The sequence below is a fragment of the Streptomyces sp. NPDC053079 genome (assembly GCF_044546695.1).
Classification (GTDB): Bacteria; Actinomycetota; Actinomycetes; order Streptomycetales; family Streptomycetaceae; genus Streptomyces.
Genome location: NZ_JBITZJ010000004.1, coordinates 341,740 through 454,958, shown reverse-complemented (window position 1 = coordinate 454,958; position 113,219 = coordinate 341,740). Strand labels below are relative to the sequence as shown.

At 73.1% G+C, this 113,219-nt stretch carries 102 protein-coding genes (2 of these 102 only partly in view); 56 read left to right on the top strand and 46 right to left on the bottom strand.

Annotated elements, in window-relative coordinates; genetic code table 11:
• Positions 1 to 1,057, bottom strand: the 5' portion of a protein-coding gene (zapE, locus tag ACIGXW_RS17870) for a cell division protein ZapE (protein WP_399574055.1). It extends 20 nt beyond the left edge of the window; only the first 1,057 of its 1,077 coding nucleotides appear in the window; the start codon lies at positions 1,055 to 1,057; its stop codon lies off the left edge, out of view.
• A 132-nt stretch (positions 1,058 to 1,189) separates the two neighbouring features.
• Here zapE and ACIGXW_RS17865 point away from each other — a divergent pair, with 132 nt between their 5' ends.
• Together ACIGXW_RS17865 and ACIGXW_RS17860 are read left to right on the top strand one after the other, a co-directional pair.
• Positions 1,190 to 1,975, top strand: a complete 786-nt coding sequence (locus ACIGXW_RS17865) for a pyrimidine reductase family protein (RefSeq protein ID WP_399573861.1) — start codon at positions 1,190 to 1,192, stop codon at positions 1,973 to 1,975.
• 160 nt (positions 1,976 to 2,135) lie between these two features.
• Positions 2,136 to 2,621, top strand: a complete 486-nt coding sequence (locus ACIGXW_RS17860) for an indole-3-glycerol phosphate synthase (RefSeq protein WP_071963453.1) — start codon at positions 2,136 to 2,138, stop codon at positions 2,619 to 2,621.
• Here the strand turns inward: ACIGXW_RS17860 and ACIGXW_RS17855 are convergent.
• On the bottom strand, positions 2,582 to 3,349 hold the full coding sequence (locus ACIGXW_RS17855) for an ABC transporter ATP-binding protein (protein WP_399573860.1): 768 nt from the start codon (positions 3,347 to 3,349) through the stop codon (positions 2,582 to 2,584). The genes ACIGXW_RS17860 and ACIGXW_RS17855 overlap by 40 nt on opposite strands.
• A complete protein-coding gene (locus ACIGXW_RS17850) occupies positions 3,346 to 4,407 on the bottom strand; it encodes an ABC transporter permease (RefSeq protein WP_399573859.1) in 1,062 nt (353 codons plus the stop codon). Before ACIGXW_RS17850 ends, ACIGXW_RS17855 begins: the two co-directional genes overlap by 4 nt.
• A 173-nt stretch (positions 4,408 to 4,580) precedes the next feature.
• On the opposite strand from ACIGXW_RS17850, the gene ACIGXW_RS17845 reads away from it, so the two are divergent.
• From ACIGXW_RS17845 to msrB, 4 genes are all read left to right on the top strand, one after another.
• Entirely contained in the window at positions 4,581 to 6,059 is a 1,479-nt protein-coding gene (locus ACIGXW_RS17845) for a sensor histidine kinase (protein ID WP_399573858.1), read from the top strand.
• A complete protein-coding gene (locus ACIGXW_RS17840) occupies positions 6,056 to 6,697 on the top strand; it encodes a response regulator (protein WP_399573857.1) in 642 nt (213 codons plus the stop codon). The genes ACIGXW_RS17845 and ACIGXW_RS17840 overlap by 4 nt, the downstream gene beginning before the upstream one ends.
• A gap of 75 nt (positions 6,698 to 6,772) precedes the next feature.
• Positions 6,773 to 8,170 (top strand): UDP-N-acetylmuramate--L-alanine ligase, encoded by a 1,398-nt coding sequence (murC, locus tag ACIGXW_RS17835; protein WP_399573856.1) that lies wholly within the window; start codon positions 6,773 to 6,775, stop codon positions 8,168 to 8,170.
• A 30-nt stretch (positions 8,171 to 8,200) separates the two neighbouring features.
• Complete coding sequence (gene msrB, locus ACIGXW_RS17830) at positions 8,201 to 8,608, top strand: peptide-methionine (R)-S-oxide reductase MsrB (protein ID WP_399573855.1); 408 nt, start codon at positions 8,201 to 8,203, stop codon at positions 8,606 to 8,608.
• On the opposite strand, the gene treZ is transcribed toward msrB, so the two are convergent.
• The 3 genes from treZ to lpdA all read right to left on the bottom strand — a co-directional run bounded on the left by treZ (position 8,560) and on the right by lpdA (position 12,848).
• Positions 8,560 to 10,380 carry a malto-oligosyltrehalose trehalohydrolase gene (gene treZ, locus ACIGXW_RS17825; protein ID WP_399573854.1) on the bottom strand — a complete coding sequence of 607 codons (1,821 nt, stop codon included), beginning with the start codon at positions 10,378 to 10,380 and terminating at the stop codon, positions 8,560 to 8,562. The genes msrB and treZ overlap by 49 nt on opposite strands.
• Before the next feature lie 45 nt (positions 10,381 to 10,425).
• Positions 10,426 to 11,337 carry a GNAT family N-acetyltransferase gene (locus ACIGXW_RS17820; RefSeq protein ID WP_399573853.1) on the bottom strand — a complete coding sequence of 304 codons (912 nt, stop codon included), beginning with the start codon at positions 11,335 to 11,337 and terminating at the stop codon, positions 10,426 to 10,428.
• Between the two features lie 98 nt (positions 11,338 to 11,435).
• The gene (gene lpdA, locus ACIGXW_RS17815; protein WP_399573852.1) at positions 11,436 to 12,848 is read right to left on the bottom strand and encodes a dihydrolipoyl dehydrogenase; all 1,413 of its coding nucleotides are present in this window, start codon (positions 12,846 to 12,848) and stop codon (positions 11,436 to 11,438) included.
• Positions 12,849 to 12,946: 98 nt separating this feature from the next.
• Here lpdA and ACIGXW_RS17810 point away from each other — a divergent pair, with 98 nt between their 5' ends.
• Positions 12,947 to 13,885, top strand: a complete 939-nt coding sequence (locus ACIGXW_RS17810) for a LysR family transcriptional regulator (protein ID WP_399573851.1) — start codon at positions 12,947 to 12,949, stop codon at positions 13,883 to 13,885.
• Here the strand turns inward: ACIGXW_RS17810 and treY are convergent.
• Positions 13,843 to 16,254, bottom strand: coding sequence for a malto-oligosyltrehalose synthase (treY, locus tag ACIGXW_RS17805; RefSeq protein WP_399573850.1), 2,412 nt, complete (start codon positions 16,252 to 16,254; stop codon positions 13,843 to 13,845). The genes ACIGXW_RS17810 and treY overlap by 43 nt on opposite strands.
• Before the next feature lie 70 nt (positions 16,255 to 16,324).
• Complete coding sequence (glgX, locus tag ACIGXW_RS17800; protein WP_399573849.1) at positions 16,325 to 18,451, bottom strand: glycogen debranching protein GlgX; 2,127 nt, start codon at positions 18,449 to 18,451, stop codon at positions 16,325 to 16,327.
• Positions 18,452 to 18,722: 271 nt separating this feature from the next.
• Between glgX and ACIGXW_RS17795 the strand changes: the two genes are divergently transcribed.
• Entirely contained in the window at positions 18,723 to 19,967 is a 1,245-nt protein-coding gene (locus ACIGXW_RS17795) for an SAV2148 family HEPN domain-containing protein (protein ID WP_071964142.1), read from the top strand.
• A 107-nt stretch (positions 19,968 to 20,074) separates the two neighbouring features.
• On the top strand, positions 20,075 to 20,791 hold the full coding sequence (locus ACIGXW_RS17790; RefSeq protein WP_399573848.1) for a 3'-5' exonuclease: 717 nt from the start codon (positions 20,075 to 20,077) through the stop codon (positions 20,789 to 20,791).
• 30 nt (positions 20,792 to 20,821) lie between these two features.
• On the opposite strand, the gene ACIGXW_RS17785 is transcribed toward ACIGXW_RS17790, so the two are convergent.
• Positions 20,822 to 21,172: a hypothetical protein gene (locus tag ACIGXW_RS17785; protein ID WP_399573847.1), complete on the bottom strand. Its 351-nt coding sequence runs from the start codon at positions 21,170 to 21,172 to the stop codon at positions 20,822 to 20,824.
• A 196-nt stretch (positions 21,173 to 21,368) separates the two neighbouring features.
• On the opposite strand from ACIGXW_RS17785, the gene ACIGXW_RS17780 reads away from it, so the two are divergent.
• A complete protein-coding gene (locus ACIGXW_RS17780) occupies positions 21,369 to 22,310 on the top strand; it encodes a zinc metalloprotease (RefSeq protein ID WP_399573846.1) in 942 nt (313 codons plus the stop codon).
• A gap of 25 nt (positions 22,311 to 22,335) precedes the next feature.
• Here ACIGXW_RS17780 and ACIGXW_RS17775 read toward each other — a convergent pair whose 3' ends face one another.
• Entirely contained in the window at positions 22,336 to 23,211 is an 876-nt protein-coding gene (locus ACIGXW_RS17775; protein ID WP_399573845.1) for a phosphotransferase enzyme family protein, read from the bottom strand.
• 121 nt (positions 23,212 to 23,332) lie between these two features.
• Here ACIGXW_RS17775 and mgt point away from each other — a divergent pair, with 121 nt between their 5' ends.
• The gene (mgt, locus tag ACIGXW_RS17770; RefSeq protein ID WP_399573844.1) at positions 23,333 to 24,598 is read left to right on the top strand and encodes a macrolide-inactivating glycosyltransferase; all 1,266 of its coding nucleotides are present in this window, start codon (positions 23,333 to 23,335) and stop codon (positions 24,596 to 24,598) included.
• On the opposite strand, the gene ACIGXW_RS17765 is transcribed toward mgt, so the two are convergent.
• The 13 genes from ACIGXW_RS17765 to ACIGXW_RS17705 form a co-directional block, all read right to left on the bottom strand.
• Positions 24,567 to 25,373: a sirohydrochlorin chelatase gene (locus ACIGXW_RS17765; RefSeq protein WP_399573842.1), complete on the bottom strand. Its 807-nt coding sequence runs from the start codon at positions 25,371 to 25,373 to the stop codon at positions 24,567 to 24,569. The two genes, mgt and ACIGXW_RS17765, sit on opposite strands and share 32 nt — an antisense overlap.
• Before the next feature lie 9 nt (positions 25,374 to 25,382).
• The gene (locus ACIGXW_RS17760) at positions 25,383 to 26,267 is read right to left on the bottom strand and encodes an ABC transporter permease (RefSeq protein WP_399573841.1); all 885 of its coding nucleotides are present in this window, start codon (positions 26,265 to 26,267) and stop codon (positions 25,383 to 25,385) included.
• A complete protein-coding gene (locus ACIGXW_RS17755) occupies positions 26,254 to 27,054 on the bottom strand; it encodes an ABC transporter ATP-binding protein (protein ID WP_399573840.1) in 801 nt (266 codons plus the stop codon). Before ACIGXW_RS17755 ends, ACIGXW_RS17760 begins: the two co-directional genes overlap by 14 nt.
• A 56-nt stretch (positions 27,055 to 27,110) precedes the next feature.
• Positions 27,111 to 28,223: an aliphatic sulfonate ABC transporter substrate-binding protein gene (locus ACIGXW_RS17750; RefSeq protein WP_399573839.1), complete on the bottom strand. Its 1,113-nt coding sequence runs from the start codon at positions 28,221 to 28,223 to the stop codon at positions 27,111 to 27,113.
• A gap of 211 nt (positions 28,224 to 28,434) precedes the next feature.
• Positions 28,435 to 29,760: a GTP-binding protein gene (locus ACIGXW_RS17745; RefSeq protein ID WP_360907108.1), complete on the bottom strand. Its 1,326-nt coding sequence runs from the start codon at positions 29,758 to 29,760 to the stop codon at positions 28,435 to 28,437.
• Positions 29,761 to 29,762: 2 nt separating this feature from the next.
• Positions 29,763 to 30,671 (bottom strand): sulfate adenylyltransferase subunit CysD, encoded by a 909-nt coding sequence (gene cysD, locus ACIGXW_RS17740; RefSeq protein ID WP_071965700.1) that lies wholly within the window; start codon positions 30,669 to 30,671, stop codon positions 29,763 to 29,765.
• Positions 30,668 to 31,201, bottom strand: coding sequence for an adenylyl-sulfate kinase (gene cysC, locus ACIGXW_RS17735; protein ID WP_399573837.1), 534 nt, complete (start codon positions 31,199 to 31,201; stop codon positions 30,668 to 30,670). The genes cysD and cysC overlap by 4 nt, the downstream gene beginning before the upstream one ends.
• A gap of 20 nt (positions 31,202 to 31,221) precedes the next feature.
• Entirely contained in the window at positions 31,222 to 31,905 is a 684-nt protein-coding gene (locus ACIGXW_RS17730) for a phosphoadenylyl-sulfate reductase (RefSeq protein ID WP_399573836.1), read from the bottom strand.
• Positions 31,892 to 32,068, bottom strand: coding sequence for a hypothetical protein (locus ACIGXW_RS17725; protein ID WP_399573834.1), 177 nt, complete (start codon positions 32,066 to 32,068; stop codon positions 31,892 to 31,894). The genes ACIGXW_RS17730 and ACIGXW_RS17725 overlap by 14 nt, the downstream gene beginning before the upstream one ends.
• The gene (locus ACIGXW_RS17720; RefSeq protein ID WP_399573832.1) at positions 32,065 to 33,762 is read right to left on the bottom strand and encodes a nitrite/sulfite reductase; all 1,698 of its coding nucleotides are present in this window, start codon (positions 33,760 to 33,762) and stop codon (positions 32,065 to 32,067) included. Before ACIGXW_RS17720 ends, ACIGXW_RS17725 begins: the two co-directional genes overlap by 4 nt.
• Positions 33,763 to 33,880: 118 nt before the next feature.
• On the bottom strand, positions 33,881 to 33,964 hold the full coding sequence (locus ACIGXW_RS17715) for a putative leader peptide (protein ID WP_360907560.1): 84 nt from the start codon (positions 33,962 to 33,964) through the stop codon (positions 33,881 to 33,883).
• Between the two features lie 115 nt (positions 33,965 to 34,079).
• Positions 34,080 to 34,658: a GNAT family N-acetyltransferase gene (locus ACIGXW_RS17710; protein ID WP_399573831.1), complete on the bottom strand. Its 579-nt coding sequence runs from the start codon at positions 34,656 to 34,658 to the stop codon at positions 34,080 to 34,082.
• Between the two features lie 27 nt (positions 34,659 to 34,685).
• Positions 34,686 to 35,942: a GAF domain-containing protein gene (locus ACIGXW_RS17705; protein ID WP_399573830.1), complete on the bottom strand. Its 1,257-nt coding sequence runs from the start codon at positions 35,940 to 35,942 to the stop codon at positions 34,686 to 34,688.
• Between the two features lie 233 nt (positions 35,943 to 36,175).
• Here ACIGXW_RS17705 and ACIGXW_RS17700 point away from each other — a divergent pair, with 233 nt between their 5' ends.
• The 4 genes from ACIGXW_RS17700 (at position 36,176) to ACIGXW_RS17685 (ending at position 40,825) form a co-directional block, all read left to right on the top strand.
• On the top strand, positions 36,176 to 37,360 hold the full coding sequence (locus ACIGXW_RS17700) for a YihY/virulence factor BrkB family protein (protein ID WP_360907124.1): 1,185 nt from the start codon (positions 36,176 to 36,178) through the stop codon (positions 37,358 to 37,360).
• 262 nt (positions 37,361 to 37,622) lie between these two features.
• Positions 37,623 to 38,720: a ribosome small subunit-dependent GTPase A gene (gene rsgA / locus ACIGXW_RS17695; protein WP_399573829.1), complete on the top strand. Its 1,098-nt coding sequence runs from the start codon at positions 37,623 to 37,625 to the stop codon at positions 38,718 to 38,720.
• 103 nt (positions 38,721 to 38,823) lie between these two features.
• Positions 38,824 to 40,326 (top strand): AlkA N-terminal domain-containing protein, encoded by a 1,503-nt coding sequence (locus tag ACIGXW_RS17690; protein WP_399573827.1) that lies wholly within the window; start codon positions 38,824 to 38,826, stop codon positions 40,324 to 40,326.
• A gap of 1 nt (position 40,327) precedes the next feature.
• The gene (locus tag ACIGXW_RS17685) at positions 40,328 to 40,825 is read left to right on the top strand and encodes a methylated-DNA--[protein]-cysteine S-methyltransferase (protein ID WP_399573826.1); all 498 of its coding nucleotides are present in this window, start codon (positions 40,328 to 40,330) and stop codon (positions 40,823 to 40,825) included.
• 22 nt (positions 40,826 to 40,847) lie between these two features.
• Here ACIGXW_RS17685 and ACIGXW_RS17680 read toward each other — a convergent pair whose 3' ends face one another.
• Positions 40,848 to 41,330, bottom strand: coding sequence for a DUF456 domain-containing protein (locus tag ACIGXW_RS17680; RefSeq protein ID WP_360907132.1), 483 nt, complete (start codon positions 41,328 to 41,330; stop codon positions 40,848 to 40,850).
• Positions 41,331 to 41,424: 94 nt separating this feature from the next.
• A complete protein-coding gene (locus tag ACIGXW_RS17675; RefSeq protein ID WP_399573825.1) occupies positions 41,425 to 42,138 on the bottom strand; it encodes a winged helix-turn-helix transcriptional regulator in 714 nt (237 codons plus the stop codon).
• Positions 42,139 to 42,250: 112 nt separating this feature from the next.
• On the opposite strand from ACIGXW_RS17675, the gene ACIGXW_RS17670 reads away from it, so the two are divergent.
• Complete coding sequence (locus ACIGXW_RS17670) at positions 42,251 to 44,014, top strand: protein phosphatase 2C domain-containing protein (RefSeq protein WP_399573824.1); 1,764 nt, start codon at positions 42,251 to 42,253, stop codon at positions 44,012 to 44,014.
• A 31-nt stretch (positions 44,015 to 44,045) separates the two neighbouring features.
• Here ACIGXW_RS17670 and ACIGXW_RS17665 read toward each other — a convergent pair whose 3' ends face one another.
• A complete protein-coding gene (locus ACIGXW_RS17665) occupies positions 44,046 to 44,591 on the bottom strand; it encodes a DinB family protein (RefSeq protein WP_071963019.1) in 546 nt (181 codons plus the stop codon).
• Between the two features lie 214 nt (positions 44,592 to 44,805).
• Here ACIGXW_RS17665 and ACIGXW_RS17660 point away from each other — a divergent pair, with 214 nt between their 5' ends.
• On the top strand, positions 44,806 to 45,366 hold the full coding sequence (locus ACIGXW_RS17660; RefSeq protein WP_399573823.1) for an ATP-binding protein: 561 nt from the start codon (positions 44,806 to 44,808) through the stop codon (positions 45,364 to 45,366).
• Positions 45,367 to 45,408: 42 nt separating this feature from the next.
• Here ACIGXW_RS17660 and ACIGXW_RS17655 read toward each other — a convergent pair whose 3' ends face one another.
• Together ACIGXW_RS17655 and ACIGXW_RS17650 are read right to left on the bottom strand one after the other, a co-directional pair.
• The gene (locus ACIGXW_RS17655; RefSeq protein ID WP_071963020.1) at positions 45,409 to 46,467 is read right to left on the bottom strand and encodes a DUF2637 domain-containing protein; all 1,059 of its coding nucleotides are present in this window, start codon (positions 46,465 to 46,467) and stop codon (positions 45,409 to 45,411) included.
• Positions 46,468 to 46,661: 194 nt separating this feature from the next.
• Positions 46,662 to 47,507, bottom strand: a complete 846-nt coding sequence (locus tag ACIGXW_RS17650) for a (2Fe-2S)-binding protein (RefSeq protein WP_071963021.1) — start codon at positions 47,505 to 47,507, stop codon at positions 46,662 to 46,664.
• Positions 47,508 to 47,623: 116 nt separating this feature from the next.
• Between ACIGXW_RS17650 and ACIGXW_RS17645 the strand changes: the two genes are divergently transcribed.
• Positions 47,624 to 48,376: a GntR family transcriptional regulator gene (locus ACIGXW_RS17645; protein WP_399573822.1), complete on the top strand. Its 753-nt coding sequence runs from the start codon at positions 47,624 to 47,626 to the stop codon at positions 48,374 to 48,376.
• 90 nt (positions 48,377 to 48,466) lie between these two features.
• Here ACIGXW_RS17645 and ACIGXW_RS17640 read toward each other — a convergent pair whose 3' ends face one another.
• Positions 48,467 to 49,267: a hypothetical protein gene (locus ACIGXW_RS17640; protein WP_399573821.1), complete on the bottom strand. Its 801-nt coding sequence runs from the start codon at positions 49,265 to 49,267 to the stop codon at positions 48,467 to 48,469.
• A 238-nt stretch (positions 49,268 to 49,505) separates the two neighbouring features.
• Positions 49,506 to 51,185 (bottom strand): PucR family transcriptional regulator, encoded by a 1,680-nt coding sequence (locus tag ACIGXW_RS17635; RefSeq protein ID WP_399573819.1) that lies wholly within the window; start codon positions 51,183 to 51,185, stop codon positions 49,506 to 49,508.
• Positions 51,186 to 51,417: 232 nt separating this feature from the next.
• On the opposite strand from ACIGXW_RS17635, the gene ACIGXW_RS17630 reads away from it, so the two are divergent.
• The 6 genes from ACIGXW_RS17630 to ACIGXW_RS17605 all read left to right on the top strand — a co-directional run bounded on the left by ACIGXW_RS17630 (position 51,418) and on the right by ACIGXW_RS17605 (position 58,684).
• Positions 51,418 to 52,308, top strand: a complete 891-nt coding sequence (locus ACIGXW_RS17630) for an FAD binding domain-containing protein (protein WP_399573818.1) — start codon at positions 51,418 to 51,420, stop codon at positions 52,306 to 52,308.
• A complete protein-coding gene (locus ACIGXW_RS17625) occupies positions 52,299 to 52,793 on the top strand; it encodes a (2Fe-2S)-binding protein (protein WP_399573817.1) in 495 nt (164 codons plus the stop codon). The genes ACIGXW_RS17630 and ACIGXW_RS17625 overlap by 10 nt, the downstream gene beginning before the upstream one ends.
• Positions 52,790 to 55,174, top strand: coding sequence for a xanthine dehydrogenase subunit D (gene pucD / locus ACIGXW_RS17620; protein WP_399573816.1), 2,385 nt, complete (start codon positions 52,790 to 52,792; stop codon positions 55,172 to 55,174). The genes ACIGXW_RS17625 and pucD overlap by 4 nt, the downstream gene beginning before the upstream one ends.
• Before the next feature lie 80 nt (positions 55,175 to 55,254).
• Positions 55,255 to 56,700: an NCS2 family permease gene (locus ACIGXW_RS17615; RefSeq protein WP_071962437.1), complete on the top strand. Its 1,446-nt coding sequence runs from the start codon at positions 55,255 to 55,257 to the stop codon at positions 56,698 to 56,700.
• A 27-nt stretch (positions 56,701 to 56,727) separates the two neighbouring features.
• On the top strand, positions 56,728 to 57,870 hold the full coding sequence (locus ACIGXW_RS17610) for an XdhC family protein (RefSeq protein ID WP_399573815.1): 1,143 nt from the start codon (positions 56,728 to 56,730) through the stop codon (positions 57,868 to 57,870).
• A 46-nt stretch (positions 57,871 to 57,916) separates the two neighbouring features.
• Positions 57,917 to 58,684, top strand: coding sequence for a hypothetical protein (locus ACIGXW_RS17605; RefSeq protein WP_399573814.1), 768 nt, complete (start codon positions 57,917 to 57,919; stop codon positions 58,682 to 58,684).
• Between the two features lie 60 nt (positions 58,685 to 58,744).
• On the opposite strand, the gene ACIGXW_RS17600 is transcribed toward ACIGXW_RS17605, so the two are convergent.
• On the bottom strand, positions 58,745 to 62,671 hold the full coding sequence (locus ACIGXW_RS17600) for a GDSL-type esterase/lipase family protein (protein WP_399573813.1): 3,927 nt from the start codon (positions 62,669 to 62,671) through the stop codon (positions 58,745 to 58,747).
• Between the two features lie 566 nt (positions 62,672 to 63,237).
• Between ACIGXW_RS17600 and ACIGXW_RS17595 the strand changes: the two genes are divergently transcribed.
• On the top strand, positions 63,238 to 64,047 hold the full coding sequence (locus tag ACIGXW_RS17595; RefSeq protein ID WP_399573812.1) for an MgtC/SapB family protein: 810 nt from the start codon (positions 63,238 to 63,240) through the stop codon (positions 64,045 to 64,047).
• 37 nt (positions 64,048 to 64,084) lie between these two features.
• On the opposite strand, the gene ACIGXW_RS17590 is transcribed toward ACIGXW_RS17595, so the two are convergent.
• Positions 64,085 to 64,531, bottom strand: a complete 447-nt coding sequence (locus ACIGXW_RS17590; RefSeq protein WP_399574053.1) for a PPOX class F420-dependent oxidoreductase — start codon at positions 64,529 to 64,531, stop codon at positions 64,085 to 64,087.
• Positions 64,532 to 64,559: 28 nt separating this feature from the next.
• Positions 64,560 to 65,096, bottom strand: a complete 537-nt coding sequence (locus tag ACIGXW_RS17585; RefSeq protein WP_071962442.1) for a PadR family transcriptional regulator — start codon at positions 65,094 to 65,096, stop codon at positions 64,560 to 64,562.
• A 153-nt stretch (positions 65,097 to 65,249) separates the two neighbouring features.
• On the opposite strand from ACIGXW_RS17585, the gene ACIGXW_RS17580 reads away from it, so the two are divergent.
• The 15 genes from ACIGXW_RS17580 (at position 65,250) to ACIGXW_RS17510 (ending at position 83,613) form a co-directional block, all read left to right on the top strand.
• The gene (locus tag ACIGXW_RS17580) at positions 65,250 to 66,488 is read left to right on the top strand and encodes an MFS transporter (protein WP_399573811.1); all 1,239 of its coding nucleotides are present in this window, start codon (positions 65,250 to 65,252) and stop codon (positions 66,486 to 66,488) included.
• Between the two features lie 223 nt (positions 66,489 to 66,711).
• A complete protein-coding gene (locus ACIGXW_RS17575; protein ID WP_071962443.1) occupies positions 66,712 to 67,371 on the top strand; it encodes a ScbR family autoregulator-binding transcription factor in 660 nt (219 codons plus the stop codon).
• 745 nt (positions 67,372 to 68,116) lie between these two features.
• Entirely contained in the window at positions 68,117 to 69,076 is a 960-nt protein-coding gene (locus tag ACIGXW_RS17570) for a ketoacyl-ACP synthase III family protein (RefSeq protein ID WP_399573809.1), read from the top strand.
• 15 nt (positions 69,077 to 69,091) lie between these two features.
• A complete protein-coding gene (locus ACIGXW_RS17565; protein WP_399573808.1) occupies positions 69,092 to 70,075 on the top strand; it encodes a 3-oxoacyl-ACP synthase III family protein in 984 nt (327 codons plus the stop codon).
• Between the two features lie 48 nt (positions 70,076 to 70,123).
• Positions 70,124 to 70,861 carry an SDR family NAD(P)-dependent oxidoreductase gene (locus ACIGXW_RS17560; RefSeq protein WP_399573807.1) on the top strand — a complete coding sequence of 246 codons (738 nt, stop codon included), beginning with the start codon at positions 70,124 to 70,126 and terminating at the stop codon, positions 70,859 to 70,861.
• A 77-nt stretch (positions 70,862 to 70,938) separates the two neighbouring features.
• A complete protein-coding gene (locus ACIGXW_RS17555) occupies positions 70,939 to 71,697 on the top strand; it encodes an enoyl-CoA hydratase-related protein (RefSeq protein ID WP_360907568.1) in 759 nt (252 codons plus the stop codon).
• Between the two features lie 79 nt (positions 71,698 to 71,776).
• Entirely contained in the window at positions 71,777 to 72,829 is a 1,053-nt protein-coding gene (locus tag ACIGXW_RS17550) for an isopenicillin N synthase family dioxygenase (RefSeq protein ID WP_399573806.1), read from the top strand.
• On the top strand, positions 72,826 to 73,827 hold the full coding sequence (locus ACIGXW_RS17545; protein WP_399573805.1) for a DMT family transporter: 1,002 nt from the start codon (positions 72,826 to 72,828) through the stop codon (positions 73,825 to 73,827). Before ACIGXW_RS17550 ends, ACIGXW_RS17545 begins: the two co-directional genes overlap by 4 nt.
• Positions 73,824 to 74,588 (top strand): FAD-dependent thymidylate synthase, encoded by a 765-nt coding sequence (thyX, locus tag ACIGXW_RS17540; protein WP_399573804.1) that lies wholly within the window; start codon positions 73,824 to 73,826, stop codon positions 74,586 to 74,588. Before ACIGXW_RS17545 ends, thyX begins: the two co-directional genes overlap by 4 nt.
• 135 nt (positions 74,589 to 74,723) lie before the next feature.
• Positions 74,724 to 75,323: a TIGR00730 family Rossman fold protein gene (locus ACIGXW_RS17535; protein ID WP_399573803.1), complete on the top strand. Its 600-nt coding sequence runs from the start codon at positions 74,724 to 74,726 to the stop codon at positions 75,321 to 75,323.
• Positions 75,324 to 75,339: 16 nt separating this feature from the next.
• Entirely contained in the window at positions 75,340 to 76,989 is a 1,650-nt protein-coding gene (locus ACIGXW_RS17530) for an AMP-binding protein (RefSeq protein ID WP_399573802.1), read from the top strand.
• 379 nt (positions 76,990 to 77,368) lie between these two features.
• Positions 77,369 to 77,587, top strand: coding sequence for a hypothetical protein (locus tag ACIGXW_RS17525; protein ID WP_071962454.1), 219 nt, complete (start codon positions 77,369 to 77,371; stop codon positions 77,585 to 77,587).
• Positions 77,588 to 77,723: 136 nt separating this feature from the next.
• Positions 77,724 to 78,527: an HlyD family efflux transporter periplasmic adaptor subunit gene (locus tag ACIGXW_RS17520; RefSeq protein WP_399573800.1), complete on the top strand. Its 804-nt coding sequence runs from the start codon at positions 77,724 to 77,726 to the stop codon at positions 78,525 to 78,527.
• Positions 78,524 to 80,749 carry an NHLP family bacteriocin export ABC transporter peptidase/permease/ATPase subunit gene (locus tag ACIGXW_RS17515; RefSeq protein WP_399573799.1) on the top strand — a complete coding sequence of 742 codons (2,226 nt, stop codon included), beginning with the start codon at positions 78,524 to 78,526 and terminating at the stop codon, positions 80,747 to 80,749. The genes ACIGXW_RS17520 and ACIGXW_RS17515 overlap by 4 nt, the downstream gene beginning before the upstream one ends.
• 2 nt (positions 80,750 to 80,751) lie before the next feature.
• The gene (locus tag ACIGXW_RS17510) at positions 80,752 to 83,613 is read left to right on the top strand and encodes an NHLP bacteriocin export ABC transporter permease/ATPase subunit (RefSeq protein WP_399573798.1); all 2,862 of its coding nucleotides are present in this window, start codon (positions 80,752 to 80,754) and stop codon (positions 83,611 to 83,613) included.
• Positions 83,614 to 83,664: 51 nt separating this feature from the next.
• Here the strand turns inward: ACIGXW_RS17510 and ACIGXW_RS17505 are convergent, their stop codons facing one another.
• The 3 genes from ACIGXW_RS17505 to ACIGXW_RS17495 form a co-directional block, all read right to left on the bottom strand.
• Positions 83,665 to 84,528: a hypothetical protein gene (locus tag ACIGXW_RS17505; RefSeq protein WP_399573796.1), complete on the bottom strand. Its 864-nt coding sequence runs from the start codon at positions 84,526 to 84,528 to the stop codon at positions 83,665 to 83,667.
• A 181-nt stretch (positions 84,529 to 84,709) separates the two neighbouring features.
• Entirely contained in the window at positions 84,710 to 84,925 is a 216-nt protein-coding gene (locus ACIGXW_RS17500) for a DUF6243 family protein (RefSeq protein ID WP_071962458.1), read from the bottom strand.
• Positions 84,926 to 85,248: 323 nt separating this feature from the next.
• Positions 85,249 to 86,421 carry a magnesium and cobalt transport protein CorA gene (locus tag ACIGXW_RS17495; RefSeq protein ID WP_399573795.1) on the bottom strand — a complete coding sequence of 391 codons (1,173 nt, stop codon included), beginning with the start codon at positions 86,419 to 86,421 and terminating at the stop codon, positions 85,249 to 85,251.
• A 112-nt stretch (positions 86,422 to 86,533) separates the two neighbouring features.
• On the opposite strand from ACIGXW_RS17495, the gene ACIGXW_RS17490 reads away from it, so the two are divergent.
• Entirely contained in the window at positions 86,534 to 87,652 is a 1,119-nt protein-coding gene (locus ACIGXW_RS17490) for a winged helix DNA-binding domain-containing protein (protein WP_399573794.1), read from the top strand.
• A 24-nt stretch (positions 87,653 to 87,676) separates the two neighbouring features.
• Here ACIGXW_RS17490 and ACIGXW_RS17485 read toward each other — a convergent pair whose 3' ends face one another.
• On the bottom strand, positions 87,677 to 88,303 hold the full coding sequence (locus ACIGXW_RS17485; protein WP_399573793.1) for a TetR/AcrR family transcriptional regulator: 627 nt from the start codon (positions 88,301 to 88,303) through the stop codon (positions 87,677 to 87,679).
• 66 nt (positions 88,304 to 88,369) lie between these two features.
• On the opposite strand from ACIGXW_RS17485, the gene ACIGXW_RS17480 reads away from it, so the two are divergent.
• Positions 88,370 to 88,846 (top strand): DUF1453 domain-containing protein, encoded by a 477-nt coding sequence (locus tag ACIGXW_RS17480; protein WP_399573792.1) that lies wholly within the window; start codon positions 88,370 to 88,372, stop codon positions 88,844 to 88,846.
• A 288-nt stretch (positions 88,847 to 89,134) separates the two neighbouring features.
• Here the strand turns inward: ACIGXW_RS17480 and lysA are convergent, their stop codons facing one another.
• Together lysA and ACIGXW_RS17470 are read right to left on the bottom strand one after the other, a co-directional pair.
• Positions 89,135 to 90,475: a diaminopimelate decarboxylase gene (gene lysA / locus ACIGXW_RS17475; RefSeq protein ID WP_399574051.1), complete on the bottom strand. Its 1,341-nt coding sequence runs from the start codon at positions 90,473 to 90,475 to the stop codon at positions 89,135 to 89,137.
• A gap of 44 nt (positions 90,476 to 90,519) precedes the next feature.
• Entirely contained in the window at positions 90,520 to 90,921 is a 402-nt protein-coding gene (locus ACIGXW_RS17470) for an SAV_915 family protein (RefSeq protein WP_399573791.1), read from the bottom strand.
• 355 nt (positions 90,922 to 91,276) lie between these two features.
• On the opposite strand from ACIGXW_RS17470, the gene ACIGXW_RS17465 reads away from it, so the two are divergent.
• Complete coding sequence (locus ACIGXW_RS17465; RefSeq protein WP_399573790.1) at positions 91,277 to 92,962, top strand: AMP-binding protein; 1,686 nt, start codon at positions 91,277 to 91,279, stop codon at positions 92,960 to 92,962.
• The gene (locus ACIGXW_RS17460) at positions 92,959 to 94,617 is read left to right on the top strand and encodes an AMP-binding protein (protein WP_399573789.1); all 1,659 of its coding nucleotides are present in this window, start codon (positions 92,959 to 92,961) and stop codon (positions 94,615 to 94,617) included. The genes ACIGXW_RS17465 and ACIGXW_RS17460 overlap by 4 nt, the downstream gene beginning before the upstream one ends.
• Positions 94,618 to 94,813: 196 nt before the next feature.
• Here ACIGXW_RS17460 and ACIGXW_RS17455 read toward each other — a convergent pair whose 3' ends face one another.
• The 4 genes from ACIGXW_RS17455 to ACIGXW_RS17440 all read right to left on the bottom strand — a co-directional run bounded on the left by ACIGXW_RS17455 (position 94,814) and on the right by ACIGXW_RS17440 (position 99,214).
• Positions 94,814 to 95,530, bottom strand: coding sequence for a hypothetical protein (locus tag ACIGXW_RS17455; protein ID WP_071962465.1), 717 nt, complete (start codon positions 95,528 to 95,530; stop codon positions 94,814 to 94,816).
• Positions 95,531 to 95,701: 171 nt separating this feature from the next.
• On the bottom strand, positions 95,702 to 97,399 hold the full coding sequence (gene gcl, locus ACIGXW_RS17450) for a glyoxylate carboligase (protein WP_399574050.1): 1,698 nt from the start codon (positions 97,397 to 97,399) through the stop codon (positions 95,702 to 95,704).
• 20 nt (positions 97,400 to 97,419) lie between these two features.
• Positions 97,420 to 98,307 carry a 2-hydroxy-3-oxopropionate reductase gene (locus tag ACIGXW_RS17445; protein ID WP_399573788.1) on the bottom strand — a complete coding sequence of 296 codons (888 nt, stop codon included), beginning with the start codon at positions 98,305 to 98,307 and terminating at the stop codon, positions 97,420 to 97,422.
• Positions 98,308 to 98,398: 91 nt separating this feature from the next.
• Positions 98,399 to 99,214 carry a TIM barrel protein gene (locus ACIGXW_RS17440; protein WP_071962467.1) on the bottom strand — a complete coding sequence of 272 codons (816 nt, stop codon included), beginning with the start codon at positions 99,212 to 99,214 and terminating at the stop codon, positions 98,399 to 98,401.
• Positions 99,215 to 99,354: 140 nt separating this feature from the next.
• On the opposite strand from ACIGXW_RS17440, the gene ACIGXW_RS17435 reads away from it, so the two are divergent.
• The 9 genes from ACIGXW_RS17435 to ACIGXW_RS17395 all read left to right on the top strand — a co-directional run bounded on the left by ACIGXW_RS17435 (position 99,355) and on the right by ACIGXW_RS17395 (position 107,363).
• Entirely contained in the window at positions 99,355 to 99,618 is a 264-nt protein-coding gene (locus ACIGXW_RS17435) for a hypothetical protein (RefSeq protein ID WP_399573787.1), read from the top strand.
• The gene (locus ACIGXW_RS17430) at positions 99,615 to 99,965 is read left to right on the top strand and encodes a helix-turn-helix domain-containing protein (RefSeq protein ID WP_071962469.1); all 351 of its coding nucleotides are present in this window, start codon (positions 99,615 to 99,617) and stop codon (positions 99,963 to 99,965) included. The genes ACIGXW_RS17435 and ACIGXW_RS17430 overlap by 4 nt, the downstream gene beginning before the upstream one ends.
• A 91-nt stretch (positions 99,966 to 100,056) precedes the next feature.
• A complete protein-coding gene (gene uraD, locus ACIGXW_RS17425; RefSeq protein WP_399573786.1) occupies positions 100,057 to 100,593 on the top strand; it encodes a 2-oxo-4-hydroxy-4-carboxy-5-ureidoimidazoline decarboxylase in 537 nt (178 codons plus the stop codon).
• Positions 100,590 to 100,943, top strand: a complete 354-nt coding sequence (gene uraH / locus ACIGXW_RS17420) for a hydroxyisourate hydrolase (RefSeq protein WP_399573785.1) — start codon at positions 100,590 to 100,592, stop codon at positions 100,941 to 100,943. Before uraD ends, uraH begins: the two co-directional genes overlap by 4 nt.
• 4 nt (positions 100,944 to 100,947) lie before the next feature.
• Positions 100,948 to 101,844 (top strand): factor-independent urate hydroxylase, encoded by an 897-nt coding sequence (pucL, locus tag ACIGXW_RS17415; protein WP_399573784.1) that lies wholly within the window; start codon positions 100,948 to 100,950, stop codon positions 101,842 to 101,844.
• A 42-nt stretch (positions 101,845 to 101,886) separates the two neighbouring features.
• Complete coding sequence (locus tag ACIGXW_RS17410) at positions 101,887 to 103,275, top strand: 8-oxoguanine deaminase (RefSeq protein ID WP_399573783.1); 1,389 nt, start codon at positions 101,887 to 101,889, stop codon at positions 103,273 to 103,275.
• A 114-nt stretch (positions 103,276 to 103,389) separates the two neighbouring features.
• Positions 103,390 to 104,778 (top strand): nucleobase:cation symporter-2 family protein, encoded by a 1,389-nt coding sequence (locus ACIGXW_RS17405; protein WP_399573782.1) that lies wholly within the window; start codon positions 103,390 to 103,392, stop codon positions 104,776 to 104,778.
• Between the two features lie 176 nt (positions 104,779 to 104,954).
• A complete protein-coding gene (locus tag ACIGXW_RS17400; RefSeq protein ID WP_399574049.1) occupies positions 104,955 to 106,406 on the top strand; it encodes a YfcC family protein in 1,452 nt (483 codons plus the stop codon).
• A 195-nt stretch (positions 106,407 to 106,601) separates the two neighbouring features.
• Positions 106,602 to 107,363, top strand: coding sequence for a carbonic anhydrase (locus ACIGXW_RS17395; RefSeq protein WP_399573781.1), 762 nt, complete (start codon positions 106,602 to 106,604; stop codon positions 107,361 to 107,363).
• On the opposite strand, the gene aceB is transcribed toward ACIGXW_RS17395, so the two are convergent.
• Positions 107,360 to 108,970, bottom strand: a complete 1,611-nt coding sequence (aceB, locus tag ACIGXW_RS17390) for a malate synthase A (protein ID WP_399573780.1) — start codon at positions 108,968 to 108,970, stop codon at positions 107,360 to 107,362. The two genes, ACIGXW_RS17395 and aceB, sit on opposite strands and share 4 nt — an antisense overlap.
• A gap of 148 nt (positions 108,971 to 109,118) precedes the next feature.
• Positions 109,119 to 109,748 (bottom strand): NTP transferase domain-containing protein, encoded by a 630-nt coding sequence (locus ACIGXW_RS17385; RefSeq protein ID WP_399573779.1) that lies wholly within the window; start codon positions 109,746 to 109,748, stop codon positions 109,119 to 109,121.
• Positions 109,749 to 109,927: 179 nt separating this feature from the next.
• Between ACIGXW_RS17385 and ACIGXW_RS17380 the strand changes: the two genes are divergently transcribed.
• Positions 109,928 to 110,338 (top strand): DUF5955 family protein, encoded by a 411-nt coding sequence (locus ACIGXW_RS17380; RefSeq protein WP_399573778.1) that lies wholly within the window; start codon positions 109,928 to 109,930, stop codon positions 110,336 to 110,338.
• A gap of 36 nt (positions 110,339 to 110,374) precedes the next feature.
• Here the strand turns inward: ACIGXW_RS17380 and ACIGXW_RS17375 are convergent, their stop codons facing one another.
• On the bottom strand, positions 110,375 to 111,160 hold the full coding sequence (locus ACIGXW_RS17375) for an IclR family transcriptional regulator (protein WP_360907289.1): 786 nt from the start codon (positions 111,158 to 111,160) through the stop codon (positions 110,375 to 110,377).
• 219 nt (positions 111,161 to 111,379) lie between these two features.
• Between ACIGXW_RS17375 and allB the strand changes: the two genes are divergently transcribed.
• Positions 111,380 to 112,720, top strand: a complete 1,341-nt coding sequence (allB, locus tag ACIGXW_RS17370) for an allantoinase AllB (RefSeq protein WP_399573777.1) — start codon at positions 111,380 to 111,382, stop codon at positions 112,718 to 112,720.
• Positions 112,717 to 113,219: the 5' portion of an allantoicase gene (gene alc / locus ACIGXW_RS17365; RefSeq protein ID WP_399573776.1), read on the top strand. The gene runs 709 nt beyond the window's last position; the window shows 503 of its 1,212 coding nt (coding positions 1–503); the start codon lies at positions 112,717 to 112,719; its stop codon lies off the right edge, out of view. Before allB ends, alc begins: the two co-directional genes overlap by 4 nt.

Below are 113,219 nucleotides of genomic sequence, written 5' to 3'. Positions count from 1 at the left end.
TCGCGTCGCGCGCCAGCGCGGTCAGGCGCGAGATGGCCCGGAAGTACTTCTTGCGGTAGCCGCCGTTCAGCATCTCCTCGCTGAACAGCTCGTCGAAGGGCCGCCCGGACGCCAGCACCGGCACCTCGCGGTCGTACAGGCGGTCGGCGAGGACCACCAGGCGCAGCGCCGTCGACTGGTCCGGCACCGGTTCGACGCCCCTCAGGCACACGGCCTGGACGCCGTCGCACATGGCGCCGTAGCGGCTCGGGTGGACCTTGGACAGGTGCTCCAGGAGGGCGGGGAAGGCATCGAGCGAGGCGCCGTCGGTGCGGTGCGCCACGCGCTCGACGGTCTCGTCGTCGTACGGGGCCGGGGCCTGCGGCAGGCCGCGGTGGCGGTAGTCCTCGCCGTCGATGCGCAGCGGGCGGAAGTGGGCGGACAGGCCCTGGATCTCCCGCAGGAAGTCGGCGGCGGCGAACCGGCCCTCGCCGAGCTTGCCGGGCAGCGTGTTGGAGGTGGCGGCCAGGGCCACGCCGGCGTCGACGAGCTTGCCCAGCAGGGTGGAGACCAGGACGGTGTCGCCCGGGTCGTCGAGTTCGAATTCGTCGATGCACAGCAGGGCGTGGCCGCTGAGCGTCTGCACGGTCTGCTGGAAGCCCAGCGCGCCGACGAGGTTGGTCAGCTCGACGAACGTGCCGAAGGCCTTCCGCTCGGGCGGGGCCGCGGTGGCGTGCCAGAGGGAGGCCAGCAGGTGGGTCTTGCCGACGCCGTAGCCGCCGTCGAGGTAGACGCCGCGCGGGCCGGCGGGGGTGGCCGGCTTGCTCTCGCGCCGGAACCAGCGCTTGCGGCCGGCGCCGCTCGCGCCGGCGTCGCCGAGGCCGGCGGCGAAGCCGCTCAGGACCTCGACGGCCTGGGCCTGGCTGGGCTGGTTCGGGTCGGGGATGTAGTTGTCGAACCGCACCGAGCCGAACCGCGGCGGGGGCACCATCTCGGCGACCAGGCGGTCGGCCGGTACGTGCGGGGCGCGCGAGGTGAGCGCGAGGGGCTGCTGCACGGCCGTGCCCTGCCCGGCTATGGGACCGGGGGCGGCGGAGCCGGCGGCTGCGGTGGACGGTGATGCGGTGGAGGACGACACAGCGCTCCAGCGTAGTCGCGGAAGCGGGAGGAGGCCGTCCCGCGCGGGGCGAGCCATGTCACACTGCCGCCTATGCGACGCCTGTTCCCCTCTCCGCTGCACCCCTCCGACCTCGAAGACCGCGAATGGGGGCTGGACGAGCTCGCCGACCTCTACGCCTACCCGGACGCGGCCCCGGAGGCCGCGGGCGGCGCGCGGCCGTGGCTGCGGGCCAACATGGTCTCCTCGCTCGACGGCGCGGCCCATCACGAGGGGCGCTCGCAGCCGCTGTCCTCCGCCGCCGACATGCGGATCTTCGGCACGCTGCGGGGGCTCGCCGACGCGGTGGTGGTGGGGGCCGAGACCGTACGGCAGGAGGGCTACCGGCCGGCGAAGGCCCGTGAGGCCTTCGCGGCGCGGCGCGCGGCGCTCGGCCAGGGGCCCGCGCCCGTCATGGCGATGGTGAGCGCGGGGCTCGACCTGGACTTCTCGCTCCCTCTGTTCACCTCGCCGCTCGTGCCGACCCTCGTGCTGACGGGCGCGGACGCGCCGGCGGACCGGGTGGCCGCGGCCCGTGCGGCGGGCGCCGAGGTGGTCGTGGCGGGGGAGGGGCGGGGCGTGGAGGCCGCCCGGGTGCCCGGGGTGCTGGCGGAGCGGGGGCTGACGCGGCTGCTCACGGAGGGCGGGCCGCGGCTGCTGGGGCAGTTCGCCTCGGCGCGGGTGCTGGACGAGATGTGCCTGTCGCTGGCGCCGGTGGTCGCCACCGGCACGGCGCCCCGGATCATGGCGGGGCCGCCGCTGGCGGTGCCGGAACGGTTCGCTCTCGACGGGGTGCTGGAGGACGGCGGGTTTCTCTTCACCCGCTACCGAAGGATCTGACAATCGGCGGAATTTGCCGTTCCGGTTCGCTTCCGGTGGGCAGAATTGAGTCAGACGCTCCCCCGAGGGCACAGGATCAAAACAGGCGGGCTCATGGGGAGCACGCGCAGGATGGTTTCTGTTGGGCCCGGCCGGCCCACGTAGGAGAAGGGCCCTCACCGTGTTCACGAGCGTATTGATGATCGAGCAGCCGCTGTCCGCCGCGGATGTCGACTTCGTCACGACCCTTCACGACGACGACATGTCCTTCGTGGTCCTCATGCGGCCCCGCGGGGACGAGGACCGGCTGCTGCGCGCGATCGACGACGTGGCCCTGGGCGAGCTGGAACAGGCCGTCCACGAGGCCGACGAGCCCGAGGGCGAGGAGGCCCTGCGGCCCGCCGCCCTCGCCCTGGAGCACTCCCTGCAGAGCCTGCGGGCGGCCGGCTGCGAGGCCGTCGGCCAGATCATCGACAACCACCCGCTGGACCTGCTGCGGTCCGTGGTCGAGCAGACCCACGCCGACGAGGTGATCGTGCTGACCGCCCCGCACCTGGTCGAGGAGTTCTTCCACCGCGACTGGGCCTCGCGCGCCCGCCACAAGGTCGGCGTGCCCGTCCTGAAGCTCTACGCCCACAACGACGAGGACGAGGGCGACGAGGAGTGAGGCGGGCCGGCGCCCAGCCGGCCGTCACCCATCACCAGCACCCGGTCCGCCCGGCCGAGCAGGCCCCGGTCGTGCGTCACCAGCACCGTCGCCGTGCCGTGCCGCCGGGTGACCTCGGCCAGCAGCTCCACGACCCGCTCGCCGCGCTCGTGGTCCAGCGCGGACGTCGGCTCGTCCACCAGCAGCACCGACGGACCGCCCCACAGCGCGCGGGCGATGTTCACCCGCTGCCGCTCGCCGCCCGAGAGCCGGTGCGGGTGCCGGCGCCGCTTCGCCCCGTCCAGCCCGACCGACTCCAGCAGCCCCGCCGCGCGCGCCCGCGCGGCGCGCCCCGTCCTGCCGCCCCGCAGGTGCTCCACCGCCAGCAGCTGCTCCTCGGCCGTCAGCGACGGCAGCAGGTTCGGCTGCTGGAAGACGATGCCGATCCGTTCGCGGCGCAGCGCCGCACGGCCGCGGGCGCTCAGCCGCGAGGTGTCCTCGCCCGCCACCACCACGCGCCCCGCGTCCGGGCGCAGCAGCGTCGCCGCCACCGCCAGCAGGCTCGACTTCCCCGACCCGGACGGCCCCACGACCGCCACCAGCTCGCCGGCCGCCACGGACAGCGACACCTCGTCGAGGGCGGTGAGCCTGCGGTCGCCATCCGGATAGGTGAGTTCGACCGCCTCCAGCGACAGAACGGCCGCAGGGGCCGGGGACCGGTCGGTGCCGGGGGTCTTCGAGGCGGTCATCGGGACGCTCCCAGCGCGGTCAGCGGGTCGACGGAGGTGATGCGGCGCACGGCGAGCGCGGAGCCGGCCAGGCCCAGCAGCACCATCGCCGCCACGGGTACGGCCACGGTGGCCGCGCCCAGCTCGAACGGCACGGCGGCGGAGGCCAGCGCCCCGCCCGCCGCGCCGGCGGCCGCGCCGAGGGCGGCGCCGGTGACCAGGACGACGGAGGCCTGCCCGAGGGCGTCGCGGACCAGATAGCCGCCGCTCGCGCCCACCGCCTTCAGCACCGCGACGTCGGGGCGCCGCTGCACCGTCCACACCGTGAAGAAGGCCCCCACCACCAGCGCGCTCACCACGAACAGGAACCCCTGCACGAGCCGGAGCGTGCCGTGCTCGGCGGTGTAGCCGTCGACGCCGTCCAGCGCCTCGCCGAGCCCGACGGCCTTCGTCGAGCGCGCCACGGCTCCCGACGGGCCGCCCCCGCCGGTCACGGCGAGCGCGGTGGGCTGTTGGCGGCTCACCTCCGCCCAGGTGGCGAGCGTCGTCCAGACGGTGGGGGTGTGGGAGTGGCTCCGGTCGGCGGTGATGCCGGAGACGGTCAGCTCGCGCGTGCCGAGCGTGACCCGGTCGCCGACCCGCAGCCGGCTCTCGCGGGCGAGGCGTTCGCCCACCGCCACCTGGCCGTCCTGCGGCGCCCCGCCCTCGCGCGGCGCGGGCCGCAGCCGCGCGGAGCCGCCGAACACGCTCACGGCCGAGGCCGAGCCGCCCGCGGTCAGCCGGGTCATCGCCACCCCCAGCGGCTCCGCGGACCGCACCCCCGGCGCCGTGCGCCAGGCGGCGCCCTGCCGCTCGTCCACGACGCTGTCGGAGAACGACACCCGCGGCTCGCCGCCCTCGGGCGCCCCGAACACGATCCGGTCCACGGGCAGCCCCGCGACGGCCGACGTGGCCTCCCGGGCCAGACCGTCGGTCAGGCCGTAGAGGAAGACCACGAGCATGGTGATGAGCGCGACGACGGTGCCCATGAGGGCGAACCGCCCTCGGGCGAAGCGGATGTCACGCAACGCGACGAACAACGAAGACCTCCCGGACCCGATCAGGACCCCGCCAGCCTTCCGCGCCCGGCCCGCCCTGCCATCGGGGCAAGGACCGGTCCCGCCCCCGTCCGTCCGGTCCACCCGTAAATCAATCGAACGGTTGATGCCCCGCGCGCCCGTCCCCCCGACCGAGGGCCCGTACGCTCGACGAGATGACCCGAACGAGCCCCTCCGCCCCCACTGCCGCGCGTGCGCGCGGCCGTTTCGCACGGCTGCGCCTTGGCCGGCCGGCGGCGGGGGTGGGTTCTGAGCCCGCCGCGGCACTCGTGACGCGCCCGCGTGACGGTGCCCCGCGCAGCGGCGGCGACGCGGTCGCCGGCCCGCGCGCGGGCGAGGACGGCGGCGATCCGCTCGGCTCCGTCGCCGCGGCCGGCCGCCGTGCGGCGGCGGGCGGGCCCGCTGCGGTCGCGCCGCCGTACGCCCCTGCCCCCGCCCCCGGCGGGGCTTCGCTCGCCGATGTAGGGGCCGGATTCGACGTGCCCTCGCTGCGGCTGGTGCGGCTCGCGTTGCACGGGGCGTTCTACGCGCTGCTCCTCGTCGCGCTCGGGCCCACCCTCCTCGGCGGTGGCCCGGTGGCCGTGCTCGTGGTCGCCGCTCTGCTCGGCGTCGTCCATGGGGCCGGCATCGTCCGGCCCGGGCGGTGGGCCGGGGTGCGGCTCGGTGTCGTGACCGCCTTGTGGCTGGTGCTGCTGGCCATGGACCACGGCTTCAGCTACGTCGCCTTCCCGCTCTTCTTCCTCTTCCTGCACGCCATGCCCGTGCGCTGGGCGCACCCCGCCATCGCCGCGGCCACCGCGGCGGTCGTCGCCGCGCAGGCCGGTGCGCCGGGCGGGCTCACCGTCGCCAAGGTGATCGGGCCGGTGGCCGGGGCCGCGGTGGCGATCCTGACCGGGTACGGGTACGCCGCGCTGTCCAAGGAGAGCCGCCGCCGGCAGCGGCTCATCGACGACCTGGTGCGCACCCGCGACGAGCTCGCCGCCGCCCAGCGCGAGGCGGGCCGGCTCGCCGAGCGGCAGCGCCTCGCACGGGAGATCCACGACACCCTCGCCCAGGGCCTGTCCAGCATCGTGCTGCTCGCCCGGGCCGCCGGCACCGCCGACCCCGGGACGGTCCCGGAGCGGGTGCGCGAGATCGGCCGGACCGCGTCGGACAACCTCGCCGAGGCCCGCCGCTTCGTCCAGGCCCTCACCCCGCCCGCCCTGGAGGACGCGCCACTGCCCGAGGCCCTGCGCCGGGTCACCGCCCGCACCGTCCCCGGGGCCGTCTTCCGCCTCGACGGCGAGCCCTGCCCGCTCCCCGTGGAGACCGAGGTCGCCCTGCTGCGCCTGACCCAGGAGGCGCTGGCCAACGTCGCCCGGCACGCGCGGGCGGACCGCGCGGCCGTGACCCTCGTCTACCTCGACGGGCAGGTCACCCTCGACGTCTACGACGACGGCGTCGGCTTCACCCCCGGGGACGGGCCGGCCGACGGGCGCCGCACCTTCGGCCTGCACGGCATGCGCGAGCGCATCGCCGAGCTCGGCGGCACCCTCACCGTCGAATCGGCCCCCGGCGAGGGCACGGCGATCGCCGCCGCGGTCCCCCTGCCCGCCGCCGTACGCACCGGCGAGCCGAAGGCGGCCACGGCATGAGCGACGTCATCACGGTCCTGCTGGTCGACGACCACCCCGTCGTACGGCGCGGGCTGCGCGCCATGGTCGACGAGCTGCCCGACGTGGAGGCGGCCGGCGAGGCCGGCGACGGCGCCGAGGCGCTGCGGCTGCTCGACGCCGGGGTCCGGCCCGACGTCGTCCTCATGGACCTCCAGATGGGCGCCGGCATGCACGGCGTCGAGGCGACCCGGCGCATCACCGCCCTGCCCGACCCCCCTGCCGTGCTCATCCTCACCACCTACAGCACCGACGCCGACATCCTCGCCGCCGTGGAGGCCGGAGCCACCGGCTACCTCCTCAAGGACGCCCCGCCCGAGGAGGTCGCCGCCGCCGTCCACGCCGCCGCCCGCGGCGAGACCGTCCTGGCCCCGCCCGTCGCCGCCCGCCTCCTGGGCCGCGTCCGCTCCGGCGGCCGGCCCGCTCTCTCGCCGCGCGAGACGGAGATCCTGGGGCTGCTGGCCGAGGGGCTGGCCAACCGGCAGATCTCCCGCCGCCTGTTCATCAGCGAGGCCACCGTCAAGACCCACCTCGTACACGTCTACGCCAAGCTCGGCGTCGACAGCCGCACCGCGGCCGTCGCGGCGGGCCTGACGGCGGGGCTGATCCGCCCAACGTGACGGGGCGGTCGGCAGGGGTGTAAGAATCGACGCTCTGCGCAGATTTTCGTTTCGACCCCTCAGGGAGCACCGCATATGGCACCGGCCGTCCCCACGACGATGGACCGACCGCACTTCATCGGCATCGGCGGCGCCGGAATGTCGGGCATCGCGAAGATCCTCGCGCAGCGCGGCGCGGCCGTCGCCGGCAGCGACGCGAAGGAGTCCGCGACCGCCGGCGCCCTGCGCGAGCTCGGCGCCACCGTCCACATCGGGCACGCGGCCGGCCACCTCGCCGAGGACGCCACCTGCGTCGTCGTCTCCAGCGCCATCCGCGCCGACAACCCCGAGCTGGCCGCCGCCGCCGAGCGCGGCATCCCCGTCGTCCACCGCTCGGACGCGCTCGCCCGCCTGATGGACGGCCTGCGCCCGATCGCGGTGGCCGGCACGCACGGCAAGACGACCACGACGTCCATGCTCGCCGTCTCCCTCGACGCCCTCGGCCTCGACCCGTCGTACGCCATCGGCGGCGACCTCGCCGGCCCCGGCTCCAACGCCCACCACGGCGGCGGCGAGATCTTCGTCGCCGAGGCGGACGAGAGCGACCGCAGCTTCCACAAGTACGCGCCCGAGGTCGCGATCATCCTCAACGTGGAGCTGGACCACCACGCGAACTACGCGTCGATGGACGAGATCTACGAGTCCTTCGACACCTTCGTCGGCCGGATCCGCCCCGGCGGCACGCTCGTCGTCTCCGCCGACCAGGCGGGCGCCCGCGAGCTGACCGAGCGCATCTCGGGCCGCTACGACATCGAGGTCGTCACCTACGGCACCGCCGAGGACGCCGACGTCCGCGTCCTCAAGGTCAACCCGCGCGGCCTGACCAGCGAAGTCACCGTCCTGCTCGGCGGCAAGATGCTGACCTTCACCGTCTCCGTGCCCGGCAGCCACTACGCGCACAACGCCGTCGCGGCCCTCGCCGCGGGCGTCGCGCTCGGCATCCCCGTGCACAACCTCGCCTCGGCGCTCGGCAAGTACACCGGCGTCAAGCGCCGCCTCCAGCTCAAGGGCGAGGCGAAGGGCGTGCAGGTCATCGACTCCTACGCCCACCACCCCACCGAGATGACCGCCGACCTGGAGGCCATCCGCGGCGCGGTCGACGCCGGCTCGCGCATCCTCGTCGTCTTCCAGCCGCACCTCTTCAGCCGCACCCAGGAGCTGGGCACCGAGATGGGCCAGGCCCTCACCCTGGCCGACGCCTCCGTGGTCCTGGACATCTACCCGGCCCGCGAGGACCCGATCCCCGGCATCACCAGCGCCCTGATCATCGACGCCGCGCGGACCGCCGGCGCCGAGGTGCGGCCCGAGCACGACATGGCCGCCATCCCGGACGTCGTCGCGGGAATGGCCCGCCCCGGCGATCTCGTTCTGACCATGGGCGCCGGCGATGTGACGGACCTCGGTCCGCGCATCCTGGCCCGCCTGGAGAGCTGACACCGGCAGAAAACGGAAGGAACGCGCGACATGGCGTACGAGGTCGAGAAGACGGACGAGCAGTGGCGCGCGGAGCTGACCCCGGCGGAGTACCAGGTACTGCGCCGGGCCGGCACCGAACCCGCCTTCCGCGGTGAGTACACCGACACCAGGACGGCCGGCGTCTACGCCTGCCGCGGCTGCGGCGCGGAGCTGTTCCGGTCGACCGAGAAGTTCGAGAGCCACTGCGGCTGGCCGAGCTTCTTCGACCCCAAGGACAGCTCCGCCGTCGAGCTGATCGAGGACCGTTCCCACGGCATGGTCCGCACCGAGGTCCGCTGCGCCCGCTGCGGCTCGCACCTGGGCCACGTCTTCGAGGGCGAGGGCTACCCCACCCCCACCGACCAGCGCTACTGCATCAACTCCATCTCGCTGCGCCTGGAGCCGGACGCGGACTGAGCCGCGCGGCGGTCGGCCCAGGGCGCGCCGCACCGCAGCACGGCGGCCGACTCCGCCGGAACCGTCAGTACCCCGTCCGCACCCGGGAGGTCCACCCGCCGCCAGGCGGCCAGGACCTCCTCGCAGGCCGGACCGGAGCCGACCGGGACGGCCGCCGGCTCCGCACCGAGGTTGACGGCGACGAGCAGCGGGCCGCGCCGGAAGGAGACCGTGCCCGCGTCGGTCACCGCCAGCGCCTCGTAGGCCCACCGCGGGTCCGTCAGTGCCGGCTCGGCGTGCCGCAGGGCGATCAGCCGCCGGTGCCAGTCGAGCAGCGCGCGGTGCGGGGCGCGCTCGCGCTCGCTCCAGTCCAGGCAGGAGCGCTCGCGCGTCGCCGGGTCCTGGGGGTCGGGGATCTCGGAGGCCGGCCAGCCGTGCGCCGCGAACTCCCGGCGCCGCCCGGCCCGTACGGCCTCGGCCAGGCCCGGATCGGTGTGGTCGGTGAAGTACTGCCAGGGCGTGCGGGCGCCCCACTCCTCGCCCATGAACAGCATCGGTGTGAAGGGCGCGCACAGCACGAGCGCCGCCGCGCACGCCAGCAGCCCGGGGGACAGGTGCGAGGACAGCCGGTCGCCCAGGGCGCGGTTGCCGACCTGGTCGTGGGTCTGGGCGTAGCCCAGGAGCCGGTACGCGGGCGTGGTGCGGGGATCGAGGGGGTGCCCGTGGCGGCGGCCGCGGAACGAGGAGTGCGTGCCGTCGTGGAAGAAGCCGGACCGTAGCGTCTTGCCCAGGGCGCCCGCCGGGTCGGCGGCGAAGTCGGCGTAGTACCCGGCCGACTCGCCGGTCAGCGCGGTGTGCAGGGCGTGATGGAAGTCGTCGTTCCACTGGGCGTGCAGGCCCAGGCCCCCGGCCTGGCGGGGGGTGGTGGTGGCGGGGTCGTTCAGATCGGACTCGGCGATGAGGAACAGGGGCCGCCCCAGTCGCCCCGCCAGGGCGTCGACCGCGCCCGACAGTTCCGCGAGGAAGTGCTTGGGCCCGGTGTCGGCCAGCGCGTGCACCGCGTCCAGCCGCAGCCCGTCGAGGCGGTAGTCCCGCAGCCAGGCCAGCGCACTGCCCGTCAGATACGCGCGTACCTCGGCCGATCCGGGGGCGTCGAGGTTGACGGCGGCGCCCCAGGGCGTGTGGTGGGTGTCGGTGAAGTACGGCCCGTAGGCGGGCAGGTGGTTGCCCGACGGGCCGAGGTGGTTGTGCACCACGTCGAGCACCACGCCCAGCCCCAGCCCGTGGGCCGCGTCCACGAAGCGCCGCAGCCCGTCCGGGCCGCCGTAGGGCTCGTGCACGGCCCAGGGCGCCACGCCGTCGTATCCCCAGCCGTGCCGGCCCGGGAACGGGCAGACGGGCATCAGCTCCACGTGCGTGACGCCCAGGTCCGCCAGATGACCGAGCCGTTCGGCGGCGGCGTCGAAGGTGCCCTCGCGGGTGTACGTGCCGATGTGCAGCTCGTAGAGGACCGCCCCCCGAAGCCCCCGGCCCGGCCAGTCGTGCCGCCAGGCGAAGCGGGAGAAGTCGACGACGGCGCCCGGTGCTTCGGGGCCGTCCGGCAGGCGGCGCGCACGGGGATCGGGCAGGACGGGCCCGCCGTCCAGCGCGAAGCCGTAGCGGGTGCCGTCGGCCGCCGGCGCCTCGCACCGCCACCATCCGGGGCGGGCGGGGTCGGCCGCCATGTCGTACGTCCTCGCGTCCGCCCACAGCACGGCCCGCCCGGCCTTCGGCGCCCACACCTCGAACAGCACGGTCGGCTCCTCTCGACGAGAGGAGTCTCCCCCGCGGCGCGGCGGTTACGGCACGAGGTCGATGCGTTCCTGGCCGACGGGGTAGCCCGCCCTCGCGAACGTGGCCGCCATCGGGTGGTTGCCCTGGTCGGTCGCGGCCGTGATCCGGGCGGCGCCCTGGGCCACCAGGTCGTGGGTGCACTCCACGAGCAGGTCGTAGGCGTAGCCGTGGCCGCGCTGCCCGGGGAGCACGCCGATGTAGCCGACGCACGGGCCGCTGGGGTTGCGGGCGGGCACCTGGATGCCGACCGGCTCGCCGTCGGGAGTGAAGGCCAGCTTCCACCACTCGCGGGGCGAGGGCAGCCAGCCGAGGAAGTCCATGGCGTCGTCGAGCGCCGCGTCCAGGCCCCTCTCGGCGATGTTCCTGCGGTCGTGCTCGTCCAGCGTGCCGTCCATCGTGCGGCGTACGACGTCCCGTACGACCGCGTCGTCGGGCTCCGGCCGGAACACCAGCCGTCCCGGACGCTCGGGCAGACCGCACTCGGGCGTCCACTCGTAGCGGTACCGCTCGACCAGAGGCTTGAGCCCGCCGGCGGCCGCCGCCGCGAGCCGGGCCTCGCCGGCGGCCCGCACCTCGGGCAGCTCCCGCCACCCGGGCGGCACCAGCAGGCTGAACTCCGCCCGGAACGGCGCCGTCCGCAGCAGGTGGGCGGCGGCCTCCTCCTCGCCCTCGGCGAAGTCGAACCAGTCGAGGGCCTTGGGCGAGGCGTCGTCGGGCGCGCCCCACCAGGCGGCGCGGGCGACGACCCTGCCGTCGCGCAGCGCCACCCAGGTCCAGTCGGGGCGGTACTCGCCGCCCTCGTGAACGGGCGTGTAGGTGTGGCCGAAGGCGGCGCGGCCGACGAGGCCGGGATCGGGCAGGGAAGTGAAGAGTGCGGTGTCGTGCTCGGTCAGTGCGCGGACGACCAACTCGGTCATAGAGCTCCTTGTGATGGATGGCTCCGGAACCGTAGGCCACCGCACTGCCCGCGTCGAACGCTTTTACGGCGCACCGGAGACGGCGGTGCGCCGCCCGTTCACTGCTGGTGCAGGCCGCGCCCGGCCAGCGACAGCATGACCTCGCCGACCGCTTCCGAGAGGGTGGGGTGCGGATGGATGTGCCGCGCCACGTCCGCCGCCTCGGCGTCCCAGCCGACGGTCAGCTGGCTCTCCGCGATCATCTCCGACACGTGCGGGCCCACCAGGTGCACGCCCAGTACCCGGCCGCCTTCTTCGGCGACCACCTTCACCACGCCGCCCTGCCCGTGCACCATGCCCTTGGCGACGGCTGTGAGCGGCATCGAGTTGACCCGGACCGCGTGGCCCCGCTCGCGTGCCTCGGCCTCCGACAGCCCGACGGAGGCGGTCTGCGGGCTGGAGTAGGTGACGCGGGGCACGGCGGCGTAGTCGACGGGCCCGGGCGCGAGCCCCGCCAGGGTCTCGGCGACCAGCAGCCCCTCGGCGAACGAGGCGTGGGCCAGCCCCGGCGAGGGCGGCGGCAGCAGGTCGCCGACCACGTGAACGCCCGGCACGGCCGTCTCCAGCCGTGACCAGTCGGCGGGGACGACGAAGCCGCGCGCGTCCGTCGCGAGCCCCGCCGCCTCCAGCCCCAGACCGTCGGTGACCGGCACCCGGCCCACGGCCACCAGCAGCCGGTCCGCGCGCAGTTCGCGCAGCTCCCCGCGCGCGGTGCGCACGACGGCCCGTACGCCGTCCGCCGCCGTGCGCGCTCCTTCCAGCCGCGCACCGGTCCGGACGTCGATGCCGCGCTTCTTCAGACCCCGCGTCAGATGGCGGCTGACGTCGGCGTCCTCCAGGGGCAGCAGCCGCTCGGCGGCCTCCACCAGGGTCACCTCGGCGCCCATGGAGCGGTGCAGCGACGCGTACTCGACGCCGATCGCCCCGCCGCCCAGCACCAGCACCGCACCCGGCAGGCCGGGCGCGAACAGCGCGTCGTCGCTGGTGACGACCCGGTCGCCGTCCGGTTCCAGGCCCGGCAGCGTGCGCGGCCGCGAGCCGGTGGCCAGGACGATGCCGCGCCGGGCCCGCCACCGCGTGCCCGCCTCGGCGCCGGACTCGACGCGCACGCTCCGGGCGTCCGTCAGCGCGGCGGAACCGCGCACCACCCGCACCCCCGCGTGGGAGAGATGGCCCTCCACCCCGCGGTGGTTGCGGGAGACGATGTCGTCACGGGTCGCGGTCAGGGCGCCCCAGTCGATGGAGTCGAGGGTCGCCTTCACGCCCCACCGCTCGCGGGCCTCCGCGATGCCGTCCACCAGCTCGGCCGCGTGCAGCATGGCCTTGCTCGGTATGCAGCCGCGGTGCAGGCACGTGCCGCCCACCAGATCGCGCTCCGCGAGGACGACCTCCAGGCCGAGGGCGGCGGCGCGCAGCGCGGTGCTGTAACCGCCGGTCCCGCCGCCGATGACGATGACATCTGTCTCATGCATGCCTTCACCCTCCGCCTGCCGGGGATGATGAGTCCAACGCAATGTTTCGATCGAATCGATGAAGGCCCTTCATGGGTTCGGGGCGAGGGGGAGGGGCCGTGAGCCTGCGGCAGATGGAGTACCTGGTCGCGGTCGTCGAGGAGCAGTCCTTCAGCCGGGCGGCCAGGAGCCTGAACGTCACCCAGTCCGCGCTCTCGCACCAGATCAAGGCCCTGGAGCGCGCCGTCGGCGGCACCCTGCTGGAGCGGCTCACCCGCGGCGTCGGGCTCACCCCGATGGGCCGTGCCTTCCTGCCGCACGCCGAACTCGCCGTCCGCAGCGCCGGCCAGGCCCGCCGCGCGGCGCGGGCCGCCGCCGGGGCCGAGGGCGGCGAGCTGCACATCGCGACGCTGCACGCGCTGGCGCTGGGTGCCCTGCCGCCGGTGTTCGCCCGCTGGCAGCGGGAGTTCCCCGGCGTCCGCCTGCACCTGCACGAGTACACCACCAGCGAGGAGCTGCGCGAGCAGATGGAGCGCGGGGTCGCCGACGTCGCCCTCGGGCCCCGGCCGGAGGGCTGGCCCGGGCCGGTGGTCTCCCTCGGCCGGGAGGAGATCGTGCTGGTCACCTCCGCCGACGACCCTCTGGCGTGCCGCACCGAGCCGGTGCGGATGTCGGAGCTCGCCGGCCGGGCCTGGGTGCGGTGCGCGCTCGAGCCCGTCATCGAGGGCCGCCGGTGGCTGGACTGGCTGTGCGAACCCCACGGATTCACGCCGGTGACGGCGGTGGAGACGCGGCACGCGTCGACGGCGGTACGGATGGCGGCCGCCGGCGCGGGGATCGTGGCGGCCCCGGTCCACGTCGCCCGCACGACGACGGGCGCGGTGGAGGTGCCCGTCGATCCACCGTGGCGGCGCGAACAGACGGCGTTCTCCCGCGTGGAACTGACGGGCGCGGCGGCCACGTTCGTGGACCGGTGCGGTGGGATCTTCTGCGGCTCCGCCCCGGACCCCGCTCCTCACACGCCGGACGGGCTGAATTTCAGCCCGTCCGGCGATTGAGGACAAGCACGTACCAGCAGTGCCACCGGACCCGCACCCAGCAGCTCCCGCAGAGGCACCCGCCCCTCCCACGTCCCACCCGAAAGCAACTCCCGCCACTCCCCACCCCCCGGCAGCGCGAGCACCGTCTCCCGCCACCCTCCCGCCGCGCCCAGCCGCCGGGGCAACCGCGTCGCGGCCGCGACGACCTCGCCGGCCCGGGCGAACGCCACACAGTGCTCCGCCGCCGGCCCGAGCGCGGCCAGCGGCTCGTAGGAGCCCGAGGGCGCACGGAACCACTCCGGATGCTCCCGCCGCAGGCGCAGCGCGGCACGCGTGAGCCGCAACTTCTCGCCGGACAGGCCTTCGGCCTCCTGAGGGGGCAACTGCGGCGGACGCCGGTTGTCCGGGTCGACCAGCGCGCGGTACGTACCCTCCGTCCCCATGTACAGATCGGGCACGCCCGGCATCGTCAGGTGCAGCAACGTCGCGCCGAGCACATTGGCCCGTACGGTCGGCGCCGCCTCGTCCGCGAGGGCGGTGAGCTCCTCGTGGGCGGGCCCGCAGGGGCCGGCGGCGACGAAGGCCTCGACCGCCGCCTCGTACGCGGCGTCCGGCTCGGTCCACGTCGTGAGCAGCGCCGCCTCGCGCACGCTCTTGAGGACCGCCGGGGCGAGCCGCCGCGCGTCGGGGGCGCCGAGGCCGAAGGCGCTCTGCCAGGCCGCCCACGCCACGTGCGGGTCGGGCGCGGCGGCCTGCGGCCACAGCCGGTCCATCAGGTCCGCCCACTCCTGCGGGTACTCGCTCAGCGCGGCGACGCGCGCCCGGGCGTCCGCGCTGCGCTTGGTGTCGTGGGTGGAGAGCACGGTGCCGCCGGCGGGCCAGTCGCGCTGCAGGCGGGCGCAGTAGGCGTGGAACTCGGCGGGCGTGAGCGCCGGCCGGTCCGGGGTGCCGCCGACCTCGGTGGCCGAGAGCAGGGGCGCGTAGCGGTAGAAGGCGGTGTCCTCGACGGACTTGGCGCGCAGCGCGGAGGCGGTCTGTGCGAACCGGGCGCAGAAGTCCCGCTGGTCCGGCCCGTCCCCGAGCCGCCCGAGGGCCGCGTCCCGGACGAACTCGACGGCTTGCGCCTCCTGGGGGACGGTGAAGGCGCCGCGGGCCCCCTGAGCGGCCTCGTCCAGCAGCGCGGTGTCCCCCGGCGTGGGGGGACGGCCGGGCACGGCGTACGGGCGGTAGACGGGCAGCCGGACGAGGATCTCGCACAGTGCGGTGCGCAGCGCCCAGGGGGCGTGGTCGCGCAGCCGGTGGGAGGCCTCGCACAGCCGGCCGGCGGTGCGTACGAGCCGGGCGACCTCCGCCGCCAGTTCGTGGGTGACGACCCGGTAGGCGGCGCGGCGCACGGTCGCGGGCCAGTCGCCGCCCCGGTCGGGGGCGGCGCCGGTGAAGGAGCGGTAGGCGGCCGTCAGTTCGGCGGCGCCCTCGGGGTCGGTGAAGAGGCCGTCGAGGTGGCGCAGGGCGTCGTAGCCGGTGGTGCCGGCGACGGGCCAGCCGGCGGGCAGCCGTTCGTCGCCGCTGAGGATCTTCTCCACGACCGTCCAGCGCCCGTCGGCGGCCTCCTCCAGCCGCCGCAGGTAGCCGGCCGGGTCGGCGAGGCCGTCGGGGTGGTCGACGCGCAGCCCGTCGAGGACGCCCTCGCGCAGCAGCTGGAGCACTTTGGCGTGCGTGGCGGCGAAGACCTCGGGGTCCTCCACACGCACCGCGATCAGTTCGGAGACGGTGAAGAAGCGCCGGTAGTTCAGCTCGGTGCGGGCCAGTCGCCACCACGCGGGCCGGTACCACTGGGCGTCCAGCAGCTCGGCCGTCGGCAGCCGCTCGGTGCCGGGCCGCAGCGGGAAGGCGTGGTCGTGGTAGCGCAGGACGCCGTCGGCGACGGTGAAGCGGTGCAGTTCCGCCCCGAGCGGGCCGGCCAGCACCGGCAGCAGGATCCTGCCGCCGTGCTCGGCCCAGTCGATGTCGAACCAGCGCGCGTAGCGGGAGGCCGGGCCGTCCCGCAGGACTTCCCACAGCGGCCCGTTGAGGTGCTCGGGTGCGGGCACGGCCATGTGGTTGGGGACGATGTCGAGGACGAGGCCCAGGCCGTGGTCGTGAGCGGTGCGGGCGAGCGCCCGCAGGCCCTCCTCGCCGCCCAGTTCGGCGCGGACGGCGGTGTGGTCGACGACGTCGTAGCCGTGCGTGGAGCCCGGTACGGCCTCCAGGACGGGGGAGAGGTGCAGGTGGGACACGCCGAGGGAGGCGAGGTGGGGCACGGCCCGCCCGGCCGCGGCGAAGGGGAAGGCGGGCTGGAGCTGGAGCCGGTAGGTGGCGGTCGGCGGGGTGCAGCTGTCGCGCGTCACGGGAACATACGTACCCACAACTCGGCCCGATGCTGCAGCCCCGCTCCGGCTCCCGCTCCGGATCCGGCGGTCAGGCGGGCCGCTGCAGCACCGCGAGGCTGCGGTCGGCGAGCGTGAGCCGGGCGCCGGCCCGCACCTTGGGGCCGTCGTCGGCCGCGCCGTCGGGGCGGGCCGTGTCGACGACGACCTGCCACTGCCTGCCGTGGTTCATGGGCACGACGAAGTCGAGGGGCCGGTCGTGCGCGTTGAACATCAGCAGGAACGAGTCGTCGATGACCGGCTCGCCGCGCGGGCCCGGCTCGGAGATCGCGCCGCCGTTGAGGAAGACCGTCAGCGACCGGGCGTGGGCGGCCTGCCAGTCGCCCTCGCGCATCTCCTCGCCCTCGGGGGTGAACCAGGCGATGTCGGAGAGGTCGTCGTGGGTGCCCTGCACCGGCCGGCCGTGGAAGAAGCGGCGGCGCCGGAAGACGGGGTGGTCGCGGCGGAGCCAGACCAGGGAGCGGGTGAAGTGCAGCATCCGGCGCGCGAGGTCGGCGCGGGCGTCGTCCGGGTGCGGCCAGTGCACCCAGGACAGCTCGCTGTCCTGGCAGTAGGCGTTGTTGTTGCCGTTCTGGGTGCGCGCGAACTCGTCGCCGTGGCTGAGCATGGGCACGCCCTGGGACACCAGCAGGGTGGCGATGAAGTTGCGCATCTGCCGCTCGCGCATCTCGAGCACGGCCGGGTCGTCGCTGCCGCCCTCGGCCCCGCAGTTCCAGGAGCGGTTGTGGCTCTCGCCGTCCTGGTTGTTCTCCCCGTTGGCCTCGTTGTGCTTGTCGTTGTAGGAGACCAGGTCGTGCAGGGTGAAGCCGTCGTGGCAGGTGACGAAGTTGATGGAGGCCAGCGGGCGCCTGCCGTCGCCCTGGTAGAGGTCGGAGGAGCCGGTCAGGCGGGAGGCGAACTCCGCGAGCGTGGCCGGTTCCCCGCGCCACAGGTCCCGGGACGTGTCGCGGAATTTTCCATTCCACTCCGCCCACAGGGGCGGGAAGTTGCCGACCTGATAGCCGCCCTCGCCCACGTCCCACGGCTCGGCGATCAGCTTCACCTGGCTGACCACCGGATCCTGCTGCACCAGGTCGAAGAAGGACGAGAGCCGGTCCACCTCGTGGAACTGCCGGGCCAGCGTCGCCGCCAGATCGAACCGGAACCCGTCCACCCGCATCTCGGTCACCCAGTACCGCAGCGAGTCCATGATGAGCTGCAGCACGTGCGGGCTGCGCATGAGCAGCGAATTGCCCGTACCGGTGGTGTCCATGTAGTAGCGCGGATCGTCCGCCAGCCGGTAGTACGAGGCGTTGTCCAGCCCCCGGAACGAGAGCGTGGGACCCAGGTGATTGCCCTCGGCCGTGTGGTTGTAGACCACATCCAGAATCACCTCGATGCCCGCCGCGTGCAGGGCCCGCACCGCCGACTTGAACTCCAGCACCTGCTGCCCCCGGTCGCCCCACGAGGCGTAGGCGTTGTGCGGGGCGAAGAAGCCGATCGTGTTGTAGCCCCAGTAGTTCGCCAGCCCCGCGTCCACCAGCCGGTGGTCGTGCACGAACTGATGCACCGGCATCAGCTCGATCGCCGTGACCCCCAGCTCCGTCAGGTGCTCGATCACCGCCGGGTGCGCCAGCGCCGCGTACGTGCCGCGCACCTCCTCCGGCAGCGCCGGGTGCAGCATCGTCAGGCCCTTCACATGGGCCTCGTAGATGACCGTACGGTGGTAGTCCGTGCGCGGCGGCCGGTCGTCCCCCCAGTCGAAGTAGGGATTGACCACCACGGAAGTCATCATGTGCGGCGCGGAGTCCATGTCATTGCGCTTCTCCGGCCTGCCGAAGTGATAGCCGTAGACCTCCTCGCCCCAGCCGATCCCACCGCTGACCGCCTTCGCATAGGGGTCCAGCAGCAGCTTGGCGGAGTTGCAGCGCTGCCCCCGCTCCGGCTCGTAGGGCCCGTGCGCCCTGAAGCCGTAGCGCTGGCCCGGCATGATGCCGGGCAGATAGGCATGGCGCACGAACGCGTCGCTCTCGCGCAGCTCCACGGCGGTCTCCGAGCCGTCCTCGTGCAGCAGGCACAACTCGATCCGCTCGGCGGCCTCGGAAAAGACCGCGAAGTTGGTCCCGGCGCCGTCGTACGTGGCGCCGAGTGGGTACGCCTGTCCCGGCCAGACCTGCATGAGCGCAAGTCTTCCACCCCGGGCGCCCCTTTCCGCAGATCTTCCCCAAAACCCCAGCGGGAAGCCGCCACCGGCCCTCCCCGGCTCCGCCAACCGGGTGAGCGCCACCCTTCTGGCTATGAATCAGCTCACTCCCGCCGGAGGGCCCCGGAACAACAGCCACGTCGGACGGCCCAGTTGGCCGGAAGGGGCCGAGCGGGCGCGTGCACCGCCTCCCGCCCGCACAGTAGTCTGCCTTGATCGTTGGACGGGGGCGGAAGGCGGTGCACTGGTGAGCTCGGGCGGGCTGGAGCTGCCCCCTGGGGACGGAGGTCCCGAGGGTGACGGCTCGACCGACACACCACCGGGCGTGGTGTCCCTGACCCGCCCGAGGGAGATCGGGGCGGAACTGGACTGGGACGCCGGCGCCTGGGGCGAGGTGCGCACCCGCGCCCGCCGCGCGGGCCGGGCCTACATCTGGCTGAACCTGGTCGAACAACGGCTGCGGGTCGTCGTCGCCGCCGTGCTGCGCCCGGTCTACGAGCCGGTGCACGGCGAGGAGGAGTGGGTCGTCGCCGCCGCCGGGCCCGCCGGCCAGGAGTGGGTGCAGCGCGCCGTCGCCGTCCGCGAGGTCAGCCGCCGCAAGGGCTACCTCCTGGACCCGGCCGACGACAACGTCCTCAGCTTCCTCACCCTGCCGCAGCTGCGCGAGCTGCTCGTCCAGCACTGGCCCTGCTTCGAGCCGTACCTGGACGACCGGCGCGAACTCGAACTCGCACTGGACGAGCTGGAGGTGGCCCGCAACGTCGTCTCCCGCAACCGCGCGCTCTCCCAGGCCGTCCTCGCCCAGGCCGAACGGGCCTCCGCCCGCCTGCTGGACATCCTCGGCGGCGGCACCGGCACGCCCTCCGCCGACCGGCTGCCCATCGACGCCGTCGAGGACCTCGTCGGCGACCGCTACGCCGACGTCGTCGGCGTCCACCCCGACCGGGTGCGCCTGCAGCGCCAGCTGCCCGTGGAGGACCTCTTCGGCAGCGCCCGCCGCCTCGACGCGGTCGGCATAGGCCTCAACCTGCTCGTGCAGAACTACTCCGGGCGGCGCCTGGTGCGCCTGGCGGAGACCGGCTGCCGCGCCCGCCTGCTCTTCCTCAACCCCGCCAGCAGCGCGGTGCGCCGCCGCGAGCGGGAACTGGGGATCAAGAAGGGCGAGATGAGCCGGTCCGTGGAGATGAACATCATGCACATGCGGCGCGTGCGCGACCGGCTCCGCGACACCGCCGCCTTCGAGATCCGCGTCTTCGACGAGACCCCGCGCTTCACCGCCTACCTCGTCAACGGCGACGGCTCGGACGGGCTCGCCGTGGTGCAGTCCTACCTGCGCAAGGCGCGCGGCATGGAGTCCCCCGTGCTGGTGCTGCGGGGCGGGAACCGGGACGTGCTGCGCCAGGGCCGGCCCGCCGACGACACCGGCGGGCTCTTCGAGACCTACCGCGAGGAGTTCGAAGGCGTGTGGGCCGACTCACGGCCCGTGTCCTGAAGCACTCCTGACGCAGCCTCCGAAGGCGGCGGGCCGCGGCCCGTTGTCAGTGGCGCGTGGCAGGCTGGGGAACCAGACGGGGGAGCACCACCGAAGGGGGAACCGCCATGGCGTGGCACGAGGAGCTGCTGATCGGCTTCGACCTGGAGACGACCGGCACCGATCCCGCACAGGCCCGGATCGTCACGGCCGCGGTCGTGGAGACCAAGGGCGGCGAGCCGGTGCGCAGTCTGCACTGGCTGGCCGACCCGGGCGTCCCCATCCCGGCCGAGGCCGCCGCCATCCACGGCATCACGGGCGAACGGGCCGCAGAGCAGGGCCGGCCCGCCCGCGAGGTGGTGGAGGAGATCGCCGCCGCGCTGGCCGGGCACTGGGCGCTGGGCGTGCCCGTCGTCGCCTACAACGCCTCCTTCGACCTCAGCCTGCTGGAGGCGGAGCTGCGCCGGCACGGGCTGCGCCCGCTGGGGGAGCGGCTGGCCAGGGAGACGGGCGAGCCGGCGACGGTGGGCCCGGTCGTCGATCCGTACACCATGGACCGGGCCGTCGACCGCTACCGCAAGGGCCGGCGGACGCTGGAGGCGGTCTGCCGGGAGTACGGCGTGGTCCTCGGCGAGGCGCACGAGGCCGGCGCGGACGCGCTGGCGGCGGTGCGGGTGGCCCGGGCGATAGCCGCGCGCCACCCCCGCATAGCGGAGGCGGAGCTGTGGGAGCTGCACCGCGACCAGGTGCGCTGGTACGGCGAGTGGGCCGCGGGCTATCAGCAGTGGCTGCGCCGCCAGGGGGATCCGCGGGCCGTGGTCGAGGGGGCCTGGCCGCTGCGCTGACCGCGGGCGCCGGGGCCCCGGCCCCGGTCGTCACTCCCGCAGCCTGAGCACCGTGGGGTCGCAGGCGAGGATCTCCAGCGCACGGCCGGGCCGGCCGATGCCCGGGAAGGAGAGCGCGAGGTGCCGGCCGTCCTCGGTGTGCCAGGATCCGCGCACCGAGTCCGGGGCGTCGCCCCGCCCGATGGGGTGGTCGACGAAGGTGCCGTCCGCGGCGAACTCCATCGCGCGCCGGCCGCGGGCGGGCGGAAAGGCGTAGCCGCCGGGCCGGTAGACCGTCACGCCGTCGCCGTCCTCCTCGCGGGAGTGCACCCAGCGCCGGAAGAGGGCGCCGGGCGGGCGGGCCGGCTCCTGGGGGCCGGTGGGTCCGGCTGCCTCGTTCATGCCTCACGCACCTCCGAAATCACCCGGATTCACCGAGGTTTACCCGGGTTTACCCAAATATGGAATGCCGCTGCGCACTTACTGCCGGTTCTGCGATGTCCCTAGATGTCGGGGCTGTGCGGGTCTACGGTAATCCGTACCGGGCCCGCGTTCCCCACCCTGCCGTGTACGCACGGCGATTCGAGGAGGGCGCAGCATGCCCGAGAACCAGCCCCCCGCATCCCGGCCGCCCGGCCGCAGACTCTGCGCGACCATGGCGGTCCACCGCCGGCTGCTCAGTGAGAACCCCGCCTACGCCGCCGCCCGGGCGGCCGTGGAGAACAGGGCGTTCGCCTACGAACGAGGGATGGAGCGGCCCGCACGCACCGGCATCACCTGCCTTCCCGTCGTCGTGCACGTCGTCTTCCACACCGACGAGCAGAACATCGACGACGCGCAGATCGCCAGTCAGATCAGTGTCCTCAACGCCGACTTCCGCAAACGCAACGCGGACGTCGCCCAGGTGCCGGCGGTATGGCGGCCGCTCGCGGCCGACGCCCGGGTGGAGTTCCGCCTGGCCACGGTGGACCCCGCCGGGCGGCCCACCACGGGCATCACCCGTACGCGGACGGACGTGACGGAGTTCCCCGCCGACGACTCGGTGAAGTCCACCGAGCAGGGCGGCCACGACGCCTGGCCCGCGGACCGCTATCTCAATGTGTGGGTCTGCATGCTGGGCGAGTCACTGCTGGGGTACGCCCAGTTCCCCGGCGGCCCGGCCGCCACCGACGGGGTGGTCATCCTGCACTCGGCGTTCGGCACGTCCGGCACCGCGACGGCGCCGTTCGACCTCGGGCGGACCGCCACCCACGAGGTGGGGCACTGGCTCAATCTGTTCCACATCTGGGGCGACGACGGCACCGGCTGCAGCGGCAGCGACTTCGTCGCCGACACCCCCAACCAGGGCGGCCCCAATTTCGGCAGCCCCGATTTCCCGCACGTCTCCTGCGGCAACGCCCCCAACGGCGACATGTTCATGAATTACATGGACTACGTCGACGACGCGGCCATGTTCATGTTCACGCAAGGTCAGGTGACCCGCGTGGACGCCACCCTCGACGGCCCCCGGAGCAGCTTCCCCGCCGCCGGCCCCTGCTGACGGGGCCCGGCCTCGTCGGAAGACGTCAGAAGGGGTACCACCGCACCGCCGGGTCGCCCTCCCGCAGGGAGGCGACCCGGCGGGCGAACTCCGCGCGCGCCGCCGGGTTGCCCGGCGCGTGCTGGGCCACCCATGCGCAGCTCGCCGTCTCCCGGGCCCCGCGCAGCACGGCGCAGCCGTCCCACTCCCGTACGTCCCAGCCGTAGGTGTGGACGAAGGCGTGGTAGGCCTCCGGGGCCAGCCCGTAGCGGTCCCGGCTGAGGGCCATCACGACCAGGTCGTGCTCGCGCAGATCGGTGGCGAAGGTCTCCAGGTCGACCAGGACCGGCCCGTCCGGTCCGATGTGCACGTTGCGCGGGAGCGCGTCGCCGTGGACCGGGCCCGGCGTCAGACGGGGCGTCAGCGCGGCGGCCGCGGCGGCGAACCCGTCGCGGCGCTCGCGCAGATAGTCCGCGTCGGCCGGGTCGATCGCGTCCCCGGCCAGCCGCAGCCACCGCTCGACGCCGCCGAGCAGCTCCCGGCGGGGCAGTGCGAAGCCGGGCTCGGGCAGCGCGTGGACCTGCCGCAGCAGTGCCGCCAGATCGGCGGGGTCCGCCGGGCGCACGGCCTCCGGGAGCCGGTGCCAGAGCGTCACCGGATGGCCGTCGGCGACCAGCGCCGCCGGCTGCGCCGCCCGTACAGCGGGAATGCCGCTCTCCGCGAGCCAGGCGGCGACGCGCAGCTCACGGTCGGCGCGCTCGCGCAGGGAGGCGTCCCGGCCGACCTTGGCGACGAGGCCGTCGGCGGCGAAGACCGCGTTCTCGCCGAGCGCGAGCAGCCGCGCGTCGGCCGCCGGCAGCGGTGTACCGGCAGCGGCGAGGAGCTCGCGTGCCCGTTGTTCCGTGAATGCCGCGTCCACCACCACGTCGTACCTTCCGTGCCCCGCTGTTCCCGGGGCGTGCGTGCCCGGGCCGGTCATGGCAAGTGTCCCCTCCGGCGGGGAGCGGGGCGGCACCGGGTGGCCGGAAGGCCGCAGGGGAGGGATGGCTCGAAAAAAACCATTGAACGAGACGTATCGTCTCGTTTATGGTGCTCCCATGCCTGCTTCCCCCGCCGTTCGGCCCGCCCATATCGCCATGTTCAGCATCGCGGCCTCCGGCCACGTCAACCCCAGCCTCGAGGTCATCCGCGAACTCGTCGCCCGTGGCCACCGGGTCACCTACGCCATCCCCGAGTCCTTCGCCGAACTCGTGGCCGGTACCGGCGCCGAGCCGAAGATCTACGACTCGACGCTTCCCACCGCTGAGGACCCCGACGCCTGGGGCTCGGAACTCATCGACCACTTCGAGCTGTTCTTCAACGACGCCGTCCATGTCCTGCCGCAGCTGATCAAGGCCTACGAGGGCGACGAGCCGGACCTGGTCCTGTACGACATCACCGCCTACCCCGCCCGCGTCCTCGCCCACCGCTGGGGCGTGCCCATCGTCCAGCTGTCGCCCAACCTGGTCGCCTGGGAGGGCTACACGGAGGAGGTCGGGGCCGCGCTGGTCGAGCCGATCAAGCGCTCCCCGCGCGGCGCCGCCTACTACGCGCGCTTCACCGAGTGGCTGCGGGACAACGGCCTCGCCCTGGACCCCGACTCCTTCAAGGGCCGCCCCGACCGGTGCCTCGCCGTCATCCCGCGCGCCATGCAGCCGCACGCCGACCGGGTCGACGAGACGATCACCACCTTCACCGGGCCCTGCCAGGGCGACCGCGCGGACCAGGGCACCTGGCAGCGCCCGGCTGACGCGGAGAAGGTCCTGCTGATCTCCCTGGGCTCGACGTTCACCAAGCAGCCCGGCTTCTACCGCGAGTGCGTCAAGGCCTTCGGCGACCTGCCGGGTTGGCACGTGGTGCTGCAGATCGGCAAGCACGTCGCCCTTGAAGACCTGGGCGAGGTGCCCGCCAACATCGAGGTGAGCCGCTGGGTGCCCCAGCTCTCCGTCCTCCGTCAGGCCGACGCCTTCGTCACCCACGCCGGCATGGGCGGCTCCCAGGAGGGCCTGGCGTGCGGCGTCCCCATGGTCGCGGTGCCGCAGGCCGTCGACCAGTTCGGCAACGCCGCGATCCTCCAGGAGCTGGGCGTCGCCCGGCACCTGCCGACGGAGGAGGCCACCGCCGAGGCGCTGCGGGAGGCGGTGCTGTCCCTGACCGGCGACCCCGCGGTGGCCGCGCGCTCGGCGGCGCTGAAGGCCGAGCTCGCGGCGGAGGGCGGTACTCCTTACGCGGCCGACCTCATCGAGGCGGAGCTTCGGCCCGCCCGCTGACCCCTGGTACGGTCCCGTGCCAACGGTCGCCGTGCCCAACCCCCACGGGGCGCGGCGGCCGGCGTCCGTCGTCGTACCGCCGCAGCAGCAGCGAGACGACCTCCGGAGCCGTCCCCAGCACCTCCGCCAGCACATCGGCCCCCGCCGCCCGGGCCCCCGCGGCGATGCGGTCCGGCAGCCGCCCGGGAGCCAGCGCGTACGGGGCCACCGCGATCCGGCGGACCCCCTCCGCGCGCAGCGCCCGCACGGCGTCCTCGGTGCGCGGCGGGGAAGCGGAGGCGAACGCGGGCCGCACGGCGCACCAGCCGGTGTGCCGCCACTCCCGCGCGATGTCAGCGATCACCGCGTTCGCCTCCGGGTCGGAGGAGCCCGCCGAGGCCAGGACGACCCCGGTCGAGCCCCGCTGGCCGGGGCGCACCCCGGCCTCGTACAGCCGCCGCTCCAGCGCCGCCGTCAGCAGCGTGGAAGGACCGAGCACCCTCGCCTGACGTACCGTCAAACCGGGCAGTGCGGCCCGCGCCCGGTCCAGGACGGCGGGGACGTCGGACTTGGCGTGGAAGGCACGGGTCAGCAGCAGCGGCACCGCGACCACCTCCCGCTCGCCCTCCGCGGCCAGCCGGGCCAGCGCCTCCCGCACCCCGGGGACGCAGAAGTCCAGGAACCCCGCCTCCACGCGCAGCCCGGGCCGCCGGGCCGCCAGGCGCGAGCACAGCGCGGCGACCGTCGCCGCGTGCCGGGGATCGCGGCTGCCGTGCGCGACGATCAGCAGGGCCACGGCCGGCCCCTACCGCGTCGCCAGCCCGCGCGTGCGCAGCACACGGCGTTCCAGCGGGCTGAAGACGATCAGGTCGATGGCGATGCCGACGAACAGGATGAGCAGGATGCCCAGCAGCACCCCCGGCATGTCGGAGTCGGTGCGGGCGTTCTCCAGGAACTGCCCCAGTCCCAGCCCCAGATCCGGGGAGGAGGCGATGAGCTCCGCCGCCATCAGCGAGCGCCACGAGAACGCCCAGCCCTGCTTGAGCCCGGCGATGTACCCCGGCAGGGCCGCCGGCAGCAGGACGTGCCGCGCCCCGCGCACCCCCGTCGCGCCCATCGTGCGGCCCGCCCGCAGATACAGCGGCGGCACCTGGTCGATGCCGGAGACCAGGCCGTTGGCGATGGACGGCACCGCGCCCAGCAGGATCACCGCGTACATCGCCGAGTCCGTGATGCCCAGCCAGATCACCGCCGCCGGCACCCAGGCCACCGACGGCAGCGACTGCAGCCCCGACAGGATCGGCCCGAGGGCCGCCCGCACCACCGGCACCCGGGCCACCAGCAGCCCGAGCGGGGTACCGAGGGCGAGCGCGGCGAGGAAGCCCAGCAGTCCGCGCGAGACGCTCGTCCAGACGATGGACAACAGCGTGCCGTTCAGCCACAGTTCGCGCAGGCTGCTCCAGACCGCGGACGGGTCGGGCAGCTTGTAGTCGTCGGTGACCTCCGCCAGGACCAGCAGCTTCCACACGGCCAGCACCAGCACCGCGGCCACCAGCGGCGGCAGCACCTTCTGCAGCAGCACCTGCCGCAGCGGGGTGCGCTTGATCTGGACCGCGTCCAGCGCGTCGAGTCCGGCCTCCAGGCCGGCGAGGTCGCCCTCGGCGACCTTGGTGGTATCAGTGCCGGCCATGGCGGCGGATCTCCCCCCGTAGTTCCTCGGTGATCTCCACCGACAGATCGGCCACCGCCGCGTCCTCGATGCGGCGCGGCTGCGGGATGCCGACCTCCCACTCGCGCACCACCCGGCCCGGCCGGGACGACAGCAGCACCACCCGCTGCCCCAGCCGCACCGCCTCGCGGACGTTGTGCGTCACGAACAGCACCGACAGCCGCGTCTCCGACCAGATGCGGGTCAGCTCGTGGTGCAGCACGTCCCGCGTGATGGCGTCCAGCGCCGCGAACGGCTCGTCCATCAGCAGCACTCGGCTGTCCTGCGCCAGCGCCCGGGCCAGGGCGACGCGCTGGCGCATGCCGCCCGACAGCTCGTGCACGCGCTTGCCGTACGAGCCGCCCAGCCGGACGAGGTCCAGCAGCCGCTCGGCCTCCGCCTGCCGGGCGCCCCGGGGCACCCCGCGCAGCCGCAGGGCCAGTTCGATGTTGCGGCCCGCCGTCAGCCACGGGAACAGCGCGTGCTCCTGGAACATCAGCGCGGGGCGGCCGCCGGGCACCGCGATGGTGCCGGCGGACGGCCGGTCCAGCCCGGCGACCAGGTTCAGCAGCGTGGACTTGCCGCAGCCGGACGCGCCCAGGAGGCAGACGAACTCGCCGGGCCGGACGTCGAGCGTGATGTCGTCGAGCACGGGCCGGTCCGCGCCCGGGCGGCCGAAGCTCTTGTGGACGTTCTGGATCCGGACGGCCGCCGGTATGTCGTCATCGATGGCCGTGCCGGAGGTCGCGGTGGTCAACGCCGGGGTCATCCGGTCACCTCCTGGAGTGCGGACGGGCATGCGCGCCCCTACTGCCGTGTACACGGTCACTGCCTGCCGAGCTTCGCGGTGTCGACGGCCGGCTTGCCCTCGGCCTTGAGCACCTTGTTGAGGAGGGTCACGTCGTAGATGCCGGACAGGTCCGGCCGGTCCAGCAGCCCGGCGCCGACGGCGTGGTCGGCCTGGGCCCGCAGCGTCGCCGCCAGCGGGTCGTCGGTCGTGACGATGGACTTCCACGCCGGGTCGAGCACCTGGGCCGGCAGCTCCTTGCCGGAGAGCTTCTTCAGCGCCGCGTTGGCCGAGGCCTTCGCCTTGTCCGGGTTCGCCGCGATCCAGGCGTTCGTACGCACCGATCCGCGCAGCACGGCCTCGACCACGTCCGGGTGCGCGTCGAGGAACTTCTGCGACACGACCACATTGGTGATCACGAACTTTCCGTCCGGCCACAGCGAGCTCTCGTCCAGCAGCACCTTGCCGCCCTGCGAGACCAGCTTGGAGGCCGTCGGCTCCGGCACCCAGGCGCCGTCGACGGAACCGGACGCGAAGGCGTCGGGCGTGACCTTGTTGTCCGTACGGACCACGGAGACGTCGCCCTTGCCGCTGCTCGGGTCGACCTTCCAGCCCTTCTCCGCGATCCAGTGGAGGAAGGCCACGTCCTGGGTGTTGCCCTTCTGCGGCGTGGCGATGCGCTTGCCCTTGACGTCGTCGAGGGAGGAGACGCGGTCCGGGTGCACCACGAGCCTCACCCCGCCGGAGGCGGAGCCGGAGACGATCCGCAGGCTCTTGCCCTTGGACTTCACATAGCCGTTGATCGCCGGCGAGGGGCCGATCCAGCCGATGTCGATGGAGCCCGCGTTGAGCGCCTCGATCTCAGACGGCCCGGCGTTGAAGGTCGTCGACTTGAGCCTGGTGCCGCCCAGTTCCTTCTGCAGGAGCCCCTCCTGCTCACCGACCAGCGGCGTGGCGTGGGTGATGTTGGGGAAGTAGCCGATGCGCACGGTGTCGGCGGAGAGCTTGCGGCCGTCGGCCGTGGCCTTCGCGCCGGCGGTGGAGGAGTCCTTCTGCGATCCGTACCCACAGGCCCCGAGGAGGCCGGTCAGCAGCGGGAGGGCGACCGCGGCCGCCAGGGCTCGGCGGCGGGGAGGTGCGGCGGCAGGCATGAGGGGGGTTCCTCTCTGCGGGCCGGTGCGTACGGCGGGTACGTCCGGCGGGTTCACATGGGGCTGGGGGGACGGGGATGCGGCGGGGGGTACGGACGTCAGCGCGCACATCGCCCGACGCCGCCCTGCCCGCTGCCGAGGACACCGCTGCCGATGCGGCCGCCCTCCTTGTCGAATGCCGAGAAGAAGTCCCGGGTGAGCCCGGTCATGGTCAGAAGTCCCAGCCCTCGTCGTCGGCCGCCGCCCGCGGGGCCGGCGCCGCGAAGGCCGCACCCGCCATGCCCGCCGTCAGCGTCGTCCCGTCGGCCGGGTCGACCAGCAGGAACGAACCGGTGCGCCGGGAGTCGGCGTACGCGTCGAGCGCCAGCGGCTCGGCGGTGCGCAGCACCACGCGGCCGATGTCGTTGGCGGCCAGCTCGCCGGGCGCGCGGTGATGGGACAGGTCGCCCAGCGTCAGCCGCGAGGGGATGTCCTTGACGATCGCCTTGACCGTACGGGTGGTGTGCTTGAGCAGCACCCGGTCCCCGGTGCGCAGCGGCCGGTCGGCCACGTGGCAGACGGTCGCCTCGACGTCCCGGGTGGGGACGGGCGCGCCGGCGGTGGGGGCGATCAGGTCGCCCCGGGAGACGTCGAGGTCGTCGGCCAGGCGCAGGGTCACCGACTGCGGCGCCCACGCCAGGTCCACGCTCGCGCCCAGCGCGTCGATGCCGGCGATCGTGCTGACCCGTCCCGAGGGCAGCACGGTGACGGGCTCGCCGACGCGCAGCACCCCGGAGGCGAGCTGGCCGGCGTAGCCGCGGTAGTCGGGGTGCTCGGGCGTCTGGGGGCGGATGACGTACTGGACGGGAAAGCGGGCCGGGTCGCCGGTGGGGTCGGCGACGACGGGCACGCTCTCCAGGTGCTCGAGGACGGTCGGGCCGCCGTACCAGTCCATGTGCGCCGAGGCGGTCACCACGTTGTCGCCGGCCAGGGCCGAGATCGGGATCGCGGTGACGTCGGGCACGCCCAGCGAGGCGGCGTACGCCGTGAACTCCCCGGCGATGGCGGCGAAGACGGGCTCGGCGTAGTCGACGAGGTCCATCTTGTTGACGGCGAGCACCACGTGCGGGACCCGCAGCAGCGCCGCGACGGCGGCGTGCCGCCGGGTCTGCTCGACGACGCCGTTGCGGGCGTCGACCAGCACCACGGCCAGCTCGGCGGTCGAGGCGCCGGTGACCATGTTGCGGGTGTACTGCACGTGCCCGGGGGTGTCGGCGAGGACGAACCGGCGGCGCGGCGTGGCGAAATAGCGGTACGCGACGTCGATGGTGATGCCCTGCTCGCGCTCCGCGCGCAGCCCGTCGGTCAGCAGCGCCAGGTCCGGCTCCTGCTGTCCGCGGCCCCGCGAGGCCCGCTCGACGGCCTCCAGCTGGTCGGACAGCACCGACTTGGAGTCGTGCAGCAGCCGGCCCACCAGCGTGGACTTGCCGTCGTCCACCGAGCCGGCGGTGGCGAAGCGCAGCAGCGAGGTCGCCGCCGGGTCGATCGATGTGCTCATGGCTAGAAGTACCCCTCGCGCTTGCGGTCCTCCATCGCGGCCTCCGACAGCTTGTCGTCGGCCCTCGTCGCGCCCCGCTCGGTGAGCCGGGACGCGGCGATCTCGGCGATGACCTCCTCGATCGTCACCGCGCCGGAGTCGACGGCCCCGGTGCAGGACATGTCGCCGACCGTGCGGTAGCGCACCAGCCGTCTCTCGGTCCGCTCGCCCTCCCGGGGGCCGCCCCACCCGCCCGCCGCCAGCCACATGCCGTCCCGGGCGAACACCTCGCGCTCGTGGGCGTAGTAGATGGCCGGAAGCTCGATCTTCTCCCGGGCGATGTACTGCCACACGTCCAGCTCGGTCCAGTTCGACAGCGGGAAGACCCGCACGTGCTCACCGGGGGAGTGGCGGCCGTTGTACAGCTGCCACAGCTCCGGGCGCTGTCGGCGCGGATCCCAGCCGCCGAACTCGTCCCGCAGCGAGAAGACCCGCTCCTTCGCGCGCGCCTTCTCCTCGTCCCGGCGGCCGCCGCCGAAGACGGCGTCGAAGCGGTGCGCGGCGATCGCGTCCAGCAGGGGGACGGTCTGCAGGGGGTTGCGGGTGCCGTCGGGGCGCTCGCGCAGCCGGCCGTCGTCGATGAAGTCCTGTACGGACGCCACGTGCAGCCGCAGGCCGTGCTCGGCCACCGTGCGGTCGCGGTAGGCCAGGACCTCGGGGAAGTTGTGGCCGGTGTCCACGTGCAGCAGCGAGAACGGCACCGCCGCCGGCGCGAACGCCTTCAGCGCCAGGTGCAGCATGACGATCGAGTCCTTGCCGCCGGAGAAGAGGATCACCGGCCGCTCGAACTCCCCCGCCACCTCGCGGAAGATGTGCACCGCCTCGGACTCCAGCGAGTCCAGGTGCGTCAGGGCGTAGGGGCTCCCGCTCACAGCAGCCCCCGCCCGGCCAGCAGTTCGTACACGGCCGCCGCCGACTCCTCGACGCTCTGCTCGTGCGCCTCGACGCGCAGGTCCGGATCGAGGGGCGCCTCGTACGGGTCGTCCACCCCCGTCAGACCGGACAGCTCGCCCGCCGCCTGCCGCGCGTACAGGCCCTTCACATCCCGCACGGAGCACACGTCCACCGGCGTCGCCACGTGCACCTCCACATATCCGGTGCCGTGTTCCTGATGGCGCTTGCGGACCGCCTCGCGCGAGTGCGCGTACGGCGCGATGACCGGTACGAGCACGGTCACGCCGTGCGCGGCCAGCAGCCGGGCGACGAAGCCGATCCGCTGCACATTGGTGTCGCGGTCCTCGCGGGAGAAGCCGAGACCGGCCGAGAGGAACTCCCGTATCTCGTCCCCGTCCAGCACCTCCACCCGGTGCCCCTCGTCACTGAGCCGTCCCGCCAGCGCACGGGCGATCGTCGTCTTGCCCGCGCTCGGCAGCCCGGTGAGCCAAACCGTGGCCCCACTCATGTCCCGCTCCCCGTCTCGTGTCATCCGTGCAACCCGCACTCGGTCTTGCCGCGCCCGGCCCACCGGCCGGCCCTCGCGTCCTCGCCGGCCGCGACGGGCAGGGTGCAGGGCGCACATCCGATGGAGGCATACCCCTCCGTCAGCAGAGGATTGGTGAGCACTCCGTGTTCCGCGACATAGGCGTCCACGTCGGCCTGCGTCCAGCGGGCGATCGGCGAGACCTTCACCTTTTGCCGGCGGGCGTCCCAGCCCACGACCGCGGTGCCCGCCCGGGTCGGGGACTCGTCGCGGCGCAGTCCCGTCGCCCAGGCGTCGTAGGAGGCGAGTCCCTCCTCCAACGGCCGCACCTTGCGCAGCGCACAGCACAGGTCGGGGTCCCTCTCGTACAGCCCCGGCCCGTACGCGGCGTCCTGTTCGGCGACGCTCTGGCGTGGGGTGAGGGTGATGACGCGCACGTCCAGCACGGCCGCCACGGCGTCCCTGGTGCCGATGGTCTCCGGGAAGTGGTAGCCGGTGTCCAGAAAGACCACGTCGACGCCGGGCAGGACGCGGGAGGCGAGGTGGGCGACCACCGCGTCCTCCATGGAGGAGGTCACGCAGAAGCGCTCCCCGAAGGTCTCGGCCGCCCAGCGCAGGATCTCCTGCGCCGGCGCGTCCTCCAGCTCGCGGCCCGCCCGCCCGGCCATCTCCTCAAGTCCGCTCATCGACGGCCCCCTTGGCCAGGCCCCGGGCGAGGAGCCCGAGGAACGAGAGCCGGAAGGCCCGGTTGCACCCGCCGCACTCCCAGGCGCCGTGGCCCTGTTCGCCGGGGCGCAGGTCCTCGTCACCGCAGTACGGGCAGTGGAAGGGCGCGGCACGCTCACTCATGAGAGGTCCTTTTCATCGGCCCGCGTCACCCACTGCGCGAAGCGCTCGCCGTCCGCGCGCTGCTCCTGGAAGCGCCGCAGGACGCGTTCGACGTAGTCGGGCAGCTGCGCCGAGGTCACCTTCAGCCCCCGCACCTTGCGGCCGAATCCGGCTTCCAGGCCCAGGGCGCCGCCCAGGTGCACCTGGAACCCCTCGACCTGGTTGCCCTCGTCGTCGACGACCAGCTGGCCCTTGAGGCCGATGTCGGCGACCTGGATGCGTGCGCAGGCGTTCGGGCAGCCGTTGACGTTGATGGTGAGGGGCTCGTCGAAGTCCGGGAGGCGGCGCTCGAGTTCGTCGATGAGCGAGGCGCCGCGCGCCTTGGTCTCCACGATCGCGAGCTTGCAGAACTCGATGCCGGTGCAGGCCATCGTGCCGCGCCGGAAGGGGGAGGGGCCGACCCGCAGGTCCAGCGCCTCCAGGCCCGCCACCAGCGAGGCGACCTGCTCCCCGGGCACGTCGAGGACGATCATCTTCTGCTCGGCGGTGGTGCGCAGCCGGCCCGAGCCGTGCTCCTCGGCGAGGCCCGCGATCTTGGTGAGGGTGGCGCCGTCGACGCGGCCGACGCGCGGGGCGAAGCCGACGTAGAAGCGGCCGTCCTTCTGCCGGTGCACGCCGACGTGGTCGCGCCAGCGCTCCACGGGCTGGGCGGGGGCCGGTCCGTCGGTGAGCGGGCGGCCAAGGTACTCCTCCTCCAGCACCTGCCGGAACCTGCGCGGACCCCAGTCGGCGAGGAGGAACTTCAGCCGGGCGCGGTTGCGCAGCCGCCGGTAGCCGTAGTCGCGGAAGATGCCGATGACGCCGCCGTAGACGTCCGCGACGTCCTCCAGCGGCACCCAGGCGCCCAGCCGGACGCCGATCCTGGGGTTGGTGGACAGGCCGCCGCCCACCCACAGGTCGAAGCCGGGGCCGTGCTCGGGGTGCCGGACGCCGACGAAGGCGACGTCGTTGATCTCGTGCGCCACGTCCAGCAGCGGTGAGCCGGACACCGCCGACTTGAACTTCCGCGGCAGGTTGGAGAAGTCGGGGTTGCCGATGAAGCGGCGGTGGATCTCCTCGATGGCCGGGGTGCCGTCGAGGATCTCGTCCTCGGCGATCCCGGCGACCGGCGAGCCGAGGATGACCCGGGGCGTGTCGCCGCAGGCCTCGGTCGTCGACAGGCCCACGGCCTCCAGCCGCCGCCAGATCTCCGGTACGTCCTCGATGCGGATCCAGTGGTACTGGATGTTCTGCCGGTCGGTGAGGTCGGCGGTGCCGCGCGCGAACTCCTCGGAGACCTCGCCGACGACGCGCAGTTGCGCGGTGGTCAGCCGGCCTCCGTCGATGCGCACCCGCAGCATGAAGAACTCGTCGTCCAGCTCCTCCGGAGCCAGGACGGCCGTCTTGCCGCCGTCGATGCCGGGCTTGCGCTGGGTGTACAGGCCCCACCAGCGCATACGACCACGCAGATCGCTGGGGTCGATGGAGTCGAAGCCGGCCTTGGAGTAGATCGTCTCAATGCGTGTCCGCACATTGAGACCGTCGTCGTCCTTCTTGAACTGCTCGTTGGCGTTCAGGGGCGTGAAGTGGCCGACGGCCCACTGGCCCTCGCCTCGGTGGCGGCCGGTTTTGCGCCGGGGCGGGGCGGCGGGTGAGGCGGAAGGGGAGTCAGCCATGGCGAAATGTCCTTAAAGTCCGCATGCGTGCATAAGAAAGGCATGGGAAAAGGGGTAGGGAGAGACCCCGTCGGCGGCAGTGGCGACGAGAGGTGGAACGGCGGTGGTGCTGTGACTGTCAGCCCGCCGGACAGATGGCGCTGGACATGCGGCAGAGATCGACGTGACGCCGACTCACCAAGGCGATTCCAGCACGGGACATGGGGGAAGCGTGGCACGGCGCTCTTCGGCCAGTCCACTGTTGTCCGTATGATGAGAAAAGCCGTCCCGGATAATGGGACGGCTTTCTGTTCCGGCGGGCCGTGCCCGCCCTGCGGCTAGCGGGCGCCGGGCCAGGGACCGGGCACGGGGACGTCCGGCTCCTCCTCGGTCCTCGTCTCGAACACACGGAAGCCGCGCCGCTCGTAGTTGGCCACCGCGTGCGGCCCGTCCTTGCTGCAGGTGTGCAGCCAGACCCGCTTGGTGGGCTCCCGCTCCGGCCAGCGAACGGCCAGGTCCCAGGCCCGCGCCGTGCCGAACGCCAGCAGGTGCCCGCCGATGCCGCGGCCCTGGAACTGCCCCATCAGACCGAAGTAGATGATCTCGACGGCCCCCTCCGGCTGCGGGTCGAGCTCGATGTACCCGGCCGGCGTCCCGTGCTCGTACGCCACCCACGTCTCGACCCCGGGCCGCTCCAGATGGGCGCGCCACTGCTCGTACGACCACGGCAGCCGGTCCGTCCAGCTCAGGTCCCCGCCCACGGCCGTATAGAGGAAACGACTGAACTCCGGCGAGGGCACCTCCGCCCGTTCGATCCGGATCCCGGACGAGGCGTCCGGAACGCGGGCGGGCCGCAGGTCGGCCGGCGAGGTCTGCTCCATGGACCAGGTGGTCACGGTCGTCGTGCTGTCGCTCATGTACCGAAGCCAACCACGGCCGCCGCCCTAACCCGTTGGCAGCCCCCGCCGCGCCGCCACCACCACCGGCGCCCTGGAGGCGGGCAGCAGGTCCTCGGCCCGGGGCGGTGCCAGCAGCCGCACCTCCAGCCCGTCGGCGAAGCGGTACGGGCGGTGGCCGAGCACCCCCGCCAGCGTGCGCCGTATCCGCGACAGCTCCGCCCGCACCGTCACCGTGCGCGTCGGATCGCCGAACAGGTCCGCCGCCAGCTCCGCGGCCGTCCGCCCGGCCGGATGCCGGGCCAGCACGTACAGCAGCTCCGCGTGGCGCGGGCTGAGCTCGTGCGACCAGTCGCCCGCCGCACCGGAGACGGTGACCGTCCAGTCGCGGGGCCGGCGCAGGTCCAGCACCAGCCGGCCCGGCGGGGCGTCCTCGCCCCGGTCCTCCTCGATCCGCACCAGCCAGCCGTCCGGCAGTGGTTCGAGCAGACACGGCCCCAGCGACGGCAGCCACACCCGTCCCGGCCGCACCGACCGCGGCAGCACCACCCGGCCGACCGGGGCCATGCCCGTCACCGCCGCCGTCCAGCCGTCCCGGTCCACGGCCAGCGCCCGGCCGCGCAGCCGCGCCAGCATCGGCGCGGCGACCGTACGCAGCCGGTCCACGGACTCCCAGTGCCGGGCGCGCAGCTCCGCCTCGCCCACCTTGGCGACGGCGGTCACCAGCGCCAGCGTCGCCGGGTTGAACGCGGGCGCGGGCCCGCTGACGTTCAGCACCCCCAGCAGCCGCCCGTCGCGCGGATCGTGCAACGGGGCCGCCGCGCACGTCCAGGCGTGATGGGAGCGCACGAAGTGCTCGGCGGAGTGCACCTGCACCGGCCGGCGCTCCACCAGCGCCAGCCCGATGCCGTTGGTGCCCACCAGTTCCTCCGTCCAGGATGCCCCCACCTCGAAGCCCAGCCGGTCCGCGGACCTGCGCACCCCCGAGCTGCCCTCCCGCCACAGCACCCGGCCGTCCGTGTCCGTGACGGCGATCAGGTGGTGCACGGCGTCGGCCGCCTCCAGCAGTCCCTCGCGCAACTGCGGCAACAGCTCACCCAGCGGGGAGGTGTGGCGGCGGTGCTCCAGCTCCTCGGCCGAGATCAGCGGGACCGGCCGCCCGTTGTCCGGGTCCACGCCGTGCCGGCGCACCCGGTGCCACGACTCCCCGATCACCGGTCTGGGCCGCGCCGGGGGTCGTGAGCCGGCGAGGGCCGCCTCCCGGATGGCGGGAAGCAGCCCCGCGTCGATTGGTATGCGCTTCACGCTGCAATGGTGCCCGGACGAAGGCGCCCCGCGCCGGGGCATCCGCGATATTGCAACGCCATGCAACCATTGCGGCCGCCCTCGCTGCGGGCGGAAGGTGACGGTGAGCGGCCGGAGGGTGGTGCCGAGTCGGCGCAGCACCACCCTCCGCGGCCTCCCACCAGCGGTGTCCGTGCTTCCGTCCGCCGGGCCGCCGGATGAATCGACCCGCCCGCGGCCGATACGGTTAGGGCGTGCAGGCAGCAAAAGAACATTCGGCCCGGCAGGTCGGCCGGCTCCACAGGGCCAGGGCCCTGTACCGGAATGTCTCCAAACGCAGGATGACGTGGCTGCTCCTGAAGGACACCGTCAACTCCTGCATGGAGTACCGCGTCACCGGCCTCGCCGCGGAGGCCGCCTTCTTCACCCTCCTGTCGCTGCCGCCCCTGCTGCTCGGCCTCCTCGGCCTGCTCCGCTACCTGGACGACTGGACGGGCACCGACACCATCGGCGCCATCCAGCAGAACATCCTCACCGCCTCCGCGGCCGTCCTGTCGGACAAGGGCACCCAGGAGATCGCCCAGCCGCTGGTGCGCGAAGTCATCAGGATCGGCCGCCCGGACGTCATCTCGGTCGGCTTCGCCGTCGCCCTGTGGTCCGGCTCCCGGGCCGTCAACGTCTTCGTCGACACCATCACGATCATGTACGGGCTGGAGGGCAAGCGCGGCATCGTCAAGACCCGGCTGCTGGCCTTCCTCCTCTACGTCGTGGCGCTCGTCGTCGGGGCGGTGGCCCTGCCGCTGATGGTGGCCGGGCCCGAGGCGGTGGTGGACATCGTGCCGTGGAGCGCCGACGTCGTGCGCTTCCTGTACTGGCCCGTCGTCATCATCCTGTCCATCGCCTTCCTCACCACCCTCTACCACGTGTCCGTGCCGGTGCGCTCGCCGTGGGAGGAGGACATCCCCGGAGCGCTCGTCGCCCTCGCGATGTGGGTGCTCGGCAGCTTCCTGCTGCGCCTCTACCTGACGCACACGGTCGAGGGCGTCACCATCTACGCCTCGCTCGCCGCGCCCGTCGCCGTGCTGCTGTGGATCGGCGTCTCGGCCTTCGCGGTGCTCGTCGGCGCCGCGGTCAACGCCGCGCTGGACCGCGTCTGGCCGTCGGTCGCCACCGCCGCCGCCCGCGCCGAGGTCGACCGCCTGCGCGAGGCCGCCGCGGCCCAGGCGGCCGCCGAACGCGCCGCGCTGGCGTTGGTGCACGAGCTCGAGGACGATCCCTTCGAGGAGCCCGAGGACGACGGCGTCATAGGCCAGGACCGCGAACCCCCCTCGGAGTTCCCCGAGCGCTGGGCCCAGTTCCTCCCCCACGAGGACGTCCGCTCCCGCCTCCACAAACCGGAACACCAGCCCAAACACGCGAAGCCGAACCGACGCGACTAGAAATCCAGCCCGTCTGGGGGCACCTCCCAGCGGTAGCTGGGGGAGTTTGAGGACCGGGGTCCGGGGCGGAGCCCCGGTTACGGGAAGGGGCGGGGAGGGGAAAGAAAAACCCGTGGCGACTCGGCACCCGCCCCGCCTACGATCGCCCCGCACGCACAAAGAGTCCCCACAGGAGGTGAGTACGCGATGACTGTCACGGCAACGGGCACCGCCCGCACTCGGAAGCACGCTCATCCCACCTCCCTCCTGAAGGACCACTGTCTTGTCCGAGTTCCCCACCGCACACCCCCTCACCGCCTACGGCTGGGACGCGGGGTTCGCTGACAGCTTCGCCCCGCACGCCGCCGAGGGGCTCGTGCCCGGGCGGATCGTCCGCGTCGACCGCGGCCGCTGCGACCTCGTCGTCCCCGACGGCGACGGCGTCCGCACCGTGATGGCCGACACCGCGCTCGTCACCACCGGCGACCCGCTGAACATCATGTGCACCGGTGACTGGGTCGCCGTCGACCCCGCCGGGCGCTACGTACGGGCGCTGCTGCCGCGCCGCACGGCCTTCGTGCGGTCCACCTCCTCCAAGCGGTCCGAGGGCCAGGTCCTCGCCGCCAACGTCGACCACGCCGTCGTCGCCGTCTCCCTGGCCGTCGAGCTCGACCTCGGCCGGATCGAGCGGTTCCTGACCCTGGCCTGGGAGAGCGGCGCCGTACCGCTCGTCGTGCTCACCAAGGCCGACCTCGTCCCCGGGCCCGACGTCCTGGGCCATCTGATCGCCGACACCGAGGCCGCGTCGCCCGGGGTCCAGGTGCTGGCGGTCAGCGCAGAGACCGGCGACGGCGTCGACGTCCTCGCCGCGGTGCTGGCCGGCGGCACCTCCGTGCTGCTCGGCCAGTCCGGCGCCGGGAAGTCCACCCTCGCCAACGCTCTCGTCGGCGAGGACGTCCAGGCGGTGCAGGCCGCGCGCGACCGGGACGGCAAGGGGCGGCACACCACCACCACGCGCAATCTGCTGCCGTTGCCCGGCGGCGGCGTCCTCATCGACACCCCCGGCCTGCGCGGCGTGGGGCTGTGGGACGCCGAGGGCGGCGTCGCGCAGACCTTCTCCGAGATCGAGGCCCTCGCGGAGGACTGCCGCTTCCACGACTGCGGCCACGACGCCGAGCCGGGCTGCGCGGTCCTCGAAGCGGTCGCAGGCGGCGCACTGCCGCAGCGCCGCCTGGACAGCTATCGCAAGCTGCTCCGCGAGAACGCCCACATCGCGGCCCGTACCGACGCCCGGCTGCGGGCGGAGATGCGCCGCGAGTGGAAGCTGAAGATCACCGCCGGGCGGCACATCGCGGCCCACAAGCGGGGTGACATCCGCTAGCCGCACCCACCGGCCGCTCCACCACGGCATGGCCCTCGCCCCGGCGAGGGCCATGTCCGTTTTCCGCCAGTCCCGGCCCCGTGCGTACCGCAGACTGGAACGCATGACGGACCTCGCGAGACAGCTCGACGACTCCCGCTACCAGGCGGTGAGCAGCCGGGACGCGCGCTTCGACGGAGAGTTCTACTTCGCCGTGGCCACCACCGGCATCTATTGCCGCCCGAGCTGCCCCGCCGTGACCCCCAAGCGCGTCAACGTGCGCTTCTACCCCTCGGCGGCGGCCGCCCAGGGCGCTGGCTTCCGCGCCTGCCGCCGCTGCCGGCCCGACGCGGCCCCCGGCTCGGCCGAGTGGAACGTACGGGCCGACCTGGCCGGCCGCGCGGTGCGGCTGATCGGCGACGGCGTCGTCGACCGCGAAGGCGTCGAGGGCCTCGCCGACCGCCTCGGCTACAGCTCCCGCCACGTGCACCGCAGCCTCACCGAGGAACTGGGCGCGGGCCCCGTCGCCCTCGCCCGCAGCCGGCGCGCCCACACCGCCCGGGTGCTGCTGGAGACCACCGGCCTGCCGGTCACGGAGATCGCCTTCGCGGCGGGCTTCGCCAGCGTCCGGCAGTTCAACGACACGATCCGCGAGATCTACGCCCGCACCCCCAGCGAGCTGCGGGCCCGCCCCGCCCACCGCCGCACCGGCGACGGCGTGCCGGGCGGCATCCCGCTGCGGCTCGCCCACCGCGGCCCCTACGCCGCCCGCCAGGTCTTCGACTTCCTCCAGCGCCGCGCCATCACCGGCATCGAGGAGGTGCTCGGCGAGAGCGGCGCCCGCCGCTACCGCCGCACCCTGCGGCTGCCCTACGGCGCCGGCATCGCCGAGGTCCGCGAACCGCGGCCCGCCGGCTCCCGGAGCGGCGACTGGCTCGAGTGCCGGCTCCACCTCACCGACCCCCGCGACCTGTCGACGGCCGTGCAGCGCGTGCGACGGCTCTTCGACCTCGACGCCGATCCCTACGCCGTCGCCGAGCGGCTCGGCGCCGACCCCCGGCTGCGGCCCCTGGTCGCGGCCCGCCCGGGGCTGCGCTCGCCCGGCGCGGCGGACGCCGAGGAGCTGGCGGTACGGGCCGTGCTGGGCCAGCAGGTCTCGGTGGCCGCGGCCGCGCGGCTCGCCGGCACGCTGGTGGCCGCCTACGGAAAGCCGCTGGCCGCGCCCGACGGCGCCCTCACCCACGTCTTCCCCGAACCCGGCACGCTGGCCGGCGCCGCCCTCGACGAGCTGGGCATGCCGGACGCGCGCAGGCGCGCCCTGCGCACGCTGGCCGCCGCGCTGGCGGACGGCTCGGTCCGGCTCGACGCGGGCGTCGACCGGGACGCCGCCGAGCGCGAGCTGCTCGCCCTGCCGGGCATCGGCCCCTGGACGGCCGGCTACATCCGGATGCGGGCGCTCGGCGACCCGGACGTCTTCCTGCCGGGCGACGCGGGCGTACGCCACGGGCTCGCCGCGCTCGGCGCCACCGCGGGCGACGCCCGGGCCTGGCGGCCCTGGCGCTCGTACGCCCTGCACCACCTGTGGAACGCCCCCGGGCACACCCCGGACACCCCGAAGGACATCTGACATGCTCTACACCGACTTCGACAGCCCCCTCGGCCGGCTGCTCCTCACCGGCCTCCCCTCGGCCACCGCCCCCGGCGGGACGGCCATCGCCTCCCTCTCCGTACCGGGGCAGAAGAACGCCCCGACCGTGGAACCGGACTGGCGGCGCGAGCCGGCCGCGTTCGCGGAGGCACGACGGCAGATCGAGGCCTACTTCGCGGGGGACGCCCAGGACTTCACCCTCGAATACACCGTCCAGGGCACCGAGTTCCGCCGGAAGGTGTGGGACGCGCTGGACGCCGTCCCGTACGGCGCCACCACCAGCTACGGCGCGCTGGCCGCCCGCATCGGCGCACCGCGCGCCGCCGTGCGCGCCGTGGGCGGGGCGATCGGCGCCAACCCCCTGCTCGTGCTGAGGCCCTGCCACCGGGTGATCGGCGCGGACGGCTCCCTCACCGGCTACGCGGGCGGCCTGGAGCGCAAGCGGCTGCTGCTGGCGCTGGAGAACGCCCCGCTGTGAGCCGCCCGCGGCCGCGGGCCGCTCAGCCCGCGACCACCGCGCCGATCCATGCGCCCACCACCAGCAGGCAGGCGAACAGCTCGACGAGCACGCTGGTGCCCAGCGCCCGCATCACCGTCCGCGTGGACGCCCACGCCTCGCCGCGGCCGCCCAGCCGCTGCCGTTCCATGCCGTAGATCCCGGCCAGGAAGCCCGGCACCGCACCGAGCAGCGGAACGACGAAGAAGCCGGCTATCCCGGCCGCGCCCGCCACCAGGAAGGCGCGGCGGGTGATGCCCGCGCCCTTGAGCCGGCGCGGCGGCAGCAGCCGGATCACGGCCTGGTCCAGCAACAGCACACCGGTCGCCCCGGCCAGCACGGCCCAGGCCAGGGCGGTGCCGGCGGCCGTCGACCACCACAGGATCCCGGCCCAGACGATCAGCGGTCCGGGCACGCCCGGAGTCACCACACCGAGCAGTCCGAGCAGCATCACGAGGCCGACGAGGAGCAGCTGCCAGGTCCCCATGGACCCAGGTTGCCGGAACGCGGCCGGTGGCGCCCCCGGGCGATTGCGGCCACGCGGGCCGATACCTTTCCCCTCCCGGCGCCGGCCCGGTACGTCAGGGGCGCGTGGTCCAGCCGTGCTCGGCCGCGTGCCAGCCCAGCTGCAGCCGGGTGGTCACCCCGGCGAGCTCCATCAGCCGCTTGACCCTGCGCTGCACGGTGCGCAGGCCGAGGCCGAGCTGCTTGGCGACGCTGGCGTCGGTCAGGCCGGCCAGCAGCAGCGCCAGCACGTCGAGGTCGGTGGCGTCGGGGCCGGCCGCGGCGCCCCCGCAGCCGGCGCCGGGCACGCCGGGGCGCAGCGGGCGGCCCTCGTGCCAGACGTCCTCGAAGAGGTCGACCAGGAAGTCCAGCAGCCGGCCGTCGTGGACGACGAGGGCGGCGGCCCCGTCGGTGCCGCAGGTCAGGGGCAGCAGGGCGACCCGGCGGTCGGCGATGACCAGTTCGGCGGGTATGCGGTCGACCACCCGCAGGCGCCCGCCGCGCCCGCCGTCCGGCACGAGGGCGACCGGGTGTTCGACGACGGTGCGGTGAGGCACCGCGCCGGCGCCGTCCGGAACGGCGCCGCGGGGTCTCTCCGTCAACGCCCCGGGTCTGCCCGTCAACATGGCGCACACCTCGTCCACCGCGCCGAGCCGTAGTCGCAGCAGTCGCCGGGCGACCGCTTCGACGCCCGTCACCACCTCCACCGGACTTCCGCCGACGGGCCGTTCCACCCGTCTTTCCCCGTGTGCCGCCTGCCGGATGGCGTCCACACCCATGGCACCGAGCATGCGCGACTCCCCTCCCCGTCCCCACAACCGCGTTGCGCCTCGGGACATCATCCCTGGGGTGGTGTTCGCCGTGCACTCTTCCCGTATGCCCCGCAGTGTGGACAATAAGGGCATGAGTCAGCAGGGGGACCATTACGCCGAACAAGAGGACGCCTGGTGGCGCGAGTTGTACGGCAGGAGTGAACCCGACACGGGAGCGGTCGCCGGCGACAGCCTCGACGAGAGATTCTCCTCCGCCTCGGCGGTGGTCGGGCCCGAACCGGCACGGCCGAGGGCCGAGCCCAAGCGGCCGCGCGTCGCCGAGCCGCCGGGCCGGCCCGACCAACGCGTGCTGCCCGGGCCGCCGTCCGCCTCTCCGTCCGGGCTCTCGCCCGCCCTCTCGCGCGGGGTGCCGCGGCAGACCAAGCGCTGGGTCGCGCCCGCCAACGGCTCCCTGCCCGTCCCCGCCGACCCGGCCGGACCGCGGCCCCCGGCCCCGCCCCCCGGCGCCGGCGCCTGCGAACCGCGCCCGCCCGTCGGCCCGGACCTGATCCCCGAGGGCCCGCCGCCCCCCGATCCCCGCACCCGGGTCTGCCCGCCGCCCCCGCCGGCGCCGGGGGCCGTCGACGTGCCGGACGTACCCCGGGCCCCGCAGGATCCCGAGGCGTCCCCGCCCCCGCAGGCGCCGGAGGCCTCCGGGATCGCCCGGGGCGGCGCACGCCAGGCCAGGGCAGCGAGGGAGGCCCGCGAGGCCGCGGAGGCCGGGGAAGCGCTCGAGATCAGGGAGGCCCGGGACGTCACTGGCTTCACCGACGTCACCGGCTTCACGGACCTCACCGACCTCGCCGACTTCTCCGAGGCGGCCGGAGCCCTCGACACCGCCGAGATGTCCGAGGTCCCCCCACCGCGCACCGCACCCGCGCGCAGGAACGGAACACGGCTGCGCGCCGCCGAGTTCGTCGGCCGGCGGCCGCCCACCTACGAGGCCGAGCCGACCGCCTGGCCGCCCGCCGACCCGGGCGCGCTCGAGGACCTCGTGCCCGACACCGTGCTCGACGGCGCACGCTACGGCTCCATGGTCCTGCGGGCCGTCTCGCTGCGCGGCGACTCCGCGCGCTACCGCGGCGAGCCCCGCCGCGACGCCCTGCTCACCGCCCGCTTCGGCACGGGGGAGGACGCACTGCTCCTGGTCGCCCTGGCGAGCGGCGCCCGTGCCGCGGAGGGCGCTCACCGCGCGGCGCGCGAGGTCTGCGAATGGATCGGCGGCGCGGTGGGGCGCAGCCACGCCCGGCTCGCCGAGGACATCCACGCGGGCCGCCGCGACGAGCTGAAGTCCGGACTGCACCGGCTCACCGACCGCACCTACGGGCGGTTGCGCGTCCGCGCGGGCGAACTGGGCCTGCGCCCGGCCGAGTACACCGCGAGCCTGCGCTGTCTGCTGCTGCCCGCCGACGTCCGCTGCCGCACCCGGGTCTTCTTCGGCGTCGGCGTGGGCGGCCTCTTCCGGCTGCGCGACGGATCCTGGCAGGACCTGGACCCGGAGCCGCACGAACCGGAGCCGACGGGCGAGCCCGTCGTCGGCTACGGCGCGGGTGACCGGATCACGGTGGACCTGGGCATCCCCACCCCCGGCATCACCCCCGTGATAGACCCCGCCGACGTGCCCAGCGAACCCTTCCGCTTCCGGGCGTCGGTCGCGCGGCCCGGCGATGCCCTGCTGCTGTGCACCGCGGGGCTCGCCGACCCCCTGCGCGGTGAGCCGGAGCTGGGGGTACGGCTCGCCGAGCGGTGGGCGCGCGAGGAGCCGCCGGGGCTCGCCGAGTACCTCGCCGACGTCCAACTGCGCGTCAAGGGCTACGCCGACGACCGCAGCGCCTGCACCGTCTGGGAGGGATAGAGCCGGGCACCTGTGGGGCGCGGAGCGGCGCTCAGAACCCCGTGGCGCCGTCGATGCGCTCGCGGAGCAGGTCGGCATGGCCGTTGTGGCGGGCGTACTCGGCTATGAGCTTGACCAGGACGACCCGCAGGGAGATCGGCTTCCCGGTCGCGACGACCCGGCCCGTGGCGTCCAGCGACGGCGTGGCGGCGACGATCTCGCGGGCCCGCTCGCACTCCGCCCGCCATACCGCGAGGGCTTCGGCGGGATCGCCGTCCAGCGACGCGAAGTCCTGGTCCGGATCGTCGTCCGAGTAGTACAGAACGGGCACGTCCTCGCCCGCGAACTGCGTGCGGAACCACCAGCGTTCCACCCCGGCCAGGTGCCGGATCAGGCCGTGGAGGCTCAATCCGGAGGGCGGAACGCCCTTGTCGGAGAGGCGCTCCGGGGCGACGCCCGAGCATTTGAGCGCGAAGGTCTCGCGGTGCCAGTCGAGGAACGCGGTCAGGACCTCGCGCTCGTCGCCGGTCGTGGGCAGCTCGGGACGGGATCCGTCGCGCCAGCCCGGGGCGTAGTTCTCTGCTGGAATCTCGGTCATGCGGCGAGTCTCGCAGGGGGCACTGACATTCGGCGCCGCCCGCCGCCCGGCAGGCCCCTGGCAGCTATTCGCGAAGGGCACAAGAGGCGCCCCCATGCCGGTCATATAACCATGTTGATGCGTCAACAGGCGTCGATTCAGCCGGTGCGGGGCATGCATTTGCCGTGAGCCTGTTCGATGCCGGGGCGCCGGGGAGGGGTCGGGGCGGCGAAGGATGAAGCGGCGGACTGCACACTGGGTGGGCGCGGAGCGGCGCGAGGGCAGGGGAGGGTCCGCCGAGGGCATCGCTCAGGAGGCGGCGGGGGAAAGCGATCCGGTGGCCACGGGGCGGTGCTGGGAGAGACGGCTCCGGCGCAAGGAACTGACGGCCGTCGCGGAGGTACGCTCGGGGCTGCGCGAGCTGCTGGCCCGATGGGGCGGCCCCGGGCGGGCGGACACCGCCGAACTGCTGGTGAGCGAGCTGGTGACCAACGCGCTCGTGCACACCGACGGCGGAGCGGTGGTCACGGCCAGGTTCACCGGCGGCCCGGAGGCGCCCGAGAAGGGCCGGTTGCGCGTGGAGGTGCGGGACTTCCTCTCCCGGCACCCGACGCTGCGCCCGCCCCCGGCCGGCTCCGCGCGCGACAACGGCACCGCCGGCCCTCCGGGGCCCGGGGCGACCGCCACCTCCGGGCGCGGGCTGCTGCTGGTGCACGCCCTGGCGGACGGCTGGGGCGTGCGGGCCCACGGGGTGGGCAAGGCCGTGTGGTTCGAGCTGGACGCGCAAGAGCCCTGAGCCGGTCGTGTGCGACGGCTCAGGGCTCCTGGACGGTGGACGTCAGCCGAACTGGCGCTCGATCTGGGCCAGTTTGGCCTCCAGCGAATCGAGTCGCGGGATGGCCTGGGTGTCGTCCTCGGCGGTGAGGTCGATGGGGTCTGGCTTGCCCACCGCCTGCAGTGGGCGGGAGCGTACCGGAAGCTGACCCGGCTCGACTATGGAGGGATCCGACCCCGCTTGCGAGCCGATCTGGGCGGGCTGCGCGGCCGACGGCATGGCGGGCCCGGTGACGTCGACCTGCCGGCCGCCGCGGGCGCGGCCCCATACGCGGTGCTGCCGGTTGTACGCCTTGATGCGGGCCCGTTCCAGCTTGCCCGCCTCCCTCCGGCGCATCCGGTGCTGTGCTTGCTGACGTTTGTCCTCGCGGACCTCCTCCACGGCTTCGTCCAGCGTGCGCACGCCTTCGAGGAGCATCAGCGACCAGGCGCCGAAGGTCTCGCGCGGCGCCCGCAGCCAGCGCACTATGCGGATCTGGGGCAGGGGACGAGGTACGAGCCCCTGTTCGCGCAGCGCTGCCCGGCGGGTCTGCTTGAGCGCCCGGTCGAAGAGCACCGCGGCCGACAGCGACATGCCGGCGAAGAACTGCGGAGCCCCCGCGTGGTCCAGGCCCCTCGGGGCGTGCACCCAGTTGAACCAGGCGGCCGCGCCGGCGAAGGTCCACACCAGCAGCCGGGAGCCGAGCGCGGCATCGCCGTGACTCGCCTCGCGCACCGCCAGCACCGAACAGAACATCGCGGCACCGTCGAGGCCGAAGGGCACCAGGTATTCCCAGCCGTCCGTCAGTCCCAGATTCTGCTGGCCGAATCCGACCAGGCCATGGAAGGACAGGGCCGCGGCGACCGCGGCGCAGCAGAAGAGAAGTACGTACGAGGCGCTGCCGTAAATGGCCTCCTTGCGGCGTCTGCGCTCCTCGTTGCGCTCCCAGGAGTCCGTGCCGGCCGCTGTGTCCTCCGAGCCGGATTGCCGGCCGCGCGCGTACACCGTCACCGCCACCACTGCCCCGATGAGTGCCACGGCACTGGGGAGCACCCAATTCAGCGGTATGTCGGTCACTCTCATCTTGCGTCCCTTGCGTGCAGTACGGTTTCGCGCGCCATCCTGACGGAATCGGGCCGTACGCCAAGGGGTTTCGCAGCAACTCACCGCGAATGGACGGCAAGGATATACGGAGAGCGACGATGAATTTCGAACGCCCCCCAGGTAAAAGGTCATTGAGTTCTAATCAATCCACCCTATCGGGTGGCTTAGGTGATTCACTGCGCTGACAGGCGCTCGATGCGGTCGGCATCGCTGGTGCGCGGGCAGGTGACGCAGGTGTCGTCGGGACGCAGGGTGTAGAAGAAACAGCAGCTCGCGCGGTCGCGGGTGGGCCACGACTCGCCCCGGGGACCGGTCAGTTCACGGAAGGCGGCGCCCCCGACGTACGGTGCCGTGGCCCCCGGCAGCAGCAGCCCCAGTTCGTGCCGTGCGCGCTCCTCCTCGCCGAGCAGCCGGCCCACGTGCCACAGGCCCTCGGCGACCTCGTCCGTCGCCATGCCCCACAGGGCCCGCGCCCCGCGCCGCATGCGCGGCCTGAAACCCTCCAGCACGGGCGCCAGGTGTGCGGCCACCGCCGAGCGCACCTCCGCGCGCAGCGCCTCGGCGTCCGCCACGGGCCGGGCCCCCGGCAGCGCCGCGGCCGGGTCGCCGGGCAGACAGGCGAACTCCCCGGCCTCGGCGGTGATCCGCCCGGTGCTCCGGTGGAACGACACGGCCCCCGCCGGCAGCCGGGGCACGCGCCGGTGCAGGAACCAGGGGAGGGTGATCAGCAGGCACGCGTGCCACGCGTAGCGGTGCAGCCCGAACGAGGCGACGACGTCGGGGCGGGCCCGCTGCCCGTAGTCGCGCAGCACCTGTGCTTCGTCCCACGCGAGGAACGCGTCGAGCTCGGCGCCGCCCGCCGCGATCCCCGCGGCGCTCACCCAGCCCTTGCCGCGCCGTGGGGGACCGGACAGCACGGTCAGCGCCGGCAGGGCCTCCTTCAGCCGGGCGTACGCGGCCGCGAAGGGGGAGGCGGCCCGGGGGCCGTACGAGAGCGGGGCAGCCGAGGCAGCGGACATGCGAGGACCACCGAATCTCGATCGTTAACAGGTAAGGCTTACCTTACCCGTGCTGCCCGGGGTTTGAACTGCAGGAGGGGCCGCCTATCGTTCCGAATGACACCAGGAGGACCCCAATGGAGCAGGGCAGACCCCACGGCACGGGAGTACGGCCGGGCATCGCCGTCCCCGCACAGGCCACGTCGTCCGCGCGGGGGGAGCACACCCACGACGCGAGCGAGTACGACTACGGGCGCGCGGCCCGGCCCGCGCGCCGGGTCCCGCAGCGGTACTCCGTGCGGGGACAGGTCCTCGACGCCCTGCGCAAGGCGCTCGTCAGCGGGGAGCTCGTACCGGGCGAGGTCTACTCGGGCCCCGCGCTCGGCGAGCGGTTCGGGGTGTCGGCCACGCCCGTCCGCGAGGCCATGCAGCAGCTGGCCCTCGAGGGCGCGGTCGAGGTGGTCCCCAACCGCGGCTTCCGCGTCACCAGCCGCACCCCGCGCGACGTGGCCGAGCTCGCCGAGGTCCGCGCGCTCCTCGAGGTCCCCGCCCTGCTGCGGATGGCCCGGACCGTGCCGGCCGGGCGCTGGTGCGAGCTGCGGCCGCTGGCCGAGACCGCGGCCGTGGTGGCGGCGGGCGGCGACCGGGCCGCGTACGCGGAGGCGGACCGGGCCTTTCACCGGGCGCTGTTCGCCCTGGGGGGCAACCAGCAGCTGGTGCTCGTCGCCGACGAGCTGCACCGGCGGGCGCAGTGGGCTGCGCCGCGGGAGCGGGGCGAGGGGCTTGTGGCCGATGCGGCCGAGCATCTGCGGCTGCTCGACGCGCTGGCCGCGCGGGACCTCGCGGCGGTGGAGGCCCTTGCCGCGAGGCACTGCGGAGTCCGCCCCTGACGGACGGGCTGAATTTCAGCCCGTCCGGGGGCAACCTCCCAGCGGTAGCTGGGGGAGTTTGAGGACCAGGGTCCGGGGCGGAGCCCCGGTTCAAGGCAGGCGCTTCGCCAGCCAGGCCGGGACGCCGCCCAGGAGGCGGACCAGGCGGCGGGCCTCCTCGCGCAGGCGGGCCGCCTCCTCGGCGTCCGGCAGCACCGCCGCCAGCGAGGCCAGCGCCGGGGCGATCCCGACCAGATAGCCCAGCTCCTCCCGGATGCGCAGCGATTCGGCGAAGCCGTGCCGTGCCTCGGCGAGCTCGCCGTCGTGCTCGGCCATCGCCGCCACATGCCGCCAGGTGAACGAGAGCAGCAGCTGGTGGCCCTGGGCCGTGGCGCCCGTATGCGCCCGCTGGAAGGCGGCGGTCGCGTCGGAGGGGTTGTCGGAGAGGTGCTGGGCGATCAGGCCCCGCCGGAAGTCCAGCAGCGGCCGCGTCGGTGAGCGCGGTGTGAGCAGGGCCGCCGCGCGGCCCAGGGCGGACCGTGCCTCGTCGGCCCGGTCACGTACGCCCAAAAGAGTGGCCGCGTACGCGAGGTGACCGCGTTCGCAGGCCGCCGCGCCGCGTTCCTCGTCGTCCGTGGCCAGGGCCTCCGCCGACCGGAGCGAATCCTCGGCGGCCGCCCAGCCCTCGGAGGTGAACATGCACCGTTCGACGAGGATCGCCGTGCGGTGCAGCGCCGGGCCGGCCTCGGTCGCCGCGCGCGGGGCGAGCAGCGCGGCCGCGTCGTCCCAGCAGGCCCGCGAACGCAGCCGCCACACGGCGCGGACGAGCGGATCTTCCCCCAGCGGATCCAGTGGTTTCCGTGGTCCCGGTGGCTCCGACAACCCAGAATTCCGCATGGCGGTGTCCGCCACAGTGCCCTCCCCAAGCGCGCCGTCGAGCTGGAAGCCTGCTCCGATCACAGCACGAAGGCACGGGCGCGGCCAAGGGTCAGGTGTGAAGCAATTCACAAACCCGGGGGCCCGTACGCCGGAAGGGTGGCCGCCGAGGCGCCCGCGACTCGTGGTGACGGGCGCAGGCTACCCAAGATCGAACCGTTCCATGAGCGGCGATCCGGGGCCCGTGGTGCGCGCGCGGCGGCCTGATATTCCGTCAGCTCATGCGCAGTGCCAGGAAGAAGTCCAGCTTGTCCTCCAGGCGGGACAGGTCGCGCCCGGTCAGCTGCTCGATGCGGCCCACCCGGTACCGCAGCGTGTTCACGTGCAGATGCAGGCGGGTCGCACAGCGCGTCCAGGAGCCGTCGCAGTCCAGGAACGCCTCCAGCGTCGGGATCAACTCCGCGCGGTGCCGGCGGTCGTAGTCGCGCAGGGGGTCCAGGAGGCGGGCGGTGAAGGCGCGCCGGACGTCGTCGGGGACGAAGGGCAGCAGAAGGACGTGCGAGGCCAGCTCCTGGTGGCCCGCCGCGCAGACCCGGCCCGGCCGGGCGGCGGCCACGCGGCGTGCGTGCCGGGCCTCCTCCAGGGCGCCGCGCAGGCCCTCCGCCGAGTGGACGGCGGCGCTGACGCCGAAGGTCAGGCGCCCGTCGTCGGCGAGGCCCTGGGCCAGCGGGTCACGGACGGCCGCGAGGAGCGTGTCGGCGTGCAGGCTCGGCACGGCCGGCTCCTCGGCCCCGGTGAGCACGGCCGGCAGCGGCACGAGCGCCACGGCCTCGTCGCCCGTATGGGCGACGGCGATGCGGTCGGAGGGCTCGGGACCGGACGCGTCCGGGTCGACCAGCACCTCCTCCAGCAGCGCCTGGGCCACCGGCCCGCCGGGGATGTCGCCGCCCTCCCACTCGACGCGCGCCACGACGACCTGCCAGTGCGGGGCCGTGCCCAGCCCGGGCAGCAGCACGGGCGCGGCCACCCGCAGCCGGGCCGCGATCTCGGCGGGCGCGGCACCCGCCTGGACCAGTTCGAGGACCTCCTGGGCGAGCCGGCGCCGCACCGTACGGGCCGCGTCCCGGCGGTCCCGCTCGACGGCGATCAGCTGGGTGACCCCGTGCAGCAGGTCGAGCCGCTCCTCGGGCCAGTCCCCGGCGTCCGCCTCGACGGCCAGCAGCCAGTCCGACAGCACCGTCTCGCGCACGTCCCGGGCGGACGCGGCGCGGCCGCTGCTGCGAATGGGGAACAGGGAGTACGTGCTGCCGGCCGCCGTCACCCGGTGCGGGCCGCGCCGGCCCGTGCGCGCGGCGGCCAGGTGCTCCCCCGCCAGGGCGGCGCCGACGGCGGCGGGCAGGCCGGGGCCGGAGTCCGCCAGCGAGGAGCCGGCGATCTGCCGGCCGGTGGGGGACAGCACCCAGGCGCGCAGGTCCAGGTCGGAGCCGAGCAGGTCCAGCACGACCTCCGGGCCGCCGCCCGCCGGGCCGCCCGTCATCAGGCGGCGGTGCCGGTCCACGACGGCCGCCAGGTCGCCCGCCCGCTCGCTGGAGACCTGCCGCACGACGTGCTCGGTGATGGAGGCGAAGGAGACCTTCTCGTTCACCGAGAACAGCGGCATCCGGTGCCGGGCACAGGCCTCGATCAGGTCGTCCGGCGTCGAGGCGATCTCCGCCTCGCCCGCGGCGAGCCCGGCCACCCCCGCGGCCGTCAGGATGCGGACGAACCGTTCCGAGTCCTCCGGCTCCCGCCGCCACGCGAGCCCGGTGAGCACCAGCTCGCCGCCGGAGAGGTAGCGGCTGGGGTCGCGCAGGTCGGTGGTCATCACGCCGCGGACGGTGCGGTCCAGCTCATCCTCGCCGCCGAGCAGCCGAAGGCCCAGGGCATCGGTCTCCAGCAGTGCGCGCAGCCGCATCGTCGTCGCCGCCGATCTGTCTTCTTGTAACCAGTGGAATGCAGTGAGGTTTCTGAACCCCGTCTTTCGTTCGAATCTACAAGACAGGGGCCCTGGCCAGCCAACCGCTTCATGTTTTCGGTGACTGCACCGGCGGGTCCGTACGTCGCTCTACTGGGCCCACGCCGCGAGAAACCGTCCCGGAACAGCCAAGAACGACCCCGCCGCAGCCCCCCTCGAGAAGAGACATCTCATGGACTTCCTGCGCCCCGCCAGCTGGGAGGAGGCTCTGGCCGCGAAGGCCGAGCACCCCACAGCCGTGCCCATAGCGGGCGGCACGGACGTGATGGTCGAGATCAACTTCGACCACCGCCGACCGGAGTACCTGCTGGACATCAACCGCATCGGCGAACTCCACACGTGGCAGACCGGCGAGCATCACGTCCGCCTCGGCGCCGCCGTCCCGTACACCCGCATCCTCGAGGACCTGCGCACCGAGCTGCCCGGCCTCGCGCTGGCCGCCCACACCGTCGGCTCCCCGCAGATCCGCAACCGCGGCAGCGTCGGCGGCAACCTCGGCGCCGCCTCCCCGGCCGGGGACAGCCACCCGGCGCTGCTGGCGGCGGGCGCCGAGGTGGAGGCCGCCTCGGTGCGCGGCACCCGCATGATCCCGGTCGAGGAGTTCTACACCGGCGTCAAGCGCAACGCGCTCGCGCCCGACGAGCTGATCAGGGCCGTGCACATCCGCAAGGCCACCGGACCGCAGCAGTTCTCCAAGGTCGGCACCCGCAACGCCATGGTCATCGCCGTGTGCGCCTTCGGCATCGCCCTGCACCCCGGCAGCCGCACCGTGCGCACCGGCATCGGCTCGGCCGCGCCCACGCCCGTACGGGCCCGTGTGGCGGAGGAGTTCCTGGCCGCCGCGCTGGAGGAGGACGGCCTGTGGGACTCCGGCCGGCCCATCGCGCCGGCCACGGCCGGGGAGTTCGGCCGGCTGGCGGCCGGCGCCTGCAGTCCCATCGACGACGTGCGCGGCAGCGCCGCCTACCGCAGGCGCGCCGTCGCCGTCATGGCCCGCCGCACGCTGGGCTGGGTCTGGGACGCCTACCGGGGAAGCGAAGGGAGGGGAGCACTGTGCGCGTGAACTTCACCGTCAACGGCCGGTCCCAGGAGGTCGACGACGTATGGGAGGGCGAGAGCCTGCTGTACGTCCTGCGCGAGCGCGTCGGCCTGCCGGGCTCGAAGAACGCCTGCGAGCAGGGCGAGTGCGGCTCCTGCACCGTCCGCCTCGACGGCGTCCCGGTCTGCGCGTGCCTGGTGGCCGCCGGCCAGGCCGAGGGCCGCGAGGTGGTCACCGTCGAGGGCCTCGCCGCCCGCGCCGGGGCACCCGAGGGGCAACTCGCCCCGGTCCAGCAGGCGTTCGTCGACGCCGGCGCCGTCCAGTGCGGCTTCTGCACCCCCGGCCTCCTGGTCGCCACCGACGAGCTGCTGGAGCGCAACCCCGGCCCCTCCGACGCCGACATCCGCGAGGCCCTCTCGGGCAACCTGTGCCGGTGTACGGGCTACGAGAAGATCCTCGACGCCGTGCGCCTGGCCGCCGCCCGCGCCGCAGAGGCGGCCCGGTCATGAACGAGGTGACGCGCACCCCCACCGCCCTCACCCAGGGCAGCCGCACCCCGGGCGGCATCGGCGAGTCCACCCCGCGCCCGGACGGCACCCTCAAGGTCACCGGCGAGTTCGCCTACGCCTCCGACCTGTGGCACGAGGACATGCTGTGGGGCTTCACCCTCCGCAGCCCCCACGCCCACGCGCGGATCCGCTCCGTCGACGTCTCCGCCGCCCTCGCCACGGCGGGCGTCCATGCCGTCATGACGCACGACGACCTCCCCGCCGCGACCCGCTACGGGCTGGAGATCCAGGACACCCCCGTCCTCGCCGACGGCGTCGTCCGCCACCACGGCGAACCGGTGGCCCTCGTCGCCGCCGACCACCCCGAGACCGCCCGCCGCGCCGCCGCCAAGATCAAGGTCGACTACGAGCAACTGCCCGTCGTCACCGACGAGGAGAGCGCCACCGCCCCCGGCGCCCCGGTCCTCCACCCCGGCCGCACGGACGACCACGCCCCGCACGTCCCGCACCCCAACATCGTCCACCGCCAGCCCGTCGTCCGCGGCGACGTGGCCGCCGCCCGGGCCCGCGCGGACGTCGTCGTCAGCGGCGAGTACACGATGGGCATGCAGGACCAGGCATTCCTCGGCCCCGAGTCGGGCCTGGCCGTCCCCGCCGAGGACGGCGGCGTCGACCTCTACATCGCCACCCAGTGGCTCCACGCCGACCTGCGCCAGATCGCGCCCGTCCTCGGCCTGCCCGAGGACAAGGTCCGCATGACCCTCTCCGGCGTCGGCGGCGCCTTCGGCGGCCGCGAGGACCTCTCCATGCAGGCCCATGCCTGCCTGCTCGCCCTGCGCACCGGCCGGCCCGTGAAGATCGTCTACAACCGCTTCGAGTCCTTCTTCGGGCACGTCCACCGCCACCCCGCCCGCCTGCGCTACGAACACGGCGCCACCCGCGAGGGCAAGCTCACCCACATGACGTGCCGCATCGTGCTGGACGGCGGCGCCTACGCCTCCTCCTCCCCGGCCGTCGTCGGCAACGCCGCCTCGCTCTCCGCCGGCCCCTACGTCATCGACGACGTCGACATCGAGGCGGTCGCCCTCTACACCAACAACCCGCCCTGCGGGGCGATGCGCGGCTTCGGCGCCGTCCAGGCGTGCTTCGCCTACGAGGCGCAGATGGACAAGCTGGCCGCCGCGCTGGGGATGGACCCGGTGGAGTTCCGCCGCCTCAACGCCATGTCGCAGGGCTCGACCATGCCCACCGGTCAGGTCGTCGACTCGCCCGCGCCCGTCGCCGAACTCCTGCGCCGCGTCAAGGCGATGCCGCTGCCGCCGCAGCGGCAGTGGGAGAGCGCCGGCGGCGCCCCCGACATCCGTGCGCTGCCGGGCGGGCTGTCCAACACCACCCACGGCGAGGGCGTGGTCCGGGGCGTCGGCTACGCGGTCGGCATCAAGAACGTCGGCTTCTCCGAGGGCTTCGACGACTACTCCACCGCCCGCGTCCGGCTGGAGGCGGTGGCCGGCGAGCCCGTCGCCACCGTCCACACCGCCATGGCGGAGGTCGGCCAGGGCGGCGTCACCGTGCACGCCCAGATCGCCCGCACCGAACTGGGCGTCGCCCGCGTCACCATCCACCCGGCCGACACCCGTGTCGGCTCCGCCGGCTCCACCTCCGCCTCCCGCCAGACCTACGTCACCGGCGGCGCCGTCAGATGCGCCTGCGAGGCCGTGCGGGAGCGGGTGCTGGAGCTGGGGCGGGCCAAGTTCGGCACGTACCACCCGGCGTGGGCGTCGGCCGAACTCCTGCTGGAGGGCGGCAAGGTCGTCACCGACGGCGGCGAGGTCCTCGCCGAGCTCGCGGACGTCCTCGAGGACGGCTGCGTGGACATCGAGCGGGAGTGGCGGCACCGCCCCACCGAGCCCTTCGACCTGCGCACCGGCCAGGGCTTCGGGCACGTCCAGTACTCCTTCGCCGCCCACCGCGCGGTCGTCGAGGTCGACACCGAGCTGGGCCTGGTCAAGGTCGTCGAGCTGGCCTGCGCCCAGGACGTCGGCAAGGCCCTCAACCCGCTCTCCGTCGTCGGCCAGATCCAGGGCGGCAGCACCCAGGGCCTGGGCCTCGCGGTCATGGAGGAGATCGTGGTCGACCCGGCCACCGCGAAGGTCCGCAACCCCTCCTTCACCGACTACCTGATCCCCACCATCCTCGACACCCCCGCCCTCCCCGTCGACGTGCTCGAACTCGCCGACGACCACGCCCCGTACGGCCTGCGCGGCGTCGGCGAGGCGCCCACGCTCTCCTCGACACCCGCCGTCGTCGCGGCCGTCCGCCAGGCCACGGGCCTGGCCCTGGACCGCGTCCCGGTCCGCCCGGAACACCTCACGGGCACCTGACCCCCGCGGCGCCGTCATCCGTTTCGTCTCGGGCCGTCCCCCGGGTCGTGCAGCCCCCACCGGACCCTGGAGCAGGCACCATGACCCACGCACCCGCCCGGCACCCCACGGCGGCGGGCTCGCGCCCGCCCGCCGGACGGTCCCGGCTCGACCGCTACTTCCACATCACCGAACGGGGGTCGACGCTCGCGCGCGAAGTGCGCGGCGGCATCACCACCTTCATGGCGATGAGCTACATCCTGCTGCTCAACCCGCTGATCCTCTCCGGTCCCGACGCGGCGGGGCACACCCTGGGCCGGGCCGGGCTGATCACGGCCACCGCCTGCGCCGCGGCGGCCTGCACGCTGCTGATGGGGCTGGTCGGCAAGGTGCCGCTGGCGCTGGCGGCCGGGCTGGGTGTCTCGGGGGTGGTCTCGACCCAGGTCGCACCCCATATGACATGGCCCCAGGCGATGGGCATGTGTGTGATCTACGGTGTGGTGATCATGCTGTTGGTGCTCACCGGGCTGCGCGAGCGCGTCATGAACGCCATTCCCCTGGCGCTCAAGCACGCCATCACCATGGGCATCGGCATGTTCATCGCCCTGATCGGCCTGGTGAAGGCCGGCTTCGTGCACGCCTCCAAGGCCGGCGGCCCGGTCACGCTGGGACCGGCCGGCGAGCTGGCCGGCTGGCCCGTGCTGCTCTTCTGTGTGACGCTGCTGCTGATCTTCATGCTGCAGGCACGCGAGGTGCCCGGGGCGATCCTCATCGGCATCGTCGCGGGCACCGTGCTCGCGGTCGTCGTCAACGCCGTCGCCGGCCCGGACCCCCGCACCTGGCAGAACGGCGCACCCGAACTGAAGGGCGGCGTCGTCTCCATGCCCGACTTCTCGCTCTTCGGGAAGGTGGAGTTCGGCGGCTGGGACGCGGTGGGCGGAGTGACCGTCGGCATGATCGTCTTCACGCTGGTGCTGGCCGGCTTCTTCGACGCCATGGCCACCATCATCGGCGTGGGCACCGAGGCCGGCCTCGCCGACGAGCGGGGCCGGATGCCCGGACTGAGCAGGGCGCTGCTCGTCGACGGCGCCGGCGGCGCGATCGGCGGCGCGACGGGGGCCTCGGGGCAGACGGTCTTCATCGAGTCCGCGACGGGGGTGGGCGAGGGCGCCCGCACCGGACTGTCCTCCGTCGTCACCGGGCTGTTCTTCGCCGCGTGCCTGTTCTTCACCCCGCTCACCCGCATCGTCCCCGGCGAGATCGCCGCGGCGGCCCTGGTGGTGATCGGCGCCATGATGATGAGCCACGCCCGGCACATCGACTGGACGGACCGGGCGGTCGCGATCCCGGTCTTCCTCACCGTGGTGTTGATGCCGTTCACTTATTCGATCACCGTGGGAGTCGGCGGCGGCGTCATCGCCTACACGGCCATCAAGGCCGGGCAGGGCAGGTGGCGCGAGCCGGGCGCCTTCATGTGGCTCCTGAGCGTGGTCTTCGCGGGCTACTTCGCCCTGCACCCCATCGAGCACTGGCTCGGCGTGAAGTGACATGAGACCGAGGAGAGTAGGGCCGCTGTGCTGGACATCGCCGGGGAACTGCACCGCTGGTGCGCGGAAGGACATGACTTCGCGGTGGCCACCGTCGTGGCCGTGCGGGGCAGCGCGCCCCGGCAGCCGGGCGCGGCGCTGGCCGTCGACACGGACGGCACGGCGGTCGGCTCGGTCTCCGGAGGGTGTGTGGAGGGCGCGGTGTACGAACTGTGCCGGCAGGCCCTCGCGAGCGGCGAGCCGGCGCTGGAGCGCTTCGGCTACTCCGACGAGGACGCCTTCGCGGCCGGTCTGACGTGCGGCGGCGTCATCGACGTCCTGGTGGTGCCGGTACGGGCCGGGGCGCCCCAACGCCCCGTACTGGCCGCCGCGTCGGCCGCCGCCGCCCGGGGGGAGGCCGCCGCGCTCGCCCGCGTGGTGTCCGGGCCGCCCGGCACCCCGGGCCGCGCCCTGCTCGTACGGGCCGACGGCACCGTCACCGGCGGCCTCGGCGGCGGCGCGGCCCTGGACCGCTCGGCGGCGGCCGAGGCGGCCGCCCTGCTGGACGCGGGCCACACCACCACCGTGGAGATCGGGGCGGACGGCGCGCGGTGCGGAGAGCCGGTGGTGCTGCTGGTCGAGTGCAGCGTGCCGCCGCCCCGCATGATCGTCTTCGGGGCGATCGACTTCGCCGCCGCGCTGGTGCGGGCCGGCTCGTTCCTCGGCTACCACGTCACGGTCTGCGACGCCCGGCCCGTCTTCGCCACCGCCGCCCGCTTCCCCGCGGCCGACGCGGTGGTCGTGGACTGGCCGCACCGCTACCTCGACTCCCAGGTCCTCGACGCCCGCACGGTCCTGTGCGTGCTGACCCACGACGCCAAGTTCGACGTGCCGCTGCTGACCCGGGCCCTGGCCCTGCCGGTGGCGTACGTCGGGGCGATGGGCTCGCGCCGCACGCACGAGGACCGGCTGGCCCGGCTGCGGGAGGAGGGGGTGACCGAGGAGCAACTGGCCCGGCTGCGCTCCCCGATCGGCCTCGACCTCGGGGCCCGGACGCCGGAGGAGACGGCCCTGTCCATCGCCGCCGAGATCGTCGCGGTCCGCCGCGGCGGCTCGGGCCGGCCGCTCGCGGCGGTACGGACGCCGATCCATCACGGGGCGGGGGCGGGGCTGGTGGGGGCCAGGGTGTGACGCGATGGCCGTTGTCCCTGGGACCGGGGCCACTTAGCGTGGCGGCATGTACCGAAGAGACCTCTCCCGACCCGTTCGGGCGGCGCTGACCGCCGCCACGGCCCTTGTGCTCTGCGTGGGCTGCACGAGCGCGTCGGAGACGACGACGAACGCCCGTGAGGAGGCCACGTCGCCGGCGGCGAAGGAGGCCCGGGCCGCGGGCGGGAAGGAGAGCACGGAGACCGCGGGGGCCCTCAAGCGGCAGGCGCCGGGCCTGATCCCCTACCGGGAGGTCGAGCGGGACCTGTGCGAGGCGGGCGAGGACGAATCGTTCAACCACAGCCGTGACACGTACCGCTTCCGGTGCGTCCGTACGCTCCTGCTGTACTTCGGCGCGGACGGCACCGTCGAGGACCGGATCAAGGAGGTCGACGCGGCCGTCAAGGACGTCGTGCGGAAGCGGACCGGCGCCGCGCCGCGCACGGACATGCCGACCGGGACGGCGGAGGCGGCCCTGCGCTTCTACGCGAGCGGCGGGGAGGGCTCGGCGCCGACGATGCTCTACCGCTGGTCGTCGGCCGGGGGCGGCGCGCAGAACACGTTCACGGCACGGGTGGACTGGGAGGAGCCGCTCAGGGACAAGCACGGCTTCACCCTGTCCGACCCGGACAACCAGCTCTGCGACACCAGCGGCGGCGGGTCCCGCGCGCAGCGCACGGCGGTGCAGAAGTGCCGGACCGTGGACCAGAAGGCCGACGTGGCGAAGATCCGTGAGCGGCACCGCGCCGCGTTCAGGGTGACCCTCGAGGACAACTACTACGAACTGGGCTGGTGACAGCACGGTGGGGCAGGCGCGAGTGCGCCTGCCCCACCGTGGGGTTCATGCCTCAGGACGTCAGCGCATTTCCTTCAGCGTGGCCTCGAGGGAGTTGGCGTAGTTCCGCGCGCCCTCGATCTTCGGGTGGAAGGACTGCGCCGAGATGCCGAAGTCCAGCGGACCCCAGCTCGTCATCGGCTTGTCACCGGGGGTCATGTCCGTGACGATGCCATGGACCGTCTCCGGGCTGCCGCAGATGGTCTGGTTCTTGAAGTACTCCTTGGGGTTGGAGAAGGTCACCTTGCCCTTGGAGGCCTTGGCCGCCGCCAGCATGTTGTCCGACAGGTGGTCGGCGATGCCGTTCAGCCACATGGACTCGGACGTGCTGATGCCGACGTTCGGCGACAGGATGCCCAGGTTCAGGCACTTGGCCTGGTTCGACAGCAGGGGCGGATAGCCCATCAGGACGATCTTGGCGTTGGGAGCCAGCTCGTTGATCTTGTCGAGCGTGGCGGTGATCGCCGGGCGCACCTTGTCCGTGATCAGGGCCCGCTCGTCCTTGTCCTGCGTCTCACAGGTCATCGACTTGAAGCACTCCTGGAACACCTTGGTGAACTCGGAGTCGTTGCCGCCGATCGAGATGGTGACGAGCGTGGTGTTCTTGTCCAGGTAGCCCTGCTGGAGCTGCGGGAGCTCCCCGTACTGGCCCTTCTCGGTGATGTTGTACGTCCTCGCTCCGGAGCAGGCGATCATGTGGTAATCCATGTCGCTGTCGCGCAGGTCGGCGTCGTTGCCGATGGAGGCGTTGGCGCCGGGCAGCTTGGCCTGGCGGGACCAGGCGTACTTGGACCGGTGGCAGGCCGCCCGCAGGTTGCCGTTCTTGCCGTTGTTGTCGGTCTCGGGGTAGTAGTCGCCGCCCCCGGACTTGGACGCGCCCTCGCCGGAGGAGTACGAGTCACCCATCGCGACGATGAAGTTCTTCGGCTTGCCGGGCAGCTTCTGGAAGCCGACGGCGTCCCAGGCGATGTCCTCGGTGCTGTCGCCGTCCTGGGTGCCGGTGGAGAGCGAGACCTTCGGGGTGCCGGCCATCTCGAACACGCCGAGGTCGACCCAGCGGTTCTCGCCGGTGCGCTGCTGCGCGACCCGGTAGAAGGTCCCCTTGCCGGTGTCGATCATGTACTTGGCCTGGCGGGTGTGCGCGCCGTGGTCGGGCATGTGCACCATGACCCGGGTCCAGCCGTTGATGGCCTGGTTCGGCTTCCAGGTGCCGGTGATCTTCCACTGGTCACTGCCGGGCACGTCCAGGCGTGTGTGGCTGAAGTAGAAGTGACCGCCGAAGCCCGCCGCCAGCTGATGGGTGTCGATCTTCGAGGGGAAGGTGCCGTCACCGCGGCCGCCGAACTCGAAGGAGAAGGTGCCGTCCGAATACGTGTTGCCGCACCGGGTGCTCGGGGTGCCGTTCGGGACGTTGTCCACGATCAGCGTGTCGTGCATGCTGGGCTGGTTGGCCTGGCAGGACGGCGGGTAGGCGTCCCCGTCCGCCTCCTCCTTGTACGTGTCGTTGAAGCGCAGGATCTCGGTGCCGCACTGCGCCATGCGGCCGCAGTCCTTCCACTGGACCGGCTGGTTCCAGAAGCAGTGGAGGTCCTTGCGGGTGCAGGCGCCCTTGCCCTCGTCGTTGGAGTCGAGGTCGGCGATCTTGCTGGGGTCGCAGCTGTTGGCCGAGGTGCAGAAGAGGCTTTCCTTCGGCTTCACGGTGGTGCGGTCGGCGTTGGTGGTCCATCCGGCCGGCCGGAATCCGCTGACCATCTTGCCGGGGGACTCCAGGCCCTCCAGCGGGTGTCCGGCCCAGCCCAGGACCTTCTCCTGGTACGGCCAGTCCTGGGGGTGCTTGGCGTGGGAGTAGTCGTCCTTGCCGTTGGCGTTCTCCAGGAACGGGGTGCGGTTGGCCTTCCACAGCGGGTTGGCGGGGTTGTTGGTGAAGCCGACGCCCCACACGCCCTTGTTCTTCGCCGCGTCTTCCTTCGGGTAGAAGCCGGCGTTGTACGCCCAGAGCGCGAAGAACCAGTTCTCGATGTACTTCGGGTCACCGCCGTTGACGGTCATGCCCGCCGCACGGGTCTTGTTCCACTTCTCGATCAGGATGTTGACGCCCGCGGCGATGTTGGCCGTGTAGTCGAGGGCGATGGCCTCCTGCTTCAGCGTGGGGAGCGCCTTCTCGCCGTCCTTCTCGTGGCCGGCCATGCGCATGCCGTCGGTGGCCTGGGTGATGCCGTAACCGCAGTCGGCGTGCTCCCAGTCGACCTTCCACGGGTCGGTCTGCTGGCCGTCGGAGGCGTAGCTGACACCGTAGTAGTTGCCGATCAGCGGGTTGGCGGAGACGCCCGGCACGGCCAGGCGGGTGGCCTGCCACATGTTGGACTCCTGCGCCGTGATGCCCAGCATCACCTGCGCGGGCACCCGGCCGCCGCCCTCGAGCGGGGTCAGCGGGAACAGGCTCTGCGGCTTGTAGGCCCCCATGCCGAGGTTCTTCCAGTCCTCGGACCGGGAGATGTGCTTGTTCAGGTTGTTGGTGATGGCCTGGTCCACCGCCCACTCGACCTGACGCGGCTTGGGCTGCATGGCCATCTTGCGCGGGTCGTTGCGCGGGACCGAGCAGTAGCGCTCGGCCTCGACGACCTGGGTGGAGGACCCGCCGGCGGCCGCGACGGAGCGCGCCTTCGCCGCGGGCTTGGTGCCGCCCTTGGCGGTGGCCAGCGCCGGGGACAGCTCGCGGCCCTCGGCGGCGTGGGAGCCGGACGAGGTGGGGGGCACCTCGAACTGGGCGCTCTTGCCGGTGCCCAGGCTCTTCAGCTTGATCTTGGCGGTACGGGCGGTGAGGGCCTCCTCCGGACGGATCCGGGAGTCCTTGCCGTCGGCCCACACCGTCTCGGTGACCATGGCCCGGCCGCGCACGGTCGGGCGGGAGTCCTTGGGCACCTCGGGGCGCTTGACGGTCGACGGCAGCTTGCCCGCCGCCGTGGTCTCGCCGGTGATGAAGACGGTGCCGTCCGGGGTCGAGGACAGGTCCATCGCGGTGAGTTTGCCGGTGGCCAGGGTCGTGGCGCGGTTCTTGGCCGCGTCCGCCTTGGCTATCTCCCCCGCGGAGACCCGGTTGACTGCACCCTGCGGGACCGCGGTGCTCGCGGCGAGGCCCTTGGCGGCCTTCGCGGCGGGACGGTCCATGTAGACCAGACCGCCGTCGGCGTCCGGCTTGAGCAGGAAGGGGATCCCGTTGGTCTTCACCACGGGGGTCCGCTTGCCGCTCTTGTCGTCGATCTTGACGACACGGGCGGAGTCCGCCGCGAGGATCTTCCCGTCGGTCGCCGGAACGGCCGAGGTGATCTGGCCCTCGAGCTCGACGGGTTTGGCGGTGGCGCCGGTCGCCGCGTCCACCTTCACCAGGCGGGTGGCGTTCTTGTCCTCGCCGGCGTACTGCGAGAGCACCGCGCTCTCGCCGATGCCGCAGCCGGGGCTGAAATGGGCGAGGGAGGCCTGCAGGCCCAGCTTGTTGACCGCGCCGGTGCCCAGGTCCACGACCGCCGTGAAGGCGCCGCGGTGCATCAGGTCGGCCTTGTTGGTGAACGTACGGGGCGCGTAGGCGACCACGGCGCGCTTGCCGGAACCGGTCACACAGGCGTTGCCGATCCAGGCGTCCGTGTCGAAGCCCGGCTCGGACAGGGTCGCGGCGGTGCGCCAGGTGAACCCGTCCTTCTCGTCGGCCACCAGCAGGTGGAAGCCGTCGCCGTCACCGGAGGTCGTCCAGGCGTGGTCGGTGGACTTCTTGTAGTCCTTGCCGAGGATGCCGGCGCGCTGCGACGGCTCGACCGCCAGGCCGGCCTTCCCCTTGGTGTCCGCCGCCGGGGCGGGGGTCGGCGAGGGCTTGCCGTCGGCCGCCCAGGCGGCGGCGCTGCCCTGGGTCAGACCGGCGACCATCAGAGCGGCGGCCGCGGCCGCGATGGGCACCCGCGCTCTTCGTCGGAATCTCAACGATTCTCCTTTTTCGCAGGGTCGATCCGCGGTTCGGCGCATGCCGGACGCGGAGAGCGGCCGCCCATGACCGGCCCTGGGCAACTGGGGGTCGCCGGACCGGAGGGCGGCACATCAGGGGTGGTTCCGGACCGGCTCGGGCAGTCGACGCCTGGACGGCGGAGGGCATCCGAGGGGGCCCTGGAACAGTGCTCCTACAGGGAATACGGGGAAGCTAATCGGGTGTCATCGATCGCGAACACAGCCATGAGCGGCACAAACATCCCGGTAGGGCGAGGAGTGGGAAAGTCTCGTACAGGTGTACGGAGAAGTCTCATAAGGGCGGCTTAAAGACACAAGATCTTTCAGCCGACTTGGCCGAAAAGAGCAGGGAGTGGCGCTAAGTAATCTAGGAAGAGGAACTTCCGGATCAGGTCAAAAAACCGGAGCATCCGCGTCCATGGGCTTTACGACCCCCTTGCCCGGTCGAGACACAACGAGACGCAACGAGACGCAACGAGACGCAACGAGACGCAAGGTGCGCGAGAGGAAGGCGGTGCGGCATGGCAGTGGTCAACGAGTGGCACATGGCGGCCAACATCGGGGCGGGCCTCGGCTTCGGCGCGATCATCGGGCTGGAGCGACAGTGGCGGGCCCGGATGGCGGGCCTGCGCACCAACGCGCTCGTGGCCGCCGGCTCCGCCCTCTTCGTCCTGCTGTCGACCTACGGCTTCGCCGACGCCACCAGCTCGGCCGGCTACGACGGCTCGCGCGTCGCCGCTCAGATCGTCTCCGGCATCGGCTTCCTCGGCGCGGGCGTCATCATGCGCGACGGCCTGAGCGTACGGGGCCTGAACACCGCCGCGACCCTGTGGTGTTCGGCCGCCGTCGGCGCCCTCGCCGGAACCGGCCTGTACGCGATCGCCGCGCTCGGCACGGTCGGGGTGGTCGGCGCCAACACCCTGCTGCGCCCGCTGGCCCGGGGCCTGGACCGCGGACCGCACGGTGGGGCGGAGGTCTCCACCGACTACCACTTCGAGGTGGTGTGCACCGAGCCCGAGGAGGCCCACGTCCGCACCCTGGTCGTCCAGGCCGTCACCCGCCCCGGCTTCCGGCTGCGCTCGGTGGACAGCCGCGACGCGGAGACCGCCGGCAAGGTGACGGTGTCGGCCGAGCTCACCACCGAGCGCCGCGACGACAGCCTGCTGGAGGAGGCCGTCAGCAGGCTCTCGCTGGAACCCGCCGTCTCCGCCGTCGGCTGGACCGTGCTGCATGCCCCGGACGACGAAGACAACGGCGAGCCGGACGACGGCTACGACTCGGGCCGCCGCCGGGGCCGGCGACGGGTGCGGAATCTGTTCACGGGGCGGTGAGCCCCGCCGACCCCGTCGCCGTCGCCCGGCGACGGGGTCAGTCGGCGATGCCGCGGAAGGCGATGACCCGGTCCACGGTGGCGCGGACCAGGTACTCGCCGGCCACGGAGTTGCGCTCGCCGTACGCCGAGGCCCGCTCGGCCCCCATGTACCGCCCGCCGATGCGGGTGGCCCAGGCGCGCAGCTCGTCCGGGTCGTCGGTGAAACGGGCCGTGCACTCCAGGGTGACGTAGCTGTAGGGCGGTTCCTGGTCGTCCACGCACAGGGCGAAACGCGGCTCGCGGCGCAGCGCCCGGTACTTGAGCGACTCGTGCCAGGTGGTGAAGACGACCTGAACGGCGCCGCCGGTGTCGGCTTCGGCGTCGGTATCGTCGAGGAGGAACCACACCGGGGTGACGTGCGGACGGCCGTCCTTGCGGGTGGTCGCCAGCTTGCCGGTCCGGGAGCCGGAGAGGACGAACGCGCGCCATTCGCCCTCGGTCATGGATCGCACGGGGGTGTCTCCCTTCCGCCTAGCGGGCGCTCGGGTCCGTCAGGTCCGCGATGGTCTCGTGCAGCCAGGCGAGTTCGGCCTCCGAGGTGGCCCTCGCGATGGTGAGGACGCCGCGCCGGAACGGGTCGTCGACGTCCTTGCTGCTCAGGGGGCGGTCCCCGCTGTAGAAGAAGCTGCTCGGCTCCTGAAGGAAGGTCAGGCGCCGGCGCAGCACGTCCGCCTGCGCCCGGGGGTCCGGGAGGTGGCGCAGGAAGGCGAGGAGGGTGAACCAGCGGTTCTCGTCGGTGATGAACGGGTCGTCGGGCTTGCGGAGCAGTTCCAGCAGGGTCTGCCGGCCCTGGTCGGTCAGGCTCAGCATGTGCCGGGGCGCGGCCGCCGCGCCGGGCTGTGACTCCCGTACGAGCAGGCCGGCCTTCTCCATGCGTTTGATCGCGGGATACAGGGTGCCGTGGCTGATGGCGCGTACGTGGCCGGTCAGCCGGGCGATGCGGGTGCGCAGCTCGTAGCCGTGCAGCGGTTCTTCGTAGAGGAAGCCGAGGGTGGCGAGGTCCAACATGCTTGACATGGTCGGACAGCATAGGGCTAGAGTTGGGCATAGGTCGATACGACTCATGGCGTATACGACATACATAGATGACGATGCCTGGCCTGCTGCGTGTCTTCCATCCGCGGATCCGGGCAAGGAGGTACAGCCTTGTCGGCCTCATCCATGCCACAAACCGCCGAGAGCGCGAGCCGGGAGCAGTTAGCCGCCCCGCCGTCGGCACCCGCGACGTTCCCCGTCGCGGCGCTGGCCGCGCTCTCGCTCTCGGTGTTCGCCCTGTGCTCGGCCGAGTTCGCCCTGATCGGCCTGCTGCTCAACGTCTCGGACGACCTGAACGTCTCGGTGGCCAGTGCGGGCCAGCTGCTGAGCGCCTATGCGATCGCGGTCGCGATCGGCGGTCCGCTCGTGACCGTCGCGACCTCGCGCGTCGCACCCAAACTCCTCGCGCTCGTCCTGCTGTCGGTCTTCGCGGCGGCGAACGTCCTGGGTGCCCTCGCCCCCTCGTTCTCCCTGCTCATGGGCGCCCGCACCCTGGGGGCGCTGACCCACAGCACTTTCGCGGCGGTGTGCATCCTCATCGCCGTGCGCCTCTCGCCCCCGGACCGCCGGGCGTCCGCCATCGCCTGGGTGGCCGGCGGTCTCGGTCTGGCCACCGTGCTGGGCGGCCCGATCGGCACCGCGATCGGTGAACAGTGGGGATGGCGCGCCACGTTCTGGTGCGTCGCCGGCGCCGCGGTGCTGGGATTCGTGGCCCTGTCCTTCCTGGTCCCCGGCCACCTGGACCGCGGCGAGAGCGAGTCCATGCGCAGTGAACTGGGCATCCTGCGCCGCCCGCAGGTGCTGTGGGCCCTGGCGGTCACCGCCGTCTCGCAGGCGGGCTGGTTCCTGCTCTACAGCTACATCTCGCCGCTCCTGCAGAACGTGACCGGCTTCGGCGCGGGCGTCGCCACCATCCTGCTCTTCGTCTTCGGATTCGGCGGGTTCGTGGGCAACGCCCTGGGCGGCAAGCTGGCCGACCGCACCCTGCGCGGCACCCTCGCGAGCATGCTGGTCCTGCTGGCGGCCACCTTGCTGCTGCTCTCCTTCACGGCCGAGTCCAAGGTCGTCGTGCCGGTCGCGGTCTTCCTGATCGGCCTGGCGTCCGGCGCCCTCGTCCCGCCCCTGCAATCCTGGGTGCTGGGCGCGGCGGGCGGTGGCTCCGCGCTGGCCCTGGCGGCCAACACCTCGGCCTTCAACCTCGGCAACGCCGTGGGCTCCTGGTCGGGTTCGCAGTTCCTGGACTCCGGGACGGACGTCACCTCGCTGGCCTGGATCGGGGCCGGGGTGGTGGTCGTCGCCCTCGCCGGCACGCTGGTGGCCCTCGGCCGGCGCCGGCGCCGGAGCCGCGACACCGCGGCCACCTGAGACCGCGGGCCCGCGTGGGGACCCCCGCTCCGCGCAGGCCCGCTTCCCCGGCCGGTCGGCAGACGCCGGCCGGCCGGCTCGTGTTTCCGGCCGGGGCCACGGTCCCCTCACGGTTGACCGATTCGCACGGGTCCGCGGCGCCGGACTCTTCTGAACAGGCCCCCTGCTGATGAAGAATGAGACCGTTCGGTATGAGTTTTGGACCAACCCCCGAGGAGAACCTGTGCCGAAGCCGAAGCAGTTCCGGTCCGAGCAGACGCGCCAGGCGCTGATCCTGGCGGCCGCGGAGCTCTTCGATCGCTACGGCTACGGCGCCACCAGCGTGAGCGACATCCTGGAGCACGCGGCGTCGTCGAAGGGGGCGATGTACTTCCACTTCGCGGGCAAGGAAGAGCTGGCGTACGCGGTGGTGGAGGAGCAGCACCGGCTCTGGACGGCGGAGGCCGAGGTGCTGGCGGGCGCCCAGGGCTCGGGTCTGGAGCTGATGCTGCAGTTGTCGCGGGACCTGGCCGAGCTCCTGCGCGTCAATGTGGTGGTGCGCGCCGGCATCCGGCTCACCTTCGAGAACGCGACGTACCGGGACCCGGTCCCCGGGATCTACGGGGACTGGGTCGGCGTCATCACCGGCCTGCTGGAGCGGGCCCGTGACCAGCGGGAGCTGCGCGCGGACGTTCAGCCGGACTTCCTCGCCAGGGTCTTCGTCAGCTCCTACACCGGGGTACGGGTGCTGTCCCAGGCGCTGGGCACCGAACTGGCCCCGCAGCTGGGCGAGATGTGGGAGGCACTGCTTCCGTGCGCCGTGCACCCGCGCAAGCTCGCCCACTTCCGGGCGTACGCCAGGGCTCTGCACTGCGGGGGTGTCGCCGTCGCGCGACCGGTCTGACCGGCAGGCGCGGGCGGGCGCCGTCGGGCGCTCGAACCAGGGGAGTTGCTGCTTCTGTCACGCCAACTCTGCGTTAAAGATGCGGAGTTGGGTCTGCGGCGGGCGAGAGGACGCGGAATCGCGGTCTCGTCCGCCGATGCGACCCAGGGCGCGCGGGGCGGTAACTCCCCTTCTTTCGCGGCGCCTTCAGTGACTTCCCCCGTTGCCGACATGGCCGTCCCTCCCAGAACTTGTATGTAGCAGCCAGATATTCGTACCACGCGGTCTGGCTTGCCGCCCAGATTCTTTGCTGGGTCTTGGTGATCCCCGAACGCCCCCCTCTCGCGCTGCCCGTATGTCCATATTCAGGCGGATCGCTCCCATGAGTGCTCCGCCTTCGGCTGGATGAAACATGGGCAAACCGGGCCATGCATCGAATCGATCTATGTCTGTTGACAAGGACGATCGGTTTGGTTTTAGTTGAGGTCTGGCGGCGGCCGGATCCACGGAAGCGACACGGAACCGGCACTGAGGACGTGCATCCCCCCGCGATACAGCGGTGATTGAGGAAGCGTCACCGCGACGACTGCCCTACATCCCAGCTCACCCCCCACCCCGGCCATCCGGCGCCCCGGCCCAGGCGCGCCGGACGCCGCTGCGGTGCGGCCGGTCGAAGAGGAGCGACACCGTGAGGTTCGGCAACGACTTACGCATCAGAGCGGTCGGTTCCTGGTTCCCCGATACCAGTGAAACCGCTGCTCAGGCCATGGATGACGGCCGCCTGGACGAGGGCTCCGCGTTACGTGCGGGCATCAGCGCCCTGCCGGTCTCAAACGTCCCGGCACCCGACATGGCCGTGCTGGCCGCACGCACTGCACTTGAACGCTCCGGATGCCAGTCGAACGACATCGACCTGCTGATCCACACCTGGCTCTACTACCAGGGCCACGAACTCTGGTCGCCCCCGCACTACATCGCCCACCGGCTCGGCGCCACCTCGTGCCTGCCCCTGGCCATCCACCAGGGCTGCGACGGCGGGGCGCTCGCCCTCTACGACGCGGCCCTGCGGCTGCGGGCGGACCCCGGCGTCTCCAAGGCCCTGGTCACCTCCTCCGACCGCTTCGTGCGCCCCGGCATCGACCGATGGAACTCCTATCCGTCCATGGGGCTCGGCGACGCCGCCGCCGCGATCCTGCTGCACCGGTCCACCGCGGGGGACGACGCGTTCATCCTGCCGGCGCTGAACACCGTCTCCGCCGTCGAGATGGAAGTCGTCCTGCGCGGCCACGCCCCCCTCGCCGCCGCACCCCTGGAGGCCGGCTCGCCCGTCGACGCCGTGACCGCCGCCCGCCAGGCCACCGCGGACATGGGCAAGGGCGTCTTCGACGCCATCGCCCGCGAACGCATCCGCACCGTCCTGACGAACACCCTGCGCGACGCCCTCGTCGAGCCCGACGACCCGCGCCTGCGCTGCCTCGTCCTGCCCCGCGTCGGCGCGCGCACCCTCGATGCCCAGTACCTGCCCGTCCTCGAGGACGTCCTCAAGTGCGAGCAGCTGCGCTTCGACGACCGCACCGGCCACCTCGGCTGCAGCGACTGGGGAGCCGACCTCGACGAGCTGTACACCCGGCAGATCCTCGCCCCCGGCGAGATGGCCGTCCTCATCGGCGCGGGCGGCGGCTTCACCTGGGTGTGCGCCCTGGTGCAGGCACCCGGCACCGACTAGCGAGAAGGCGAGAGAGTGAACACCGGACTGCTGTCCCTCGGCACGTACCTGCCCGAGACCGTCATCGACAACGACCGCATAGCCCAGTGGACCGGCGCCGACGCCGCCTGGGTGACCGAACGCACCGGCGTCCTGGAACGGCGCTACTGCGCCCCGGGGACCACCACCTCGGAAATCGCCCACCGGGCGGCCGCCCGCGCCCTGGACGGACTGCCCCAGCTCGCACAGCAGTTGCAGCACATCGTCGTGGCCACCTCCACCCCCGACCAGCCGCAGCCTTCCACGGCCGTCGTCCTCCAGGACCGGCTCGGCCTGCCGGGCGTGCCCGCCTTCGACGTCAACGCCGTCTGCTCGGGCTTCCTCTACGGCCTGTCCATCGCCGACTCCCTGCTCACCACCCGGTCACCCGGACGCACCGCGCTGGTCGTGGGCGCCGACATCTACTCCACCATGATGGACCGGACCGACCGGCGGACGGTCAGTCTCTTCGGTGACGGAGCCGGGGCCGTGGTCCTGGGACCCGTACCCGAGGGATACGGCATCCGCCACGTCCACCTGACCGCCGACGGCGCCCACCGCGAGTACGTCGAGGTCGTGGCGGGCGGCACCCGGCAGCCGCTGGACGCCGGGGCCCGCGAGCGGGGCGAACACCTCTTCCGCATGCGGGGCCGCGAGGTGCGCGACTACGCGATGCGCACCTTCCCCAAGGTCATCTCCGAGGCCCTCGCCGGGAGCGGACTGCGGCTCGAGGACATCGGGCGCTTCGTCTTCCACCAGGCCAACACCCGGCTCATCGAAGCCTGCGTCCGCGAGATGGGCATCGACCCCGCCCGGGTCCCCCTCACCGCCCCCTTCCTGGGCAACACCGCGGCCGCCTCCATCCCGCTCACCCTCCACCACGAGCACGGCCGCCGCCCGTTCGAGCGCGGAGAGCACGTGCTGCTCGCCGCCGTGGGCGGCGGCATGACCGCCGGCGCCGCCGTCGTCACCTGGTACTGACCGCGTCCCCGACCCACCGATCCACCGATCCACACGAAGGAGACCAGCGTGCGACTCGCTGGACGAACAGCAGTGATCACCGGAGGCACCCGTGGCCTCGGGCGCGCCATCGCGGAGCGCTACCTGGACGAGGGCGCCAACGTCGTCGCCGCGGCGCGGAGCCCGTACGACTTCAAGGAGGTGCTGGACCGCCACCCGGACCGGGCCCGCCTGGAGATCGTGGACGTCACCCGCGCCGACTCGCTGCGCACCCTGATGACCTCGGCCCACGAGCACTTCGGCGGGGTCGACGTGGTCGTCGCCAACGCCGGGGTCAGCCGCGACGGCCGCATCGAGCGGCTGCCGGAGGAGCAGTGGCAGGAGATGATCGACACCAACCTCACCGGCACCTTCCTCACCACCCAGGCGGCGGTTCCGGTGCTGCGCGAGCGCGGCGGCCGGATCATCAACATCTCCTCCAGCATGGCCACGCGGGTCGCCGTGGGCGCCGCCGGCTACTGCGCGACCAAGGCCGCCATCGAGATGTTCACCAAGGTCTCGGCCATCGAGCTCGCACGCCAGGGCATCCTGGTGAACGCCCTCGCCCCCGGGATCATCGACGCGGGCATGGGCCAGGACCTCAAGAGCAACGACAAGGCCTGGGAGGCCTACCGCACCCGCTTCGCCCTCGGCCGGGCCGGGCGTGCCGAGGAGGTCGCGGACGCCGCGGTCTTCCTGGCCTCCGAGGCGAGCTCCTACGTCAACGGACATGTGCTCGAGGTCAATGGAGGCCTGCTGTGGGCGTGATCGCAGAACAGCACCCGGCCGGCGCCGGGTCCGCGCAGGAGCGGACCGACTCCTCCGCCGCCGAGGTCCGGCTCGAGCTGCTGCCCGGCGCGGTGGCCGTCATCAGGCTCGACCGGCCCCCGCTCAACATTCTCGACCGTGACATGCAGGCACAGCTGCACCGTGCCGCCGACGAGGCCGCGGAGCGCGACGACATCCGGGCGGTCGTCCTTTCCGGCGGTCCGCGGGCGTTCTCCGCCGGCGCCGACATCCGCGAGATGGCCGGCATGTCCCACCTGGCCATGTCGCGCCACGCCCCCCTGCTGCAGGCCGCGTTCAACGCCGTGGCCGCCATCCCCAAACCGGTGATCGCGGCCGTCAACGGCCCGGCCCTGGGCGGCGGATGCGAACTGGCCCTCACCGCGGACCACCGGATCTGCGGCCGGGGTGCCCGGCTGGGGCTGCCGGAGGTGCTGCTGGGCGTCATGCCCGGCGCGGGCGGCACCCAGCGGCTGCCGCGCCTGGTCGGGCCCGCCGTCGCCAAGGACCTGATGATGACCGGCCGGGTCGTCAGCGCGGCCGAGGCCCGGTCCATCGGCCTGGCCGACGAGGTCGTCACGGACGCCCAGGTCCTGGAGACGGCCGTCGCCCGGGCCACGGCCCTGGCCAAGGGCCCCGCCGTCGCCCTCGCGGCCATCAAACAGGCCGTCGACCAGGGCGGCACGAGCGACCTGGGAACGGGACTCGTCCTGGAGACACGTCTGTTCTCCGCGCTGTTCGCCACCGACGACCGGACCGCCGGCATGCGGGGCTTCCTCGAGAACGGGCCCGGCCGCGCCGAGTTCACCGGCCGGTGACCCCGCCCACCACGGCCCGCGAGGCCCCACCCGCCACCGGCGGGAACCCCCAGGACACCAAGGAACAAGGAGCCAAGAGGTGACGACGAGCACCCCGCCGCGGCCCGCGGCGACGGAGACCAGGCCCATCACCCTGGTCGACGGGTACGTCCCCGTCATCGACATCTCCGGAGCCCGCCAGGGCGACCGGGCCGGCCGCCTCCAGGTCGCCCGGACCATCGGAGACGTCTGTGAGAACAGCGGCTTCATGGCCATCACCGGGCACGGGGTGCCCCAGACGGCCATCCGCGACGCCTACGAGGCCACCCGGGCCTTCTTCGCCCTCCCCGACGAGCACAAGCAGCGCCTCCTCGCCGACCGGGACGACCCGCTGATGCGGGGCTTCGGCCGCAAGGGCAACCTGGCCGCGGCCAACGCCGGAGCGGACCCCGAACAGGCCCGCCGGCTCGCCGACCTCTCCGAGACCTACACCTACAACAGGCTCGGCGACCCCGGCGCCACCGGCCTCCCCGCCGACGCGCCCGCCCTGCTGAGCCTGCCCAACAAATGGCCCGACCTGCCGGGCTTCCGGGAGGCCTACACCGCCTACTACGCGGTCATGGAAGAGCTGGCCCAGGAGCTCATGCGCCTCTTCGCGCTGGCCCTGGACCTCCCCGAGACCTGGTTCGACGACAAGATCGACCGGCACATGACCAACCTGACGGCCAACTACTACCCCGGCCAGCAGCACCCGCCGGAGCCCGGCCAGCTGCGCAAGGGGGTCCACAGCGACTGGGGAAGCCTCACCATCCTGTACCAGGACGGCGCCCCCGGCGGCCTCCAGGTCCTCGACAAGGAGGGCCGGTGGGTGGACGTGCCGGCCATCGCCGGAACGTTCGTCATCAACATCGGCGACCTCATGGCCTTCTGGACCAACAACCGCTGGGTGAGCACCGTCCACCGCGTGGTCAACCCGCCGCGCGACGTGGCCCTGCGCGAGCGCTACTCCGTGCCGTTCTTCCTCCAGCCCAACTACGACGCCCCCATCGAATGCATCCCCACCTGCACGGGCCCGGGCAACCCGCCGCGCCACCCGGCCACCACCTCCGGGGCCTATCTCACCGGCAAGCTCAGCGCCGCGTACGGCATATGAGCACCGGCCCGGCCCCGCGGGCCGGGGCACGCGCCCGGCCCAGGGCATGGGCGATCGGCTCCGCCACCGCGGCGGGGGCGGTGCTGGCCCTGCAGGCCTGGATCAACGGCCGGCTGGGCGAGGCGGTCCACGACCCCGTGGCGGCGGCCGCCGTCTCCGACGGCCTCAGCTTCGCGGTGCTGGCGCTCTTCTGCCCCTTCCTGCCGGGATTCCGCCGCGGCGCCGCCCGGCTCACCCACCGCGGCACCCCCGGGCCGGGCCTGCGGCCCTGGCACTTCCTCGGCGGCATCGTCGGGGGAGTGGTGGTGCTGTCCCAGGCGACGAGCACCACCGCGCTGGGCGCGGCCCTCTACACGATCGCCCTGGTGGCGGGCCAGAGCCTGAGCGGGCTGTGGGTCGACCACCGCGGCATCGGCCCCGGCCCGGCCACCAGGGCCGACGCCCGCCGCCTGGCCGGAGCCGCACTGGCCCTGGCCGCCGTGACCGTCCCGCTCCTGGACTCCCTCACCGCCCGCACCCTCTGGCTGGCCCTGCTCCCGTTCGCCGCCGGCATCGGCCTGTCCTGGCAGATGGCCGTCAACGGCAGGCTCAACGCCGTGGCCGGCAGCCCCTATCCGTCTGTGGCGCTGAACTTCCTCCTCGGCGTCCTCGTCGTCGCGGCCGCCCTGGTCGTCGACCTCGCCGTGTCGGGAGCACCGACGCACTGGCCGCACGACGCCCTCCTCTACAGCGGCGGTCTGCTGGGCGTGGTCTTCGTCATGGCCTCGGTGCTCCTGGTGCGCCACACCGGCGTCCTGGTCATGGGCCTGGCCATGACCGGCGGACAGACCCTCGGGTCCCTCGCCCTGGACCTCGCCGCCGACGGCGGCGGGCGGACGGGCACCACCACGCTTCTGTCCTCCGCGGCGATCGTCCTCGCCGCCGTCCTCGCCGCCCGGCCGCCCGCCGTGCGCCAGGACGATCCGCACACCCCTCTTCCCGAAAGGCAGCTGACATGACCCTCCAGATCAGTGAAGAGACCACGGCCGGCACCGCCCTCGCCGGGCGCCCGGACATCGAGCTGCGCAGCGACATCACCGTCGAGCTCGTGGACCACAGCGCCAGCGACCTCAGCGTGGTCCGTGCGGCCCGGGTCTCCACCGCCGGCGAGCGCGCCCAGCGCGAGGACAAGGGCGACGGCTACACCGAGGGCCTGATCAAGTACCTGATGCGCTGCCGCCACGGCAGCCCCTTCGAGCACAACTACATGACGTTCCTCATCAGCGCCCCCATCTTCACGGTCCGGCACATGATGCGGCACCGCACCTGGTCCTTCAACGAGGAGAGCGCCCGCTACCGCGAGCTGGAGCCCGTCTTCTACGTCCCCGACGAGCAGCGCCTGCTGCGCCAGGAGGGCAAGCCCGGCCACTACCAGTACGTGCCCGGCGGCCCGGGCGACCTTCAGGACGTCGTCACCTCGGCGAGCGAGGTCTACCTCTCCGCCTACCGCGAGTACAGCCGGATGCTGGACTCCGGCATCGCCCGTGAGATCGCCCGCATGGTGCTCCCGGTCGCCACGTACTCCTCGGTGTACGCCACCTGCAACGCCCGTGCCCTCATGCACTTCCTCGGCCTGCGCACCAACCGTCCCGACTCCGCCTACCCGTCCTCCCCGCAGCGGGAGATCGAGCTGGTGGCCGAGGGCATGGAGGCCGAGTTCGCCCGCCTGATGCCCCTCACCCACGCGGCGTTCGAGTCGTACGGGCGCGTCAGCCCGTAACACCCGCACGCCCCCCGACGGCCGGCCGGGCCGCGGCTCCCCCTACCGCCGCCCGGCCGGCGCCCCTCCTCCTCTTCTTCTCTCTCTGTCTCTCCCGGCCCTTCCTCTCCCTCACCCAGACAGGTTGGATTCCACGTGCGCGTCACCATTTATGCGGGATCGTCGTCAGGCAACCGACCGGCCTTCGCCCAGGAGGCGGCCGCCTTCGCCCGCAGGCTGGCCCAGGCCGGTGCGGACATCGTCTACGGCGGCGGAAGCGTCGGCCTCATGGGAGTGGTCGCCGACGCGGCCCTTGCGGCCGGCGGCAAGGTCATCGGAGTGATCCCGACGTCCCTGGCCGATGCGGAGGTGGCCCACACCTCGCTGACCGAACTCCACATCGTCGACACGATGCAGGAACGCAAGCACATGATGGAGACCCTGGGCGACTGCTTCGTCGCGATGCCCGGCGGGGTGGGAACGCTGGAGGAGACCTTCGAGGTCTGGGCCGCGCTCGTCCTCGGTCACCACGGCAAGCCCGTCACCCTCCTGAACACCGAGAACTACTGGAGCCGTCTGCTCTCCCTCGCGACGAAGGCCGCCCACTACGGCTTCATGAGCCCGCGGGAGAGCGCCTCGCTGCTGCCGGTGCGGGACGCCGACGAACTGCTCGAGCTGATGGACCGCTGGACCCCGCCGCCGCCGCGCTGGCAGCGGCCCGCCGCCGTCCCCGCCGCCCTGACCGCCGCCGGCTGAGGAAGGAGAGCCCGCCATGGAAGCCGAAGCCCTCATCGAACAGCTCCTCTGCCAGGACTCCGACACCGTCGTGGACATCGCCGGCCTGCTCTGCGACCGCCACCCGCGCGACCGCCGGGCGCTGAGCGTCGTCCGCCCGGACGGGGAGCGACTGCGCGTGGAGAGCGTCACCTACGGCGAACTCGCCGACCGTTCCCGGCACCTGGCCGGCGGCCTCGCCGGCCTGGGCGTCGGCCCGGGGGACCAGGTGGCCACCCTGATGGGCAAGTCCGCCGAACTCGTCGTGGTGCTGCTGGCCCTCTGGCGGCTCGGCGCCGTCCACGTCCCCCTCTTCACCGCCTTCGCGGACCGGGCCATCGCCGCCCGTACCGGCACCGCCAGGGCCCTCGTCGTCGACGCCGGCCTGCTGGCCAAGCTGGACCCGCTGCGCGACGACGCCGGTGCGACGCCCTGGACCGTGGTCGTCAACGGCGACGGGGGCACGGCCGCGGGCACCGCACCGACGCTGCGCGCGCTGGAGGCCGAGGGCGCCGCCGCACCCGCGCCGGCCCGCATCCGGCGGGCGAGCGACGCCGCCTTCATCACCCTCTACACCTCCGGCACCACGGGGGCGCCCAAGGCGGTCCCCATCCCGGCCCGGGCCCTCGCGGCCTTCGTCTCCTACCAGCACTACGCGCTGGACCACCGCGCCGACGACGTGTTCTGGAACATGAGCGACCCCGGCTGGGGGTACGGCCTCTACCAGGCCGTCATCGGACCGCTGGCCCTGGGCCGGCACACACTGCTCCTCGCGTCCGGATTCGACGCCGCCCTGACCCTGCGCGTCCTCGCCGAGCTGAAGGTCACCAACTTCGCGGCCGCGCCCACCGTCTACCGCGCCCTGCGCAATCACGACCGTCCCTGGACGCGCCCGCAGGCCCTGCGCTGCTGTTCGGCCGCCGGCGAACCCCTGAACCCGGACCTGCCCCGCTGGGCGGAGGAGCACCTGGGGGCGACGGTCCACGACCACTACGGCCAGACCGAACTCGGCATGGTCCTCGGCACCGCCTGGCACCCCGGCCATCGTGCGGCCCCCGCCCCCGGCCGCATGGGCCCGGCCCTCCCCGGCTGGACCCTGGCCGTGATCGACGAGAGCACGCACCGGCCGCTGCCCGCCGGCACGGTCGGCTGCCTCGCCGTCGACGTGCCGCACAGCCCCCTGATGTGGTTCACCCACTACCTCGGCGGCCGGCCGCGGACCTCCGGCCGGTTCAGCCCGGACGGCCGGTGGTTCCTCACCGGCGACCTGGCGAGCGCCGACGACCGGGGCCGGTTCGCCTTCGCGGGCCGTGACGACGACGTCATCATCATGGCCGGCTACCGCATCGGCCCGGTGGACGTGGAGAACGCCCTCCTGGAGCACCCGGCCGTCGCCGAGGCCGCCGTCACCGCCGTCGACGACGCCCTGCGCGGGGAGGTGCTGGAGGCGTTCGTCGTCCTCACCCCCGCCGCGGTCCCCGGCGACGACCTGGCCACGGCCCTGCGCCTGCACATCAAGCACCGCCTGGCCGCCCACCTCTACCCCCGCGCCGTGCACTTCCGGCAGGCCCTGCCCCGGACGGAGAGCGGGAAGGTGAAGCGGAAGCAGCTCCGCCATGAGCGCGAGCGGGAGCTGGTCGCCACATAGCGTGGTGGTCCGGCTACCTGACGTCGCTTCAATAAATCTTCACATGTGGGTGTGACCGGCGGTACGAGCCCCCGCCGCTCCTCGGTATGCCGGTTATGCCCAGTGCGCTTGATGAACGTGTGTCCGGCTATGTTCCGCGAGCGCCGCGGACCCCTCGCATCTGTTACTCGATCCTGTGAAGAAGTTGTGATGGTTGGGTATAGGAATCGGATAGTCGCCCCCTCCCGCTCGTCGTCGGGCGTCAACACGGTTGGCCGTGCCACCTGTTCGCGTGCTTATATCTGCGCACCGCAGCGGCCCTGAGAACGGTGGTCGTAAAAGGCCGGGTCGCTGAGGTGCTCATTGAGAAATATTCAGACGAATGAAGGGTGCGCAAAAAATGCGTGACAACCTCGAGACCCGTGAGATCGCCGACGCCGAGCTGGACGCCGTTTCCGGCGGTGTGAGCATTTCCGGTGGCCTCCTCGGCGCCGTGACCGGCGACGTCCACAACGTGCTGGGCACCGTGACCGGCCTGCAGACGGTCCAGGCCGTCCCCGGCGTCGTCGGCCAGGTCGAGGGCATCGTCGGCGTGCAGGCCGGCGTCGCGGGTCTCTGAGCCCGGGCGGGATATCCGTACCCCGTGAACCCCGGAACCCCGGAACTCCCCATCCCGGTTCCGGGGTTCACGGCTGCCCGGAATTCCGCCGCACATTTCAGCACCCGTGTCACGAATGCAGTCGAAGGAATGGTTCGTGCAGTTCCGCCAAAAGGCGCTTTCCAAGCTGCAATCGCCCGAAGAACTCGATTTGCCCGTGCGCTTCGCGCGCCCGCAGGGCCGCCTCGTTCTGGCCGTCACGGTCGTCGTCATGGCCGCCGCGAGCTTCTGGGCATTCACCGGATCCGTCTCCTCGAAGCTGAGCGCACCCGGCATCCTCACCCACGCCGAGGGCAGTTACATGCTGCAGAGCCCGTACGCGGGGCAGATCACGCAAGTCCTCGCGAAGGAGGGCCAACTGCTGCCCCCGGGCGCACCCCTGCTCGAGGTCGGTACGGACCGGGGGGCCCGGACCGTGCGCGTGGTGGCCGGGGGCCGGGTGACGACCCTCGTCGCCAAGATCGGGTCCGTCGTCACGACCGGCGCGGACGTGGCGACCGTGGAACGGGTGACGAGCCCGGACGACCCGATGGTCGCCGTGCTGTACGTACCGGGCGGAAGCGGCGGGACGATCCCCGTGGGCGCCCCGGTCGACCTGAGCGTGCAGTCCGTCCCCCAGCAGAGGTTCGGCGTACTGCGCGGCCGCGTCAAGGCGGTCGGCCGCGCGCCCCAGACACCGGCGCAGATCAGCGGCTTCCTCGGCGACAGCCGGCTCGCCGCGCAGTTCTCCCGGCAGGGGAACCCCGTCGCCGTTCTCGTCCAGCTCGAGCGCTCCGCCACCACCTCCGGCTACCGGTGGTCCTCCGCGGGCGGGCCCCCGTACGCCGTCGACTCCACGACGCCCGTCACCGGCGCCGTCCACCTCTCCGCCCAGCGGCCCGTCGACTGGCTGCTGCCGTGACCGCGCGCCGTCGGCGCCCGGAGCCCAAGGCCGGCACGCGTCGCCGCGCGACGGCCCCGGTGACCGGCAGACACAAGACCGTCCGCACCCCCACCGTGCTGCAGATGGAGGCGGTGGAGTGCGGCGCCGCCGCGCTGGCCATGGTGCTCGGCCACTACGGCCGCTTCGTCCCCCTCGAAGAGCTGCGCATCGCCTGCGGCGTCTCCCGCGACGGGTCCCGCGCCAGCAACCTCCTCAAGGCCGCCCGCGGCTACGGCCTGAAGGCCAAGGGCATGCAGATGGACCTGGCCGCGCTCGCCGGCGTGAGCGCGCCGGCCGTCCTCTTCTGGGAGTTCAACCACTACGTCGTCTACGACGGCATGGGCCGCCGCTTCGGCCGCCGCGGCGTGTACGTCAACGACCCCGCCAAGGGCCGCCGCTTCGTCCCCATGGACGAGTTCGACACCAGCTTCACCGGCGTCGTCCTCACCTTCGAGCCCGACGACGGCTTCCGCCGCACCGGCCGCAGGCCCGGCGTCATGGGCGCCCTGCCGGCCCGCCTGCGCGGCACCTCCGGCACCCTGCTCGCCGCCGTGGTCTCCAGCCTCCTGCTGGTGGCCGTCGGCGCGACGGTACCCGCGCTGAGCCGTACGTACATCGACATGTTCCTGATCGGCGACCAGACGTCCGCGCTGGGCGTGCTGTTCACGTCGATGGCGGCCGCCGTCCTGCTCACCGCCACGCTCACCGCCCTGCAGCAGGCCAATCTGCTGCGCGGGCGCATCATCTCCTCCACCCTGGGCAGCGCCCGCTTCCTGCGCCACCTGCTCAGGCTGCCGGTCACCTTCTTCTCCCAGCGCAACCCGGCCGACCTGGTCCAGCGCCTGCAGTCCAACGACGCCGTCGCCGAGACGCTGGCACGCGACCTCGCCGCCGCCGGCGTCGACGCGGTCGTCGTGGTCCTCTACGCGGTGCTGCTGTGGACGTACGACCCGCAGCTCACCGTCGTCGGCATCGGCATCGCACTGCTCAACGTGGTGGCCATGCGCATCGTGATCCGCCTGCGCGCCACCGGCACCCAGAAGCTGCGTGCCGAGAGCGCCCGGCTCACCAACACCTCCTACAGCGGCCTGCAGCTCATCGAGACCATGAAGGCCACCGGCGGCGAGAACGGCTTCTTCCGCCGCTGGGCCGGCCAGCACGCCGTCACCCTCGACGTACAGCAGCGGCTCGGCGTGCCCAGCGCCTGGCTGGCGGTCGTCGCCCCCACACTGGCCGCCCTCAACAGCGCGCTGATCCTGATGATCGGCGGCCTGCGGGCGGTGGAGGGGCACCTCTCGGTCGGACTGCTCGTCGCCTTCCAGGCCCTGGTCACCAGCTTCACCGCGCCCATCACCCGCCTCAACGGCGTGGCCGGGCGAATCCAGGACTTCGCCGCCGACGTCGCCCGCCTCAAGGACGTCGAGAACTTCCCCGTCGACCCGCTGTACTCACGGCCCGAACCCCCCGGCGGCACCCGCCGCCTCAAGGGCCACGTGGAGCTGGACGCCATCACCTTCGGCTACAGCCCCCTGGACGCGCCGCTGCTGAAGGACTTCTCCCTCTCCGTCGGCCCCGGACAGCAGATCGCGCTCGTCGGCGGCTCCGGCAGCGGCAAGTCCACCGTCTCGCGGCTGATATCCGGCCTCTACGCCCCCTGGGAGGGCACCATCCGCATCGACGGGATGCGGCTGGAGGACATCCCGCGCGGCGCGCTCGCCGCCTCCGTCTCCTTCGTCGACCAGGACGTCTTCCTCTTCGAGGGCACCGTCCGCGACAACGTCGCGCTGTGGGACCCGTCGATCCCGGACGAGGCCGTCGTCGCCGCCCTCGAGGACGCCGCCGTGTACGACGTGGTGGCCCGCCGCCCCGGCGGCATCCACAGCCGCGTCGAACAGGACGGCCGCAACTTCTCCGGCGGCCAGCGCCAGCGCCTGGAGATCGCCCGGGCACTGGTGCGCCGCCCCAGCGTCATGGTGCTCGACGAGGTGACCAGCGCCCTGGACGCGGTGACCGAGCAGGTCGTCATCGACAACCTCCGCCGTCGCGGCTGCGCCTGCGTCGTCATCGCCCACCGGCTGAGCACGGTCCGCGACAGCGACGAGATCGTCGTGCTCGACCGGGGCACGGTCGTCGAACGCGGCCGGCACGAACACCTGATCGCCGCGCGCGGCGCGTACGCCGAACTGGTCAAGGAGCACTGAGAATGACGACTCCTCACTACACCCCGGTCACCGATCCGGTGGTGGCGGCCCTCGGCGGGCTCGGCTCGCCGGTCGACTGCACGGGCCTGCGCAGCCTGTCCCTGGAAGGACCGCTCGTGCTGTGGCTCGTCGAGGAGGGCGAGCTGGACCTGTTCGCCGTCGACGCCGCCCAGGCCGGCCACTGGCACTTCCTGGGCCGGCTGGAGGCGGGCACGCTGCTGCTGGGCCCGGCCGAGGGCCCCGAGCACACGCTCGTCGGCCGCCCCCGCCAGGGCTGCCGGCTGCGCCGCGTCGACCTGCGCGAGCTGTCCCGCCCGGAGTACGGCGGGTACGGCGAGTACGGCGGGTACGGCGGTTACGACGGGTACGGCGGCGAGCATTGGTACGACACCGCCGACGGGACGCTCAGCCCCCTGGAGAACGCCTTCGCGCTCGGCATCGGCCGCGGCCTGCGCGTGCTCTACCAGGCACCGCTGGACGGCCGCGCCACCACGGGCGGGGGCGGCGCCGACGACGACGTCCTGTGGATGCAGATCACCCCGGGCAGCGTGCAGTACGGCGCCGCCTACGAGGGGTACACCGCGGGCACCCTCCTCGTCGACGCGGCCATGTGGCAGGGCATGGTCGACCAGCAGTACCGGCTGCTGTACGCCCTGGACCGCTGGATCGAGCAGCTCGAACGCGCCCACGAGGACCGCACGGCGGCCGGCATCGAGGCCGGCGAGGCCGCCCGCAGCCAGGCGGACCAGGCGCTGCTGGCCTCCATCGACCGCTCCGGCGGACGCCCCGGCCGCGGCGCGAGCGACGACGCGACCTTCGCCGTGTGCCGCCTGGTCGCCGACGAGGCCCGCATCGCCCTGTCCGATCCGGGCGAGGCCGGCGCCGGCCCGGAGCGGACGGACCCCGTCGAACGCATCGCGCTCGCCTCCCGCATCCGCACCCGCGTCGTCAGGCTCGGCGACCGCTGGTGGCGGGAGAACAGCGGACCGCTCGTGGGCCGGCGCGCGCAGGACGAGACCCCGGTCGCACTGCTGTGGCGGCGCGGGGCCTACGAAGCCGTCGACCCCGCCACCGGCGAACGGGAACGCATCGGCAAGACCAACGAGGCCGCCTTCGCACCGCAGGCCGTCATGTTCTACCGCCCGCTGCCCGACGGGCCGACGGGCCTGCTGCGGCTGCTGCGCTTCAGCGTGCGCGGCACCCGCGCGGAGCTGCGCAGCCTGGTCCTGGGCGGGCTGGTCGCGGTCGGCCTGGGCGCGCTCGTCCCCCTCGCCACCGGCAAGGTGCTCGGCGCGTACGTACCCGCCGCCGAGAACGGCCTCATCGTGCAGACCTGCCTCGCGCTCATCGCCACCAGCGTCGTCTCGGCCGCCTTCATGCTGCTGCAGAACATCGCCATCCTGCGCATGGAGGGCCGCATCGAGGCCACCTTGCAGCCGGCCGTCTGGGACCGGCTGCTGCGGCTGCCGACGACGTTCTTCACCGGCCGCTCCACCGGCGAACTGGCCGGCGCGGCCATGGGCATCAGCTCCATCCGCCGCGTGCTGTCGGGCATCGGCCCGGTGTCCGTGCAGGCCAGCACCGTCGGCGCGATGAACCTCGTACTGCTGCTCGTCTACAGCGTGCCGCTGGCACTGGTGGCCCTCGCCATGCTGCTGGTCGTCGCCGCGGTCTTCCTGGGCCTGGGGCTGTGGCAGCTGCGCTACCAGCGGCAGCTCATCCGGCTCGGCAACAAGCTCAACAACCAGGCGTTCCAGACCCTGCGCGGGCTGCCCAAGCTGCGCGTGGCGGCGGCCGAGTCCTTCGCCTACGCCGCCTGGGCGCGGGAGTTCGCCCGTACCCGCGAGCTGCAGCAGCGCATCGGCCGGATCAAGAACGTCATCACCGTGCTCAACGCGGTCTATCTGCCGCTGTGCACACTCGTGATGTTCATGCTGCTGGCCGGCCCGGCCCGGGGCAGCATGTCCGCCGGCGAGTTCCTCACCTTCTCCACCGCCGTGACGATGCTGCTGTCCTCCATCACCCAGCTGACCGGCGCGCTCCTCTCGGCCGCCGCCGTGCAGCCGATGTTCGAACAGGTCAAGCCGATCCTCCGGGAGACCCCCGAGGTCCGCGGCTCCAGCACCCGCCCGGGCGAACTGAGCGGAGCCGTCGAGGCCCGCCGGCTGTCCTACCGCTACGCCGACGACGGCCCGCTGGTGCTCGACGACGTGTCCCTCCAGGTGCGACCGGGCGAGTTCGTCGCGATCGTCGGGGCCAGCGGCAGCGGCAAGTCCACTCTGCTGCGGCTGCTCATAGGCTTCGACAAGCCGGCTTCCGGCAGCGTCCTCTACGACGGCCAGGACCTGGCGGCACTCGACCGCGCGGCCGTGCGCCGCCAGTGCGGCGTCGTCCTGCAGAACGCCCAGCCCTTCTCCGGCTCGATCCTCGACTGCATCTGCGGCGCCGAGACCTACCCGCTCGAAGAGGCCTGGGAGGCCGCCGCGATGGCAGGCCTGGCCGACGACATCAAGGCCATGCCCATGGGCATGCACACCGTCCTCTCCGACGGCGGCACCACCGTCTCGGGCGGCCAGCGCCAACGCCTCATGATCGCCCAGGCCCTCATCCGCAAACCCCGCATCCTCTTCCTGGACGAGGCCACCAGCGCCCTGGACAACGAGGCCCAACGCGTGGTCATCGAGTCCACCCGCGCCCTGCACGCCACCCGCATCGTGATCGCCCATCGGCTGTCGACGGTCATGGACGCGGACCGGGTCGTCGTCATGTCGGAGGGCCGGGTCGTCCAGCAGGGCACCCCGGCAGAACTGCTCGCGGACGCGGGCGGCCTCTTCCACGAACTGGTGCGCCGGCAGATCGGGTGAGGGGGGGGCGGGCGTCGCGGAGACCACGCGGCCCTTTTCGGCGAACGAGTGCTATGGCAGTGGCGTCTGGCGGACGAAGGACATGCCGTACCGGCCGCCCTGCCAGATGTCCGCGCCGCTCACGTACATGGGGTTCCAGGAATGCCAGTACAGGGACTCGATGTACTTCGGTTCGGGGCCGGGGCGGACCGGCTTCATCGTGACCCCGGCGAGCGGATTGCGCTGGCGGTCCATGCTCCAGCTACCGAAGTCCACGTCCAGGAACGTGGCCGCGTAGGCCGTGTCACGGTCCAGATCGGTCAGGGTGAACTGGGTCTGGGGTTTGCCGCTGACCCAGTACTTCAAGACTTCCAGTTTCGCCCGCCGGCCGTCGACGTTGCCCGCGTACTCAGAGTGGTTGTGGGGCGGCGAGTACCAGTCTCCATAGCCCCGGAATGGCCGACCCGCTGCGAAGGGCGGCGCAACGGTGGAACGGGAGAAGGACATCGGGAAGCCCACACCGTTCCAACTGCTCGTGCCCGAGAGGTAGTCGGTGTTCCACGTGTGCAGGAGCAGGTTCGGCCAGCTGAGAGTGCTGGGGCCGGTGAGCGTGATGTTGCGGATCTCGTGTGCGTTCAGGGGAACGTATTGGACGTACCCCGAATAGGTCTCGTTCCGCTCCAGCTCGCTGAACTTGAGGAAAAGCGTGTAGTAGCTGCTGGGCGGCTGTTGCTGGGCCACGATCTCCAACTTGGCATGCCGACCGTCGTACGACCCCAGCCACGTGCCGTGAAACGCCCGTACGTCCTGGAGACGGAGCGTGCTCGCGGCGGCGGGTGTGACCCCACCGACCGCCGACGCCGCCCCGGCGGCGATCGCGGCGCCGGCGGCTCTCTTGAGCGCCGTACGACGCGATATCGGCTGATGCGCTGCCATGACCACCCCAAGTGTCGGAAGGGCCCCATGGTGGGGGAGCCGAACCGCTCGCGGCGTCCCCAAAACACGCCAACTACGCCGGCCACGACCGCGGCAGAACCCCGACACGGCGGCAGGGCCCGGACCGCGTGTTGCGGTCCGGGCCCTGCCCCGTGCGGTGCCGCCGTGTGGCGGAGGTGCGTCAGCTCTGGGCGGTGCCGTCGCTCGCCTGCCCGGCGGCCTCAGCTGCGCGTGCCTTCTCGCGCATCTTGCGCACCAGCTCGGCCTTCTGGGCGGCGGCACTCTGGCGGTCGCGGTTGCGGTGCGGACCGTTGTTCTGCCGTTCGGCGCGGGACAGCTTCTTGCGCTGGCCGCCGCCCTGGCCCACGGGGTTGTTGATGTTCTTGCTGTCGGTCACGGGTTCTCCCGGTGATGATGTGAAGTGATCTACGGATTCATCGGTGGGGGACGGGCGCGGCGACGTCGAAGGACGTCAGCAGGGGCCCGTCACGCTCTCACTCGTAAATCGGTGTCTGGAAGAACATGACAAAGACGTTACCTGGTCCCGTCGGCCCCGCGCGCCAGGGTTTCCGCCGCCCCGGTGTCGGCCGGGATTCCGGCGAGCGCCCGGGGCCGGCTCGGCTACGACCGGGGCCTGCGCGGTGATGATCTGGCGCACAGACGCTGTGCCACCCCAGATTCTCCCCAGGGGCCCCTGCGGGCTGCTGTTTGATGTGCTGCCTACAGCCAGTCACGCTTCTTGAAGATGAAGTACAGGCTCACGCACACCACCGCCATCAGCAGGATCGCGAAGGGGTACCCGAACGTCCACTTCAGCTCGGGCATCGCCTCGAAGTTCATGCCGTAGATCGTTCCCACCAGTGTGGGTGCGAACAGAATGGCCGCCCACGACGAGATCTTCTTGATCTCCTCGTTCTGCTCGAAGCCGGCCTCCGCCAGGGCGCGCATCTCGGCGTTCTGTTGCTGGGTGACGAGCGTGGCGTTGACGGCGAGGATGTCGGCGAGGGCGGAGCGGAAGCCGTCGACGCGTTCGCTGGTGTGGGTGACGTGGTCGGCTACGTCGCGGAGGTAGCGTTGGAGTTCCTCGTCGGTGCCGTATTTGGTGAAGCCGGCCATCAGGCCGTGGAGCATGCCTACCAGGGGGCGGGTGGCGCGCTGGAACTCGACCATTTCGCGGGCGAGTTCGTAGATGCGGCGGGAGACGGCGGGGTCGCCGCCGAAGACCTCGGTCTCGATCTCGTCGATGTCGTTCTGGACGCCCGCGACGACGGGGGCGTAGCCGTCGACGACCGCGTCGAGGATGGCGTAGAGCACGGCCTCCGGGCCGAGGGCGAGGAGCTCCGGGGTGGCCTCCATGCGGCGGCGGACGGCCGACAGGTCCGGGGCGGCGCCGTGGCGGACGGTGATGACGAAGTCGGGGCCGACGAAGACGTGGAGTTCGCCGAAGTCGACCTCCTCGGGCGCGTCCAGGTAGCGGGCGGCGCGCAGGACGACGAAGAGGGTGTCGCCGTAGCGCTCGAGCTTGGGGCGCTGGTGGGCTTCCAGGGCGTCCTCGACGGCCAGCTGGTGGAGGTCGAACTCGTCGGCGAGGGAGACCAGTTCCTCCTCGGTGGGCCGGTAGAGGCCGATCCAGGCCATGCTCTCGGGCTGCTCGCGCAGCTGCCGGTACGTTTCGGCAAGGGAGTCGGGGGTGGCGACGCGGTGGCCGTCGCGGTACACGGCGGCGTGGACGATGCTGCCCTGGCCGCCGTTCGGTTCGAGGGCTCCGTCCTCGGCGCCGGTGGCGGGGGTGGGGGCCGGGGGAGTGTCCGGGGGTGCCGTACGGCCGTTCGGGGGGCGCAGCCAGGAGTGCTTCCTGGGCGTGGACCGGTGGCGCGGAGGGCGCTCGGGCATTTTTCTCTTCCCTCTCGCTGGTCACTGGGCCGCAGAACAGGATATACGGCCCCAAATCCCACCTCCGGGGGAGGCCGGGGGCGCTGTCAGTGGTCCGCCTTACCGTAGGCACATGACCGGAAACCGGGCGGCCGCGCCCGTCCTGACCCGGCGCGCGCTCAACCGCGCCCTGCTGGAACGCCAGCTGCTCCTGCGCCGTGTCGCGCTGCCGGCCATCGACGCGGTCGAGCGCCTGGTGGGGCTCCAGGCCCAGGCCCCGATGGACCCCTATTACGCCCTCGCCGCCCGCCTCGAGGGCTTCGACCCCGAGGAGCTCTCCGGTCTGCTCGCCTCGCGCGCGGCGGTGCGCATCGCGGTGATGCGCTCCACCATTCACCTGGTCAGCGCCCGCGACTGCCGCGTTCTGCGCCCGTTGTCCCAGCCCATGCACGAGCGGGCGTTCCGCGGCAACCACGGCAAGCGCCTGACGGAGGTGGACCTGGACCGGGTGGCCGGCCGGGCCCGGGAGCTGGTCGCCGAGCGCCCGTACACCTTCCACGCGCTCGGGCAGGCGCTGGCCGAGGAGTGGCCCGGGAGCGCTCCGCAGGACCTGGCCATGGCCGCCCGGACCCTGTTGCCGCTGGTCCAGGTGCCCCCGCGCGCGCTGTGGGGGCGCAGCGGCCCGGCCGCCCATACGACCGTGGAGGCGTGGCTCGGCGCGGAGGTCGATCCCGCCCCCGATCTGGATGCCGTGCTGCTGCGCTATCTGGGGGCGTTCGGCCCCGCCTCGGTCAAGGACATGCAGACCTGGTGCGGGCTGACCCGGCTCCGCGAGCGGGTCGAGGGCCTGCGGCCCCGCCTGCGCACGTTCCGGGACGAACAGGGGGTGGAGCTCTTCGACGTCGTGGACGGCCCGCTGCCCGATCCCGGCACCCCGGCCCCGGCCCGCCTCCTTCCGGAGTTCGACAACCTCACCCTCTCGCACGCCGACCGGAGCCGTGTCGTCTCGCCCGAGGACCTGCGCCGCCTCTGGCGTGTCAACCGGGCCAACCGCGCCGTCCTGCTGGACGGCTTCGTCGCGGGTATATGGCGCATGGAGACGGCGCGGGACGCGGTGGCCACGGTGACGGTGGAGCCGTTCCGGCGGATCTCCGGTGCCGAGCGGGAGGCGGTGCGGGAGGAGGCTGAGGGGGTGCTGGCGATGGCCGCGCCGGGGGCGGAGTACGAAGTGCGGTTCGGGGCCGTCACGTAGGGGGCGGTTCTCCGGCCTTCGGGGTCACCGTTCTCCCGGGCGCAGGGAGTCCAGGTGCCGGCGCAGCACCTGCCGCATGGCGCGCGGCGTGACCTCGGCCGGCCCCTGCAGGACGGACTGCAGGGCGAGGCCGTCGAGCAGGGCCGACAGCCGCAGCGTCTCCACCGCGATATCGACGTCCTCGGCCAGCCCGCCCGCCCGTCGAGCCTCGCTCAGTACGCGGGTGAGCAGCTCCCGCATGCCCCGGTGCACCTGCTCCGCGCGGGGCCGCAGTTCGGGACGCGTACGGGCGGCGGTGGTGAAGGCCAGCCAGAGCGCGGACTCTTCGTGACGGGGGCCGTCGAGCGGCAGGAACTCGGCCAGCAGCTCCTCGGTGCCCGTGCGGCGGTCCGCGTCGTCGGTCGCCGGGTCCAGGAGGACGCCGGCGTGCGTGCGGACGCGCCGCTCGATGCGGTCGGCCAGCTCGTCCATGGCGAAGAGCAGCATCTCGCCGTGGTCGGTGAAGTAGTGGCGGACCGAGCCGATGGCCAGGCCCGCCTCCTCCGCGACGTTGCGCAGCGACGCGTTCTCCAGGCCGTTCCGGCCGGCCACCCGCAACACCGCGTCGGCCACCGCCTGGCGGCGGGCCTCGCGGTCGACGATCTTCGGCATGTTGCCGTTTATAGCACGACCGGGCTAAATTCTATTTAGCACGACCGAGCTATTTAAGGGGTGGGAGTGAACGTCTGGCTGCTGGCCGGCCTCATCGCGGTGGGCGTCGTCGCCGTCGTGATCAAGCGGCTGATCGGTGAACCGCTCAAGGCGCGCGACCTGTTCGTGACGCCGCTCGTCCTGACCGGTCTGGGCGTCCTGGCGCTGTCCCACGCGCAGCGCCTCAACGGCGCCGACATCGCGTGGACCGTGACGGGCGCCGTCCTGGGCCTCGCGCTCGGAGCCGTGAGAGGGCGGACCGTCCAGATCTTCGAGAAGCAGGGGGTGCTGTGGCAGCGCTATACCGGCCGCACGTTTCTCGTCCTGGTCGCCTCGGCGGTCGTCATGGGGGGCTTCGGTCTCCTCGCGGCCAAGATGGGCATGCACGAGGAGGCGCGGCCGATGCAGCTGTCCATCGGGGTGGGGTTTCTCGGTGAGGCGCTCGTGATCGGGCGGCGGGGGATGGTGAGTGGGGTGCCGTTTGCGCCGGAGCGGTCGGGGTGACGGCGTTTCCTGGCGTGTGCCGGTGGTGTGGGTGGGGGGAGTTTGCCCCTGCCCCGCCCTTTCACCGTTTCTTGTCCTCAATCGCCGGACGGGCTGGAGCTGAGTCCGCCGGACGGGCTGGAGTTGAGTCCGCCGGGCGGGTTGGGGTTGGGCGGACCGGACGGGCTGGAGTTGAGCGGACCGGGCGGGTTGGAGTTGGGCGCGCCGGGTGGGTTGGGGTTGGGCGGACCGGGTGGGTTGGGGTTGGGCGGACCGGACGGGTTGGGATTGGGCGTGACCGGTGGGGGCCTACTCGCCCACGTCCCGGCTCCGCAAGTCCGCCAAGGTCTCCCGGCGGATGAGCAGGCGGGCGCGGCCGGCCGTTACGGCGGTTACCGGGGGGCGGCCCACGAGGTTGTACGCCGAGGCCATCGACAGGTGGTACGCCCCCGACGCCGGGACCGCCAGGACGTCGCCCGGGCGGATGTCACCCGGCAGGGCCACGTCCTCCGCCAGTACGTCGCCCGCCTCGCAGTGGCGGCCCACCACGGTCACCCGCCGCTCGGGCACCGCCGAGGCGCGGCCCACCAGCCGGACCGTGTAGCGCACGCCGTACAGCGCCGGGCGGGGGTTGTCGCTCATGCCGCCGTCGACGGCCACGAAGACCCGGCTCCCCGTGGACTTCACCGCCAGCACGCGGTACAGCGCCACCCCCGCCGGGCCCGCGATCCAGCGGCCCGGCTCGACCGCGAGCCGGGGGACCGGCAGATCGGCGTGGGCGCACCGCAGGGACAGCTCGCTGCCGACCCGGTCGGCGTAGGCGTACGGGTCCAGGGCGGCGTCGCCGTCGCGGTAGGCGATGGCGAAGCCGCCGCCCAGGCCGAGTTCGGGGAACGTCACGCCGTGCACGTCGCGGAGGCGGGCCAGCAGGGACACCAGGCGCCGCACGGCGGTCACGTACGGCTCCACGGAGGCGATCTGGGAGCCGAGGTGGCAGTGCAGGCCCATGAGTTCGAGGCGGGGCTGGCCCAGGACGCGGGCCACCGCGTCCTCCGCCTCGCCGCCCGCGATCGGCAGTCCGAACTTCTGCCCCTCGACCCCGGTCCGCACCGCCGCGTGCGCGCCGGCCTCGACGCCCGGTACCACGCGCACCAGCACCCGCTGGCGGGCGCCCGGCGGCACCAGGGCCGCGAGGCGGGCTATCTCGCCGGTGCTGTCGAGCACGATCCTGCCCACCCCCAGCCGCAGCGCGGTGCGCAGGTCCTCGGGGCTCTTGGCGTTGCCGTGCAGGACGACGCGCTCGGCGGGGAAGCCCGCGTGCGCGGCGAGTTCCAGCTCGCCCGCCGAGCAGACGTCGAGCGAGAGCCCCTCCTCCTCGATCCAGCGGATCATCGCGCGGGACAGGAACGCCTTGCCGGCGTAGGCGACGTCGGCGTCCGGCAGGGCGGTGCGCCAGGCCCTGGCCCTGGCCCGTACCTCGTCCTCGTCGAGGACGTAGGAGGGTGTGCCGAAGCGGTCGGCGAGCTCTCCGAGGGCGACGCCGCCGACGGCCAGGTCGCCCGAGGGCAGGGTGCGGGTGGAGGCGGGCCAGACCGGGGTGGACGAGGGCTCCCCGGTCAGCGGCGGGAGGGTGACGGGGGCCAGGGGCAGGGACACGGATGATCTCCTTCGAGGGAATGAGCGGATGCGAGGAGTCAGCCGGGGAACGTCGGCAGGAGGGGCACGGTGTCCTCGGGAGCGGGCCGCACGGGCGGCGCCGTCAGCTGCGGGTCGACGGACACCAGCGTGACGCCGAGCGGTGCGGCCAGGGACCGCACGGCGGGCAGGGCGAGGCGCACCGAGGGGACGGCCTGGCCCAGGCAGTCGGCGAGCCGTCGCCGGCTGGTGAAGGCGACGACCGTACGGGTCTCGAGCGGGGTGCGGTAGACGCGCAGGGAGAAGCCGCCGGGGCAGGGCCGCACGGGCACGTACAGCGGCTCCTCCCGGTCAGGATGGGACGGCTCTCCGTCGTCGGCCGGATGACTCTCGGGGCTCGCGGGAACGTCGGGGCGGGCTACTGCGGCCACGGCGGCCGCCTCGGCGGGGGTACGGCTCACATGCATGACGGTCCTTGGTGAGGTGTCGGGAGGGGGTGCGTCGGTGAGGTGTCGGGAGGAGGAGCTTCGGTGCGGTGTCGCGAGGTGCGTCGGTCACGCTATGCCCGGTGCAAGCCCGCACAAGCGCCTCCTTGACAGCACGTTGACCCCTCCCGGCGGTCCCTTGACGGCTCGTTGACGCCGCCGCCCGCCGCCCGCCGCCCGCCGCCCGCCGCCCGCCGCCCGCCGCCCGCCGCCCGCATCGAAAGAGAGCCGGACCCGAAACCGCCCGGCTCCGGCCCTGCCGCGCCGACTTCCGCCTTGAGATATTTGGAAGAATCGCGAACACGGGGCAACGGGAGGACATGTGACGGCAATGGACCCGACCGGAACGGCCGGTCAGGCGGACGGATTCCGGGAGGCACGGGACTTCCTGCTCGCGCACCGCGAGGACTACGCGGCGGCGTACGAGGGCTTCGTCTGGCCCCGCCCCACCGCGTTCAACTGGGCCCTGGACTGGTTCGACGCCATCGCCCGGGACAACGACCGCACCGCCCTGTGGATCGTGGAGGAGAACGGCGACGAGAAGCGCCTGTCCTTCGACGCGCTGCGCCGCCGCTCGGACCGGCTCGCCAACTGGCTGCGCGAGCGAGGCGTACGCGCCGGGGACCGCCTCGTCGTCATGCTCGGCAATCAGGCGGAGCTGTGGGAGACCGCCCTCGCCGCGATGAAGCTGCGCGCCGTCGTCATCCCCGCCACACCCCTGCTGGGCCCCGCCGACCTCGCCGACCGCATCGAACGCGGCCGGGCCCGCCATGTGATCGTACGGGCCGAGGACACCGGCAAGTTCGCCGACGTGCCCGGCGACTACACCCGCATCGCGGTCGGCGCCGCGCCCGAGGGCTGGCTGGCGTACGGGGACCACGAACGCCATGCCGAGGAGACCTTCACCCCCGACGGCCCCACCCGTGCCGACGAACCCCTGCTGCTCTACTTCACCTCCGGCACCACCGCCCGCCCCAAGCTCGTCGAGCACACCCACATCTCGTACCCCATCGGTCACTTGTCGACCATGTACTGGATCGGCCTGCGGCCCGGCGACGTCCACCTCAACATCTCCTCGCCCGGCTGGGCCAAGCACGCCTGGTCCAACCTCTTCGCGCCCTGGAACGCCGAGGCCACCGTCTTCGTCCACAACTACACGCGCTTCGACGCGGCCCGCCTCATGGCCGAGATGGACCGCTGCGGCGTCACGAGCTTCTGCGCTCCGCCGACCGTGTGGCGGATGCTCATCCAGGCCGACCTCGGCGCGCTGCGCACCCCGCCGCGCGAGGCGGTGGCCGCCGGGGAGCCCCTCAACCCCGAGGTGATCGAGACCGTGCGGCAAGCCTGGGGCGTCACCATCCGCGACGGCTTCGGGCAGACGGAGACCACCGTCCAGGTCGCCAACCCGCCCGGCCAGCCGCTGAAGACCGGCTCCATGGGCCGTCCCAGCCCCGGCTTCACCGTCGCTCTCCTCGACCCGCACACCGGGGAGCCCGCCGACGAGGGGGAGATCGCCCTCGACCTGAGCACGCGCCCCGTCGGCCTGATGACCGGCTACGCGGGCGACCCCGACCGCACCGCCGAGGTGATGGCCGGCGGCTACTACCGCACCGGCGACATCGGCGCCCGCGACGCCGACGGCTACATCACCTACATCGGGCGCGCGGACGACGTCTTCAAGTCCAGCGACTACAAGATCAGTCCATTCGAGCTGGAGAGCGCCCTCCTCGAACACGAAGCCGTCGCCGAGGCCGCCGTCGTCCCCGCCCCCGACCCGCTGCGGCTGTCCGTGCCCAAGGCGTACGTCGTCCTCGCCGACGGCTGGGAGCCGGGCCCGGACACCGCCAAGGCCCTGTTCGCCCACTCGCGATCCGTGCTCGCCCCGTACAAGCGCGTCCGCCGGCTGGAGTTCGCCGAGCTGCCCAAGACCGTGTCCGGCAAGATCCGCCGCATCGAGCTGCGCGACCGCACCGCGCAGGGCGGCGGCACCGAGTACCGAGAGGAAGACCACCGGTGACCACCGTGAGCACACCCCCCGCCGCCCATGCGGCAGGCTCCACCGACACTCCGCTGCTCGACCACACCATCGGCGCCGATCTCGCCCGTACGGTCGGCCGGTTCGGCGACCGCGAGGCGCTCGTCGACGTCCAGGGCGGCCGGCGCTGGACGTACACGGAGTTCGGGCGGGCGGTGGAGGAGGTCGCGCTGGGCCTCCTCGCCAAGGGCGTGGCCAAGGGCGACCGGGTGGGGATCTGGGCCGTCAACTGCCCCGAGTGGGTCATGGTGCAGTACGCCACCGCCCGCATCGGCGCCATCATGGTCAACGTCAATCCGGCCTACCGGGTGCACGAGCTCGAGTACGTGCTGCGCCAGGCGGGCATCAGCGTGCTCGTCTCCTCCCTCGAGTACCGCACGAGCGACTACCGCCGCATGGTCGAACAGGTCCGCGCCACCTGCCCGGACCTGCGCGACGTCGTCTACATCGGCGACCCCACCTGGGAGGGGCTCGTCCGCCTCGGCGCGGCCACCGACCCCGGCCGGCTCGCCGAGCGCGAGTCGCGGCTGCACTGCGACGACCCCGTCAACATCCAGTACACCTCCGGCACCACCGGCTTCGCCAAGGGCGCCACGCTCTCGCACCGCAACATCCTCAACAACGGTTACTTCGTGGGCGAGACCCTCGGCTACACCGAGCAGGACCGCATCGCCCTGCCCGTGCCCTTCTACCACTGCTTCGGCATGGTCATGGGCAACCTCGCGGCCACCTCGCACGGCGCCTGCGTCGTCATCCCGGGCCCGATCTTCGACGCCACGGCCGCGCTGCACGCCGTCGAGCGCGAGCGCTGCACCTCGCTGTACGGCGTGCCGACCATGTTCATCGCCGAGCTCGGCCTCGCCGACTTCGCCACGTACGACCTGTCCTCGCTGCGCACCGGCATCATGGCGGGCTCGCCGTGCCCCTCGGAGGTGATGAAGCGGGTCGTGACGGAGATGCACATGGCCGAGGTGGCCATCTGCTACGGGATGACTGAGACCTCCCCGGTCTCCACCCAGACCCGCCGCGACGACGACCTCGCCCGTCGCACGGGCACCGTCGGCACCGTGCTGCCGCACGTGGAGGTGAAGATCGTCGACCCGTCGACCGGCGCCACGGCCGGCCGCGGCGAGCCGGGCGAGCTGTGCACCCGCGGCTATTCGGTGATGCTCGGCTACTGGAACGACGCCGAGCGCACCGCCGACGTCATCGACGCCGACCGGTGGATGCACACCGGCGACCTCGCCGAGATGGACGAGGACGGCTACGTACGGATCGTCGGCCGCATCAAGGACATGATCATCAGGGGCGGGGAGAACGTCTACCCGCGCGAGATCGAGGAGTTCCTGCACGCCCACCCCAAGATCAGCGACGTACAGGTCATCGGCGTCCCCGACGAGAAGTACGGCGAGGAGATCATGGCCTGCGTCATCCTCAACGACCCCGCCGAGACCCTCACCCGCGACGAGCTCGCCCGCTACTGCCGCGGCCGGCTCGCGCACTACAAGGTGCCGCGCCATCTGCGGGTGATGGAGTCCTTCCCCATGACCGTCAGCGGCAAGGTGCGCAAGGTGGAGCTGAGGCAGGAGGCGACGACGCTGCTGGAGGCCGCGCCCGCGACGGTGGCCCAGCCGTAGCGGACGTGCGCGGGGCGGGCCGCGAGCGGCCCGCCCCGACACCCCCGTGTGGTTCCCCCGTGTTTCCCCCGTGGACGGGCCCGCGTTCCCCCGTGTCCCGCGGGCCCTGCGCCCAGTCTCCGCCCGGACCGCGCCAACTCGCCATGCGCGCGGGAGAGTTCAGAGCAAGAATTGAGCTTCGCGGTGCGCGCGGGCCTTAGCGCCGGCCGTGCCGCACCAGCTCGTCGGCCCAGTCGTTGAGGGCCTGCGGCGTGCCGGCCAGGTCCATCACGAACAGCGGAAGCCGCAGGTCGTCCGCCCGGCAGCGGGCGTCGTGCGCATAGCCCGCCAGGGAGAAGCAGGCGGCGGCCGCCGATTCGAGGAGGCCGTGCAGCCACAGGCACTCGATGTCGCGCAGGGTGGTCGGCAGGGTCGTGGGATCGACGCGGGCGACCATGCCCGTGCCGCGCAGGTCCACCCCCGACGCCGTGGGCGCCGGGCAGTTCCCCGGGCGGCGTACGTCGCTGAACCCCAGCCACCGCAGATAGCGCTCGGCGGCCATGACCGCGTCGCGCTCGGTGCGGATGGTCACCGGCCGGAAGGGTGGGCGCGAGGCGGTCCGGGACGGCTTCGGAGCCTCCTCGCCGGCCGGCCGCTCCGGTTCCGTCTCGCGCGGGGGCGGCACGGGCAGCCGTACGACCGTTCCGCAGGAGCAGCCGAACTCGGGACGCGGCCACTGGCCCTGGCGGTCGCAGGACGGGCAGCGCACCGCCACCCAGGAGTCGCGCCAGGTGCGGTGGGCCAATAACTCGGGTGTGGCATCGGGCAGTACGGGCACGGTCAGCGGGGCGCCGCACGCACAGGGGAAGGTGGGCGGGGTGAAGGAGTGCTCCCGGCGGCACGTGGGGCAGTGCACCGGCACGCTCTTGGCCATTTCGGCTCCAGCGAGGGGTCCGTAGGGGTTGTGGGGTACCCCATCGTCCACGATGCGGGGGCGGTCGGGGAGCGAATCGCCAAGGCGGGCGCGGGAGAAGGCCGGGCGGCGGCGCCGGGGGCGCGACCGGACAGGTGACGGCGCCACCGCCCGGGGTTCGTGGTGCGGGTGTTACGGGAGTGGTTCGAATTCCCGTACGGCGTCGATGTCCGGACCGTGCGGGGTGTTGGCCTCGCGCTCGATCATGATCTCGACCAGCACCGGGCGGGAGGTCGAGACGGCCTCCTTGCGGGCCCACTCGATCGCCGGCCGGATGTCCGCCGGATCGACGACCCGGCGCCCCGCACAGCCGTACGCCCGCATCAGCGTGACGTGATCGGTGCCGGTCTCGTCGTAGTGGACGTCCACCTGGTAGTTCATGCCGTAACCGATCGAGGCCTGGCGGATCAGGCCCAGGTACTCGTTGTTCAGCATGATCAGCACGAACGGCACGTCGTACTGCGCCGCGACCGCCAGCTCCTCGACCGTGTACTGGAAGCCGTAGTCGCCGACGACGCCCACCACTTCCGTTTCGCCCCGGCCCATGCCCTGCAGCGCCTTCTTCACGCCGATCGCCGCCGGCACCTCCCAGCCCAGCGGGCCGGCCTGGCCGCACACCTGGTAGCGGCGGGGCAGATGCGCCTTCTGATGCTGGCCGCCCCAGATCTGGTAGAGGCCGATGGCGGTGACGAAGTAGGTGTCCGGGCCGAAGATCTCATTGATCTCCTTGTAGATCCGGGGCGCCTTGACGGGCACGGTGTCGAAGTCCTCGCGCCGGGTGAGGGTCCGCTTGAGCAGCCGGCAGCGCGCGGTCCAGGGCGCGATGTCGGGAGCTGCGCCGCGCGCCCGGGCCGCGTCCAGCAGCGCGGCGAGGAAGAGGCGCGCGTCGGAGACGATGCCCAGGTCCGGCTCGATGACCCTGCCGAGCTGGGTGGGCTCGACGTCCACGTGGACGAACGTGCGCGCGCCCCGGTACGTGGCGACCCCGGCGCCCGTGTGCCGGTCGCCGAAGCGGGCGCCGACGGCGAGCACGAAGTCCGACTCCAGGAACGAGGCGTTGGCGTACCGCTGCGAGGTCTGGATGCCCGTGGTGCCCATGTGGAGCTCGTGGTCGTCCTCGATGGCGCCCTTGCCCATCAGGGTGACCTGGAAGGGCACGCCCAGCTGCTCCACCAGCGCCCGCAGCTCGTCCGCCGCATCGGCGAGGATCACCCCGCCGCCGGCCAGGATCAGCGGCCGCTCGGCCGCGAGCAGCAGGTCCAGGGCGGCCTCCACACGGGGCGGGTGGGGTGCGACCGTACGGACGGGAAGCCGGGTGTCGGTCGTGGCGTCGTACTTGATCTCCCGCTGGGCGATGTCCACCGGGATGTCGATCAGTACGGGCCCGGGGCGGCCCTCGCGGGCGGTCCGGAACGCCTCGCGGAAGATCCAGGGGATCTGCGCGGCCTCCTTGACCTGCACGGCCCACTTGGTGACGGGGCGCGCCACCGCGACGATGTCGACGGCCTGGAACGCCTCCTGGTGCAGCTTGGCCGAGACCGCCTGGCCGGTGACGCAGACCATGGGGATCGAGTCGGCGAAGGCGGTGTACAGGCCGGTGACGAGGTTGGTGCCGCCGGGCCCGGAGGTGGCGATGGCCACGCCGACCCGCCCGTTGGTGCGGGCCCAGCCGTCGGCCATGTGGGCCGCGCCCTCCTCGTGGCGGACGGTCAGGTGCTCGATGCCGCCGACCGCCTCCATGGCCTGGTACAGGGGCAGGATCGCGGCGCCGGGGCAGCCGAAGGCGATGTCGACGCCCTCGTCCTTCATGATGTGCACGGCCGCCTGCATGGCGGGCACGGTGGCGGCGCTCACGGCGTGATCCCCGACAGCCGCTCGACGCCCCGCAGGAGCGCCGAGTGGTCCAGGCCGCCGTCGCCCTGGGCGCGGACGGCGGCCACCAGCGTCGCGACCACGCCGCCGAGCGGGAGCGCGGCGCCCACCTCGCGGGCGGCGGCGGTGACGATGCCCATGTCCTTGTGGTGCAGGTCGATCCGGAAGCCGGGGGCGAAGTCGCGGGTGAGGAAGTGGTGGCGCTTGCGGGTGAGCACGGCGGAGGCGGCGAGCCCGCCGCCCAGCACGTCCAGCGCGGCGGTGAGGTCGACGCCGGACTTCTCCAGGAACACCACGGCCTCCGCGCAGGCCTGGAGGTTCGCGGCGACGATCAGCTGGTTGGCCGCCTTGACGGTCTGGCCCGCCCCGTGGGGGCCGCAGTGCACGACGGTCGTGCCGAGGGCCTCGAAGAGGGGCCGGGCCTCGGCGAAGTCGGCCGCGTCGCCGCCGGCCATGATGGACAGGCTCCCCTCGACGGCCCCGGCCTCGCCGCCGGACACGGGCGCGTCCAGGACGCGTACGCGGTGCGCGGCGGCGGCCCGCGCCAGCTCGACAGAGGTCCGCGGGGTGATGGAGGACATGTCGACGAAGAGGGTGCCGGGGGCGGCGTTGGCCAGGACGCCGTCGTCGCCGTAGGCGACGGCGGTGACGTGCGGGTCGGCGGGGACCATGGTGACGACGACGTCGGCACCGCGGACCGCGTCCCGCACGGAGGCCGCGGGGGTGCCGCCGTGGGCGGCGAGGCGGTCGAGCTTGTGGCGTTCGAGGGTGTACCCGGTGAGCGGGTAGCCGGCCTTGAGGAGGTTCTCGGCCATGGGGGAGCCCATGATGCCGAGGCCTATCCAGGCGATGCGGGGGAGTGACACGAGGTTCCCTTCGGGGTGGTCGGGGGCTCCGCCCCCGGACCCCCGCTCGCGCGTCAGCGCGGTCCGGGGTTCCGGGGGAGGGGCCGGGGCGTCAGAAGTCGGTGAGCCAGCGGAAGGCGTCCGCGCCCGCGGCCCGGTATTCGAGGCCGACCGGCCCGTCGTACCCGGCCTCGCGCAGACGCGGCAGCAGCTCCGCGAAGTCCAGGGACCCGGTGCCCGGCGCCCCCCGCCCGGGCACATCCGCGATCTGGACGTGGCCGGCCCGGCGCGCGTACCGGGCGACGACCTCGCCCAGGTCCGCGCCGCCCATGGCGAGGTGGTACAGGTCCAGCAGCAGCCGCGCGTTGCCCAGCCCCGTCGCCGCGTTGACCTTGTCGACGACCTCGACGGCCGCCGCCGCGTCCGTCAGCGGATACCGCGGCGATTCCGCGGCGTTGAGCGCCTCGACCAAGAGCACCGCCCCCACCCGGTCCGCGGCCCGCGCCGCGAGCGCGAGGTTCTCCAGGGCGAGCGCGTCCTGGAGGCGGTCCGGCACGCCCTCGACGCGGTTGCCGTACAGCGCGTTGAGCGCCCGGCAGCCCAGCGACCCGGCGAAGTCGGCGGCGACGTCGAGGTTGGCGCGGAAGCGCTCCGATTCCGCGCCCGGCACGGACAGCGCGCCCCGGTCCGGGCCCGGCAGCAGGCCCGCGTAGAAGTTCAGCCCGACCAGCTGTGTGCCCGCCCGGGTCAACGCGTCGCCGAGCGCTGCGAGTTCGTCGTCGGGCGGCACCGGGGTGCCCGGCCACGGCCACCACAGCTCCACCGCCGTGAAGCCGGCCGCCGCCGCTGCCGCGGGCCGCTGGAGGAGCGGCAGCTCCGTGAAGAGGATCGAGAGGTTCACATCGAAGCGGTGATCGGAGAGGCCCATAGGGGTCGACTCAGCTCCTTCCGCTGGAGATTCCATGATGCGGAAAAATGATTTCGTTGTGAGGAAAAGGCTGCCGTCGCCTCCGCGGCCCTGTCAAGGGACCCTGTGCGCCCGGCTCTTGGGGGCAGTACGTTGACCCGGTGCGATTGAGAGTGGAGTTCACGACCGAGCCCTTCGACCTCGACGAGCCGCCGCCGCACGCCGTGGCGGCCCGCGAGGTCGTGCAGGGCGCGGGGCTGGACGCCGTCGACGTCGGCCCGTTCGGCAACACCGTCGAAGGCGGAGCCGACGCCGTCCTGACGGCGCTGGACGCACTGCTGCGCGCGTCCCTCAGGTCCGGCGCCACACGGGTGTCGCTGCAGGTCAACGTCGTGCCCGGAGCCGCGGAAGGCGGCGGCGGGTGAGCGAGGACGCGTTCCGCGCCGCCGTCAGGCCGCTCGTCGACGCCCTGGGCGGGCAGCTCCTCGAGCCGGATCAGGCCGGGGCCGACGACGTCGTCCTCTCCTGGGAGGGGCGCGAGGTGGTGGCCGTGCGGCTTCCGCACCTGGCCGACTCGCTCGAGCGCATCCTGGCCGACCTGGAGCGCCGCCACGGCGTGCCGCTCGCCGAACTCGACCGCAAGGCCAAGCAGTCGGTCGTGCGCAACCTGGAGGCGCGGGGCGCCTTCACGCTGCGCCACGGCGTGGAGACCGTCGCCGCCGCGCTCGGCGTCAGTCGCTTCACGGTCTACAACTACCTCAATCGCGACTAGCTTTTTCAACAAACTGTTGACGCGGTGTTCTTCAGGGCGTTAGCTATGCGCAGCTCATCCGAGCGCAGCGACAAGCGCCACGGAGGTTGCCGTGACTGCGAGTTCGACGCCGGGCCTCGCCCGGTTCAACGCGGCCGAGGAGCATACGGCCCGGTCCGCCCTGCACGAGATCTGCGCCAGCACCGCATGGGGGAACGGCATCCTCGCCGGGCGCCCCTACCGTGACGCCGAGGCACTGCTGACCGCGAGCGACACCGCCGTCGCCGCCCTGGGCCCGGCCGATCTGGCCGAGGCCATGGCCGCCCATCCGCCCATCGGCCGGCCGGCCCCCGGCGACCCCGTCTCCGCGCGCGAACAGCGCGGCATGGCGAACGCCCCCGACCGCATCAGAGCCGGGATGCTCGAACTCAACCTGGCCTACCAGGAGAAGTTCGGGCACGTCTTCCTGATCTGCGCCACCGGCCTGACGGCCGAACAGATGTATGACGCCATCCGTAACCGGATCGACAACCCCCCGGAACGCGAGCGCGAGATCGTTCGCGGGGAGCTGGGCAGGATCAACCGCATCCGGCTGGCCCGGCTCGCCGTACAGCCCGTGCCCGCGGGGGAAGGAGCGGACCGTACATGAGCACCGCGACGACCGCGTCGGTCTCGACGCACGTCCTGGACACCGCCGCCGGATGTCCCGCCACCGGTGTCGCGGTGGAGCTGTCCGTCCGCGACCGCGGCGGCTGGAGCGTGCTCGGCACGTCGAAGACCGACACGGACGGGCGCTGCGCCGATCTGCCCGCACTGCCGCCGGCGGGCACCCGTGCGCGCCTGCGCTTCGACGTCGAGCCCCACCTTTCCCCCCGGCGGGCCGGGGGCACGGCCTTCTTCCCGGAGGTGACGGTCACCTTCGCCGTCGTCCCGGGCGAGCACTACCACGTGCCCCTGCTGCTCAGCCCGTTCGGCTACTCCGTATACCGAGGGAGCTAGCACCGTGATCCTTGGGCAGAACCAGTACGGCAAGGCGGAGAGCCACGTCGTCAGAATCGTCCGCGACGGCGCCACGCACCACATCAAGGACCTCAACGTCTCCGTCGCCCTCTCCGGCGACATGGAAGAGGTCCACCTCTCCGGTTCCAACGCCAACGTCCTCACCACCGACGCCACCAAAAACACCGTCTTCGCCTTCGCCAAGGAGCACGGCGTCGACTCCGCCGAGCAGTTCGGCATCCACCTGGCCCGGCACTTCGTGACCAGCCAGGACTCCATCCGCACCGCCCGCATCCGCATAGAGGAGCACGCCTGGGAGCGCATCGGCGTCCCCGGCCCCAAGCAGCACTCCTTCGTCCGCCGCGGCCAGGAGACCCGTACCGCGCAGATCACCTTCGACGGCCGTGCGTGGCAGATCATCTCCGGGCTCAAGGACCTCGTGGTGCTCAACTCCACCGACTCGGAGTTCCACGGCTACCTCAAGGACCGCTACACCACTCTCCCCGAGACCCGCGACCGGGTCCTCGCCACCGAGGTGCACGCCCGCTGGCGCCACGCCTGGACCGGCGACGCCACCGATCCCGGGCCCACCGACTGGGACCGCTCCTACGAAGGAGCGCGCGAACACCTGCTGGCCGCCTTCGCCGACACCTACTCGCTCTCGCTGCAGCAGACGCTGTACCAGATGGGCTCGCGTGTCATCGACCAGTGCCCCGGCATCGACGAGATACGGCTGTCCCTGCCCAACAAGCACCACTTCCTCGCCGACCTCTCGCCGTTCGGCCTCGAGAACGACAACGAGGTCTACTACGCGGCCGACCGCCCCTACGGCCTCATCGAGGCGACCGTCCTGCGCGACGGCGCCGAACCCGGCATACCGGCCGACCTGACGAACCTCTGAGGACGCCCCCCAAGGACGACGACCGCTAAGGACACCGCACCCATGCCAGCACCCCCCTCGGCCTCCCGCGTCGTCATCGAGAACTGCGCCGTCGCGACCGTCGACGCGAGCGACACCGAGTACGACCGCGGCCACATCGTCGTCAACGGCACCACCATCGAATCCGTCGGCCCGGGGCCCGCGCCCGCCGGCCTCACGGACGTCGTGCGCCGCGTCGACGGCACCGGGCACCTGGCCACCCCCGGCCTCGTCAACACCCACCACCACTTCTACCAATGGCTCACCCGCGGCCTCGCCCAGGACTCCAACCTCTTCGACTGGCTCGTCGCCCTCTACCCCGTCTGGGCCCGCATCGACGAGCCCATGGTGTACGCGGCCGCGCGCGGCTCCCTCGCCATGATGGTCCGCGGCGGCGTCACCACCGCCATGGACCACCACTACGTCTTCCCGCGCGGCGCCGGCGACCTCCTCGGCGCGGAGATCCGCGCCGCCCGCGAGCTGGGCGTACGGTTCAGCCCCACCCGGGGCTCCATGGACCGCGGCGCCTCGGCCGGCGGACTGCCCCCGGACTTCGCCGTCGAGACCACCGAGGCCGCGCTCCTGGCCACCGAGGAGGCCATCGACACCCACCACGACCCCTCCTTCGGCTCGATGCTGCGCATCGGCGTCGCCCCCTGCTCGCCGTTCTCCGTCTCCACCGAGCTGCTGCGCGAGTCCGCCGCGCTCGCCCGCCGCAAGGGCGTACGGCTGCACACGCACGGCTCGGAGACCGTGGAGGAGGAGCGGTTCTGCAAGGAGCTGTTCGGCATGGGGCCGACGGACTACTTCGAGTCCACCGGCTGGCTCGGCGAGGACGTCTGGATGGCCCACTGCGTCCACATGAACGACGCCGACATCGCGGCCTTCGCCCGCACCGGCACCGGCGTGGCGCACTGCCCCTCCTCCAACGCCCGGCTCGGCGCCGGCACCGCCCGCGTCCCCGCGATGCTCGGCGCGGGCGTCCCCGTGGGCCTGGGCGTCGACGGCACCGCCTCCAACGAGTCCGGCGAACTCCACACCGAGCTGCGCAACGCCCTCCTCGTCCACCGGCTCGCCGGCGGCGAGAAGGCCCTGAACGTCCGTCAGGCACTACGACTGGGCACCCACGGCGGCGCCCGCGTCCTGGGCCGGGCCGAGGAGATCGGCTCGCTGGAGCCCGGCAAGCTCGCCGACCTGGTGCTGTGGAAGCTCGACGGCCTCGGCCACTCCACCATCGCCGACCCCGTCGCCGCCCTGGTCCTCGGCGCATCCGCGCCCGTCACCCTCTCCCTCGTGGGCGGCGCCCCCGTCGTCGAGGACGGCCGGCTGGTCACCGCGGACGAGGACACCATTGCCCGCGAGGCCCGCGCCGAGGCCCGCCGCCTGGCCCGGATCGCCGCCGACGCCGGCTGATCCGCCGGGCCCGCCGGACCCGCCGAGGGGGACGGCCCTCGGCGGCCGGGCCGGGGCGCGGCGAACCGCCCGCGCCCCGGCCCTTCCTCACCCCCACCGACAGGAGGAACCGCCGTGGTCACGGTGCCCAGGCCCACCGGCGGGCCACAGCCGGCCACCGCCGGGGACGGCGGCGACGCCCACCCCGTGGACCGGCTGCCCCGGCCCGCACAACTGCTCACGGGCGGCTTCCAGCACGTGGCCGCCAGCTACGCCGGAGTGGTCGCCCCGCCGCTGGTCGTCGGCGCGTACGTCGGGCTGTCCCCGGTGGAGATCACCTTCCTGGTCGGGGCGAGCCTGTTCACGGCCGGCATCGCGACGCTCCTGCAGACCGTGGGGCTGTGGAAGGTCGGCGCCCGGCTGCCGTTCGTCAACGGCGTCTCCTTCGCCGGCGTCGCGCCGATGCTGGCCGTCGCCGACGCCCAGGCCGACCGTCGGGACGCGCTGCCCGTCATCTACGGAGCCGTCATCGTGGCCGGCGTGCTGGGCTTCCTGCTCGCCCCCTCCTTCTGCAAGCTCGTCCGCTTCTTCCCGCCCGTCGTCAGCGGCACCGTCATCACCCTCATCGGCATCACCCTCCTGCCCGTCTCCTTCGGCTGGATCCAGGGCGGCCACCCGGACCGCCCCGCCTCGCTCACCAACCTCGGCCTGGCCGGGGCGACCCTGGCCATCGTGCTGGCCCTGCGCCGGCTGCTCAGGGGCTTCCTGCAGCAGATCGCGATCCTGCTCGGACTGGTGGCCGGCACCCTCCTCGCCGTACCGGCCGGGGCCGTCGACACCACCGCCACCCGCCACGCGGCGCTCGTCGGCTTCCCCACCCCCTTCCATTTCGGCGCCCCGCACTTCGCCCTGCCGGCCATCGTCTCGATGTGCGTCCTGATGCTCGTCTGCATGACCGAGAGCACCGCCGACATGCTCGCCCTCGGCGAGATCGTCGACCGCGAGGCGGACGAGAAGGTCATCGCCGCCGGCCTGCGCGCCGACACCCTCGGCACCGCGCTCAGCCCGCTCTTCAACGGCTTCGCCAACAGCGCCTTCGCACAGAACATCGGCCTGGTCGCCCTCACCCGCGTCCGCAGCCGCTTCACCGTGGCCGCGTGCGGCCTGATGTTCGTCCTGCTGGGCCTGAGCCCGGTGTTCGCCTCCCTCATCGCCCTCGTGCCCCAGCCGGTGCTCGGCGGCGCGGGCATCGTCCTCTTCGGCACCGTCGCGGCCAGCGGCATCAACGTGCTGCGCACCGCCGGCCTCGACCGTGGCGACAATCTGCTGATCGCCGCCACCTCGCTCGGCGTGGGCCTGGTCCCGGTGGTCTCCCGCACCTTCTACGACAACGCCGCCATCCCCGAGACCCTGAAGATCATCCTGGACTCGGGCGTCAGCGCGGGCTGCCTGACGGCCGTGGTGCTCAACCTGGCCTTCCACCACGTGGGACGGGGACGACCGCCGGCCGCCGCCCCCCGGTGACGACGCGCAGACGACCGCGCCTCGGCCGTCCCGGCGCACCACTACGCCACAATCGGCACGAATAACACCCATTCGTACCGAAAGGCGCCGTCGTGGAGCAGGAACCGCCGGAGGCGAACCACGAGGAGGAGGCGAGCCCCGAGGAGAAGAAGCCCGGCTTCGTCTTCCCCAGCGCGCTGACCGTCCTCGCGGTGGTGACGCTCCTCGTCTGGGCGCTCACCTTCGTCATCCCCTCCGGCGCCTACGACCGCGACGCCGACGGCGACCCGGTCCAGGGCACGTACCACCGCGCGTTCGCCCCCGGCGGCCTGGCGCACCGGCTCGGCGACCTCTTCCTGGCCCCCGTCAACGGGCTCTACGGCGTGCGCGACCTGAAGACGGGCGAGGTGGCACCGGACGCGGTCGGCGCGCTGTACGGCAGTGCCGGGGTCTTCCTCTTCGTCCTGGCGATCGGCGCGTTCATCACCGTCGTCTTCGCCACCGGCGCGCTCGACCGCGGCATCGAGCGGCTCGCCCACCGGCTCCGCGACCGCGGGGCGCTGCTCATCGCCGGCGTGATGACCGTCTTCTCGCTCCTGGGCACCGTGGAGGGTTTCGCGGAGGAGACGCTGGGGTTCTACGGGCTGCTGGTGCCGCTGATGCTGGCGCTCGGCTACGACCGGATGGTCGCCACCGGCACGATCATCCTCGGCGCGGGCATCGGCGTGCTCGCCTCCACCGTCAACCCGTTCGCCACCGGCGTCGCCTCCTCGGCCGCCGGCATCTCGCTGGGCGACGGCATCGTGCTGCGCTTCGTGATGTGGGTGGTGCTCACGGGGGTGGCCATCGGCTACGTCGTGCGGTACGCGAGCAGGGTGCGGGCCGAACCGGACCGCTCACTGGTCGGCTTCCTGGAGGGGGACCGCGAGCTCGCCGCCCAGGCGGTCGAGCCGCCGGAGCTCACGGGCCTGCAGAAGGGCGTGCTCGTGATGGTCGCGGCCGTCTTCGCCTTCATGATCTTCTCGGTCATCCCCTGGGCGAGCGCCCTGTCGGGCAAGGCCGACGCCACGCCGTACACCTGGGAACTGGGCTGGTCCTTCGCACAGTTGGCGGCCTTGTTCATCGTCGCGGCCCTGCTGGTCGGGCTGGTCGCCCGGCTGGGCGAGCAGAAGCTGAGCGCCACCATCGTGCAGGGCGCGGCGGACTTCATCGCGCCCGCGCTGGTGATCGTCCTCGCCCGCGGCGTCACCGTCATCATGACGAACGCCAAGGTCATCGACACCGTGCTGCACGCCGTCGAGGGCGCGGTCTCCGGCACCCCGCCGGTGGCCTTCGCGATCCTGGTGTACGTCGTGAACCTGCCGCTGGCCTTCCTGATCCCCTCCACCTCCGGCCACGCCACCCTCGCGATGCCGATCCTGGCGCCGCTGGCGGAGTTCGCGCACGTCTCGCGCGCGGTGGTGGTCACGGCCTGGCAGTCGGCCAGCGGCTGGATGAACCTGTGGGTGCCGACCACCGCCGTGGTGGTCGGCGGGGTGTCGCTGGCGAAGGTCGGCTACGACCGGTACCTGCGGTTCGTATGGCCGCTGCTGCTGATCCTGGCCGTGCTGATCTGCGGCTTCGTGGCGCTGGGCGCGGCCCTGACGTGACGGGGACCGGGCCGCGCCGCGACCGCTCACGGCCGCCCGGGGATCCGCTGTGGGCCGTCAGGGGTAAATGAGCCGGCGTTCCTCCGCGCCTCCCGCAGGACCGCCCGCAGCGCGGTGAACAATCGCGATCGCCGCAGCGGCCCGGCGCAGGTGCCGACACGCGGGCGTGTCTCAGCGATGCCGAGGGGAACGACGATGGACGCAGCAGGACATCCGCACCGCAGGGCGTTGCTCACCGGCGGTCTCGTGGCCGCCGCGGCCGCGCTCACCGGGTGCTCCTCGAACAGCGCCCCGAAGAGCGCCCCGAAGTCGGCGGACGCCGCCCCCAAGGCGACGACGCCACCGCCCGCTCCGCGTCCCACCACGGCCAAGGACGCCTTCGCGCGGCTGATGGACGGCAACAAGCGCTGGGTGAACGGAAACCTCCAGCACCCCGACCGCGATCCCACCCGGCGCGAGCTCGTGGCGCAGTCGCAGGAGCCGTACGGGGTGGTCCTCTCGTGCATCGACTCCCGCGTGCCGCCCGAGCTCCTCTTCGACACCGGCCTCGGCGACCTCTACGTACTGCGCACCGGCGCACAGACCGTCGGCCCGGTGGTCACCGGTTCCGTCGAGTACGGGCCCATGACGAGCGGCACCCCGCTGATCGTCGTCCTCGGGCACCAGCGCTGCGGGGCCGTGGAGTCGTCGTACAAGGCGATGCGCGAGGACGAGGCGCTGCCCGGCAACCTGAACGCGATCGCCGAGGCGCTGCGGCCGGCGTACGAGCGGACCATCAAGCGTCCCGGCGCGGACCCGGTCGACACCATGGCCCGCAACCAGGCCCGGATGACCGCGGCCGACCTGCGCACCAACAGGGACCTCGCCCCGCTGGTGAAGAAGCGCTCCCTCGCCGTGGTCAGCGCCTACTACTCGCTCGACACCGGGAAGGTGGAGGTCCTGACCGGCGCGCCCTAGTCGCCCTCCCGGTCGAGGAGTTCGTACGCCGGCAGCGTGAGGAAGTCGGCGTAGTCCTCGTCGAGGGCGACCTTCAGCAGCAGGTCGTGGGCCTGCTGCCAGGCGCCGGTCGCCGTGCGGACGGCCGCGAGCTCCTCGGCGGCGACCTCGCGGACCAGCCGGTCCGTGACCTTCTCGCCGGTGTCGAGCACGACGCCCGCGTCGACCCACTGCCAGATCTGGGAACGGGAGATCTCCGCCGTGGCCGCGTCCTCCATGAGGTTGAAGATGGCGACCGCGCCCAGGCCCCTCAGCCACGCCTCGATGTAGCGGATGCCGACCTGGACGGCGTTGCGCAGGCCCGCGGCGGTCGGCCTGGCCTCCAGGGTGTCGACCGCGATGAGCTGATCGGCCGTCACCTCGACGTCCTCGCGCAGCCGGTCCTTCTGGTGCGGCTTGTCGCCGAGCACCGCGTCGAAGCAGGCGCGCGCGACCGGGACCAGGTCGGGGTGGGCGACCCAGGAGCCGTCGAAGCCGTCGCCCGCCTCCCTCCTCTTGTCGGCCCGGACCTTCTCCAGGGCGACCTCGTTGACCTCGGGGTCCCTGCGGGAGGGGATGAACGCGGCCATGCCCCCGATGGCGTGGGCGCCGCGCCGGTGACAGGTGCGCACCAGCAGCTCGGTGTACGCGCGCATGAACGGAGCCGTCATGGTCACGGCGTTGCGGTCGGGAAGGACGAACTTCTCGCCCCCGTCACGGAAGTTCTTGATGAGGGAGAAGAGATAGTCCCAGCGGCCCGCGTTGAGCCCCGAGGCGTGCTCGCGCAGCTCGTGGAGGATCTCCTCCATCTCGTACGCAGCGGTGATCGTCTCGATGAGGACGGTGGCCCGGACCGTGCCCCGCTCCACGCCCATGTAGTCCTGCGCGAAGACGAAGACCTCGTTCCACAGCCGCGCCTCGAGGTGCGACTCGGTCTTGGGGAGGTAGAAGTACGGTCCCTTGCCCAGGTCGAGCAGGCGCCGGGCGTTGTGGAAGAAGTAGAGGCCGAAGTCGGCGAGGGCGCCGGGCAGGGGGCGGCCGTCGACGGTGATGTGCCGCTCGTCGAGATGCCAGCCGCGCGGGCGCATGACGACCGTGGCGAGCTCCGCGGCGGGCCCGAGCGCGTACGTCCGGCCCTCGGGGGAGGTGAAGTCGATGCGGCGCTCGTAGGCGTCGATGAGGTTGAGCTGGCCGTTCACGACGTTGCGCCAGGTGGGGGAGGAGGCGTCCTCGAAGTCGGCGAGCCAGACGCGGGCGCCGGAGTTGAGGGCGTTGATCGTCATCTTGCGGTCGTCGGCGGGGCCGGTGATCTCCACGCGCCGGTCCTCCAGCGCGGCGGGGGCCGGCGCCACCCGCCAGTCGGGGTCCGCGCGGACGCCGGCGGTCTCCGGGAGGAAGTCCAGCCGGCCGGTGCGGGCGATCTCCGCTCGGCGCGTGGCACGGCGGGCCAGCAACTCGTCGCGGCGCGGGGTGAAGCGGCGGTGCAGCGCGGCGAGGAAGGCGAGGGCCGCGTCGGTGAGCAGCTCCTCCTGCCGCTCCACGTGCGGGGCGTCGACGACTGCGGGCTGGGACGACGCTGGTGCGGACATGGGCTGTCACTCCTTCAGCGGGCGGTGCGGTGCCCGGCGGGCCGCCGGGGTGGACCGGTCATGGCGGACGTGACGCGTGGGCGTGGCGCATGGCACACGGTGCCGCGTGGAGTGGAGACTATTTTCCTCATAGTGGAAGTTCAAGGGTTCATTCCAGCAATGCGAGATCCTCCGGGGTGTCGATGTCGTCCGGTGCCGCGATGTCCGCGCACTCCACCAGCACGACGGCGTCGGCGCGTTGACGCAAGTACGCCCGCGCCCCCTGGTCGCCGTCGGCCGCTCGGGCCACCCCTTCCCAGTGCTCCCGCCCGAACAGCACCGGATGGCCGCGCTCGCCCCCGTACGCCGCCGCCACCAGTTGTGCCCCCTCCCGGCGCGCGGCGAGCAGCCGCGCCACCGCCCGTGCGCCGATGCGCGGTTGGTCGACCAGCATCACCAGCGCCGCCGTCGCGTCCGTGACGGACGTCAGGGACGCGAGGCCGGCCCGCAGGGACGAGCCCATGCCCTCGGCCCAGCGCGGGTTGTCCACGAGGGCGACCCCTGGCGGGAGCCGGCCGAGCCGCTCCCGCACCTCCGCCGCCCCCGCACCCAGCACCACGTGCACCGTCGCACAGCCGCCCTCGCGCATCTCCCGCATCGCACGCTCCACCAGAAGCCTGCCGTCCCCGCACTCCAGCAGCGCCTTGGGCCGCCCCCCGAGCCGCTGCCCGCCGCCCGCCGCCAGCAACAGGCCCGCCACCGGCGCCCGTTTCGCACTCGTGTCCGTCGCTGCTGCCATAGACCCTGCATACCGCATGCGTGTCCTGATGTGCGCCGGACGTCAGTTCGTCACTCGTACGTGAACACGCGGCCTGAATTTCGCTGTGCGTGTGGCGCGTCGCACGGAAAGTGGCGTTAACTGATCCGCGCGAGCGAGCGTGTGGGAGGGGGAAATTCGTGGCGGAAGGCGCCGTTGTGGTGGCAGAGGAGCGAGCGAACCGTTCCGGCGAGGAGCCGGACCCGAGAGCGGACGAGCTGGGCGCGGCGGTGTCCCGGCTGCGCCGGGCGCTGGCGGGGCATCCCGCCGTCTTACCGGACCGGGACGTGGCCGAGGACGAACTGGCCGCCCTGGACGCGATGGCGCGCGCCGGTGCGACGGACGTCTCCCGGCTGTGCCGCTCCCTGCTGCTGGTCGCTGGAGCGGTGGGTTCCGTCAGCGCCCTGGCCCCCGCCCTCGGCGACGTGCGCTCGGCGGTCGAGCGCTTGGGCGGGCTGCCGGGCCAAGCGCCGGAGCGCGTGCCCGGCGGCGAGCCGGGGGAGGCGCCGGACGACGCGTCCGGTGCGGCCCCGGGCGGGGTCGGCCTGCCGCGCCCCCGCGGGAGCGGCTGACGCCCCCTCCGGCCAGAGGGTGGGTCCGGACCGGATTCAGACGGAGGGGGCCGCGCCGGCGAGGGCCACGGACAGCTCCGCGGCGACCTCCCGCAGCAGCGGCACGATCCGCTCCGTGGCGGCCTCCGTGACCCGGCCCGCCGGGCCCGAGACGGAAATGGCCGCCGACGTGGGGGAGTCGGGCACGGGGACCGCCAGGCAGCGCACCCCGATCTCCTGCTCGTTGTCGTCCATCGCGAAGCCCGTCTCGCGCACCCGGGCCAGCTCCTCCAGGAAGCCGTCGGGCGTGGTGATCGTCTTGTCGGTCGCGGCCGGCATGCCCGTACGGGCCAGGAGGGCGCGGACCTCGTCGTCGGGCGACTGGGCGAGCAGCGCCTTGCCGACGCCCGTGGAGTGCGGCAGCACGCGCCGGCCGACCTCGGTGAACATCCGCACCGAGTGCCGCGAGGGCACCTGCGCCACGTAGACCACCTCGTCGCCGTCGAGCAGCGCCATGTTGGCGGTCTCGCCGGTCTCGTCCACCAGCCGGGCCAGGTGCGGGCGGGCCCAGGTGCCCAGCAGCCGGGCGGAGCTCTCGCCGAGCCGGATCAGCCGGGGGCCCAGTGCGTACCGCCGGTTGGGCTGCTGGCGGACGTAGCCGCAGGCCACCAGCGTGCGCATCAGCCGGTGGATGGTGGGCAGCGGCAGCCCGCTGCTCGCCGACAGCTCGCTCAGTCCGACCTCGCCGCCGGCGTCGGCCATCCGCTCGAGCAGGTCGAAGGCGCGCTCGAGGGACTGGACGCCGCCGCTGGTCGGGGCGGTTCGGGGCTCGGCGGGGGGCACGGCGCTCCTTCCGGGACAGGTGGCAGCAGCCTACCGGCCACCGTCGGAGCACCAGGCCGGTTTCTGTTGCGTGAAATCCGCATTCTGTGCAGTGAAAGGGTCTTGACGGGGTCGGGTGGCGACTGAAGACTTCCCGCATCGTTCGTTCAACACTTCGTTGAAGTCCAGGGGTTCAGAGGTTCGGGAATTCGGCGATTCGGGCTGTCGGGAGGCCGCGGCGTGGACCGGAACGTGGAGCTGATCCTGCGATCGACGCGGGTCGTCCTGCCCGGGGGCACGGCCCCCGCGGCCGTCGCCGTGGCGGACGGGCGGATCGCCGCCGTCCTGCCGCACGGGGAGCCGGCCCCGCCCACGGCCGTCGTCGAGGACCTCGGGGACGACGTGCTGCTGCCCGGGCTCGTCGACACCCATGTGCACGTGAACGACCCCGGCCGCAGCGAGTGGGAGGGCTTTCGCAGCGCCACCCGCGCCGCGGCCGCCGGGGGCGTCACCACCCTCGTCGACATGCCCCTCAACAGCCTCCCGCCCACCACCACCGTGGCCGGACTACGGGCCAAGCGGGCCGCCGCCCGCGCCGGGGTCCACACCGACGTCGGCTTCTGGGGCGGCGCGCTGCCCACCAACCTCGCCGACCTGCGGCCACTGCACGACGCCGGGGTCTTCGGCTTCAAGTCCTTCCTCTCGCCCTCCGGCGTCGAGGAGTTCCCGCACCTGAGCCGGTCCGACCTCGACGCCGTGGCCCGCCGGACCGCCGCCCTCGGCGCGCTGCTGATCGTGCACGCCGAGGACCCGCACCACCTCGAGGACGCACCGCAGCGCGGCGGCGCGCGCTACGCCGACTTCCTCGCCTCCCGTCCCCGCGCCGCCGAGAACGAGGCCGTCGGCGCGCTCCTCGCCGCCGCCCGCCGGCACGGCACGCGCGTGCACGTCCTGCACCTGTCCTCCGCCGACGCGCTGCCCGCGCTCGCCGCCGCCCGGGCCGACGGCCTGCCCGTCACCGTCGAGACCTGCCCGCACTTCCTGACCCTGACGGCCGAGGAAGTGCCCGACGGCGCCACCGAGTTCAAGTGCTGTCCGCCCATCCGCGAGGCGGCCAACCAGGACGCGCTCTGGGCGGCGCTGGCCGACGGGACCGTCGACTGCGTGGTCTCCGACCACTCGCCCTGCACCGCCGACCTCAAGGTGCCCGACTTCGCCAGGGCGTGGGGCGGCATCTCCTCCCTCCAGCTGGGCCTGCCCGCCGTGTGGACCGCGGCCCGGCGGCGCGGGCACACCCTGCACGACGTGGCCCGCTGGATGGCCGGCGCCCCCGCCGCGCTGGCGGGCCTGGCCGCCAAGGGCGCCATCGCGCCGGGGAAGGACGCCGACTTCGCCGTCCTCGCCCCCGACGAGACCTTCACCGTCGACCCCGCCGCGCTCCACCACCGCAACCCCGTCACCGCCTACGCGGGCCGGACCCTGCGGGGGGTCGTACGGTCCACCTGGCTGCGCGGCCGCAAGATCGCCGACCATGGCACCCCGCTGACCGAACCCACCGGCCGACTCCTGGAGCGCGCATGAGCACGAGTGGCATATCCCGCAACTCCGCTTCCACCGGCAACTCTGCTTCCACCGGCACCTCCGCTTCCACCAGCACCTCCGCTTCCACCGGCGCCTCCTTCACCGGTGACGCGGAGCCCTACTCCGGCGGCGACCCCTACGCCGACTACCGGACGGCCCCCCTCGCCGACCTGCCCTTCGCCCGCCTCCCCGACCTCGCCGACCGACGGCTCGGCGCCGGTGTGATCGCCGCCAACGACGAGTTCTTCGCCGAGCGCGAGAACCTCATCGAGCCGGGCCCCGCCCGCTTCGACCCCCACCACTTCGGGCACAAGGGCAAGGTCATGGACGGCTGGGAGACCCGCCGCCGGCGCGGCACCTGCGCCGAGCGCCCGCACCCCGCGGACGAGGACCACGACTGGGCGCTGATCCGGCTCGGCGTACCGGGCGTCGTCCACGGCATCGTCGTCGACACCGCCCACTTCCGGGGCAACCACCCCCAGGCCGTCAGCGTCGAGGC

What these genes read in the sequence shown, in the direction of transcription:
- mgt (WP_399573844.1), top strand. Translation starts at nt 23,333, where the DNA reads ATGGCTCGAAAAAAACCATTGAACGAGACGTATCGTCTCGTTTATGGT.
- ACIGXW_RS17605 (WP_399573814.1), top strand. Translation starts at nt 57,917, where the DNA reads ATGTACCGAAGAGACCTCTCCCGACCCGTTCGGGCGGCGCTGACCGCC.
- ACIGXW_RS17710 (WP_399573831.1), bottom strand. Translation starts at nt 34,658, where the DNA reads ATGAGCGACAGCACGACGACCGTGACCACCTGGTCCATGGAGCAGACC.
- ACIGXW_RS17530 (WP_399573802.1), top strand. Translation starts at nt 75,340, where the DNA reads ATGGAAGCCGAAGCCCTCATCGAACAGCTCCTCTGCCAGGACTCCGAC.
- thyX (WP_399573804.1), top strand. Translation starts at nt 73,824, where the DNA reads ATGACCCTCCAGATCAGTGAAGAGACCACGGCCGGCACCGCCCTCGCC.
- ACIGXW_RS17865 (WP_399573861.1), top strand. Translation starts at nt 1,190, where the DNA reads ATGCGACGCCTGTTCCCCTCTCCGCTGCACCCCTCCGACCTCGAAGAC.
- ACIGXW_RS17675 (WP_399573825.1), bottom strand. Translation starts at nt 42,138, where the DNA reads ATGCTCGGTGCCATGGGTGTGGACGCCATCCGGCAGGCGGCACACGGG.
- ACIGXW_RS17580 (WP_399573811.1), top strand. Translation starts at nt 65,250, where the DNA reads ATGCCACAAACCGCCGAGAGCGCGAGCCGGGAGCAGTTAGCCGCCCCG.
- pucD (WP_399573816.1), top strand. Translation starts at nt 52,790, where the DNA reads ATGAACGAGGTGACGCGCACCCCCACCGCCCTCACCCAGGGCAGCCGC.
- ACIGXW_RS17685 (WP_399573826.1), top strand. Translation starts at nt 40,328, where the DNA reads ATGCTCTACACCGACTTCGACAGCCCCCTCGGCCGGCTGCTCCTCACC.
- ACIGXW_RS17750 (WP_399573839.1), bottom strand. Translation starts at nt 28,223, where the DNA reads ATGCCTGCCGCCGCACCTCCCCGCCGCCGAGCCCTGGCGGCCGCGGTC.
- ACIGXW_RS17845 (WP_399573858.1), top strand. Translation starts at nt 4,581, where the DNA reads ATGACCCGAACGAGCCCCTCCGCCCCCACTGCCGCGCGTGCGCGCGGC.
- ACIGXW_RS17615 (WP_071962437.1), top strand. Translation starts at nt 55,255, where the DNA reads ATGACCCACGCACCCGCCCGGCACCCCACGGCGGCGGGCTCGCGCCCG.
- ACIGXW_RS17855 (WP_399573860.1), bottom strand. Translation starts at nt 3,349, where the DNA reads ATGACCGCCTCGAAGACCCCCGGCACCGACCGGTCCCCGGCCCCTGCG.
- ACIGXW_RS17715 (WP_360907560.1), bottom strand. Translation starts at nt 33,964, where the DNA reads ATGTCCCGTGCTGGAATCGCCTTGGTGAGTCGGCGTCACGTCGATCTC.
- uraH (WP_399573785.1), top strand. Translation starts at nt 100,590, where the DNA reads ATGAGCACCGCGACGACCGCGTCGGTCTCGACGCACGTCCTGGACACC.
- ACIGXW_RS17780 (WP_399573846.1), top strand. Translation starts at nt 21,369, where the DNA reads ATGCCCGAGAACCAGCCCCCCGCATCCCGGCCGCCCGGCCGCAGACTC.
- ACIGXW_RS17645 (WP_399573822.1), top strand. Translation starts at nt 47,624, where the DNA reads ATGGAGCAGGGCAGACCCCACGGCACGGGAGTACGGCCGGGCATCGCC.
- ACIGXW_RS17680 (WP_360907132.1), bottom strand. Translation starts at nt 41,330, where the DNA reads ATGGGGACCTGGCAGCTGCTCCTCGTCGGCCTCGTGATGCTGCTCGGA.
- ACIGXW_RS17455 (WP_071962465.1), bottom strand. Translation starts at nt 95,530, where the DNA reads ATGGCCAAGAGCGTGCCGGTGCACTGCCCCACGTGCCGCCGGGAGCAC.
- gcl (WP_399574050.1), bottom strand. Translation starts at nt 97,399, where the DNA reads ATGCAGGCGGCCGTGCACATCATGAAGGACGAGGGCGTCGACATCGCC.
- ACIGXW_RS17840 (WP_399573857.1), top strand. Translation starts at nt 6,056, where the DNA reads ATGAGCGACGTCATCACGGTCCTGCTGGTCGACGACCACCCCGTCGTA.
- ACIGXW_RS17570 (WP_399573809.1), top strand. Translation starts at nt 68,117, where the DNA reads ATGGATGACGGCCGCCTGGACGAGGGCTCCGCGTTACGTGCGGGCATC.
- ACIGXW_RS17820 (WP_399573853.1), bottom strand. Translation starts at nt 11,337, where the DNA reads ATGACCGAGTTGGTCGTCCGCGCACTGACCGAGCACGACACCGCACTC.
- ACIGXW_RS17395 (WP_399573781.1), top strand. Translation starts at nt 106,602, where the DNA reads ATGGACGCAGCAGGACATCCGCACCGCAGGGCGTTGCTCACCGGCGGT.
- ACIGXW_RS17650 (WP_071963021.1), bottom strand. Translation starts at nt 47,507, where the DNA reads ATGTCCGCTGCCTCGGCTGCCCCGCTCTCGTACGGCCCCCGGGCCGCC.
- cysC (WP_399573837.1), bottom strand. Translation starts at nt 31,201, where the DNA reads ATGAGTGGGGCCACGGTTTGGCTCACCGGGCTGCCGAGCGCGGGCAAG.
- ACIGXW_RS17485 (WP_399573793.1), bottom strand. Translation starts at nt 88,303, where the DNA reads ATGCCGAAGATCGTCGACCGCGAGGCCCGCCGCCAGGCGGTGGCCGAC.
- ACIGXW_RS17590 (WP_399574053.1), bottom strand. Translation starts at nt 64,531, where the DNA reads ATGACCGAGGGCGAATGGCGCGCGTTCGTCCTCTCCGGCTCCCGGACC.
- ACIGXW_RS17660 (WP_399573823.1), top strand. Translation starts at nt 44,806, where the DNA reads ATGAAGCGGCGGACTGCACACTGGGTGGGCGCGGAGCGGCGCGAGGGC.
- aceB (WP_399573780.1), bottom strand. Translation starts at nt 108,970, where the DNA reads ATGTCCGCACCAGCGTCGTCCCAGCCCGCAGTCGTCGACGCCCCGCAC.
- ACIGXW_RS17790 (WP_399573848.1), top strand. Translation starts at nt 20,075, where the DNA reads ATGGCGTGGCACGAGGAGCTGCTGATCGGCTTCGACCTGGAGACGACC.
- ACIGXW_RS17630 (WP_399573818.1), top strand. Translation starts at nt 51,418, where the DNA reads ATGGACTTCCTGCGCCCCGCCAGCTGGGAGGAGGCTCTGGCCGCGAAG.
- ACIGXW_RS17755 (WP_399573840.1), bottom strand. Translation starts at nt 27,054, where the DNA reads ATGACCCCGGCGTTGACCACCGCGACCTCCGGCACGGCCATCGATGAC.
- ACIGXW_RS17720 (WP_399573832.1), bottom strand. Translation starts at nt 33,762, where the DNA reads ATGGCTGACTCCCCTTCCGCCTCACCCGCCGCCCCGCCCCGGCGCAAA.
- ACIGXW_RS17635 (WP_399573819.1), bottom strand. Translation starts at nt 51,185, where the DNA reads ATGCGGCTGCGCGCACTGCTGGAGACCGATGCCCTGGGCCTTCGGCTG.
- ACIGXW_RS17670 (WP_399573824.1), top strand. Translation starts at nt 42,251, where the DNA reads ATGAGTCAGCAGGGGGACCATTACGCCGAACAAGAGGACGCCTGGTGG.
- ACIGXW_RS17760 (WP_399573841.1), bottom strand. Translation starts at nt 26,267, where the DNA reads ATGGCCGGCACTGATACCACCAAGGTCGCCGAGGGCGACCTCGCCGGC.
- ACIGXW_RS17545 (WP_399573805.1), top strand. Translation starts at nt 72,826, where the DNA reads ATGAGCACCGGCCCGGCCCCGCGGGCCGGGGCACGCGCCCGGCCCAGG.
- ACIGXW_RS17495 (WP_399573795.1), bottom strand. Translation starts at nt 86,421, where the DNA reads ATGCCCGAGCGCCCTCCGCGCCACCGGTCCACGCCCAGGAAGCACTCC.
- ACIGXW_RS17785 (WP_399573847.1), bottom strand. Translation starts at nt 21,172, where the DNA reads ATGAACGAGGCAGCCGGACCCACCGGCCCCCAGGAGCCGGCCCGCCCG.
- ACIGXW_RS17730 (WP_399573836.1), bottom strand. Translation starts at nt 31,905, where the DNA reads ATGAGCGGACTTGAGGAGATGGCCGGGCGGGCGGGCCGCGAGCTGGAG.
- lpdA (WP_399573852.1), bottom strand. Translation starts at nt 12,848, where the DNA reads ATGCATGAGACAGATGTCATCGTCATCGGCGGCGGGACCGGCGGTTAC.
- ACIGXW_RS17385 (WP_399573779.1), bottom strand. Translation starts at nt 109,748, where the DNA reads ATGGCAGCAGCGACGGACACGAGTGCGAAACGGGCGCCGGTGGCGGGC.
- ACIGXW_RS17525 (WP_071962454.1), top strand. Translation starts at nt 77,369, where the DNA reads ATGCGTGACAACCTCGAGACCCGTGAGATCGCCGACGCCGAGCTGGAC.
- ACIGXW_RS17595 (WP_399573812.1), top strand. Translation starts at nt 63,238, where the DNA reads ATGGCAGTGGTCAACGAGTGGCACATGGCGGCCAACATCGGGGCGGGC.
- glgX (WP_399573849.1), bottom strand. Translation starts at nt 18,451, where the DNA reads ATGCAGGTCTGGCCGGGACAGGCGTACCCACTCGGCGCCACGTACGAC.
- ACIGXW_RS17665 (WP_071963019.1), bottom strand. Translation starts at nt 44,591, where the DNA reads ATGACCGAGATTCCAGCAGAGAACTACGCCCCGGGCTGGCGCGACGGA.
- ACIGXW_RS17585 (WP_071962442.1), bottom strand. Translation starts at nt 65,096, where the DNA reads ATGTTGGACCTCGCCACCCTCGGCTTCCTCTACGAAGAACCGCTGCAC.
- ACIGXW_RS17505 (WP_399573796.1), bottom strand. Translation starts at nt 84,528, where the DNA reads ATGGCAGCGCATCAGCCGATATCGCGTCGTACGGCGCTCAAGAGAGCC.
- ACIGXW_RS17410 (WP_399573783.1), top strand. Translation starts at nt 101,887, where the DNA reads ATGCCAGCACCCCCCTCGGCCTCCCGCGTCGTCATCGAGAACTGCGCC.
- ACIGXW_RS17440 (WP_071962467.1), bottom strand. Translation starts at nt 99,214, where the DNA reads ATGGGCCTCTCCGATCACCGCTTCGATGTGAACCTCTCGATCCTCTTC.
- ACIGXW_RS17465 (WP_399573790.1), top strand. Translation starts at nt 91,277, where the DNA reads ATGGACCCGACCGGAACGGCCGGTCAGGCGGACGGATTCCGGGAGGCA.
- ACIGXW_RS17745 (WP_360907108.1), bottom strand. Translation starts at nt 29,760, where the DNA reads ATGAGCACATCGATCGACCCGGCGGCGACCTCGCTGCTGCGCTTCGCC.
- ACIGXW_RS17655 (WP_071963020.1), bottom strand. Translation starts at nt 46,467, where the DNA reads ATGAGAGTGACCGACATACCGCTGAATTGGGTGCTCCCCAGTGCCGTG.
- ACIGXW_RS17725 (WP_399573834.1), bottom strand. Translation starts at nt 32,068, where the DNA reads ATGAGTGAGCGTGCCGCGCCCTTCCACTGCCCGTACTGCGGTGACGAG.
- msrB (WP_399573855.1), top strand. Translation starts at nt 8,201, where the DNA reads ATGGCGTACGAGGTCGAGAAGACGGACGAGCAGTGGCGCGCGGAGCTG.
- ACIGXW_RS17490 (WP_399573794.1), top strand. Translation starts at nt 86,534, where the DNA reads ATGACCGGAAACCGGGCGGCCGCGCCCGTCCTGACCCGGCGCGCGCTC.
- ACIGXW_RS17690 (WP_399573827.1), top strand. Translation starts at nt 38,824, where the DNA reads ATGACGGACCTCGCGAGACAGCTCGACGACTCCCGCTACCAGGCGGTG.
- ACIGXW_RS17510 (WP_399573798.1), top strand. Translation starts at nt 80,752, where the DNA reads ATGACGACTCCTCACTACACCCCGGTCACCGATCCGGTGGTGGCGGCC.
- murC (WP_399573856.1), top strand. Translation starts at nt 6,773, where the DNA reads ATGGCACCGGCCGTCCCCACGACGATGGACCGACCGCACTTCATCGGC.